At 37.6% G+C, this 115343-nt stretch carries 102 protein-coding genes and 5 tRNA genes (2 of these 107 cut by a window edge); 50 read left to right on the top strand and 57 right to left on the bottom strand.

The window, feature by feature from the left end; all coding sequences use genetic code 11:
- From HDE68_RS17100 to HDE68_RS17085, 4 genes are all read left to right on the top strand, one after another.
- On the top strand, positions 1–263 hold the 3' portion of the coding sequence (locus tag HDE68_RS17100; protein ID WP_183883433.1) for a TolC family protein. The gene continues 1129 nt to the left of window position 1, outside the view; only the last 263 of its 1392 coding nucleotides appear in the window; its start codon lies off the left edge, out of view; its stop codon occupies positions 261–263.
- Between the two features lie 7 nt (positions 264–270).
- Positions 271–3495, top strand: coding sequence for an efflux RND transporter permease subunit (locus tag HDE68_RS17095; protein WP_183883432.1), 3225 nt, complete (start codon positions 271–273; stop codon positions 3493–3495).
- Complete coding sequence (locus HDE68_RS17090) at positions 3482–4588, top strand: efflux RND transporter periplasmic adaptor subunit (RefSeq protein ID WP_183883431.1); 1107 nt, start codon at positions 3482–3484, stop codon at positions 4586–4588. Before HDE68_RS17095 ends, HDE68_RS17090 begins: the two co-directional genes overlap by 14 nt.
- Positions 4589–4709: 121 nt before the next feature.
- Positions 4710–5102 carry a hypothetical protein gene (locus HDE68_RS17085; RefSeq protein WP_183883430.1) on the top strand — a complete coding sequence of 131 codons (393 nt, stop codon included), beginning with the start codon at positions 4710–4712 and terminating at the stop codon, positions 5100–5102.
- A 404-nt stretch (positions 5103–5506) separates the two neighbouring features.
- On the opposite strand, the gene HDE68_RS17080 is transcribed toward HDE68_RS17085, so the two are convergent.
- Positions 5507–5698, bottom strand: coding sequence for a hypothetical protein (locus HDE68_RS17080; RefSeq protein ID WP_183883429.1), 192 nt, complete (start codon positions 5696–5698; stop codon positions 5507–5509).
- A gap of 189 nt (positions 5699–5887) precedes the next feature.
- Here HDE68_RS17080 and HDE68_RS17075 point away from each other — a divergent pair, with 189 nt between their 5' ends.
- Together HDE68_RS17075 and HDE68_RS17070 are read left to right on the top strand one after the other, a co-directional pair.
- Complete coding sequence (locus HDE68_RS17075) at positions 5888–7432, top strand: hypothetical protein (protein WP_183883428.1); 1545 nt, start codon at positions 5888–5890, stop codon at positions 7430–7432.
- Between the two features lie 62 nt (positions 7433–7494).
- On the top strand, positions 7495–8106 hold the full coding sequence (locus HDE68_RS17070; protein ID WP_183883427.1) for a hypothetical protein: 612 nt from the start codon (positions 7495–7497) through the stop codon (positions 8104–8106).
- A 255-nt stretch (positions 8107–8361) separates the two neighbouring features.
- Here the strand turns inward: HDE68_RS17070 and HDE68_RS17065 are convergent, their stop codons facing one another.
- Together HDE68_RS17065 and HDE68_RS17060 are read right to left on the bottom strand one after the other, a co-directional pair.
- A complete protein-coding gene (locus tag HDE68_RS17065; protein ID WP_317617708.1) occupies positions 8362–9327 on the bottom strand; it encodes a phage integrase SAM-like domain-containing protein in 966 nt (321 codons plus the stop codon).
- A gap of 652 nt (positions 9328–9979) precedes the next feature.
- Positions 9980–10564: an RNA polymerase sigma factor gene (locus HDE68_RS17060; RefSeq protein ID WP_183883425.1), complete on the bottom strand. Its 585-nt coding sequence runs from the start codon at positions 10562–10564 to the stop codon at positions 9980–9982.
- Between the two features lie 360 nt (positions 10565–10924).
- Here HDE68_RS17060 and HDE68_RS17055 point away from each other — a divergent pair, with 360 nt between their 5' ends.
- The 7 genes from HDE68_RS17055 (at position 10925) to HDE68_RS17025 (ending at position 21310) form a co-directional block, all read left to right on the top strand.
- On the top strand, positions 10925–13714 hold the full coding sequence (locus tag HDE68_RS17055; protein WP_183883424.1) for a TonB-dependent receptor: 2790 nt from the start codon (positions 10925–10927) through the stop codon (positions 13712–13714).
- On the top strand, positions 13715–14494 hold the full coding sequence (locus tag HDE68_RS17050; RefSeq protein ID WP_183883423.1) for a GLPGLI family protein: 780 nt from the start codon (positions 13715–13717) through the stop codon (positions 14492–14494).
- Between the two features lie 72 nt (positions 14495–14566).
- Entirely contained in the window at positions 14567–15745 is a 1179-nt protein-coding gene (locus HDE68_RS17045) for an acetyl-CoA C-acyltransferase (protein WP_183883422.1), read from the top strand.
- Positions 15745–16653, top strand: a complete 909-nt coding sequence (locus tag HDE68_RS17040; RefSeq protein ID WP_183883421.1) for a hypothetical protein — start codon at positions 15745–15747, stop codon at positions 16651–16653. Before HDE68_RS17045 ends, HDE68_RS17040 begins: the two co-directional genes overlap by 1 nt.
- 110 nt (positions 16654–16763) lie before the next feature.
- Positions 16764–18425 (top strand): peptide MFS transporter, encoded by a 1662-nt coding sequence (locus HDE68_RS17035; RefSeq protein ID WP_183883420.1) that lies wholly within the window; start codon positions 16764–16766, stop codon positions 18423–18425.
- A gap of 71 nt (positions 18426–18496) precedes the next feature.
- The gene (locus HDE68_RS17030; protein ID WP_221300775.1) at positions 18497–20413 is read left to right on the top strand and encodes a peptide MFS transporter; all 1917 of its coding nucleotides are present in this window, start codon (positions 18497–18499) and stop codon (positions 20411–20413) included.
- Positions 20414–20578: 165 nt separating this feature from the next.
- A complete protein-coding gene (locus HDE68_RS17025; protein WP_183883419.1) occupies positions 20579–21310 on the top strand; it encodes a polyprenol monophosphomannose synthase in 732 nt (243 codons plus the stop codon).
- Positions 21311–21534: 224 nt separating this feature from the next.
- Here HDE68_RS17025 and HDE68_RS17020 read toward each other — a convergent pair whose 3' ends face one another.
- The 4 genes from HDE68_RS17020 to proS all read right to left on the bottom strand — a co-directional run bounded on the left by HDE68_RS17020 (position 21535) and on the right by proS (position 25634).
- On the bottom strand, positions 21535–22044 hold the full coding sequence (locus tag HDE68_RS17020; RefSeq protein ID WP_183883418.1) for a YdeI/OmpD-associated family protein: 510 nt from the start codon (positions 22042–22044) through the stop codon (positions 21535–21537).
- Positions 22045–22105: 61 nt separating this feature from the next.
- Positions 22106–22885, bottom strand: coding sequence for a TIGR02757 family protein (locus HDE68_RS17015; RefSeq protein ID WP_183883417.1), 780 nt, complete (start codon positions 22883–22885; stop codon positions 22106–22108).
- A 104-nt stretch (positions 22886–22989) separates the two neighbouring features.
- Complete coding sequence (locus HDE68_RS17010) at positions 22990–24180, bottom strand: cystathionine gamma-synthase (RefSeq protein ID WP_317617707.1); 1191 nt, start codon at positions 24178–24180, stop codon at positions 22990–22992.
- Complete coding sequence (gene proS / locus HDE68_RS17005; protein ID WP_183883415.1) at positions 24162–25634, bottom strand: proline--tRNA ligase; 1473 nt, start codon at positions 25632–25634, stop codon at positions 24162–24164. The genes HDE68_RS17010 and proS overlap by 19 nt, the downstream gene beginning before the upstream one ends.
- Before the next feature lie 107 nt (positions 25635–25741).
- Between proS and HDE68_RS17000 the strand changes: the two genes are divergently transcribed.
- Together HDE68_RS17000 and HDE68_RS16995 are read left to right on the top strand one after the other, a co-directional pair.
- A complete protein-coding gene (locus HDE68_RS17000; protein ID WP_183883414.1) occupies positions 25742–26725 on the top strand; it encodes a hypothetical protein in 984 nt (327 codons plus the stop codon).
- Positions 26726–26747: 22 nt separating this feature from the next.
- Positions 26748–28289 carry an OmpP1/FadL family transporter gene (locus HDE68_RS16995; RefSeq protein ID WP_183883413.1) on the top strand — a complete coding sequence of 514 codons (1542 nt, stop codon included), beginning with the start codon at positions 26748–26750 and terminating at the stop codon, positions 28287–28289.
- A 77-nt stretch (positions 28290–28366) separates the two neighbouring features.
- Here the strand turns inward: HDE68_RS16995 and HDE68_RS16990 are convergent, their stop codons facing one another.
- On the bottom strand, positions 28367–30181 hold the full coding sequence (locus HDE68_RS16990; RefSeq protein ID WP_183883412.1) for a UbiD family decarboxylase: 1815 nt from the start codon (positions 30179–30181) through the stop codon (positions 28367–28369).
- Positions 30182–30286: 105 nt separating this feature from the next.
- Complete coding sequence (locus HDE68_RS16985; protein ID WP_183883411.1) at positions 30287–30766, bottom strand: Dps family protein; 480 nt, start codon at positions 30764–30766, stop codon at positions 30287–30289.
- A gap of 184 nt (positions 30767–30950) precedes the next feature.
- Between HDE68_RS16985 and HDE68_RS16980 the strand changes: the two genes are divergently transcribed.
- The gene (locus HDE68_RS16980; RefSeq protein ID WP_183883410.1) at positions 30951–32216 is read left to right on the top strand and encodes a LysM peptidoglycan-binding domain-containing protein; all 1266 of its coding nucleotides are present in this window, start codon (positions 30951–30953) and stop codon (positions 32214–32216) included.
- Positions 32206–32850 (top strand): uridine kinase, encoded by a 645-nt coding sequence (locus tag HDE68_RS16975; RefSeq protein WP_183883409.1) that lies wholly within the window; start codon positions 32206–32208, stop codon positions 32848–32850. Before HDE68_RS16980 ends, HDE68_RS16975 begins: the two co-directional genes overlap by 11 nt.
- On the opposite strand, the gene HDE68_RS16970 is transcribed toward HDE68_RS16975, so the two are convergent.
- Both HDE68_RS16970 and HDE68_RS16965 read right to left on the bottom strand, forming a co-directional pair.
- On the bottom strand, positions 32842–33501 hold the full coding sequence (locus tag HDE68_RS16970; RefSeq protein WP_183883408.1) for a CoA transferase subunit B: 660 nt from the start codon (positions 33499–33501) through the stop codon (positions 32842–32844). The genes HDE68_RS16975 and HDE68_RS16970 overlap by 9 nt on opposite strands.
- 15 nt (positions 33502–33516) lie before the next feature.
- On the bottom strand, positions 33517–34218 hold the full coding sequence (locus HDE68_RS16965; protein WP_183883407.1) for a CoA transferase subunit A: 702 nt from the start codon (positions 34216–34218) through the stop codon (positions 33517–33519).
- Positions 34219–34389: 171 nt separating this feature from the next.
- Here HDE68_RS16965 and HDE68_RS16960 point away from each other — a divergent pair, with 171 nt between their 5' ends.
- The gene (locus tag HDE68_RS16960) at positions 34390–35748 is read left to right on the top strand and encodes a hypothetical protein (protein ID WP_183883406.1); all 1359 of its coding nucleotides are present in this window, start codon (positions 34390–34392) and stop codon (positions 35746–35748) included.
- A gap of 1 nt (position 35749) precedes the next feature.
- Here the strand turns inward: HDE68_RS16960 and HDE68_RS16955 are convergent, their stop codons facing one another.
- From HDE68_RS16955 to HDE68_RS16945, 3 genes are read right to left on the bottom strand one after another with little or no spacing between them, the layout of a single operon-like run.
- Positions 35750–36847, bottom strand: coding sequence for a PQQ-dependent sugar dehydrogenase (locus tag HDE68_RS16955; RefSeq protein ID WP_183883405.1), 1098 nt, complete (start codon positions 36845–36847; stop codon positions 35750–35752).
- 55 nt (positions 36848–36902) lie between these two features.
- On the bottom strand, positions 36903–39275 hold the full coding sequence (locus tag HDE68_RS16950; RefSeq protein ID WP_183883404.1) for an endonuclease MutS2: 2373 nt from the start codon (positions 39273–39275) through the stop codon (positions 36903–36905).
- 2 nt (positions 39276–39277) lie between these two features.
- On the bottom strand, positions 39278–39916 hold the full coding sequence (locus HDE68_RS16945; RefSeq protein ID WP_183883403.1) for a DUF4296 domain-containing protein: 639 nt from the start codon (positions 39914–39916) through the stop codon (positions 39278–39280).
- A 71-nt stretch (positions 39917–39987) separates the two neighbouring features.
- Here HDE68_RS16945 and HDE68_RS16940 point away from each other — a divergent pair, with 71 nt between their 5' ends.
- The 4 genes from HDE68_RS16940 (at position 39988) to HDE68_RS16925 (ending at position 43662) form a co-directional block, all read left to right on the top strand.
- Positions 39988–40674, top strand: coding sequence for a YggS family pyridoxal phosphate-dependent enzyme (locus HDE68_RS16940; protein WP_183883402.1), 687 nt, complete (start codon positions 39988–39990; stop codon positions 40672–40674).
- A gap of 3 nt (positions 40675–40677) precedes the next feature.
- Entirely contained in the window at positions 40678–41136 is a 459-nt protein-coding gene (locus HDE68_RS16935) for a GNAT family N-acetyltransferase (RefSeq protein WP_183883401.1), read from the top strand.
- Between the two features lie 77 nt (positions 41137–41213).
- Entirely contained in the window at positions 41214–42488 is a 1275-nt protein-coding gene (locus HDE68_RS16930; RefSeq protein WP_183883400.1) for an aspartate kinase, read from the top strand.
- Positions 42481–43662 (top strand): class I SAM-dependent methyltransferase, encoded by a 1182-nt coding sequence (locus HDE68_RS16925; RefSeq protein ID WP_183883399.1) that lies wholly within the window; start codon positions 42481–42483, stop codon positions 43660–43662. Before HDE68_RS16930 ends, HDE68_RS16925 begins: the two co-directional genes overlap by 8 nt.
- A 93-nt stretch (positions 43663–43755) precedes the next feature.
- On the opposite strand, the gene HDE68_RS16920 is transcribed toward HDE68_RS16925, so the two are convergent.
- The 3 genes from HDE68_RS16920 to HDE68_RS16910 all read right to left on the bottom strand — a co-directional run bounded on the left by HDE68_RS16920 (position 43756) and on the right by HDE68_RS16910 (position 45692).
- A complete protein-coding gene (locus tag HDE68_RS16920) occupies positions 43756–43953 on the bottom strand; it encodes a cold-shock protein (protein WP_041879135.1) in 198 nt (65 codons plus the stop codon).
- 79 nt (positions 43954–44032) lie between these two features.
- Complete coding sequence (locus tag HDE68_RS16915) at positions 44033–44668, bottom strand: peroxiredoxin (protein ID WP_111634795.1); 636 nt, start codon at positions 44666–44668, stop codon at positions 44033–44035.
- 106 nt (positions 44669–44774) lie between these two features.
- Complete coding sequence (locus HDE68_RS16910) at positions 44775–45692, bottom strand: DUF72 domain-containing protein (RefSeq protein ID WP_183883398.1); 918 nt, start codon at positions 45690–45692, stop codon at positions 44775–44777.
- A 275-nt stretch (positions 45693–45967) separates the two neighbouring features.
- Here HDE68_RS16910 and HDE68_RS16905 point away from each other — a divergent pair, with 275 nt between their 5' ends.
- The gene (locus tag HDE68_RS16905; RefSeq protein WP_183883397.1) at positions 45968–46735 is read left to right on the top strand and encodes a hypothetical protein; all 768 of its coding nucleotides are present in this window, start codon (positions 45968–45970) and stop codon (positions 46733–46735) included.
- A gap of 119 nt (positions 46736–46854) precedes the next feature.
- Here the strand turns inward: HDE68_RS16905 and HDE68_RS16900 are convergent, their stop codons facing one another.
- Both HDE68_RS16900 and HDE68_RS16895 read right to left on the bottom strand, forming a co-directional pair.
- Entirely contained in the window at positions 46855–47949 is a 1095-nt protein-coding gene (locus HDE68_RS16900; RefSeq protein ID WP_183883396.1) for a S1C family serine protease, read from the bottom strand.
- A gap of 7 nt (positions 47950–47956) precedes the next feature.
- The gene (locus HDE68_RS16895) at positions 47957–48523 is read right to left on the bottom strand and encodes an RNA polymerase sigma factor (protein ID WP_183883395.1); all 567 of its coding nucleotides are present in this window, start codon (positions 48521–48523) and stop codon (positions 47957–47959) included.
- Positions 48524–48665: 142 nt separating this feature from the next.
- On the opposite strand from HDE68_RS16895, the gene HDE68_RS16890 reads away from it, so the two are divergent.
- The 3 genes from HDE68_RS16890 (at position 48666) to HDE68_RS16880 (ending at position 51007) form a co-directional block, all read left to right on the top strand.
- On the top strand, positions 48666–48887 hold the full coding sequence (locus HDE68_RS16890) for a hypothetical protein (protein WP_068395604.1): 222 nt from the start codon (positions 48666–48668) through the stop codon (positions 48885–48887).
- Between the two features lie 105 nt (positions 48888–48992).
- Entirely contained in the window at positions 48993–50339 is a 1347-nt protein-coding gene (gene purB, locus HDE68_RS16885) for an adenylosuccinate lyase (protein WP_183883394.1), read from the top strand.
- Between the two features lie 116 nt (positions 50340–50455).
- A complete protein-coding gene (locus tag HDE68_RS16880) occupies positions 50456–51007 on the top strand; it encodes a NifU family protein (protein ID WP_183883393.1) in 552 nt (183 codons plus the stop codon).
- Positions 51008–51063: 56 nt separating this feature from the next.
- Here the strand turns inward: HDE68_RS16880 and HDE68_RS16875 are convergent, their stop codons facing one another.
- The 4 genes from HDE68_RS16875 to HDE68_RS16860 all read right to left on the bottom strand — a co-directional run bounded on the left by HDE68_RS16875 (position 51064) and on the right by HDE68_RS16860 (position 55086).
- Positions 51064–51858 (bottom strand): inositol monophosphatase family protein, encoded by a 795-nt coding sequence (locus tag HDE68_RS16875; protein WP_183883392.1) that lies wholly within the window; start codon positions 51856–51858, stop codon positions 51064–51066.
- Between the two features lie 10 nt (positions 51859–51868).
- Positions 51869–53020, bottom strand: coding sequence for a prolipoprotein diacylglyceryl transferase (locus HDE68_RS16870; RefSeq protein ID WP_183883391.1), 1152 nt, complete (start codon positions 53018–53020; stop codon positions 51869–51871).
- A gap of 30 nt (positions 53021–53050) precedes the next feature.
- Complete coding sequence (mtaB, locus tag HDE68_RS16865) at positions 53051–54370, bottom strand: tRNA (N(6)-L-threonylcarbamoyladenosine(37)-C(2))-methylthiotransferase MtaB (RefSeq protein WP_183883390.1); 1320 nt, start codon at positions 54368–54370, stop codon at positions 53051–53053.
- Between the two features lie 143 nt (positions 54371–54513).
- Entirely contained in the window at positions 54514–55086 is a 573-nt protein-coding gene (locus tag HDE68_RS16860; RefSeq protein WP_183883389.1) for a UbiX family flavin prenyltransferase, read from the bottom strand.
- A 459-nt stretch (positions 55087–55545) separates the two neighbouring features.
- On the opposite strand from HDE68_RS16860, the gene HDE68_RS16855 reads away from it, so the two are divergent.
- Together HDE68_RS16855 and rnhA are read left to right on the top strand one after the other, a co-directional pair.
- Positions 55546–55622 (top strand) — tRNA-His (locus tag HDE68_RS16855).
- Positions 55623–55786: 164 nt separating this feature from the next.
- Entirely contained in the window at positions 55787–56260 is a 474-nt protein-coding gene (gene rnhA, locus HDE68_RS16850) for a ribonuclease HI (RefSeq protein ID WP_183883388.1), read from the top strand.
- A gap of 58 nt (positions 56261–56318) precedes the next feature.
- On the opposite strand, the gene fbp is transcribed toward rnhA, so the two are convergent.
- The 4 genes from fbp to HDE68_RS16830 are packed head-to-tail and all read right to left on the bottom strand — an operon-like array spanning position 56319 to position 58975.
- On the bottom strand, positions 56319–57350 hold the full coding sequence (fbp, locus tag HDE68_RS16845; RefSeq protein WP_183883387.1) for a class 1 fructose-bisphosphatase: 1032 nt from the start codon (positions 57348–57350) through the stop codon (positions 56319–56321).
- A 23-nt stretch (positions 57351–57373) separates the two neighbouring features.
- A complete protein-coding gene (locus tag HDE68_RS16840; protein WP_183883386.1) occupies positions 57374–57865 on the bottom strand; it encodes a metallophosphoesterase family protein in 492 nt (163 codons plus the stop codon).
- A gap of 21 nt (positions 57866–57886) precedes the next feature.
- Positions 57887–58591 carry a tRNA1(Val) (adenine(37)-N6)-methyltransferase gene (locus HDE68_RS16835; protein ID WP_183883385.1) on the bottom strand — a complete coding sequence of 235 codons (705 nt, stop codon included), beginning with the start codon at positions 58589–58591 and terminating at the stop codon, positions 57887–57889.
- Positions 58592–58975, bottom strand: coding sequence for a VOC family protein (locus HDE68_RS16830; protein WP_183883384.1), 384 nt, complete (start codon positions 58973–58975; stop codon positions 58592–58594).
- Between the two features lie 425 nt (positions 58976–59400).
- Here HDE68_RS16830 and HDE68_RS16825 point away from each other — a divergent pair, with 425 nt between their 5' ends.
- Both HDE68_RS16825 and HDE68_RS16820 read left to right on the top strand, forming a co-directional pair.
- Positions 59401–61584: a glutamine synthetase III gene (locus HDE68_RS16825; RefSeq protein WP_183883383.1), complete on the top strand. Its 2184-nt coding sequence runs from the start codon at positions 59401–59403 to the stop codon at positions 61582–61584.
- A gap of 105 nt (positions 61585–61689) precedes the next feature.
- Positions 61690–62871, top strand: a complete 1182-nt coding sequence (locus tag HDE68_RS16820) for an AIR synthase related protein (protein ID WP_183883382.1) — start codon at positions 61690–61692, stop codon at positions 62869–62871.
- A 72-nt stretch (positions 62872–62943) separates the two neighbouring features.
- Here HDE68_RS16820 and HDE68_RS16815 read toward each other — a convergent pair whose 3' ends face one another.
- Positions 62944–63666 carry an AraC family transcriptional regulator gene (locus tag HDE68_RS16815; protein ID WP_183883381.1) on the bottom strand — a complete coding sequence of 241 codons (723 nt, stop codon included), beginning with the start codon at positions 63664–63666 and terminating at the stop codon, positions 62944–62946.
- Between the two features lie 158 nt (positions 63667–63824).
- On the opposite strand from HDE68_RS16815, the gene HDE68_RS16810 reads away from it, so the two are divergent.
- Positions 63825–65120, top strand: a complete 1296-nt coding sequence (locus HDE68_RS16810; protein ID WP_183883540.1) for a PepSY-associated TM helix domain-containing protein — start codon at positions 63825–63827, stop codon at positions 65118–65120.
- 42 nt (positions 65121–65162) lie between these two features.
- A complete protein-coding gene (locus HDE68_RS16805) occupies positions 65163–65873 on the top strand; it encodes a DUF4198 domain-containing protein (protein WP_183883380.1) in 711 nt (236 codons plus the stop codon).
- A 129-nt stretch (positions 65874–66002) separates the two neighbouring features.
- Here HDE68_RS16805 and HDE68_RS16800 read toward each other — a convergent pair whose 3' ends face one another.
- The 5 genes from HDE68_RS16800 to HDE68_RS16780 all read right to left on the bottom strand — a co-directional run bounded on the left by HDE68_RS16800 (position 66003) and on the right by HDE68_RS16780 (position 75828).
- Entirely contained in the window at positions 66003–69176 is a 3174-nt protein-coding gene (locus HDE68_RS16800; protein ID WP_183883379.1) for an efflux RND transporter permease subunit, read from the bottom strand.
- A gap of 22 nt (positions 69177–69198) precedes the next feature.
- A complete protein-coding gene (locus HDE68_RS16795) occupies positions 69199–70356 on the bottom strand; it encodes an efflux RND transporter periplasmic adaptor subunit (RefSeq protein ID WP_183883378.1) in 1158 nt (385 codons plus the stop codon).
- A 5-nt stretch (positions 70357–70361) separates the two neighbouring features.
- Positions 70362–71687: a TolC family protein gene (locus tag HDE68_RS16790; RefSeq protein WP_260171793.1), complete on the bottom strand. Its 1326-nt coding sequence runs from the start codon at positions 71685–71687 to the stop codon at positions 70362–70364.
- 61 nt (positions 71688–71748) lie between these two features.
- Entirely contained in the window at positions 71749–72333 is a 585-nt protein-coding gene (locus tag HDE68_RS16785; RefSeq protein ID WP_183883376.1) for a TetR/AcrR family transcriptional regulator, read from the bottom strand.
- A gap of 219 nt (positions 72334–72552) precedes the next feature.
- Complete coding sequence (locus HDE68_RS16780) at positions 72553–75828, bottom strand: TonB-dependent receptor (protein ID WP_183883375.1); 3276 nt, start codon at positions 75826–75828, stop codon at positions 72553–72555.
- A gap of 346 nt (positions 75829–76174) precedes the next feature.
- Here HDE68_RS16780 and lpdA point away from each other — a divergent pair, with 346 nt between their 5' ends.
- Complete coding sequence (gene lpdA / locus HDE68_RS16775) at positions 76175–77563, top strand: dihydrolipoyl dehydrogenase (RefSeq protein ID WP_183883374.1); 1389 nt, start codon at positions 76175–76177, stop codon at positions 77561–77563.
- An 89-nt stretch (positions 77564–77652) separates the two neighbouring features.
- On the top strand, positions 77653–78492 hold the full coding sequence (locus tag HDE68_RS16770; protein ID WP_183883373.1) for an MBL fold metallo-hydrolase: 840 nt from the start codon (positions 77653–77655) through the stop codon (positions 78490–78492).
- Between the two features lie 66 nt (positions 78493–78558).
- On the opposite strand, the gene HDE68_RS16765 is transcribed toward HDE68_RS16770, so the two are convergent.
- Positions 78559–78762, bottom strand: a complete 204-nt coding sequence (locus tag HDE68_RS16765) for a helix-turn-helix domain-containing protein (protein WP_183883372.1) — start codon at positions 78760–78762, stop codon at positions 78559–78561.
- A gap of 490 nt (positions 78763–79252) precedes the next feature.
- Here HDE68_RS16765 and HDE68_RS16760 point away from each other — a divergent pair, with 490 nt between their 5' ends.
- Both HDE68_RS16760 and HDE68_RS16755 read left to right on the top strand, forming a co-directional pair.
- A complete protein-coding gene (locus tag HDE68_RS16760; RefSeq protein WP_062547391.1) occupies positions 79253–80113 on the top strand; it encodes an RNA polymerase sigma factor RpoD/SigA in 861 nt (286 codons plus the stop codon).
- Positions 80114–80231: 118 nt separating this feature from the next.
- A complete protein-coding gene (locus HDE68_RS16755) occupies positions 80232–81680 on the top strand; it encodes a glyceraldehyde-3-phosphate dehydrogenase (RefSeq protein ID WP_183883371.1) in 1449 nt (482 codons plus the stop codon).
- Positions 81681–82151: 471 nt separating this feature from the next.
- Here HDE68_RS16755 and HDE68_RS16750 read toward each other — a convergent pair whose 3' ends face one another.
- Both HDE68_RS16750 and HDE68_RS16745 read right to left on the bottom strand, forming a co-directional pair.
- Positions 82152–83372: a hypothetical protein gene (locus HDE68_RS16750; protein WP_183883370.1), complete on the bottom strand. Its 1221-nt coding sequence runs from the start codon at positions 83370–83372 to the stop codon at positions 82152–82154.
- A gap of 105 nt (positions 83373–83477) precedes the next feature.
- On the bottom strand, positions 83478–84461 hold the full coding sequence (locus HDE68_RS16745) for a potassium channel beta subunit family protein (protein WP_183883369.1): 984 nt from the start codon (positions 84459–84461) through the stop codon (positions 83478–83480).
- A 222-nt stretch (positions 84462–84683) separates the two neighbouring features.
- Between HDE68_RS16745 and HDE68_RS16740 the strand changes: the two genes are divergently transcribed.
- On the top strand, positions 84684–85625 hold the full coding sequence (locus HDE68_RS16740) for a M28 family peptidase (RefSeq protein WP_183883368.1): 942 nt from the start codon (positions 84684–84686) through the stop codon (positions 85623–85625).
- 90 nt (positions 85626–85715) lie between these two features.
- On the opposite strand, the gene HDE68_RS16735 is transcribed toward HDE68_RS16740, so the two are convergent.
- From HDE68_RS16735 to HDE68_RS16720, 4 genes are read right to left on the bottom strand one after another with little or no spacing between them, the layout of a single operon-like run.
- Positions 85716–87347, bottom strand: coding sequence for a S41 family peptidase (locus HDE68_RS16735; RefSeq protein ID WP_183883367.1), 1632 nt, complete (start codon positions 87345–87347; stop codon positions 85716–85718).
- A gap of 47 nt (positions 87348–87394) precedes the next feature.
- Complete coding sequence (locus HDE68_RS16730; RefSeq protein ID WP_183883366.1) at positions 87395–87982, bottom strand: haloacid dehalogenase; 588 nt, start codon at positions 87980–87982, stop codon at positions 87395–87397.
- A complete protein-coding gene (locus tag HDE68_RS16725; protein WP_183883365.1) occupies positions 87982–88479 on the bottom strand; it encodes a hypothetical protein in 498 nt (165 codons plus the stop codon). Before HDE68_RS16725 ends, HDE68_RS16730 begins: the two co-directional genes overlap by 1 nt.
- Positions 88480–88482: 3 nt before the next feature.
- Positions 88483–89133: an ABC transporter ATP-binding protein gene (locus tag HDE68_RS16720; RefSeq protein ID WP_183883364.1), complete on the bottom strand. Its 651-nt coding sequence runs from the start codon at positions 89131–89133 to the stop codon at positions 88483–88485.
- Positions 89134–89286: 153 nt separating this feature from the next.
- Here HDE68_RS16720 and sucC point away from each other — a divergent pair, with 153 nt between their 5' ends.
- The 3 genes from sucC (at position 89287) to HDE68_RS16705 (ending at position 94698) form a co-directional block, all read left to right on the top strand.
- A complete protein-coding gene (sucC, locus tag HDE68_RS16715) occupies positions 89287–90477 on the top strand; it encodes an ADP-forming succinate--CoA ligase subunit beta (protein WP_183883363.1) in 1191 nt (396 codons plus the stop codon).
- Between the two features lie 615 nt (positions 90478–91092).
- Positions 91093–92541: an asparagine--tRNA ligase gene (gene asnS, locus HDE68_RS16710; RefSeq protein ID WP_183883362.1), complete on the top strand. Its 1449-nt coding sequence runs from the start codon at positions 91093–91095 to the stop codon at positions 92539–92541.
- Positions 92542–92652: 111 nt separating this feature from the next.
- The gene (locus HDE68_RS16705; protein ID WP_183883361.1) at positions 92653–94698 is read left to right on the top strand and encodes a M13 family metallopeptidase; all 2046 of its coding nucleotides are present in this window, start codon (positions 92653–92655) and stop codon (positions 94696–94698) included.
- A gap of 74 nt (positions 94699–94772) precedes the next feature.
- Here HDE68_RS16705 and HDE68_RS16700 read toward each other — a convergent pair whose 3' ends face one another.
- The gene (locus tag HDE68_RS16700) at positions 94773–96431 is read right to left on the bottom strand and encodes an FMN-binding glutamate synthase family protein (RefSeq protein ID WP_183883360.1); all 1659 of its coding nucleotides are present in this window, start codon (positions 96429–96431) and stop codon (positions 94773–94775) included.
- Positions 96432–96509: 78 nt separating this feature from the next.
- Between HDE68_RS16700 and HDE68_RS16695 the strand changes: the two genes are divergently transcribed.
- Positions 96510–97130, top strand: coding sequence for an L-threonylcarbamoyladenylate synthase (locus HDE68_RS16695; RefSeq protein ID WP_068395532.1), 621 nt, complete (start codon positions 96510–96512; stop codon positions 97128–97130).
- A 65-nt stretch (positions 97131–97195) separates the two neighbouring features.
- Here the strand turns inward: HDE68_RS16695 and trpA are convergent, their stop codons facing one another.
- The 10 genes from trpA to HDE68_RS16645 form a co-directional block, all read right to left on the bottom strand.
- The gene (gene trpA, locus HDE68_RS16690; protein WP_183883359.1) at positions 97196–97966 is read right to left on the bottom strand and encodes a tryptophan synthase subunit alpha; all 771 of its coding nucleotides are present in this window, start codon (positions 97964–97966) and stop codon (positions 97196–97198) included.
- A 25-nt stretch (positions 97967–97991) separates the two neighbouring features.
- Positions 97992–99173 (bottom strand): tryptophan synthase subunit beta, encoded by a 1182-nt coding sequence (gene trpB, locus HDE68_RS16685; RefSeq protein ID WP_183883358.1) that lies wholly within the window; start codon positions 99171–99173, stop codon positions 97992–97994.
- A 44-nt stretch (positions 99174–99217) separates the two neighbouring features.
- Complete coding sequence (locus HDE68_RS16680; protein ID WP_183883357.1) at positions 99218–99844, bottom strand: phosphoribosylanthranilate isomerase; 627 nt, start codon at positions 99842–99844, stop codon at positions 99218–99220.
- Positions 99841–100827 carry an anthranilate phosphoribosyltransferase gene (gene trpD / locus HDE68_RS16675; protein WP_183883356.1) on the bottom strand — a complete coding sequence of 329 codons (987 nt, stop codon included), beginning with the start codon at positions 100825–100827 and terminating at the stop codon, positions 99841–99843. The genes HDE68_RS16680 and trpD overlap by 4 nt, the downstream gene beginning before the upstream one ends.
- 239 nt (positions 100828–101066) lie before the next feature.
- Positions 101067–101591, bottom strand: coding sequence for an OmpA family protein (locus HDE68_RS16670; RefSeq protein WP_183883355.1), 525 nt, complete (start codon positions 101589–101591; stop codon positions 101067–101069).
- Between the two features lie 79 nt (positions 101592–101670).
- Positions 101671–102516 (bottom strand): alpha/beta hydrolase, encoded by an 846-nt coding sequence (locus HDE68_RS16665; protein ID WP_260171792.1) that lies wholly within the window; start codon positions 102514–102516, stop codon positions 101671–101673.
- 3 nt (positions 102517–102519) lie between these two features.
- Positions 102520–103335 carry an SDR family oxidoreductase gene (locus HDE68_RS16660; RefSeq protein ID WP_183883354.1) on the bottom strand — a complete coding sequence of 272 codons (816 nt, stop codon included), beginning with the start codon at positions 103333–103335 and terminating at the stop codon, positions 102520–102522.
- A gap of 5 nt (positions 103336–103340) precedes the next feature.
- Positions 103341–103958: a recombination mediator RecR gene (gene recR / locus HDE68_RS16655; protein ID WP_183883353.1), complete on the bottom strand. Its 618-nt coding sequence runs from the start codon at positions 103956–103958 to the stop codon at positions 103341–103343.
- A 16-nt stretch (positions 103959–103974) separates the two neighbouring features.
- Positions 103975–104439 (bottom strand): RES family NAD+ phosphorylase, encoded by a 465-nt coding sequence (locus HDE68_RS16650; RefSeq protein ID WP_183883352.1) that lies wholly within the window; start codon positions 104437–104439, stop codon positions 103975–103977.
- Between the two features lie 12 nt (positions 104440–104451).
- Positions 104452–104889 carry an antitoxin Xre/MbcA/ParS toxin-binding domain-containing protein gene (locus HDE68_RS16645; protein ID WP_183883351.1) on the bottom strand — a complete coding sequence of 146 codons (438 nt, stop codon included), beginning with the start codon at positions 104887–104889 and terminating at the stop codon, positions 104452–104454.
- A 142-nt stretch (positions 104890–105031) separates the two neighbouring features.
- Between HDE68_RS16645 and HDE68_RS16640 the strand changes: the two genes are divergently transcribed.
- Positions 105032–106510 carry a sodium:solute symporter gene (locus HDE68_RS16640; protein ID WP_183883350.1) on the top strand — a complete coding sequence of 493 codons (1479 nt, stop codon included), beginning with the start codon at positions 105032–105034 and terminating at the stop codon, positions 106508–106510.
- A 19-nt stretch (positions 106511–106529) separates the two neighbouring features.
- Positions 106530–107237, top strand: coding sequence for a TIGR00730 family Rossman fold protein (locus HDE68_RS16635; RefSeq protein WP_183883349.1), 708 nt, complete (start codon positions 106530–106532; stop codon positions 107235–107237).
- A gap of 31 nt (positions 107238–107268) precedes the next feature.
- On the opposite strand, the gene HDE68_RS16630 is transcribed toward HDE68_RS16635, so the two are convergent.
- Positions 107269–107859 carry a DUF502 domain-containing protein gene (locus HDE68_RS16630; protein WP_183883348.1) on the bottom strand — a complete coding sequence of 197 codons (591 nt, stop codon included), beginning with the start codon at positions 107857–107859 and terminating at the stop codon, positions 107269–107271.
- Between the two features lie 9 nt (positions 107860–107868).
- On the bottom strand, positions 107869–110328 hold the full coding sequence (locus tag HDE68_RS16625; protein WP_183883347.1) for a bifunctional UDP-N-acetylmuramoyl-tripeptide:D-alanyl-D-alanine ligase/alanine racemase: 2460 nt from the start codon (positions 110326–110328) through the stop codon (positions 107869–107871).
- A 140-nt stretch (positions 110329–110468) separates the two neighbouring features.
- On the opposite strand from HDE68_RS16625, the gene HDE68_RS16620 reads away from it, so the two are divergent.
- The 5 genes from HDE68_RS16620 to HDE68_RS16600 all read left to right on the top strand — a co-directional run bounded on the left by HDE68_RS16620 (position 110469) and on the right by HDE68_RS16600 (position 111545).
- A complete protein-coding gene (locus HDE68_RS16620; protein WP_183883346.1) occupies positions 110469–110954 on the top strand; it encodes a regulatory protein RecX in 486 nt (161 codons plus the stop codon).
- 136 nt (positions 110955–111090) lie between these two features.
- Positions 111091–111163, top strand: a tRNA-Gly gene (locus tag HDE68_RS16615).
- A 48-nt stretch (positions 111164–111211) separates the two neighbouring features.
- Positions 111212–111296: transfer RNA gene (locus HDE68_RS16610), tRNA-Leu, on the top strand.
- A gap of 43 nt (positions 111297–111339) precedes the next feature.
- Positions 111340–111412: transfer RNA gene (locus tag HDE68_RS16605), tRNA-Gly, on the top strand.
- A gap of 48 nt (positions 111413–111460) precedes the next feature.
- Positions 111461–111545, top strand: a tRNA-Leu gene (locus tag HDE68_RS16600).
- A 47-nt stretch (positions 111546–111592) separates the two neighbouring features.
- Here the strand turns inward: HDE68_RS16600 and HDE68_RS16595 are convergent.
- From HDE68_RS16595 to HDE68_RS16585, 3 genes are all read right to left on the bottom strand, one after another.
- A complete protein-coding gene (locus HDE68_RS16595; protein WP_183883345.1) occupies positions 111593–111742 on the bottom strand; it encodes a hypothetical protein in 150 nt (49 codons plus the stop codon).
- An 80-nt stretch (positions 111743–111822) separates the two neighbouring features.
- On the bottom strand, positions 111823–112626 hold the full coding sequence (locus tag HDE68_RS16590) for a helix-turn-helix domain-containing protein (RefSeq protein WP_183883344.1): 804 nt from the start codon (positions 112624–112626) through the stop codon (positions 111823–111825).
- 64 nt (positions 112627–112690) lie between these two features.
- Positions 112691–113587, bottom strand: coding sequence for an SDR family NAD(P)-dependent oxidoreductase (locus tag HDE68_RS16585; protein ID WP_221300772.1), 897 nt, complete (start codon positions 113585–113587; stop codon positions 112691–112693).
- Positions 113588–113921: 334 nt separating this feature from the next.
- Between HDE68_RS16585 and HDE68_RS16580 the strand changes: the two genes are divergently transcribed.
- Positions 113922–114824 carry an NAD(P)-dependent oxidoreductase gene (locus HDE68_RS16580; RefSeq protein WP_183883343.1) on the top strand — a complete coding sequence of 301 codons (903 nt, stop codon included), beginning with the start codon at positions 113922–113924 and terminating at the stop codon, positions 114822–114824.
- Between the two features lie 5 nt (positions 114825–114829).
- Complete coding sequence (locus HDE68_RS16575) at positions 114830–115333, top strand: hypothetical protein (protein ID WP_183883342.1); 504 nt, start codon at positions 114830–114832, stop codon at positions 115331–115333.
- Here HDE68_RS16575 and HDE68_RS16570 read toward each other — a convergent pair.
- Positions 115330–115343, bottom strand: partial view of a fatty acid desaturase family protein gene (locus HDE68_RS16570; RefSeq protein WP_183883341.1) — the final stretch only. It continues 1132 nt past the right edge of the window; 14 of the gene's 1146 nt are visible here — the last part of the coding sequence; the start codon falls outside the window, past its right edge — the gene reads right to left on this strand; its stop codon occupies positions 115330–115332. The two genes, HDE68_RS16575 and HDE68_RS16570, sit on opposite strands and share 4 nt — an antisense overlap.

Below are 115343 nucleotides of genomic sequence, written 5' to 3'. Positions count from 1 at the left end.
AGGCAGATGTCGAATTACAGACTGCCGTAGACCGGCTTGCCGAAATACCCCGTCAGCTTTCAGCTGCAAATGCGGCTTATCGCCAGAAATATTCATTATACAAAAATGGACTTATTGATCTTATAGAACTCAATATTGCACAAAACCTGCTGTATCGTGCGGAGGCCGATTATGCAACTGCTAAATATTCATTTTTACATGCTGTTTTTGAAAAAGCAATCACCAGAAATCAAGTCCAGTCTCTTCTAACCGCCTTAAAATAAATCAATTATGTCATTGGTCACTTCTGCACTAAAAAGGCCGGTAACTACGGTAGTTATCACAATAAGCCTTTTGATATTCTCCGTGTTGAGTATTATGAAAATACCTATTGATATTTTCCCACAACTCAATCAGCCTACTATATATGTTATAGAATCCTATGGGGGTATGTCTCCCAAACAGATGGAAGGTTTCTTTTCAACCCGTTTACAGGACCAATTCTTATATGTAAACGGGATTAAAAACATCACCTCAAAAAACATACAGGGGCTTACCATGCTCAAACTGAGTTTTTATGAAAGTACAAACATGGCAGAAGCCTCTGCACAGGTCGCCTTACAGGTTAACAGGGCAATGAGCTTTTTCCCACCCGGTGCTTTGCCCCCGCAGGTTGTCCGTTTTGATGCTTCATCATTACCTGTTGGTCAACTGGTTTTATCGGGCAAAACTGAAAGCTTAAAAGAGATTTACGATATGGCTGCTACCAGGATCAGGCCGATGTTTTCATCGGTTGCCGGTCTGTCTGCACCTCCCCCATTTGGTGCAAATGCGCGTTCAGTTACAATTAGTGTAGATCCTGATAAATTAAGAAGCTATAGTTTAACACCTGATGAAGTGGTTCAGGCCCTGGCGAAATTCAATGTCATGTCTCCTTCAGGAAATCTTAGGCTGGATAACACCATGTATATCACCACCATGAATTCTCTGGTTGATAAAGTAAAAGAATTTGGGGATATTCCTGTAATTGTAAAAGATGGTACACCAATCTTAATTAAAGATATCGCCCGTGTGGCGGATGCAGCGGACGTTACAGTTGACTATGCTTTGATTAATGGTAAAAGATCAGTTTATATTCCTGTTGTTAAAACAGCAGATGCTTCGACCTGGGAAGTAGTTAAAGCAGTAAAGAGCAAGATTCCGGAAATGCAGAGCCTTTTGCCTGATGATGTCAAAATCTCCTACGAATTTGATCAATCAGTATTTGTAATTAATGCGGTTAAAAGTTTGATGACAGAGGGTGGATTAGGTGCACTATTAACCGGGCTGATGATCTTATTGTTTTTAAAGGATTGGAGAAGCAGCCTTATTGTCGTAGTTACGATCCCTGTCTCTATTCTCATAGGTGTTTTACTGCTCAGTTTCTTTGGACAGACCATTAATATCATGACCCTCAGCGGTCTCGCGCTAGCGATCGGTATCTTAGTAGACCAGGCAACAGTGACCATAGAAAATGTCCATCAGCACCTGGAAATGGGGAAATCAAAAAGAGAAGCTGTTTATGATGCCTGTGAAGAAATTGCATTCCCGCTTTTATTGATTTTGTTATGTATTCTGGCCGTATTTGCACCTTCATTTATGATGAATGGAATTCCAAAAGCCATGTTTTTACCGCTATCCCTTTCTATCGGTTTTACCATGATTGTATCCTTTGTTATTGCACAAACCCTGGTTCCGATTTTATGTAACTGGTTAATTAACGCAGAACAATATCAGCATTACAATCATCAGGAAGTTCATGCACACGCCGGGGAAGCTTTAGATACAGAAGAAAAAGAACAGGTTGAAAATCATTTCCAGGAGGAGATTAACCATCCTGAAAAGAATGATTTGTTTGAAAAAATAAAGATCAGATACATTAAGATTTGCGAACATTTCATGAAGCTCCGTAAAATAATGATTCCGGTTTATCTTGTTTTGGTATTAGTCTCTGCCGGACTTTGCTTTGTCCTGATTGGGAAAGATATGATGCCCAAAGTAAATAATGGTCAGTTCCAGATCAGAATCAAAGCACCCGACGGAACAAGACTGGAGCGTACAGAGGAGGAATTAAAAAAGGTACTGAGTATTATTGATAAAACTGTCGATCACAAAATACTTATTAGCTCTGGTTATGTAGGTTTAATTCCAAGCAGTTACGGAACGAGTAATCTTTATATTTTCAATACCGGTACACATGAAGCGGTCTTACAGGTAAATCTTGATCCCGATTATAAGGTGAATATGGATGTCTTAAAAGATGCCTTACGTAAAAATATAAGTTACGCCCTGCCCGAACTCCGTGTATCTTTTGAACCTGTAGACATGACCGAAAAAATTATGAGTCAGGGTGCTGCAACACCAGTTGAAGTCCGTGTGGCAGGAAAAAATATGGATCAGATTAAAGCTTATGCTACAGGACTGGTCAAAAAAATGAAGAAGATTAGTTATCTCCGTGATGTACAGATTGCACAACCACTTAATTTTCCGATAATATCCATTCAATTAGACAGGATCAAAGCAGCTCAGCTTGGTCTGAACGTTGAGGAAATTGCCCGCTCAGTAACAGCAAGTACTTCCTCAAGCAGGTTTACACAGAAAAATCAGTGGCTGGATTCAGAAACAGCCTATACGAACCAGGTGCAGGTTGAAGTTCCTGAATTTGTGATGAACACGATGGATGAACTTAAAGAAATTCCTTTGGTCAAAGGGCAGACAACTCCGGTACTGGGTGATATCGCTACTTTTAAAACCGATTATGTTCCAGGAGAATATGACCGTTCAGGTCCGAGAAGATTTTTGACAGTTAGTGCTAATATCAACAAAACAGATCTGGGAACAGCAACAAAAGATGTGTCCCAGGCTGTAAAACAAATGGGCAAACCAGCTAAAGGTTTATTGGTAGAAATAAAAGGGATGTCAACACTGCTTACCGAAACTATGGCTAGTCTTCAGAACGGGTTGTTATATGCAATTTTAGTAATCTTTTTACTGCTGGCGGCAAACTATCAGTCTTTCAGGCTTTCATTAACCGTATTGTCAACCGTACCCGCTGTAATACTTGGATCATTACTGGCACTGTTACTTACTGGATGTACCTTAAATTTACAGTCCTATATGGGAATGATCATGTCTACAGGGGTATCAGTGGCAAATGCAATTCTGATCGTAACCAATGCAGAAAAATTAAGACTTGATTACCACGATTCAGCCAGGGCAGCTATTACCAGCGCTTCTATACGTTTAAGACCTATTCTAATGACAAGTCTGGCCATGATAGCCGGAATGATTCCAATGGCTTCTGGTATGGGAGAAGCAGGTGAACAGACTGCGCCGTTGGGTATAGCTGTCATAGGAGGTCTATTTGCTTCTACCATAGCTGCACTTTTCATTCTTCCGCAAGTATTTGCGGCTATACAACGTAAAACAACTTATCTATCACCTTCTTTAATGCCCGAAAACAATGAAAACATATAAATTATCAGAATTAATCAATAGCAAAAGTTTACTGGCCGTCTTTTTATTTTTTTTAAGTGCCTGCTCCAGTAAGGAAAAACCAAATGATTTATCAGCAAAATCAAATTCCGTTTCTAAGAAATATGAAATTGGTGTGGTCACACAAAAAGGTCTGGCAAGTGAAGTCAAACTCCCGGCAGAGCTTAAGCCCTTTGAAGAAGTTGCAATCTATCCTAAAGTAAATGGTTTTGTAAAAAACCTCTATGTTGACCGGGGTTCAAAAGTAAAAAAAGGGGATTTGCTCCTTACACTCGAAGCTCCTGAAATTGAATCCCAATTACAAACTGCACAATCGCAATATTTACAGGCACTGGAAGTATCAAGGGCTAGCGAGGATAAATATAAGCGTTTAAAAGATGCGTCAAAAGAAGCCGGATCAGTCTCAATTCTGGATCTTGACAATGCGCTTGCTAAAATGAAAGGAGATCAGGCTACTGCTAATGGTCAGCGGTCTAATGTTAATTTAGTAAAAAATATGCAAAGCTATTTAACAATCAGAGCTCCTTTTGATGGGGTAATTATACAGCGTAATGTATCTGCAGGGGCGCTTTCAGGGATTTCTAAAAATGGTCAGCAGCCACTGCTACTGATTCAGCATCTTCAAAAACTACGTTTAGAAGTTCAGATTCCTGAAGCTTATGTAGAAAAGGTAGATCTTAAAAAACCTGTCAGTATAATCTTTACGGCTATTCCAGGATTAAATATTCAGAAAATGATTAGCAGATCAGCAAATTCTTTAGGAGTAATCCGCTCAGAAGCAATTGAAATTGATGTACAAAACGACGATTTAAAATTAAAACCAGGTATGTACGGAGAAGTTAAAATTCCATTGCTTTCTGCAAAAAAATCTTTATTGGTACCTAATCATGCAATTGTACGCTCAACAGAAAGGCAATTTATCATTAAAGTAGTACAAGGCAAAGCAATCCTGACAGACATTAAAGAAGGTTTGGCAGGGCCTGATTCTACAGAGGTATTTGGTAATTTACAACCTGGCGATCAGATTATCCTTCATGCTACAGATGAAATTAAACAGGGCACAGCAATAAAATAAATCTGAAATAATAGAATTTTAAAAACAACCGGTTTCTTTTTATACGATACCGGTTGTTTTTTTGTAGCATATTTGTAGCAAAACATCGTTCAGATTCAGAACAATAATCAATAATTTAAACATGAACAATAAAGAACAGATAAGTGAGCAAATAATCGGAAAGTGGAAAGCTGTTTCAGATAAATATGTATTTAATGACAAGAAAGGAAACAGTATACATCCTGATCAGGTGAATACTGAATTAAATATAGTTATTGGTCTGGATGGAAAAAACATGAAATCCAATGATAATGAAGTATTTCCTTCTAAAGCCACCTACGAGATACATCATGAAGGTAACGAGTTCTATATGATACAGTCTTCGGGTAAAGAACCAGAAATTTACGCAGTCAAAGTAAATGATAATCATATGATATGGACCACTGAACCTGAAGGAATGCAGTTCAATAAGGACGGAAAATGGATTTCATCACCAAATACAATTTATACAATAGACTTTACTAAAGTGGTATAAAAAATCAACCGATGTCGCATCCACGCACATCGGTTGGCTTATTAACTATAAGCCAACAGACAACAATCAAAAAAAACTAACAATCAATTAGTTACATTTAAATATAAAAATAACTATAACACAGTTGTAACAAAAAGTCTTAAATCACAATTCTTATATTCATTTGTCTTAACAAATTATTGGGTTACTAATATATCAAAATCCACCAATATTATAAGTAGCGCCAGCTGCCCATGACCAACCTTTCTGTTTAGTGTAAAATTGATAATCTCCTTCCAGATCTAATCTATCTAATTTAAGTTTTATGCTTGGCCCGGCTGAAGGTCAAGAATAATCTGAATAATAAATTTTAGCTCTTGCCTGGAATCCAAGAACCGGCTGCTTAGGCTTTACTGTCAAAGTCCTTACCCCTTTAATTGTAAATCTGGGATCATTGGAGTAAATATCCAAGTAATTATCTTTAAATATCCACCATTTGGGGTAGTTTTTGAAAAGCCAATATCACCAGTCTCAACAGAAATAAACGCCATTAATGCAGCATATTCAATTCCTATGGATTCCGCCAACCCCACTAATTCTTCCTTCGTCAAATTCATAATACAACTTTTTAGTTGATGTATTACAAAATTACCTGCAATGGGAATTCTATTTTACAAAAACTCTTTACCACAAGCTGTTAGTAACTAAAAAACCCATCATCGCAGGAGGAATTTAATAAGAATGTTATACTTCTAAATTCATTAATTAGCCCAATATTTACAGTCATTAGGATATCTTATTCTTGCTTGAAAAACTGGCTAATTAGTGGATATGGTTACGGGTTTCCGTATTTGCCCAAAATTCACCACGATAAAATCACATTTGACGTAGTAAAAAAAATTCCATTCGCCTTATTATCTATACTTGAGCAATCTAAATTAAGTATGGAAAAAAAATTAAAAAATCGCTCAGTTAAATTAGTTTTCACACTAGTTTTTCTTACGTTAGCTTATGCTTCCTGTAAAAAGGATAAAACCGAAACGCAAAGTAAATCTGATGTAGTTGGAACGTCTATTTCTAGTGCAAAAGAGAGTTTTGAAAAGAACTCCAAAATTATTGAGCCTAATTATGTGGGTCAATCATTTCTGTCAAAAGAATTATTGGGAAAAAGAAAGTTAGATTGGGATAATGCATTTTCACAAAGTAGTGGTGATACAATTGCAGTATTCGTGCCTGTTAAACTTGATGCAAGAATTACACTGGTAGATGGAGGCCTGCCTGGTGCTCGTATAGACAACCTCTTATATCTAAGACTTATGACAACCTCTAAAGCATTTGATGGAAGTAAAGCAGAAATGATTTCAATGATCCCAGATCAAATTTGGGAAAAAGGAAAGAAGTTTAGTGGTCACATGTTTATAGAAAACTGGTTTGCACCAAATATTTCAGTTGTCTCCAGAACTAAAAACTCAACGATACCAACAATCATTAATTCTAAAAAACCAGGTGATAAAGTTGTTAATGGCTTCATGGATTGTTATACTGCCACAGAAACGGCATGTGTTGGTGCTGGTGATGGAGAGACTTGTGTTACTAATACGACTACAGTATGTGTAGGCGGTGGTGGTAATGGTGGTAATCCAGGCGGTGGTGGCGGTTGGGGCGGAGGTACAGGTGGTGGCGGTGACGGTGGCGGAGGTACAGGCACACCAGGAGGGGCGGGTGGTGGTGGCGGTGGTAATCCAGGTAACAACAACCCTTCTGATATTATAGTGTCCTTAAAAGAATTTCCATGTGCACAAGCCGTAGCGGAACAATTGCCAACCTTAAAAAACGACATTGCAAAAATTCTACAAAAAACATTTGCTCAAAAGGATTTAATAAATCTAACATTTGAACCAAGACCATCAATTTCTGGTACTAAAACAGACGGAGAACTAATATCTTCTAGTGGTTCAAATTATGTAGTTGGGATAAATCCAGATATTCTAACAAATTCCACAAAAGAATATATTTTAGTTACCCTTTACCACGAAGGCTTGCATGCTTATTTTTCAGAGAAGAAAAGGCTACTTGGAGATGCAGAATTTGAAAGACAATTTCTAGGCATTAATGTAAACGGAGGTAGATTAATTGCAGTACAAAATGAAGGACACTGGCCTATGGGTTACGATATGTATATTAGGGGCTTAAAAGATGCTATACTTTCATTAAATCCTAATTTCGGAGCGGATAGAGCATTAGCACTAGCTGAGGCAGGAATTATTCAGCTGGAACCTAGTGCATCTATAATAAATGACCAGGAAAGAGATACAAGAAAACCAGGTTACACTGGTAATAAATGTCCATAAAAGATAATTTACACAATATTAAAAATTTAACCTTATTACGAATACCTAACGACATTTCTATTATGAAATTATTTATTAAAATGTTAATCATTACCTCTTTTTTAGTAACGATTCTACCAGTATTTTCAAATGCACAAAACCGCCTTAAGAAAGAGCAAAATACAGCCTATTTGAAGACTGTAGATTCAATATTCAATAAAGGATTTAAAAGTTCTGAACTCAAAGACAGCATTGCACTTTATGCTTTTAATTTTAATATAGACCTTGTTAAAAACAATAATGGAAAAACAGAAATCAAACAAATTAGTGTTAATGATAATTTAGCTTACAGATTATTTCCTTCTTACATAAGATTAAATTCGGTAAATTTTAGTTCTTTAATGAGCAATAGAAAAAAGTTAAGATTAGTAGTCCCAATTCTAATATCCAACAACTCTGAAACAGCAGTTAAGAAATATAAAAAAGATGATGGAAATTCACTAATAGATATGCAGGCTGCTTTGAATATTGCTTATTCTTTATATTCAGATATTCCCTATAACAATTTGAAAGATGCTAATATTTCATTAGAACATAGAATATACAGAGCAAAGAAAGATAACAATACAGAAAGAATAAGCAAGGATATCGTATACCTAAATCCATATGTGATACGGATTTTAAATATCCGATAAAAAGTTATATTTTTCTTTAATAAAATGGATTTGAGTTAAACCTTAAATCCCATTTTTATTGAAGGAATGGGCTAAAATAAAAAAGCCCATCATTGCTGATGCGCCGATTAGATATTTATTAAAACTCCTACGTAACCAACTCTAGTAATATCTATAATTCAGAAGTTGTTAGTGTAGAATTCTCTTGAAATAACTCCTCTAATTGTTTTTCGGAAAGCAGAATAGAGAAACTGCTTAAGTCACAAGAGATGTAGACTACTTCTCTCTTAGAAGATCCACAACACCGGCCTGCATTTCAATAAGATCCCACTTCTTTTTAATGTATCTATGGGTGATAGTTATGTAGCCATGATTTAAAGCCTCCCCTACCTGAGCAATTTTATAACCCAGTTTATTGTGGATCTCATCTGCAAATGCATGTCTGAATATGCCAAATAGCAATTCATAGGATAAATATTTTGAATCAGGAAATTGCTCACATATAAGGTTTTTTAATGCGACATTACCGTTGCATATTGCTTTTTGTAAGCAATGACTATTTTTATATCTGGTCCTTATTTTAACCAAATATTTATCAAGTAGGATTTCAGCTTCTGGGATTACCTTGATACCTATATAAGCATTATCCTTTCTTTTGCCTTCGGTTTTACTACGATTGTATGAAATACGACCATTCTTTATTTTATTTAAATTGTAGATGTCTTTCCCCTTAAGTCCGCATAAATAAAAACTTAACATATTAATATGTTGTACCAATTCAGCAACACTACCCGGTCTAGTTTTACAATCTCTTACAATTTTTATAAATGGAATAGGAAGTTCCTTTTTCTCGTCTTCACTTGGAACTGGGGTAGAAATTTTAAATAACTTAAATGGATAATTGGATATTTTATACTCACTCTTATTCTGGTCATAATATTTATTACGAATTGAATTGAATATTAGTTTGAATAAAAAGAATTGAGTAGCTATTGACGATTCTTTTAATCCAGGCATCCTCGTTAGCTGATTGACATTTGGACCCTTTGTTCTGATTTGCTCATAGAGCTTTTTAAGGTATCTCTCAAAGCCTTTAAGAAAATCCACTGTTATATCTCGCGTATAAATAATTTCAGACTTCTGATAATCTATTAAATTATTAATTACCATTCTGATACCATTTGCAGTAGACCTTTTATCATCAGCCCGATACTCTAATTCCAATTGTTTTCCAAAAGAGATGAAATCAATTCTTTCAAAGTTTACGGGAGCGACATTAAATAAGTAACAATGTCTAAAGATGATATAGATTGTAATTCAGTACCTAGTTTCCCAATTTTCTCTTTATAAATCCCAACTCTTTAGTGATAGTTATTATAAGGTCTTTATCTTTAATTTCAAACTTTTTCGTTAACTGCTTTTCAGTCACATAATGTGATGTATCAGAATAAGACCTTTTTTTATCGTGGTAAATTACAAGTTTGACATTCCAAGTTCCGTCTAATTTTTTATGATGCTTAAAAACCTTAAAATTGTAGCCATGTATTCAAAAATTCTGTAACACATTTATAGTTAAAACACACACAAAAAGATGTTTATTTCAAATATTGTCTTTTCACTAGTATAAATAAAAAAATACATAAATGTGCTTTATGGGGTTAAATCAGCATTAAAAGGCATAAAAAAAATCAACCGATGTCGCATCCACGCACATCGGTTGGCTTATTAACTATTATTTACCTAAACTTGCCAGAGCAACGGGCGTTGATAGCAATATCTTTATTCTGGTGGTCTATATTGTAAAGACGCACAGCCCCCCATTTTCATCTGCTCTGTTTTTATCTTTTTTCAAATTATTTTTTTGCCAGAAACAAACTGATGTGCAAATCAGTAATCAAAACCCCAAAAAAAGGAGAATATCGCCAGCTTTGATCAGCTGTTTTCTAATATATTTAGTCCCTTTAACAATGTGATCCCCTATGGTAGAGGTTGATATTCCTAAAAGACCACTGACTTCTTCATAAGACTTACCCTCCAGTTTGCAAAGAATAAATATTTTCTTTCTTTGCGGAGGGAGTGCCTCCATTGCCTTAAGCATCAGTTCCTCTTCTTCTCCTGCAATAACACTCTCAATTGGCTGATGCGTAATTTCCGAAGTAAGTAACCGAAGATTTTCTATCATATGATTATCTCTCCTGACCCTGCGATAGAAATCAGTCACTGAATTTTGTGCTATGCGAAAAAGGTAAAATTGAAAAGGTTTTTTTGGATTAAGTACTGCTTTCTTTTCCCATACTTTAATAAAAACATCCTGAAGAAGCTCTTTAGCGAGCGCATCATTTTTGGTCATCTTTCTTAAATTACAATAAATCCCTACACTATGATTTCTGTATAGTTGTTCAAAAGCATCCTTATTCCCTGCTTTAACATAGTTGAATAACTCGTCTTCATTCCATGATATTTTTTCTACAGTTTTCATTATATTATTCTCAAATAATTCCATTAAATACACCTAACTAATTAATATCCAATGTTAAAAACTTTTTTACAATTCAACAATGGTGTTGAGTGTAATTCTACACTTATCAAAATACAAAAACGTTTTTACAGCATTAAAAAAGCCATTTTTTTTTGAAAGAAATCAGCTCCGACCCTATAACCAGTAGAAAGATGTTAACATTACCCTTTTATAATCTATGACCATTCCTGAAATTAAACGGACAAAATAGCCAACAAATAAAACCAAAAGTTAATTTAACACACTTTAACCTTATTTAACATTCATATCATAACAACTACTAAAAGATTAGTTATATATTAGTCTTATACTTACATGTTTATGAAATTACTTTTAATAGCCGTTTTTTGTATCTTTTCACATTGCGCGTTTTCACAAAACCCATATTCCATTAATGGAACTGTGGCCGATCACGCAGCCGGCACTAACTTACACTATGCAACAGTCAGTGTGCTGCGGACTAAAGATTCAACCCTGGTAAAATTCACAAGAGCCGCCGAAAATGGTATTTTTAATATTTCAGGACTTCAAAAAGGGAAGTTGTTTTTGCTGGTTACCTATCCGGGTTATGCAGATTACGTAGAGCCATTTGTCTTAGACAGTACCAAAAACAGTATTGATTTTGGTAAAATAAAACTTACACTAAAAGCAACCCTTCTTGCAGATGTAATCATTAAGGGGAAAGCTGCGGCCATAAAAATAAAAGGTGATACGACAGAGTTCAACGCTTCAGCTTATCAAATACAGCCAAACTCCAAAGTAGAAGATTTACTCAAACAATTACCTGGTATACAAATCGATAAGGATGGAAAAATAACGGCTCAGGGCCAGAAGGTAAATAAAGTGCTGGTTGACGGAGAAGAATTTTTTGGAGATGACCCTACACTGGTCACTAAAAATATCAGAGGTGATATGGTAGACAAAGTTCAGTTATATGATAAAAAAAGTGACCAGGCCGCTTTTACAGGTATAGATGATGGGAAAAAAGAAAAAACCATCAATATCAAATTAAAAGATGATAAGAAAAACGGATATTTTGGAAAGCTTGATTTAGGTGGTGCGACAGATAAATTTTATCAGGCACAGGGAATGTTCAATGCTTTTAAAGGAAAACAAAAATTTTCTGCCTACGGCACACTTGGAAACAATGGAAAACTAGGCTTGGGATGGCAGGACAATAGTAAATATGGTTCAGGTAATGATATGCAGTTTCAGGATGGCGGGATAAGTATTACAACCGATGGCAATGATGCACTCGATTCCTATAATGGAAAATATAATGGCGAAGGTATCCCTGTTGCCAGAACCGGAGGTGCACATTATGATTCTAAATGGAACAGTGATAAAGAATCCATCAATGCGAATTACAAAATTGGCTCATTAAGTGTAGACGGAACAAAAAACACCTTAAGCCAGAATAATTTACCAACCGGAATTATTAACTCAAATTCGGACGAGAATTTCAATAACTATCTGTTTAAACAGAAACTTGATGCTACCTATCAGATCAAAATCGACTCTACTTCAACCTTAAAGGTAGCTGCCGATGGTACGGCTAAAAATAGCAATACACAGAATAATTATACAGGCAGTAGTACTGCCAATGATTTGTTATTGAATAAAAGTTCAAGAAAAATATCAAATGATAGCCACGATAAAATTTTTAACACCAGCCTGTTCTGGACTAAAAAATTAAAGAAAAAGGGCCGTACCCTATCATTAAATATTAATCAGTCCATAAATGAAAGTAAAAGTAACGGATTCTTAAAATCAGAAAATGATTTCTTCAATACAAAAGGTATAAAGGATAGCAGTCAGATAATCGACCAGTTCAAAACAAATACGATCAAATCTTCTGTATTTTCTACTAACCTTGCTTATACAGAACCCCTATCCAAAACATTGACAATAGTTGTTAACTATGGATTTGGAACCAGTAACAGCAGTGCAGACAGAAAATCCTTCAATCAATCCCCTGATGGAAAATATAGCTATTTAGATACCCTTTACAGTAATAATTATAAGCTGGATCAGGTCTCAAACATTGCAGGAGCAATCTTTAATTATAGAAAAGACAAAAGTATTATCAATTTCGGGACTAAGATTGCAAATATCAGTTTCGATCAAAAAAATGAAATCAATAACACCTCCTATAAAAGAAACTTCATCAACTGGAACCCCCAAGCCAGTTATCAGTATAAATTCTCTCAGCAAAAAGTTTTCTATATAGCCTATACTGGCAATACAACACAACCTAACATTGATCAGATTCAGCCCGTATTAATCAATACTGACCCTTTAAATATCAAAATTGGAAATCCCGATCTGAAATCATCATTCAATAACAGAATAGATATCAATTATAACTCTTATAAGGTTTTAAGCGGTCAGAGTATTTATGTTGGCGGAGCTTATAATTTCACATCTAATGCAATAATAAATAGTGTTGATACAGATCCTGCTGGAAAAAGCACTTATAAATCAACTAACCTGTCTGATAAGCAAACCAGTAATTACTATCTATATGCAGGGATTTCACAAAAATTGAAGTTCAGGGATTTATATACTGGAATGAATTTGAACTCCAACGGGAACACTTATTACAGTTATATCAACGGTTCACTTAATAAAACGCAGTCTAATAGTTACTCCGCTCAGTTATCTATCTCAAAATATCAGGAGAAAAAATTTGAAGGCCGTTTATCCTTTGGCCCTACCTACACAACCAGTCAGTCTTCTTTACAAAAGTCTACCAACGATAACGGATGGGGATTAAATGGAGAAAGCTATTTTACTGTTTATTTACCCGGTAAATTTGAAATTGGTTCTGATGCAAGTTATGAGTACAGAGGTAAAACCAAGTCCTTTAGTTCAGATTTCAATCTCTTGCTTCTCAATGCAAGGATAAGCAGGAAATTCCTGAAATCTGAAAATCTTAAATTTTCTCTTTCTGCCAATGACCTGTTAAACCAGAACGTTGGTTTTAACAGAAATGCAAATGGAAATATGCTTACACAAACCAGTTATACTACTATCAAAAGATATTTCATGGCATCAATTGTTTGGGATTTTAATAAAATGGGCGGAGGAACCGCAAAAAAAAATAAATAGATGAAAAAAAGCACAATAATTATACTGACCTGCCTGTTCATTGGCTTCAGCACCTCTTTACTTGCTCAAAACTCAAGATTTACGACTCAGGGCGAGATAGAATTTGAAAGAAGTACAAATATGTATGCAATTATTCAAAAAAGGATTAACAAAGATAACGAAGGTTATATGTCACAGTTTTTTGAACAATATAAGAAGACATCGCCTCAATTCAAACTGGCAAAAAGTACTTTAACTTTTTCAAATCAGCTTACTTTATTTAAGCCTATAGCAGATGATTCTCCTGCTGCACCATTTTTTGGTGAAGACCCTGGTGTAACCCAGATCAATATTACCTATACAGATCTCAATACAAGCCAGCAGATTACCCAGAAAAAAGTTTTCGAAGAAACTTTCCTCGTTAAAGACAGTACAAGAACAATCAGGTGGAAAATAACCGATGAAACAAGAGAAATTGCAGGCTTCAATTGCCGCCGGGCCAATGCATTGGTTATGGACTCTATCTATGTAGTTGCTTTTTATACTGATCAGATTCCTGTTTCGGGTGGCCCGGAATCCTTTACTGGTTTACCTGGAATGATATTAGGATTGGCACTCCCTCATGAAAATGTTACATGGTTTGCTAAAACAGTATCAGACAGATCAGTAGCCACAAATAAGATTATCCCTCCTGTTAAAGGAAAAGCAACAGATAACAAGGGTCTAAAGCTTACCTTAACTGCTGCATTAAAGAATTGGGGCGAGTATGCCAAAGGAATGTTCAAAGCCTTTTTATTGTAGGTTTTAAAAAAGACCTTCCTGAGCAAATTTAAAATTATTAGATTTGCCCATAACCAAATTTAATAGAGACAAATGAGAGAAGTAGTTATCGTATCAGCATTAAGAACAGCAATTGGAAGTTTCGGCGGATCGCTGTCAGGCTTTACAGCTACCCAATTGGGAGGTTTTGCCATTAAAGCTGCTGTTGAGAAAGCGGGAATTAAACCTGAAGATGTACAGGAAGTATATATGGGCAATGTTTTATCTGCTAACTTAGGTCAGGCACCAGCTACTCAGGCGGCTAAATTTGCAGGCTTACCAGATGTTCCTGCTACCACAATTAATAAAGTATGCGCTTCTGGTACCAAAGCGATCATGCTCGCAGCTCAGAGTATTTCTTTAGGGCAAAATGACATTGTTGTTGCTGGTGGAATGGAAAGCATGAGTAATGTTCCTTATTACCTTGATAAAGCAAGAACAGGCTATAGACTAGGACACGGGCAATTAACAGATGGTTTGGTTAAGGATGGTTTATGGGATGTATATAATGACTACCATATGGGTTCTGCTGCCGAACTATGTGCAGCTACTTACAATATCACTCGTGAAGCACAGGATAATTATGCTGTAAACTCTTATAAAAGAGCTCAGGCTTCAATAAATGATGGTAAATTTAATGCAGAAATTGTTCCTGTTGAAGTCATTGACCGCAAAGGAAATTCTACTATCGTCGATAAAGATGAAGATGTTTACTCAGTAAACTTCGACAAACTACCAGGTTTAAAACCAGTATTTAAAAAAGATGGTACAGTAACCGCAGCAAATGCTTCTGCATTAAATGATGGTGCAGCAGCACTGGTTTTAATGAGTGCCGATAAGGCAAAAGAACTGGGTTTAAAACCACTGGCCCGTATACTAAGTTATGCAGATGCTCAACAAGCACCAGAATGGTTTACCACTGCACCTTCCAAAGCTATTCCCCTGGCTTTACACAGAGCTGGAAAAAGTATTGCTGATGTAGATTTCTTCGAGATCAACGAAGCTTTTTCAGTAGTTTCATTAGCAAATAACCAGGAAATGGGATTATCAGAAGCTCAGGTAAATGTAAATGGCGGCGCAGTTGCAATGGGACACCCGCTTGGTGCTTCCGGAGCCCGTATTGTAGTTACCCTGCTTGCTGTTCTGAATCAGAATAATGGTAAAATCGGCGTCGCCGGAATTTGTAATGGCGGTGGTGGTGCAAGTGCATTGGTTATTGAAAAATTAGCTTAATGAAACAGGTTTTCAAGCCCTTTTTGATACTACTCTGGCTGAGTTGTGCGGTGACGAATGTCTCTGCGCAACTCAGCCAGAGTACAGAAGTGTTGAATAAATATCAGGATTCTCTGTTTAACATCACGCATACCTTATTTTCAGCGCCTACTAATGAAGAACGTTTTGCACAAAATGCAAAATTCATTAAAATGCTTGTAACAGCATTAAAAACACCTTCATCATTTGATTTTGGTTTTGATTCTCTGCAAACCATATCTGTTGTAAAATCACCAGATAATACTTTCAAAATTTTCTCCTGGTATATCCCCACATTAGAAGGTACTTATCGTTTCTTTGGAACTGTGCAGATGGCAACAAGAGATGGGAAATTAAAATTATATCCATTGATTGATGAAACAAATCAGATCAAAGACAATAATCAGATCACGAACAATAAACAATGGTATGGTGCCCGCTATTACGAGATTGTACCTCTGATTGTAAGTGGTCAGAATACCTCCTATGTTTTACTGGGATGGAAAGGCAACACAAATAAAACCTCTAAAAAGGTAATTGAGGTACTTTCTTTTAAAAATGATGAGCTCCAGTTCGGAAAGGCAATTTTTCAGGGGCCTAAAAATACTGAAGTAAAAAACAGAATCGTATTTGAATATAATAAACTTAATTCCATGACTTTAAGGCTCGATAAAAATGAGCAGATGATTGTATTTGATCATTTAGCCCCTTTTGATCCTGCTATGGAAGGAAATTTTGAATACTATGCTTCTGATTCCAGCTTTGATGGTTACCGTTTGGTGGGTAATCAATTAAAACTAGTAGAAAATATCGAATTAAAGAATGATCCGAATGCAAAGGACGATTTCTATATAGATCCTAAACCCAAAGAGATACCAGTAAAAAATTAACTTACAAGCAAAATAATGCCTCTATAGGGCTTAAATTTGTGATTACGGGGTCATGTCCTTATATTGCGCGATGCGTCACTTCGCTAACACACACCTAATTTTTGAAATTGATGAATGAAACCATTAAAGTAAAGCATCCTAGAGGATTGACTTTTCTTTTCTTGTCCGAGATGTGGGAACGCTTCGGATATTACCTGATGATAGGGATCTTCACCCTGTATTTAAAAGACGTTAAAGCTGGTTTTTCTATGACCGAGGCCGAATCTGCGGACCTTTACGGCACATTTATAGCGCTTGTATTTCTTACTCCTTTTTTAGGCGGATTAATCGCTGACAGATATTTAGGTTATGCTAAATCCATTATTTTGGGTGGTTTGTTAATGGGTATTGGTTATTGCATGATGGCAATACATAGTTTGCCAATCCTGTATTTATCTATGACATTAGTTATTATAGGAAATGGTTTCTTTAAACCAAATATTTCCACTTTACTTGGTAATATCTATTCCACACCAGAGTATTCAGATAAAAAAGATGAAGGTTATAATATCTTCTACATGGGTATTAACATAGGTGCCTTTATCTGTAACTTCTTTGGGGCCGCATTGTATATTATGCTGGGATGGGGATATGCTTTCATTGCAGCCGGAGTAGGTATGTTTATCGGGGTTGCTATTTTTATTTATGGAATGAAGCATTACAGCGCTTTTGATATTAAAAAAGGCGTCAAAGAAGGAGATATGTCTTTCTTAAAAATAGTATTGGTCATTTTGGTCCCTTCTGTTATTGCAGGTGTAATTGGCTGGGTGCTTCCGACTAAATTAATGGGTCATCCACTGGTTGGCTCTGCTTCTACCGATGCCTTTATTTTTGCCTGCGTACCGGTAATCTACTTTTATGGTTCTTTACTTGCTAAAGCTGATAAAGACGAAAAAAGGCCTATTGCAGCATTACTGACTATTTTTGCTGTGGTTATTTTGTTTTGGGCAGTATTTAAACAAAATGGAACAGCACTAACTACCTGGGCTGATCGATACACAGACAGACATTTACAAAATCCTATTGCAGAGAAAACCTTCTCTAAACTCAATTTCTCACAAAGCTTCACTTATTCGAAAGACTCTATACCTTTATATGACAACGCATTCCGTATTCAAAAGAAAGACGGAGTAGTGTTAAAAGAATACAACTATCCTACTTACTTTAAAAATATCCCTGCAGATAAACTTCCTGCAGAAGGTGGTAAAGTTGAACTTTGGGCAACAAACTTAAGCCAGTCTATTAATCCGGCATGGGTAATTTTACTGACCCCATTAGTAGTTGCATTTTTCACCTGGCTTCGTAACAGACACAGAGAGCCAAGCACAGCTACAAAAATTGCATTTGGCTTATTGATTTCAGCACTTTCAGTACTGGTCATGATTGGTGCAGTTTATTCAGGCAGCAACGGCAGTGAAAAAGTTTCTGTATTATGGCTTGTAGCCGGCTATGGTGTAATTACAATCGGAGAATTATTTTTAAGTCCTATGGGACTTTCCCTGGTTTCTAAATTAAGCCCGGTAAGAATCACTTCCCTGATGATGGGTGGATGGTTCCTGGCCACTTCAATTGGAAACAAATTATCCGGTGTTCTGGCTACGCTCTGGGATACCTACGAAAATAAAGCCAATTTCTTTTGGGTGAACTTTAGCCTTCTTCTCTTTTCAGCGGTTATCGCATTCTTCCTTTTAAAATGGCTGAATGGGATCATGGAAGAGAAAGGAATAAAATAGTTACTAAGAAAACCCAATAATTAGAATTAATTTGCAAACTTTTATTTTAAATAAACTATAATACAACATTTATGGATCAATCTGAAATCCTTAAGCCAGAGCAATTAGACAACGCTCAGAAAGGCCATCCAAAAGGATTATATGTACTGTTCGCTACCGAGATGTGGGAACGTTTCAATTACTACGGTATGCGGGCTATTTTGGTGCTTTTTATGACCAAAGCCTTATTATTTGACAAAGCATTTGCGTCAAATTTATATGGAAGCTATACAGGGCTTGTATACCTGACTCCATTAATTGGTGGTTTTATTGCCGACAGATACTGGGGAAACAGAAGATCTATAGTAACAGGAGGTATATTGATGGCACTGGGAGAACTGATTATGTTCGGTTGTGCTTCTCTTTACCATACAATGCCTGATATTTCTACATTCCTGTTTTTTACAGGTTTAGGATTTATGATATCAGGTAATGGTTTCTTTAAACCAAATATCTCATCAATGGTAGGTCAGCTTTATCCAAAAAGCGATCGTAGAATTGATGCTGCATACACTATTTTCTACATGGGTATCAACGTTGGTGGTGCTTTAGGCCCGTTTATCTGCGGATACTTTGGAGACACTGGTAACCCTGCTGATTTTAAATGGGCATTCCTAGCAGCAGCAATAGCAATGGGTATTGGAGTTATCGTTTTCATTAATTTCAGAGATAAATATGTACGTGACCCAAATGGAGCCCTTTTAGGTTTAACACCTGCTAACCCTGGTGACAAAAAAGTTTCACCTATACTGGTTTATCTTGGTTTATTTGCTTTTTCTGCACTATGTGTAGGCATGTTATACATTGATGCCAGAATTGTAAGTTATTTAAGCTACCTGCTGATACTTGCTGTTGTTGGTATCGCAATTATGATTTTCACAGATAAAACGCTTAGTAAAATTGAGAAGAAAAAAATATCTGTAATTTTCATTGTTGCCTTCTTCGTATTATTCTTCTGGAGTGCTTTTGAGCAGGCCGGAGCTTCATTAACGTTTTTTGCTGAAGAGCAAACACAAAGAAACCTGGGTTTCTTTACAGTTCCATCCAGCTGGTTCCAATCTCTAAACTCTATTTTCGTCGTTGTATTTGCACCAGTATTTGCCTGGTTATGGATTAAATTAGGTAAAAGAGAACCTTCTGCTCCTACTAAAATGGCTTTAGGTTTAATGTTGCTTGCACTTGGATATCTTGTTATCGCTACTGGTGTTAAAGACGTAGGTGCTGGTATAAAAGTGAGTATGATTTACCTGATTGGTATGTATGCTTTTCATACATGGGGTGAACTTTGTCTTTCACCAATTGGATTATCACTGGTAAATAAATTATCTCCACTCAAACTTTCTTCTCTTTTAATGGCAGTATGGTTCCTTGCTAATGCAGGTGCAAACGTATTGGCTGGAAAATTAAGTTCTAAATATCCTGAGGAGGAAGCTAAAATTGCAGAATATAAAGTTAGTCCACTGGTATTAACCAATAGTGCGATAGACTGGAAGCTGGTAGCTAACAGCAAAAAGAACATTCAGCAATGGGATTTAAGTACAGTTAAAAAGAATTCTCATTCAATCAGTCCTGATTCTTTAGTTGCACTTTCAATTGCTCCTGCTCAACAGGCTGTAACTATAGACACGAATAAAATAAACAGAATCTCTCCTAAAAAACTAAGTGAATCAGAAGTTGCAAAACTTGCTGTTGCTGGTGAAAAAGAGGGCAAATTCTTATTGGGTACAAATGCAGCCCAAACAGAAGTATATATTATCAAAGGCAGTGACCAAACTGCTTCTGTAGTGGAGGTTTATAATATGAATCCTGTGAAACCAACTTTCCTTGGATACACGATTAAAAATCTTTATGATTTCTTTATGCTGTTCGTTGTTATGGCAGGTATCGCTTCTGTAATATTGTTCTTCATAACCAAGTGGTTACAGAAGACAATGAATGCGACTAGCTAGTAATTAATCAGATACTTTTTTAATGAAAGGCTGTAATTTCAAAATTACAGCCTTTTTTGGTTAAATGGTAAATGTTAACTGATGTTAAATCAGATTATAATAACATGAATTTCAATATTTATCAATATTTTCGCGGATAATTTTATTAAAATTTATATTACACACGTGTCAGATAGCTTAGTCATCATCCCCACCTATAATGAAAAAGAAAATATTGAGAAGATTATCCGCAAGGTATTTAGTCTGACCTTTTCTTTTGAGGTTTTAATTATTGATGACGGATCGCCCGATGGAACGGCAGACATAGTAAAAAGACTACAACTGGAATTTCCTGGTTTACACATGGAACAGAGAACTGGAAAGTTAGGATTGGGAACAGCTTATATCCATGGTTTTAAATGGGCATTACAACGTTCTTACGCCTATGTTTTTGAAATGGATGCTGATTTCTCTCATAATCCGGATGATCTGTTTGCACTTCGTGAGGCTTGTGTAAATGGTGCTGATGTAGCCATTGGCTCAAGGTATGTCAGAGGGGTAAATGTAGTTAACTGGCCAATGAGCAGGGTATTAATGTCTTACTTTGCATCAATGTATGTAAGGTTCATTACAAGGATAAATATTCAGGATGCTACTGCCGGATTTAAATGTTACAGAAGGATAGTATTAGAGACTATTCCTTTTGATAAGATCAGATTTGTAGGTTACGCATTTCAGATTGAGATGAAATTTACAGCGATAAAGTATGGGTTTAAAGTGGTAGAAGTGCCGATCATATTTACGGATAGAACAGAGGGGACTTCGAAAATGAGTACAAGGATTTTCCGTGAAGCTTTTGTCGGAGTTATACAGATGAAGATAACCAGCTGGTTTAGAAATTATAAAAGAGTTTCTTAGCTCCGAAAACTAAGAACAAAAAAACACCTTGTTCTATTTCTGCCTGACGTTCCCTCTTTGAGGGCCCTGATGCCAGAAATAGAACAAGGTGTTTTTTTGTTTCCAAAGGTTTCCCCCTGTACAGGGAGCTTAAGCAGAGTTTATAATTTGAACCGGCTGGTTAACCTGATATCTTGTAAGGTTCCGTTTTTTTGTTGTTGGTTAGGAGGTGATTTATTGATGAGTTATTCTTTACTTTTATTGCTACGCATCATTTCTGAGAAGGTTTGATTCTTGTCCATTGCGATGACGATTTGAGTTAATCGTTTGACACGGGTAGGTTCTGTTTTAGCTCCATTGAGCCAATTGATATAGTAGTTTTGATGGGATTTTGGAAGTTTCAGGAAATTTTCGAGATAATGCTTTTCTTCCTGGAGACAAAGTTCGAGGTCTCCGGGCATTTCTATTTTGAAAGTTTTATCTTCTTCGAGTTGCAGGTGTAGTGTTGCTCCTTCTTCCTTTTTGAGTTGTTTGCGCAGATTGGCATTCAAAGCAAGGATAAAGGTCCCTTCTCCCATTGGGATTAATGATAGTCCTGCTACAGGAAGCGCATCAATTAAGCCCTGTACACGAAAGCTTCTACGCCAGCCTGGCTTGAGCTGGCTGGCTATTTCCATGGGTATAGCTACGTAGCTCCAGCCAGTTTTCTCCCCCATTTCGGCAAAACGTTCTATTTCAGCTTTCAAGGTTATCATTTGCGACCAGATTTTTTATTGTTATTCACACCGGTTTCATGTCAGAAATCAGCATGTATTTTTAAAATTTCTCCTCTACCCCAAGGCCAAAAAGAGCAAAATCATATTTTACAGGATCTTTTGGATCAAATTTACTAAGTTCAGCTGTAAGTTCAACAGCAGTTCTCCAATCAGTTTGTTTACGGGTAATCAATTCTAAACGACGGGCAACACGGTCTACGTGTACATCACAAGGGCAAATCAGGTCTGCAGGTGAGATTGTAGTCCATACACCGAAGTCTACACCGGTCTGATCTTTCCGTACCATCCAGCGCAGAAACATGTTTAGTCTTTTACAAGTAGACTTTTGAGCTGGCGAGGAGATGTGTTTAACAGTTCTTCGCGGGGAATCCGGGAGACTAAAAAAATAGGTACGGAAATGGTTAAGGGCATTTTCAGCACTAAAGTTATTTAACTGACTAAAGTTTTCAGGCAGAAAGGCCGTTTCCAGGCTGTCCGAAAGTGTGTAATGATGCTTAAAGAATGAAATAAAATATAGAAGATCTGTATCGTTAAAAGTGCGGTGTTTGAAATTCAGCAAACGGCGCAGGTCCTGATCACCATGATGCAGCATAAAATTGTACGGATCGTTATCCATACGATCAAAAAGGTCGGTACATTTATTAATGATCGTTTTCCTTTGGCCCCAGGCCAAAATTGCCGCAAAGAATGCAGCAATTTCAATATCCTGTTTTTTCGAAAAACGGTGGGGAATACAGATTGGATCATTGGTGATAAAGTCAGGTCTGTTGTATTGCGCAACTTTAATGTCCAGAAAATCCTTGAGTTCTAAAAATTCCAATGTCTTTTATTTAGAGAAGCCAGTTTAAATTATATTTAAACTGGCTTCGTTTATGATAGGATACAGTACACGCTTTTTTTATTATAAAGCATGTTTTTGATGGATTAACTTAATGCCTGCTCTAAATCAGCCAGAAGATCGTCGATATCTTCTACACCAACGCTTAAACGCAGCAGGTTATCTGTTACACCTACTTTCTCACGTTCCTCCTTAGGGATTGAACCATGAGTCATTGAAGTCGGGTGATTAATCAGGGATTCTACACCACCTAATGATTCTGCCAAAGTAAATACTTTGAAAGAAGAAGCTACTCTAAAGGTTTCTGCCAAATCAGCCCCTTTTAAAGTGATTGACACCATTCCACCAAAACCACGCATTTGCTTTTTCGCAATATCATGGTTAGGATGATCTTCAAAACCTGGCCAGTAGATCTTATCAACCTTAGGATGGTTCTTAAGGAAACGGGCAACTTTCTCTCCGTTTTCACAATGTGCTTTCATACGCAGGTGCAGGGTTTTAATACCTCTTAACACAAGGAATGCATCTTGCGGGCCTGGTGTTGCTCCACAAGCATTGTAGATAAACCACAGGTCTTTATACAATTGATCATCATTCACTAATAATGCTCCCATCACCACGTCAGAGTGACCGCCGATGTATTTGGTTACTGAATGCATCACAATGTCTGCTCCCAAATCAATTGGGTTTTGTAAATATGGTGAGGCAAAAGTATTATCAACTGTCAGGATCAATCCTTTTTCTTTGGTAATCTTTGCAACACCTTCAATGTCGATAATCTGCATTGTTGGATTTGTAGGCGTTTCAATCCAAACTAATTTAGTTTTATCATTGATATATGGAAGCATATTTTCTGGTTTTGACAAATCCAGAAAATGAAACTTAATACCATATTTTGCATATACTTTAGTGAAGATACGGTATGAACCTCCATAAAGGTCATTACCTGTAATGACCTCATCACCTGGCTGCAATAAACGCAGAACAGTATCTGTAGCTCCCATCCCAGAAGAGAAAGCCAGACCGTATTTAGCATTTTCCAATGCAGCAAGACAGTTTTCCAATGCCTGACGGGTTGGGTTTGTTCCTCTTGAATATTCAAAACCCTGGTGATCACCCGGCGATTTCTGCCAGTAAGTAGAAGTCTGATAAATCGGGGTCATTACCGCTCCGGTTGACGGATCAGGTTCCTGACCTGCATGTATGGCTTTAGTTGCAAATTTCATGTTGCTCTTTTTAAATTTTTGATGCCTTTGGCTTAATAAGCGCGGGCGAATAAAACACGTTGAACAGATGGTTTACCTGAATAAACACAGATTCCGTCTTCTAACTTATTATCTAACGGAATACATCTGATTGTAGCCTTTGTTTCTTCTTTTATTTTTTGCTCTGTTTCTGGCGTACCATCCCAATGTGCAGAAATAAATCCACCTTTATTGTCTAAAAGGTCTTTTAATTCATCATAGGTATTGGCAATAGTAATATGCTCTTTTCTATAATCAAAAGCTTTTTTGTAGATGTTCTCCTGAATTTCATCCAATAACTGAACGATATAAGTATCCAGACCTTCCTGGCTCACTGTTTTCTTCTCTCCGGTATCTCTTCTCGCTAACTCAACAGTACCATTTTCCAGATCTCTGCCTCCAATAGCCAAACGAACTGGTACACCTTTCAATTCATATTCAGCAAATTTGAATCCTGGACGCTGAGAATCTCTGTTATCATATTTCACAGAAATGCCTAATGCTTTCAGCTTTGGCGTCAGCTCATTCACATAAGCAGTGATATTATCAAAGTCTGCATCATTTCTGTAGATAGGTACAATCACTACTTGTATAGGTGCTAACATTGGAGGTAAAACCAATCCCAGATCATCACTGTGCGCCATAATCAACGCACCAATCATACGGGTAGAAACTCCCCATGAACTTGCCCATACATGTTCAATTTTACCTTCTTTACTGGTAAACTTTACGTCGAAAGCTTTAGCAAAATTCTGCCCTAAAAAGTGAGATGTACCTGCCTGCAGGGCTTTTCCATCCTGCATCAATGCTTCAATACAATAAGTATCCAATGCACCTGCAAAACGCTCATTAGCTGTTTTCACCCCTTTTACGACTGGCAATGCCATCCATTTTTCAGCAAAGTCAGCATATACATCAAGCATCTGCTTTGTTTCTGCAACTGCTTCTTCAGAAGTTGCATGTGCTGTATGACCTTCCTGCCATAAAAATTCTGTGGTACGTAAAAAAAGACGTGTACGCATTTCCCATCTCACTACGTTTGCCCATTGGTTAATCAGCAAAGGTAAATCACGGTAAGACTGTACCCATCCTCTGAATGTATTCCATATAATGGTTTCAGAAGTCGGCCTTACGATTAATTCTTCTTCTAATTTGGCTTCAGGATCAACAATGATATTTCCTTCACCGTCATTTTTTAGACGGTAATGTGTCACAACGGCACATTCTGTTGCAAACCCCTCTACGTGTGCTGCTTCTTTAGAAAAAAATGACTTAGGAATGAATAATGGAAAATAGGCATTACTGTGCCCTGTATCTTTAAATTTCTGGTCCAAAACAGCCTGCATTTTCTCCCAAATGGAATAGCCATAGGGCTTTATAACCATACATCCTTTTACAGCAGAATGTTCTGCCAGATCGGCTTTCATAACAATGTCGTTATACCACTGGGAATAATCCTCGTTTTTACTTGTAATACCTTTGCTCATAACTGTTTGGAACGTTTATTGTGTTAAATAACTTGCATGCTAGGCTACAAATTTATAAATTTATGCCTACAAAAAAACTGTTTACACACACAAAGAACTCACATATTATGAAACCTAACCATTTATTTTCCAGCATGCTGGTCGTAGCGGCTCTCGCCGTCTCCTCCTGCTCTGCTCCACAAATGGCACAGCAAACTCGTCATAATGACGATGTTTATGGCTCAACAGCGAAAGCGGTAGAGTATACCGCACCAGAACGTACGTACTCATCCCAGTCAGTAAATGACGGATATACAGATGATAACGATGATTATTATGGCAGCAGTGATTTATATGCTGACATGGATTATTCATCACGTATCAATAGATTCTATTATGGCAGCCCATACAGAGGTTATTATGATCCGTTTTATTATGACGGGTTCTATGGTGGTGGTTATGGTTATGGCGGCTACTCTCCTTATTACTCAGGTATAGGCTTTGGATTAGGATTCGGTAACGGCTTTTACGGCAGTTCATGGGGTTTAGGCCTTGGATATGGCTGGGGCGGTGGATTTTATTCTCCTTTCTATTCTCCATGGGGATGGGGCGGCGGTTATGGCGGACTATGGGGCGGTGGCTTCTATGGCGGTGGCTATTACGGCGGCGGATACTGGGGTGGTGGTTACGGTGGCGGATATTACAGATCCAACAGCGTTTACAGCCCTCAGCGCAACAGAGGTGCCGACAGATCAAGCTACTCGGGCAGAGGCAACTATAACGGATCCGGAAGAGGAAGTTATAACGGCTCTGGAGTAACCAGCTATGATGCAAACGGAAGAAGATCTTATGGCAGCAGGGCTCAGGGACAGGGATACGAAAGAAATGGCGGTAACAGAAGCCAGGGAAGTTCAAGATCTTTTGGCCAGATGTCAACAAGACCTGACAGATCATCTCAATACTATGCTCCTCAGAGAAGCAATTCTGACAGATCATCTTACACTCCTTCTTCAGGGTCAGGCAGATCATCAGGCGGCGGTGGTTTTGGCGGCGGCGGCGGTGGTGGCAGATCATCAGGCGGTGGCGGTGGTGGCCGTTCAGGAAGAAACTAACTTTTATGTATTTAATATCTAGATGAAAAAAATTATACAACTCCTTGTAGTAGCTATAGTAGGTACTACGGGTAATATCTATGCCCAAAATGGCATTTATGCGAACGATGTTTTAAGGTTTTCCCGAACCGACTACGGAAGTTCAGCACGTTTTAAAGGTTTAGGAAACGCACAGACTAGTTTAGGTGGAGATATCAGTTCTATTGGAGGAAACCCGGCAGGACTTGGAATGTTTACCCGTTCCGAATTCAGTATCACTCCTGAGTTTAATAATATCCAGGCAAATTCAAATTACCTGGGTCAGAACACAAAAACAGATAAAAATAAGTTAAATTTAAATCAGGCTGCTGTAGTATGGTATAATCCTGTGATCAGGCCAAAAGGTTCTAACCTGAATAAAGGCGTACTTAGTTTTGTCTGGGGCTTGGGTTACAATAGAAATAATGATTTCAGTGTAGAGAATAACTACTCTGGCCGCAACTCACAAAGCTCTATTGCAAATGACTGGGCTCAGCGTGCTAACGGATATACAGCGAACAACCTTGGAAATACAATTGAAAACACAGCTTTTAACAGCTTTTTAATTGATAGAAAGTTAGGAACAACTGATCAGTATCTGCCAGCTACTTCAAGCACAAACAATACCCAGAGTTCAAACGAAGTTCGCAGAGGATCTACTTCTGAGTTTAACTTCTCAGGTGCAATGAATATTTCAAACAACCTATATTTAGGTGCAAGCATTGGCTTTGTAAATGTACATTATGAATCAAATTCTGTTTATAATGAATCAGGAACTATTATCAAGAACCCTTCAAATGATGCTTCACCAGATACACTAAACCATACAAATCCTTTTGTTGGTAATCAGTATAGCCTGGTTAATGCAGTTAGCACCAGAACTAATGGTGCTGGTATAACAGGAAGATTAGGATTGATTTACAAACCTATAAACGAAGTTAGAATCGGGGCTACTTTCCAGGCACCAACATGGATGCACATGGAAGTAGAAAGATCTGAAATTCTTGACACCCGTTTCACAGGGACTAATCCAAGAACTTTCCAAAGTGACTATCTGAATACTAATTTCAACTATAATGTCAGAACTCCTTACAAAGCTACTGTAGGTGCAAGCGTTATCCTTGGTCAAAATGCTTTATTAACAGCTGACGTTGACTATATTGATTATGCTTCTACCAAACTTTCGCAAAGCGATGGTTACAGAGATGCGATTACAGAGAACAATGACTATATCAAACAGAACTATGGAAGTGCTTTTAATTTCAGAGTTGGTGGAGAATATAAAATTGATGCTTTTAGCTTAAGAGCTGGTTATGGTTATAATGGTACACCTTATAAAGTTGATGCGGGCAATATGTCAGCAATCAAGTCTTATTCAGGCGGTATTGGCTATAGAATCAATCAATACTATGTTGATTTAGCTTATCAGCGCCTTGAAACTACTAACTTCTTTAATCCTTATTATCTTGACAATGGTTCTGAGCCATTGGCGACAACAAAAGTGGCAAGGAATAATGTATTCATGACTGTTGGTGTAAGATTCTAACCTATATATAAGGTATAAAAAAAGCCCTTGCTGATTTTCAGCAAGGGCTTTTTTTATACCTTATATATACGTATGATTTAAATATTGAGTCTAAATCTATCAATATTAGCTTCAACAAGCTCATCTTTGATCAACTCCGGTGCATGATGCGGTTTCTTCCTTGCATCAATAATCAATGGACCTGTACAACCCCAGTGTTTATCTTTAATAAACTCTCCTACCCCATGAATATCTGCAGCCGGGTTGCTTCTTGTAAAGGTTACCCAAACAAAGTTATTAATACTATCAGCCGTAAATGCTGCATCATCACACAGCACAATTAAAGCCAGGCCATTAAGCTCCTGTTTGATCAAAGAAAGGTTCAATTCTGCTATAGAACCTGCCGCCTCTTCAGGAGTGGTATAAACACCAGTCTTAACTGCAAGCACACCCGGCATCACAAAATGATAGTCTCCAAAAGGAACAGGCAAATTAAAATTCGCCGGCAACTCTTTTGACAATACCCTTTTGACATCACCCGCAGCAGCCAGTACTACTTTAGAACCACTATTCAATCCACCCCCACTATAATCGAGTGTATCAATTGTTGTTTCTGTATGAAAATGAAGATCTCTCTTTAGATCTATACGTGATAATATATGCGTTAAGAAAACTTCAATATCATGCGTATCTAAATCTTCATTATCTTCACGTGCCGCTATAAAAACATACTTAGCCAGACTCAGCTGATTCTTTCCTAAAATATGGTTCGCAATAGTCAGAATCTCCTGCGGTCTGCGTTCATTAAGAAACGGGGTATACCGTTCACTTCCTATAGCAAATAATAAAGGATGTACACCAGCAGCATCTACAGCATTTACTTCTTTTAAACCATGAATTTCCTGTGGGAGAGCCGATCCGGCAATTTCATGAATTAATGCCCCAAAACTAGTATCTTCCTGAGGCGGACGCCCCACAACAGTAAATGACCAGATTGCATCTTCCTTATGATATACATGATGCACTTTCATTAAAGGGAAAAGGTGGGTCAGGCTATAATAACCTAAATGATCACCAAATGGCCCTTCTGGTTTAGTTTCTTGCGGATATACCGTTCCGGTAATGATAAAATCAGCATCAGCCGAAAGGCAAAATCCTTCATCATCATAAAAATAACGGAACCGCCGGTTACCTAATGCACCTGCAAAAGTCATTTCAGACAAACCTTCTGGCAAAGGCATTACCGCAGCAAGCGGATGCGAAGGTGGGCCACCCACAAAAATACTTACTTTTAATGGTACCCCTTTTGCATTTGCTTTTGACTGATGCACTCCTATTCCCCTGTGAATCTGATAATGCAATCCGATTTCTTTATCTTTTATATAATCATTCCCTGCAAGCTGAATACGATACATACCCAGGTTAGCATTGAGTATACCCGGTTTATTTACATCTTCGGTATAGACCTGCGGCATAGTTATAAATGGCCCGCCGTCCATTGGCCAGTTTACAATCTGAGGAAGCTGGCTGATTGTTGTTTTCTTAAATACGGATTTAAATAAGTGCTGCTGCATGGGCAATGCCGATAAGGCAGTCAAACCAGCACCAGCAAATTTAAAAGGATTTTTAAGTGCCTTCATAGGATCAGAGCGCAGATCCACCAGCTGACTTACCTTAGGCAAGCTATCACGAAACATAAATTTAGATCTTTCCAAAGTCCCAAACAGATTGGAAACTGCCGGAAACGGACTGCCCTTGATTTTCTCAAAAAATAATGCAGGGCCTTTTTCCTCATAAACCCGCAGGTGTATAGCCGCCATCTCTAAATAAGGATCTACCTCTTCTTTGATACGGAGTAAATGACCATGTTTTTCTAAATCAGCCACACATTCGGCTAAGTTTTTATATCCCATCGAAATCAAAGGTATTAAGTTTTCTGATTTGTATGTCCCATTAAAACAGAAAAAACCATGCTTTCACATGGTTTTACATTATAATTATGAAGAGCTTATGCCCTATTATTTTTTACCGGCAAATGAGCGTAACATCCAGGTAGTTTTCTCCTTGAACTGCATGAAACGGTTAACCATATCATTCGTACCATCATCGCCAGCCGCCGAAGTAGCATCTAATAACTCACGCTCTAACTGGATTAAGTGGGCCATATCTTCTAATATAGCATCAACCATTGCCAGATCCTGCAGACCTATAGTATTAATTTCTTTAATACCTGACTCTTTAATATAGTCTTCAAAACGGCTGTGTGGTGGTTTTCCTAAAGTTAAAACACGTTCAGCTATTTCATCAATAGTCAGTTGTGCGTTAGTATATAATTCCTCGAACTTAAGATGTAAAGTAAAAAAATTCTGTCCTTTAATATTCCAGTGACATCCTCTTAATTTTTGATAATGAATATGATAGTTGGCAAGATAATCATTCAACAGGTCAACGACTGGTTTTACTTGTTTCTCACTCAAACTAATTTCTTTTGCGTCCATAATGTATTTTTCTTTAATTTGTGGGTTGTTAATCTATACTAAATCAACAATCAGACACCTCAAATGGTTTTGAAAAAAAATGATATGATACAATAGAGACATATAATTGTCGTTTAATATTCAGAATTGAGGCTCTTATATATTATTCGTATAATTGCCTAATTAATCATTCACAAGAACGTTAATGCAAAAATATTATATACCGTTATTATTTGGCCTTTTCCTGAATTTATCAGCAGTAAAGGCAGATAATCTAAGAGATTCTATAGGAGTTGAGAATCTAAATGGCAAAAAACTTATTTTACACCAGGTTGTAGCAAAGGATACTTATTATTCTTTAGGCAGAAGGTATAATGTCAGCCCAAAAGAAATCATCGCCTATAATGAGAACAAATTCCTGTCTATAGGAGTTTTAGTTAAAGTACCTACAAACATTCCTTTTTCAGGACCAGCCGCAACAGTAACTGCAAAAACAGCAGTAACAAAACATGCAGAACCTGTTAAACAAACAGGGGTAATCAATAAACCAGTTGAATCCACATCTGCTGCTGATCAGGGAAATTCGGAATTTACTGAACATGCTGTTCAGCCAAAAGAGAATTTAATGATGCTGGCCAGACAATATGGTACAACAGTAGCAGACATTAAGCGGATTAATGAGCTGAAATCTATTAACCTTAAAATTGGACAGGTTCTTAAAATGCCTGTAAAAGCCGGGGATGAAACGACTTCTTCAACCCCACTGCAAAAAGCAACTGTACAAACAGCTCCGGTTCAAGCGGTACCTGCACATCCGGCACCTCAGCCAGTTGTGGAGAAAAAACCTGAAATTGTAAAAAAATCAGAAAATCAGGTTGTTAAATCTGAACCTGCTGCCCCTGCGGTTCAGGGCAATTCTGACAAGAATCAATTTCTGGAACACACCGTTTCTTCTAATGAAACCATGTACTCCATTGCTACAAAATACAACCTGACACTTGATCAGTTAAAGGCAAAAAATAATTTAACAACCAACTCCCTTTACATCGGCCAGAAATTGCTGATCAACGGGCAGTATCCTGTTAAAAATCAGCGAAATAACAATGAAGACACTAAAGAGGCAGACACTATAGAATCTGTTAAAAACCCTTCATTAAGACTTCCGGCAAGCCGTTATGGGCTAAGTCAGATGGATGAAAAAGGTGCTGGAGTATGGATCACAGATAAGGATCTTGACCCTTCAAAAATGCTGGTACTTCACCGCACTGCACCTATCGGAACCATCATGAAAATCACCAATCCAATGAGCAACAGATCTACTTTTGCGAAGGTTGTTGGTAAATTTACTGAGAATGAGTCCACAAAAGATGTTATTATTGTAGTCACAAAAGCGGTAGCCGATGCATTGGGCGCATTGGATAAAAGGTTTTTGTGCAATTTAACGTACAGTGGACAAGCGAATGAACAATAACAAACCCTATATAATAGGTGTTGCCGGAGGTAGTGGTTCAGGAAAAACATTCTTTTTAAAATGTTTTCTCCACCATTTCAGTACAGAAGAAGTATGTTTAATCTCCCAGGATGATTATTACAAACCAATAGGTGAACAAAAGGTAGATGATAACGGATGGGTCAATTTTGACCTGCCGGAGGGAATAGATGACGCCAAATTATTGGAAGACTTAAAATTGCTTATTGATGGTCAGTCAATTTCAAGAAAAGAGTATACTTTTAATATTAATGAGGAAAGTGCACGTCTGATGAACATCACCAGTGCACCGATTATAATTGTAGAAGGGCTGTTTGTATTCCATTACCCTGAATTATCTCAATTATTCGACCTGAAAATATTCATGGATGCAGATGAAGAAATCACACTTAACCGCAGAATCTCAAGAGATGAGATAGAACGTGGTTATACCCGTGATATGATTATGTACCAATGGGTTAACCACGTTATGCCTGCTTACAAACAATTTCTGCTTCCTTATAAGGAATCTTGTCAGAAAATCATCATTAACAATAAACATGTGGCAGAAGATATTATTGCCACTTCTAAAGAGATATCAGACGAATTGAAAGAAACTGTACTCAAATCAGTTTAAATCCATTTCTTTAACATCTGCCTCAGCGAATAACTTTCCTGAGGTAGATTGTTTTATAAAATCAACACTCACCCCCGGTGCCCTTTCAATTAACCTGAAACCACCTTCTGGTAAAATATCCAGCACTGCTAATTCTGTAACTACCTTTCTGATACAATTTACGCCTGTCAGTGGCAAACTGCATTTTGGCAATAGTTTACTTTCACCGGCTTTATTGATATGCTGCATAGCCACAATGATATTTTTAGCCGAAGCGACTAAATCCATTGCACCTCCCATTCCTTTGACCATCTTTCCAGGGATTTTCCAGTTGGCAATATCACCATTCTCAGAAACCTCCATAGCGCCCAGAATAGTCAGGTCAATTTTCTGACTTCTGATCATCCCAAAACTCATTGCCGAATCAAAGATAGATGAACCCGGTAATGTAGTAATCGTTTGTTTTCCCGCATTAATCATATCAGGATCTTCTTCTCCTTCAAAAGGGAAAGGCCCCATGCCCAGCAGGCCATTTTCTGATTGCAAAACAACATTTACTCCATCAGGTATATAATTTGCAACCAGTGTAGGAATACCAATTCCCAAATTCACATAGTAACCGTCTTTTATTTCTTTAGCGATACGTCTCGCAATTCCGTTCTTATCTAACATAAAATATTTGATTGGTTAATTACGCGGTCTGACTGTGCGCTGCTCTATTCTTTTTTCGTAGTCTGAACCCTGGAAAATACGGTGTACATAAACACCCGGGGTATGGATATGATCCGGATCAAGTTCTCCGGGCTCTACAAGCTCTTCTACTTCAGCAATGGTAATTTTTCCTGCCATAGCCATTACCGGGTTAAAATTACGGCTTGTAGAACGAAAAACCAGGTTTCCGGCAGTATCACCTTTCCATGCTTTTACAATGGCAAAATCTGCATCAAAAGCATATTCCATCAGGTAATCTTTTCCATTAAAGTTTCTGACTTCTTTGCCTTCGGCTACTTCAGTCCCTACACCAGCAGGTGTATAAATCACTGGCATCCCATAACCAGCTGCCATGCAGCGTGTAGCTAATGTACCCTGAGGGATCAATTCCACTTCTAATTCTCCGCTCAGTAACTGGCGTTCAAATTCCGCATTCTCCCCTACATAAGAAGAAACCATTTTCTTTACCTGGCGGGTTTTCAGTAACAGGCCAATTCCGAAATCATCTACGCCTGCATTATTAGAAATACAGGTTAGTTCCTTCACGCCTTTCTTTACTAATGCAGCAATACATTTTTCAGGTATGCCGCACAATCCGAAACCACCAAGCATAATCGTTTGTCCGTCTATAATATCGCGTATTGCTTCATCGGCATCCGCTACTCTCTTATTGATCATATATTTGGTTTGATCGCTAAATTATAGATAAAAACAGCCCCGGCAAAATATTAATGATTTATTAATATTTTTTATTACACTGATTTGTTTGAGACAATTTCGTACAATTGTTATGGAAACTATTTATAATAATAAATTCTGCAATCATTTGTATTCTCCTAAACATTTTAAATGAAATTCCTTAAAATATCCTTATTTCTGCTTCTGTTCCTATCCTCTTTTAAAATATTTGCCCAGAAAAAAAGCCCATCCTATATCAAAGACCTGCAAACAGGCTGCCGCATTCTAGACGATAATAATTCTCCAGGAATTAGCATTACCTGGACAGGCGGATGTAAAAACCATTTTGCCGAGGGCTATGGAATATTAACATGGTATACACAAGAAAAAGAAAGTGCAAAATATGTTGGTTTTCTACATAAAGGTGAGCTGAACGGCAAAGGAAAATTTACATTTCCAGGTACCCCATATGCGCTTGAGGGAAATTTTGTAAATGGTAATTTAGAAGGAAAAGGCAAAACAACTTTTGCCACAGGGCTCGTGATGAATGGGACCTTCTCAGAAGGCCGCTTTTTCAATTTGGATGAACCTTATTTGGGCCGGCTTGAAAATAATAAAACCCAACTAATTGACAGTACAGCAATTTACGTAAATGAAGGAGATTTAAAACCACTTTTCTACTATAGTTTATTACCAGAAGGAGAAGTTAAAAGTACACTGGTCCTATTACCCAGTCAAGGCGAAATAGTTGAAAATGTAATTAACTGCAATAAGAAATTAATTCAGCTCGCAGCGCAGAATAATATTCTTGTCGTCGCAGTTTCCATAAACAACGATCGGGGAATGGATGATGATAAATCAGCATTAAATTTCCTGAATACTATTTTTAAAGAGTTAATTATCAAATATAACGCCCCTAAGGATAAATTTGTGCTGAGTGGTTTCTCTAACGGAGGGATGATTGCATTAAGATATGCTGAACTGGCCAAAGAATACAGCAATAAAACAGCAATCGTACCTTGTGCTATTTTAGGTGTTGATCCGCCTGTTGATATTACAGAGCTTTATAATACGGCAAAAAGAGACTTGTCAATGAACGAAGGAAGATCTGGTTTAACACCAGCCAAATTGAACGGATTAAGAGAAGCAAAATCTATTGTCAATTTCTATGATAAAATATATGGGGGATCACCAGAACAATATCCCGACCAGTATATTAAACGCTCTATGTTCTCAAGAACACAAAAAGATGGCGGTAATGCCAGATACCTGATCAATATTCCAATAAGATTATATTCTGATCCGGATATACTATGGGCAATTAATGAAAGAAACCGTGATTACTTTGATATGAATGCAGCAAGTTTATCCGCTATGGTCAATTTATTAAGGTTACAGGGAAATACTAAAGCCGAATTCATTCCTGCAATTGGTAAAGGATATCGGTTAGACGGTACAAGACATCCTCATTCCTGGTCTATTGTAGATCCTCAGGAATGTATTGAATGGATTAAAAAAGTAACTGAATAAATTACCGGGCAGAGATTTCTATGATCTGATCATTTGTTCCATTACTGGTTGCTACATATACTTTTCCATCAGGCGATTGGCAGATTGCTCTTAATCTGCCAAACTGGTTTTGCAGAAAATCTTTTGTAGCAGTAATTTTAGTACCGCTTTCATCCAGTTTCAGTTGCAACAACCTTGTACCTTTAAGTGCAACCACCAGTAGGGAATTTTTCCACTGAGGAATATAATCAGAATTATAGTAAGTTAAACCAGAAGGAGCAATTGTTGGCGTCCAGGTCATCATTGGTTCGGCAACATCATTCAAAGCACAAAATGTTTTTTCTTCAGCTGTATTACACAAACCCTCTACATTTGGCCATCCGTAATTTCTGCCTTTCTGAATCAGGTTAATCTCATCATCATTATCAGGTCCATGTTCAGAAGAATAGAGTTTATTATTTGCAAGCACCAGGCCTTGTGGGTTTCGGTGACCATAAGTCCACAGCGGATTATTTGGCAAAGGATTATCAGATGGAACAGAACCATCCAGGTTCAATCTTAATATTTTACCCGAAAGACTGCCCGTATTCTGCGCCTGAGCAGCGGCATTGGCATCGCCTGTCGTAATCAATAACTTAAGATCCGGAGTAATCAGTAACCTGGAACCATTATGGTTGGAGGAAGCAGGAATTTGGTCCAGCAAAACTAAAGGCGAGGTTAATACGCCATTATTGAAAGTAAAACGAACTACTTTTCCTTTATAATTATTTCCAGAACCGTAGTCGTAAACCACATACAAATAAGGATTGGTACTAAATTGCGGGTGTAATGCCATGCCCAGTAATCCACCTTCGCCAATGCTGTTTACTTCGGTAATTGTATGTACTAAAGTAATTACCCCGTTCAGTGGATTCAACCTGCTGATTTTACCGGCTCTTTCAGTAAACCAGATGAAATTATCAGGCCCATATATAATTTCCCAGGGAAACTTCAAGGATTGAGTGAGTATCTCTGTCTTGATATCGGCATCAGGTAATGTGCCTGGATTATCATTATTTTGATTTTTTTCACATGCTGATAGAAAAAACAAAATAAAAATTGAAGTAAAGATTATTTTCATAGCAGGATGTTTATCTATTCAACAAGATAAACAATCCTGAATGAATTATGTTTAATTAATTGAAATACACATAAGTTATACCGTCTCCACCCCTATCTGCATGTTCATCTTCTACTCTGTTGACTTCACTATATTTCCGTAGATATTCTCTGATTAATTTTCTTAGAATACCATCACCTTTTCCATGAATCAGTTTAATAAATGGAAAACCCAGCATAATAGATTTGTCCATATATTTTTCCACTTCCTGGATTGCATTTTCTCCACGCATTCCACGCAGATCCAGTTCAGCCGTAAAATTACCAATAGCTTCAGATATACGGCCAGAGAATGAATTGCTCTGTACTACTTTTTTAGCTTGTTTATTACTGATCTTCTGTACACGGTCTTTCTTTACAACCGAACGCAGGTCACCCAATGCCAATACCAGGTTACCACGGTTAACTTCCATTACCTGCCCCATTGTTTCGGTATTGAGCAGCTGAACCCAATCACCAACCCCAATAGGTGTATTTGAAGGGACCACCTTTTCAGGTTTCTTTTCTTCTTTAACCTGGTGCTGGACCAGCACCTTTTGCAATGTTTGTCTTAATTGTTTGGTGCCTTCTTTATCAGCCTGATTTTCTTTAATACCAGCAATTGTATTTTCTACCAGCTTATTGGCGTTCTTAATGATCGTCTGCGCTTCAAGTTTCGCCTCTTTAATCAGGGTTTTCCTGTTTTCTTCCAGAAACTGCTGCAACTCTTCATTTTCCTTAACCAGGTTTTTCACTTTATTCTGCTGCAGGGATAACTGGATTTTAGTATCATAAATTTGCTTCTTCTCTCTTTCCAGATCAACTAACAAACTATCTATTCTATTCTGGTTCGTTCCGGTCTTTTCTCTCGCCAGAGCCAGTACTTCCTTTTGAAGACCAATATTCTGTGCAATTTCAAAAGCATAAGAACTTCCTGGTTTACCTATTTCCAGTACATATAAAGGCTTCATCTTATCGTTATCAAATAACATAGATGCATTTTCAAGTCCCGGAGTATTGCCGGCAAATAATTTCAGGTTAGAATAATGCGTAGTCATGACCCCTCTTACCTTTTTATTATTTAGCACTTCCAGTACAGCTTCTGCCATAGGCCCGCCAAACTGAGGATCAGTTCCAGTACCAAACTCATCAATCATCACCAATGATTTAGGTGTAGCATGAGCCACAAAATAACGCATTTTTGTTAAATGCGCACTATAAGTACTTAAGTCACTTTCTATACTTTGATCATCTCCGATATCAGCAAAGATATTATCGAATATACCTACCTCACTTGATTCGTGAGCAGGTATCAGCAAGCCCGATTGCAGCATGAGCTGTAGCAGCCCTACCGTTTTCATACAAACAGATTTTCCACCGGCATTCGGTCCTGAAACCAATACAATCCGTAAATTTTCATTCATATGAATATTCAGGGGGACCACTGTTTTCTTATCCTCTTTAAAAGATAAATATAACAGCGGGTGCGTTGCATTAATCAGTTTAATCCTCGGCTCAGCTACCAATACCGGCATATCTGCTTCTACTTCAATTGCAAACAGCGCTTTAGCCCTTACAAAATCCAGTTTGGTCAAAAAGCCATGATAAGAAAGCAGTAGCGGAGTAAATGGTCTTAAATCATCCGTAAGGGCAATTAAAATTCTGATAATCTCGCGTCTTTTATCAAATTCAAGATCTCTTATTTTATTATTCAGCGTAAATACGACTTCGGGTTCCATATACACAGTTTGCCCGCTTGCAGATTCATCATGAATGAAACCTTTTAGCTTACGCTTATTTTCTGCCAGAATAGGGATACACATTCTTCCATCACGAATGGTTAAACTTCCGTCTGCTACCCAGTTGCTGGCTACAGCCTGCTTATAAATAACATCCATACGTTTACGTACTTCCTGTTCCCCTTTAGCAATATCACCAATAATTTCCTGCAATTTAGACGAAGCATTTGGTTTGATTTTACCTTTAGCATCAAGAATCGTCTCTATTTTCTTAAGGATATTTTTTTCTACCGGCAAATGCTCAAAGAGCGCTTCCAGATTAGGATAAATATCTTTTCTCTCCTCAAAAAAACGCAATACTGAAAAAACAGTTTGTAAAGAAAGATAAATCTGGAATAACTCATCTTCCATCAGGTAGCTACCTTCTACCCTGATCTTTTCAGCGAGCGATTTAATATCAAAAAAAGTACTGATCTGTAATGGTTCCTGGTTTTCCAGGATATTTTTAAACTCTTTAGTTTGTCTTAAAAACTTATTAATCTGATCAAATTTATTCATCACCTGCATTTTGCTGACCATATATTGTCCCATCGGACTCAGGCAGTGTTTCAGGATCAGTTGTTTGACTTCAGAGAAGCCAAGTCTATCTAAACAATTATCGGGATATATCATTATTATTGAATCTTTTTAGCAGTACCGGCCTCATCTTCCTTTTTTAACGAAGCTTTCTGAGCCGCACCTGCTTTTAATTTTTTAGCCTCTGCTTTTTTCAGCTTTTTCAATTCAGCCACTTTAGCCAGGCTATCTTTTTTTATTTTTTTAACAGCATCTGCTTTAGTCTTCTTCACCAGGGCTTCTGCTTTGGCCAGACTATCTTTTTTAGCAGCGGCCTCTCTTACTACCCTTTGAGGGTCAGCTTTATCCAGGCTATCTTTTTTCGCCTTTCTGATGGCTTCAATTTTCTTTAATCTTTTTGCATTGAGTTTATCCTCTTTCTCTTTTGTCTTCTTTAGTTTGGCAGTAATCTTTTCATACATCACATTAAAAACATCAGGATGATCATAATAGTAATTCATACTCCTTGAATAAAGAGCAGAATCTATTTCAAACCGTTTATAAATACCTTTATAATAAGCAGCACTGGTGTTTTTAGCCGAATCAGGATCTGGAATAGTAGCAATATATCCATCCGCAATATGGACATCATATAAAACCTCTTCCATCTTGTCGGGTTGAATGATATTAGAAGGTATACCTGGCTTACATCCTCCAATGCTGATTAACAGCAGGCAAATGCACAAAAAGTTTTTCATTGTGTATAAAACATTATATTTTCCGTAGCTATTTGAGCTAAGGTTGTTAATTTTACCAAAAATACTGATAAATGAGCATAGCAGATAACTTATTAAAATATAAAAAGGAATTAGAAGGGGAAAACGTTGAATTAATTGCTGTATCAAAATTCAATGATGCAGAAGCAGTTTTAACAGCATACAATGCAGGACAGCGGATTTTCGGAGAAAATATAGTTCAGGAATTAGTAGAAAAGCAGGAAGCACTGCCTAAAGATATCGAATGGCACCTGATCGGACACCTGCAAACTAATAAAGTTAAATACATTGCCCCTTTTATCAAATTGATACAATCAGTTGACAGCATCAAACTTCTGGCTGAAATTAATAAACAAGCTGCAAAAAACGACAGGGTAATTGACTGTTTGCTACAGGTTTATATTGCTGATGAAGATACAAAATTTGGCCTGGATCATGCAGAAACTATTGAATTACTGAGATCCGAAGAATATCTTGCCATGAAAAACATCCGCATCACCGGGTTGATGGGTATTGCTACGAACAATGCAGTCGAAAAACAGACTAAAGATGAATTTCAGGAATTAAAGGTCTTTTTTGATGGTATTAAATTAAGCTTTTTCAGAAAAGAAGATTCATTCAAAGAGTTATCAATGGGTATGTCAGGCGATTATAAACTGGCTATAGAAGAAGGCAGTACTATGGTAAGAATAGGAAGTAGTATTTTTGGTGTCAGAAAAATCAAACATTATAAAGCATAATTAATGGATATTCAACTCAGATTTGCAGTACAAGAAGATTGTCCCCGTTTACTCGAGCTGATTAAAGAATTGGCTGAATATGAAAAGGCGCCTGAAGAAGTAACAGTTACTTTAGCCGAATTTGAAGAAGCCGGATTTGGAAAACAGCCAGTATGGAAAGCTTTTGTAGCAGAAGATGCTACAGGAATTCTTGGTTTTGCTCTATACTACACCAGGTACTCTACCTGGAAAGGCTGCCGGTTATATTTAGAAGACTTTATTGTTACAGAAAGTCAAAGAGGAAAAGGACTGGGCAAACTCTTGTTTGAAAGAGTAATGAAAGAAGCAAGAGATAAAAACTATAACGGGATGACCTGGCAGGTACTTGACTGGAATGAGCCTGCTATAAATTTCTATAAGAAATATGATGCGCAGATTGAAACAGGCTGGCTGAATACCTCCTTTAGTAAAGACCAGCTTTAAGTTCCAGGCGAAGTTCCTTTTGCTAAATCAAAAACATATTGGAGCCCGGCTCCATTTTAAAAAATTTTAAATAAAAAATGCAGGTATTTAAATTCGGGGGTGCTTCTGTCGTGAATGCAGAGGCAGTAAAGAATCTTGTTGCAATTATTCAGCAGGCTGAAAAAGAAAATCTGCTTATCGTGGTTTCTGCGATGGGCAAGATGACCAATAAATTAGAGCTGTTATCCAATGCTTATCTATCCGGGCAGCAAGATGCACATCAGTTACTGGATGAAATCAAAGCTTATCATTTTGACATCTTAAATGATCTTTTCAGTAATCATGGCCATCCTGTATTCAATGATATTGCAAATACTTTCGTAGAAATTGAATGGCTGCTGGAAGAAGAAGCAAGTGATGCACCTGATTATATCTATGATCAGATCGTTTCTATTGGTGAAGTTTTATCTACTAAAATTGTAGCTGCCTATTTAAATGAAAGCAAAGTACCAGCTCAATGGGCAGATGCAAGAAACTTCATTAAAACAGATAACACCTACCGCGAAGGAAAAGTAGAATGGGATAAAACAGAAATGGAAATTCAGCGGCACCTGGTTCCTTTGTTAAAGAAAAGCATTGTAGTAACGCAAGGGTTTATCGGAAGTACAAGTGAGAATTTCACCACAACACTTGGACGCGAAGGTTCAGACTACTCAGCAGCGATCTTCTGCTCCTGCCTGGATGCAAAATCATTGACCATATGGAAAGATGTACCAGGTGTATTAAATGCTGATCCTAAATGGTTTGATAAAACAGAACGCATTCCACAGCTTTCTTACCATGATGCAATTGAGCTAACCTATTACGGCGCTACAGTTATCCATCCAAAGACAATTAAACCATTACAGAACAAAAACATTCCTTTGTATGTAAAATCGTTCCTGCACCCAACAAGTGAGGGTACAGCAATCAATCACATCAACAGTGAATTACCAATACCTTCTTTTATTTTCAAAGTAAATCAGGTTCTGATTTCTATTTTACCAAAAGATTTTTCTTTCATCATTGAAGAAAACCTGAGTGATATTTTCAGCCTGTTTCACAAACATAAAGTAAAGGTAAATACCATGCTGAATTCAGCACTTAGTTTTTCTGTGAGTGTAGACCATGAAGAAGAAAAAATAAACCATCTGATTCAGGATTTATCTATCTTATATAAAGTAAAGTATAATAAAGGATTGGAATTAGTTACTATCCGTTATTATAACCAGGATACCATTAACAGGGTAATGGTAAACAAAGATGTTTTACTGGAGGTAAAAAGCCGTCATACCTGCCAGATTGTAATGAAAGATAAATCAACTATTGAATAAGCAACTCACAGACCAGTCCGTCCAGGATTATATCCATGGCAATTTAAATGCAGATGTGCATAAAATTGCCATGGGAAAAAGCCCTTTTCCAGGGATTACAGGAAAAGAACTGGCCAGCCAGATCGCTTCAAAAAAGAAGGCTTTAAAGAAACTGCCAACCTGGTTCAATACTGAACTGATTTATTATCCACCCTTGTTATCCGTTGAGCAATGCTCCTCTGAGCTTACCGCAGCCTATAAAGCAGGCATAGTTAAAGGGAATACACTCATTGACCTGACAGGCGGCTATGGCGTAGACAGCTATTATTTTTCAAAGCGAATGCAGCAGGTAACCCATTGCGAAATCAATGAAGAACTATCAGCTATTGCAAGTTATAACGGGGTTCTATTAAAGGAAGAAAATGTCACTTTTATATGTGCAGATGGTATTGAATTGCTAAAAGGCACAACACAGGAATTTGACAGTATCTATATTGATCCAGCCAGAAGAAGTAGTTCAGGAAAAGTGTTCATGCTGAAAGACTGTACACCCAATGTCGTAGAAAACCTTGATCTATTGTTAGCAAAAGCAAAACAAATACTCATTAAAACGGCTCCGCTCTTAGATCTCAGCGCAGGCTTGAAAGAGTTGAGAAATGTAGCTGAAATACATATTATCAGCGTTAAAAATGAGTGTAAGGAATTAATCTGGATTATAGAAAAAGATTTTGATGCAGCACCTAAAATCAATTGTACAACTTTAAATGCAAAACAAAAGCAGTTTAGTTTTGCCCTGGGCGAAGAAGGCTCTGCAGAATTAACTGACGCTATTATTCCTGGGCAATATTTATATGAACCTGATGTAGCCCTTTTGAAAAGCGGTGCTTTTAACCTGATTGCTGAAAGATATCAATTGCATAAATTCCATCATCAGACACAGTTATACACCTCTAATCTAGTTCATTCTGAATTTCCAGGAAGGATCTTTAAAATTGATGAGGTGATGTCTGCGGCAAAAATCAAGAAAGAAAAAAATCTCATTGGAAACGTGATTGTCAGAAACTACCCTGACAAGGCAGCTTCTTTAGTTGATAAATATCATATTAAGCCTGATGATACACAGTTTATCATCTTCACGCAAAGCAGTTCAGAAGGGAAAATCATTCTCAGGGCAACAATAATACAACACTACTAAAACAAAAGCCTTCCAATTTAAACTGTCCCCAAAATTCAGATAATATCAGGGATAGTTCAAATTGGAAGGCTTCAATCAATCTGTAAGATTGAATTATACCTTTTTAACGTTTACTGCCTGTAAACCTTTCTTTCCTTCAGTTACATCAAATTCAACGTTATCATTTTCCTGAAGACTCTCAATACCGCCTACAACATCCTTAAAATGGACAAAAATATCCTTGTTTCCTTCGTAGATTATAAATCCATAACCTTTCTGTGTGTTAAACCATTTTACTTTTCCGGTACTCATAATATTCAAGTATAAAAATTAATATTTCTTTAAATTATCAATTATATCAAATTTAAAGAAAAGCATCTAGTAATTAAAATTATTTATTAGGTTGAGGGGTAGTTCTCAGATAAGGTTTTATAACCTGATGACCTTTAGGGAATTTTGCCGGAATATCTTCTGTTTTAATACTATTCATAACCACTACATCATCTCCATCTTTCCAGTCGGCAGGTGTTGCCACACTATACTTAGCCGTAAGCTGCAAGGAATCAATAACTCTTAATACCTCAGTAAAGTTCCTTCCTGTCGAAGCAGGGTAAGTCAGCATCAGCTTAACCTTTTTATCAGGGGAAATCACAAACAGAGAACGTACAGTAAGCGTCTCAGAAGCATTAGGATGGATCATATCGTATAAATCAGCGATTTTCTTATCTTCATCCGCTATAATAGGGAACTCTACATTCGTATCCTGCGTTTCATTGATATCCTGTATCCACCCTTTGTGAGATTCAACAGAGTCAACGCTTAAAGCGATTACCTTAACATCTCTTTTCTCAAATTCACCCTTTAACGAAGCTGTACGACCCAATTCTGTGGTACAAACAGGGGTATAATCTGCCGGATGCGAAAAAATCACTCCCCAGCTATCGCCAAGAAATTCATAAAAATCGATATCACCAATTGATGTTTTAGCTTTAAAATTTGGAGCGGTATCTCCTATTCTGATACTCATAATCTTATTATTTTTTGATTTAAAATCTAACAATTATATCTAATGACAAACACTACTAATATAGTAGATATTTCAATATACTGCAATACTCAGAATTATAATGATCCTAATCAAACAATCTTGGCTGGAAAGATATTTCCGGAAGATTGATTCCCAATTGTTCGTTAAATACTTTAATTGCATAAGTAGCCAGCAAAGGTGTATCCAGTTCATCATGCTGATGCAGAAAGAAATAAATCTTTTGAAGTCCATTTTCCTGCCACAGCTTAAGCCTAGCACCCCATTCATCAATCCTGGCAAAATCACTCTTTTTATGGGCATGGCCATTACCAATAAACCGGATAAAGACTTCCGGAATAGTAACTTCCATATGCATCAGATCTCTTCTTCCGCTCACATCAGTAATTACAGCCCCTTTATTCGTTTCTCTGAAAAGCTGAAAGATATGCTGTCTGGTTACCGGATCAGCAAACCATTGTTCATGTCTCAGCTCCACAAATACTTTATATTCTTTTGGCAATGCCTTAATATAATCTTCCAGAACCGCCTTACTTTTTACACCGAAACTTTCACTGAGCTGTAGAAAACAAGGTCCCAGGTTCTCTCCAAATTCAGACATTATTTTAAAGTATTCTATTGTAGCCTGCTCTGCTCCAACTAATCTTTGATCGTGAGTGATAACTTTTGGGAATTTGGGACAAAATAAAAAATCACCAGGTGCATTATCCGAAGCCTGTTTTTTCCATTTACGTACAGACTCTACAGAAGGGATCTGATAATAAACAGCATTCAGTTCAATAGCATTAAAATGTTTAGCATATTCATTCAGAAAATCAGCTTCTTTAGTTTTAGGAGGATAAATTAACCCTACCCACTCCTTTCTGCCCCATTTCGCACAACCGATAAATACTTTTGCTTTTCCGGCATTTGCGCTATCCAGCACCCATTGTGTTTGTTCTCCATCCGCAGGCAATGTAAAATCTACATCCTTAACATTTTCTGAACTTACTTTTCCAAATTCCATCCTGACCGGCTTTAATAACGAAACCACTAAATAAGCATTATGTTTTATAAAAAACGCCTATCCCATCATATGTGTTAAAAATTATTTTCATTCCATACCAATAAATCTATTAAACGCTAATCTACTGTCTGACAGATAGACACATCAACAAAGAATGAATTACAGCCTGAGAAATAAAAAATAAAATATTAAATTAAATAAAAAACAACTCATAAACAATTTAATTATCTAATTTTGAATTTAATTTAATTATAAGAGAAATAAAAATGAAGAGAATGTTACTAATATCTTTAATGATATTAACAATTATTACAAGTTGTAAAAAAGAAAATGGACCTGTATCAAAAGAAACAACAAAAAAAACTACAGATCAACTACTTACAGACAGTCTAACAGTGCTAAGAAATGAATTTGGATTAGAACATGTCGATGTGATTCCTACAGGTGCTATTAAAATTGATTTTACCAGTGTAGCAGATGCAAAACAGTTTTTAACAGACATGGATAAATCTGAGGTTGAATTAGGTAATACCAAACCCCGTGTATCATCAAATAATGAACAATCTATCGATTATATTCCCAAGTTAACAAAAACAAATGATTTTGTAAGTAGCGGTAGTCATTCTTACAGTTTAGATATACCAAATGCAACATTAATTATAGGGAATAAAAGAATTAATTTATATGGTGGTTTTAACATATCAGGTAGTATAGATGGTGATGGCATTTTTGGGGTTGGTTGCTGCAGATACCAATTTAGCAGATTTCGCTCTGATAAAGTCACAGTAGATATGTATGGATTTACATTTGCGAGAACCTGGACAACTAGCTATGCTACTTTCAGACAACTATTGTCTGGTTCCGGTGATGCACAAATATCATTTAGCGGATCGATGTCATTTGTTCTTGTTGTGAAGGAAATTGGAGAAGTATACAGAAGAACTTATTCTGGTTTAGCAATTGCAAGTTTTGGCCCTTATGCTAAAGATACATTTAACAATGGAAACAATATGCCTTATCTAAAATTTGCAAGACTTTATTAATTCTTCTTTTTTATATTAAGCCATATCTATTTGGAGAAAAGGGAATGATATTATTTTGCATCAATAAAAAACCCCGGAACATCTATGATATTCCGGGGTTTTTCAAAAAAGCATTTCGCTTAATTATATACTTTGATCATATAGACATAGTTTTCAATTTTGTCTATCTGCTTAGTTCTGTTTAAACCTTGTAAAGGATTCTTTTTAGCAAATACAGCTTTCTTCCCCAGTGAATCCTGAGGGATCGCATTCAGGGCCTCCAGAATATATTTAGACTTAATGGCAAATGTAGCACCGTCCACCTGGTTTTCTTTAGCAGTGATCACACCGATAATATTTCCATAGTTATCCAGTAAAGGGCCACCACTATTTCCAGGATTGATTGGAATAGAAACCTGGTATTGTGTAGTATCACCTACATGACCAGTTTTTGAGCTGATATAACCTTCACCTAAAACTGCATCATCTTTAGGATACCCCAGTGTATAAACATTCTCGCCCATTCCAATACTATTTTTCTTTAGTTTATAAGGAATTGATGAAAGCGGGGTAAATGAGTCATCAGTAATTTTCAGAATGGCAATATCATACTGCGGATCACGGTAAACAACTTTAACCTTGAAAGACTCTCCTTTATTATTCTGCACATATACTGAATCTGCGTCTCTTACTACATGGTAGTTAGTACACAAATAACCATTGGCAGTTAAAGCAAATCCGGTACCACCAAATTTAGCTGCATTAATATGTCCTTTTTCAGCTTTAGGGCTTGAATTAATCGTTCTTACCAGTTTATTCTGATTGTTCTTGATATTGGTAATCTCTCTTCTCATCACTTCATAGGTACCATTTTGCATGGTATTATGCTGTATAGAATAGATAGAGAATATAGTTAAAAGGATAAACGACGCAGCAATAGCCATTGCAGATTTGTTCTTGCGCCACATATTGATAATGAACGATGGATGCGGTTTCAGTTGTTCACTTAACGAAGCTACATCAATACGTGCATGAGCTCTATCCATTTGCTCTTTTAAAGAAAGGACCTTACCATATTGCTTAATTGCATCCATAAAAACTTTATGTGCAACTACTTTATGATCAATTACAGGATCATTGGCACGCAGTTTTTCAAAAGCTTCTGCTTCTGCGGCTGTAAGTTTACCCTGGAGGTAATCTTCAATGATAGCATCTAATTCTATGTCGTTCCTCATACCGTAATTAAGATTGAAAAAAAAGTTTCTTTAATCTCTGCAGACATTTATATTTCTGAGTTTTGGCATTATCCGTATTGGTATAACCAAATTTCTCACAGATATCCTGCATGGAGAGATTATTAATATAAAAATCCTGAATAATAGTTTTGCAGGGTTCCCCCAGGTTCTGTAATGCCGAACCCATCTTCTCAAATTGAAGATCCTTCTCTTCATGGTATTCTAAATCTACTTCAACTGACACTATATCTTCAAAGTCAGAAACATTATTAGTTTTTTTGCTTTGCTGTGCAAGCTTTTTTAACCAGATGCGTCTGCAAACTGAGTATATATATGTCTTTAGTTTACTGCTTAACTCAAAATCTCCGCTCTTAATTTTATTATATAAAATAATAATTGCTTCCTGATAGACGTCTTTTGCATCATCTTCATCACCGTTATTATTCATAATAAACTGCAAAACCATCGGAAAATACCCGATGTACAGCTTATTAAGTGCATCTTCTGAGTTATTTAGTATCCCTAAAACTACCTCTCTATCTGTTGGAAATGAATCGCTTAACTTGTTACTCACCAATTAATACATTTATACGTGAATGGTAACCCAATATTAGGCAAAAAAATTATTTTAAATCTTTTTTTAAAATGGTGGGTTACCTTTTGATCATTGTGGTATTAATCTGTAAAATTAATTAATTATTTTAAACAGAATTCAAATGAAAAACTTATTCAAATTTGGCTTTTTAGCTTTAGCAATCTCTTTATCAGTAGCAGCTTGTAACTCAGAAAAAAAAGCTGGTGCAACTGACACTACAGTAACTGATTCTTCAGTAGTTACTACTGACGTTGATACTACAGTTAAAGATTCAACAGTTAAAGATACTGCAGTTAAAACTACTACAACTGAAGTTAAACCAGCTGCTGAAGCTAAAAAATAAGCTAGATAAAATCTACAAAAAGGCTTTGGTTCTCCAAAGCCTTTTTTTTGTGCCCGTAGGTTTGAGTAAAATGCTACCTTTGCATTTGTAAAAACATTCCTATACATGAATTTATCTCCTCTTCAAGCTATATCACCAGTTGATGGTCGTTATAGAAATACCACACAAAATTTAGCTAAATATTTTTCGGAATCGGCTTTAATTAAATATAGAGTATACGTTGAAATTGAATATTTCATCGCTTTATGTGAAACTGGTTTAACAGGTTTAAGCCATTTTGATAAAACAAATTACAGCAAACTCCGTAATATATTTGAGCAGTTTAGTGATGAAAATGCTCAGGAAATAAAAGAAACAGAAAAGATCACTAACCATGATGTTAAAGCTGTTGAATATTTTATCAAAAAACAATTTGATGATTTAGGTCTGGGGGACTTTAAAGAGTTTATCCATTTCGGCCTTACTTCACAGGATATCAATAATACAGCAATTCCATATACCTTTAAACTTGCACTTGAAGAAGAATATTATCCAAATATCCAGTTATTAATTGTTAAACTTCAGGAATTGGCTGCAGAATGGAAAGATGTTCCATTATTGGCACATACCCACGGCCAGCCAGCATCACCTACTAAACTGGGTAAAGAATTTTTAGTTTTTGCAGAGCGGTTAGAAATCCAGCTGAACAACCTGAAAAACATTCCTCACAGTGCTAAATTTGGCGGTGCTACAGGAAACTTTAATGCACATCATATCGCTTATCCAGGCATCAACTGGGTAGACTTCTCTAATCATTTCGTTAATACGGTATTAACTTTAAACCGCGCGCAACATACCACTCAAATTGAACATTATGATCAGTTTGCAGCACAGTGTGATGCCCTGAAAAGGATTAATACAATTATTATTGACCTTGACAGAGATATCTGGGCATATATCTCTAAAAATTATTTCAAGCAAAAAATCAAAGAAGGTGAAGTAGGATCATCTGCAATGCCTCATAAAGTAAACCCTATCGATTTCGAAAATGCAGAAGGTAATGCTGGCATAGCGAATGCACTCTTTGAATTTTTCGCTGCAAAACTACCAATTTCCCGTTTACAAAGAGATTTAACAGATTCTACTGTATTAAGGAATGTCGGTGTACCAATGGCTCATACTGCAATTTCAATTGCTTCTACTTTAAAAGGACTAAACAAGCTGCTGTTAAACAATGAAGTTATTGCTGCTGACCTGGAAAACAACTGGGCAGTAGTTGCCGAAGCGATTCAGACTGTACTCAGAAGAGAAGCTTACCCTAATCCTTATGAGGCTTTAAAAGATCTGACACGTACCAATCAGAAAATAACTGCACATACTATGGCAGATTTTATTGATGGTCTTCAAATCAATGAAGATTTAAAACAGGAACTTAAACAAATTACCCCGTTTAATTATACAGGCGTATTTTAAAGAACCCAAAATTCAAAAGAGGCCTTTAATACACAATAGTATATAATGACCTAAAACAGACATCGATATCTGTAATTGAATTACGAATTATTTATTTTTGTAAGAAAAAAGAGAGAATGACTATTAACGTATATACAGAACAAACGCCTAATCCTGCCACCATGAAGTTTATGGTTAATAAACTTCTGATTAACGGCAGCGAGGATTTCGCTACAAAAGAAAGTGCTGAGCACTCTCCTTTTGCAAAAGAATTATTCAAGTTTAATTTTGTTAGCGGCGTGTTTTTCGCAAGCAATTTCGTTACCGTTACAAAAACTGAAGATGCGGAATGGCCAGATATCGAACCTATTTTAAAAGAGTTTGTTAAAGGTGCTGTAGAATCAGAATATAAAATTAAAGAAGCAACTGCAGAAGAAGCACCTGCTTTTGAGGGATCTGATCTTGAAATCAAAATCCAGCAGATATTACATGATTACGTTCGTCCTGCTGTAGAACAGGATGGTGGTGCAATCAGTTATAAATCATTTGAAGAAGGTGTGGTTACTGTTGAACTTCGTGGTTCATGCAGCGGCTGTCCATCCTCTACAATCACTTTAAAATCTGGTATTCAGAACTTATTACAACGTATGGTTCCTGAAGTAAAAGAAGTAGTTTCAAACGCTTTATAAGCAGAAATTCATACTTTATATAAAAAGAGGTCTGTGATAAATTCACAGACCTCTTTTTAGTTTTCAAAATGTCTTTGAATAGCCTCCAGCATCTCTATATCTACCAAACCATTCGTAGCCAGAATTTGCCTGCGTTCAATAAATTCATCTCCCCCGCTAAAATTCATCACCTTACCCCCAGCCTGCTGAACAAGATAAGCTCCGCCAGCTACGTCATAAGAATTCAGGTTATATTCAAAAAACGCATCAAATCTGCCGCAAGCCACATAAGCCAGATCAACTGCCGCCGATCCTATTCTCCTTAAACCATGTGTTTTCTGCATGAGTTCGGCCAGTAATTTCATATACTGAGCCTGTTTATCAAACTCATAATAAGGGAAGCCAGTAGCCAGTAAAGAATCCGCAAGTGTATTTCTTTGTGAAACCCTTATAGGTTTATGATTCAGGTAAGCCGGTGCATCTTTATAACTATGGAACATCTCACCTCTGTTGATTTCATACACAACCCCTAATACAGGTTTATCTTCTTCATATAAAGCAATGCTGATCGAATAAGTTGGCACACCATGTATAAAGTTCGTTGTACCATCCAACGGATCAATAATCCAGTTATATGTTTTTCCTTTCGTATTTATCGTTTGTTCTTCGGTTGTAAAACCCGCATCTGGTATTAATTGATCCAGGTTTTCGACTATAATTTCTTCAGCAGTTTTATCTACATAAGAAACCAGGTCATTTAATCCTTTGAATTCAATAGCATTGGCATCAAAACGCATCGATTCCTTCCTTATAAAATTGCCTGCCAACCTTGCGATTGCAATAACCTGTGAACTCAGTAATTCGTAATTCAAATTTTTAAATTTAGCTTGTTTGTGTGTTTTTATTCTTAATTGAGAACGCAACAAGTAGCAGGCCACAGACAAACAGGACAGATGAAATTAGCTCTGCCTGAGTAAAAGAAAGACCCGCAACATGGTATTTTGAATTGACACGGATCAGTTCCACGAAAAATCGTTCTACACCGTTCATCATTAAATAAATACCGAACATCATTCCAGGAAGTTTAATCTGGTGGCGGATACGCCAAAGAATAAGAAATAAGATAAAGCATACAATCACCTCATAAATAGGTGTAGGATATACCGGCAGAGGTAATACATTACAAAATTTGCCCATACAGCCTGGAATAGGAACGCCTTCCATCGCCACGTTATTTGGATAAGTATATGCCCATAACCAGTCAGGCAACCAGTTAAATGGCTTAGGGTTCATATTTACGATTCCCCAGTCTCCGTCACCAGACATATGACAGCCAATTCTGCCGACACTATAAGCCAGCATCATACCAGGCCCGCCGACATCCAGCATATGTAATGGTTTAATTCCATTTTTCTTTGCGATATACAATACTGCAGCGCCACCACAGATCAGACCGCCATAAAACGTAAGTCCGCTGAAAGAAAGTAAACCACCTATTGGATCTTTGATAAAAGTATCCCAATGCTCCAGATTGTCAAATATTTTCGCGCCCAAAAAACCCCATACTGCTGCCCAAACGATCATATTACCCATTAACTCGTAAGGATGTTCGGTAACTTCTACCTTTTTAGGCTGGGCAAGTTTGAATTTATTTTTTTCTTTATAATCCCAGTAGGCAAATAACCCTGCAAAAAACAAACCACCCAGAATATTTCCTTTAAGCGACAATAACACAGTCTGTGCATCACTGACAAACAAGCGATAGTTCAATAGCGCATAAACCAGTTTATAGCCGATCAGAAAGCCGAATATGCAGTTATAAAAAAGTTCTGTAGTCGTTGCGGGTTTACCGATAGTGATTATCCTCTTAACAGGATGCAATAAACCCAATGCTTCCTTCCTTTTCAGTTCCTGAGTAAAAGCCCAGTAACCTGCAATAAAAGCCAGGGCGACAAATACACCAAAAGTATTAAAAGGCAGTGGAACCTGTATACCAAAAAGATATTCTATAAAATGGGAAACGGTAGGAAACATACGCGTATATTTTTTAACGCGAATATAAGATTAATGTGCTAAAACTTCTTGAATTTCCATAACTTCTACCTCACCATCAGCAGTTAATTCCACAAGTTTGACAATTTTAATTTCATTAACCATTACAGGATCATATTTAGCTTTTACCTTAACGTAATTCTTAGTAAAGCCATGCATGAAACCATTTTTCTGGTCATCCTCAAATAAAACTTCTCCGACAGAACCAATTTGTGACTGATAAAATGCTCTGCGTTTCTTATCAGATAAAATATGAAGCATTTTACTTCTGTCTGCACGGGCACTGCCAGCAACAACACCGCTCATATCTGCGGCTTCAGTCTGCTCACGTTCCGAATAAGTAAATACATGCAGATAAGAGACATCCAGTTCATTCAGGAACTGGTAAGTATCTAAAAAGTCTTCATGTGTTTCTCCAGGGAAACCTACAATTACGTCCACTCCAATACAGCAGTTAGGGATCAGTGCTTTTATTGTCGCTACACGTTCTGTATACAGATCTCTGCGGTAGCGTCTTTTCATCAACCCCAGGATCTTATCAGAACCAGATTGTAAAGGAATATGGAAATGTGGTACAAATCTTTTGGAAGCAGCTACAAAACTGATAATCTCATTACTCAATAAGTTCGGCTCAATAGAAGAGATACGAATTCTTTCAATTCCTTCAACTTCGTCCAGCGCTTTAACCAGATCAAAGAATTTATCTTCGCGTTTACCGCTGCGAATTCCAAAATCACCAAGATTTACTCCGGTAAGTACAATTTCCTTTACGCCGCTTTCAGCAATTTGTTTTGCACGGTTCACCACATTTTCAATGGTATCACTTCTGCTCCCCCCTCTTGCAAGCGGGATAGTACAATAAGTACATGGATAATCACAGCCGTCCTGAACTTTCAGAAACGTACGTGTTCTGTCACCTATAGAATAAGCAGCTATAAAATTATGATTTACTTTTTCAATATTTTGCTGATGAATAACAGCTTTTGGCAATTTTGTCAGATCTGAAATATATTCTACAATACGGAATTTCTCAGCAGCACCCAATACCATATCCACACCTTCAATTTCAGCAATTTCAACAGGTTTTAGCTGTGCATAACAACCTACAATAGTTATATAGGCATTTGGTGCATATTTAAGTGCTTCCTTCACTACCTTACGGCACTTTTTATCCGCATGCTCTGTAACAGAACAGGTATTGATGACATATACATCTGCCCCGTCAGTAAAATCTACTACAGCATAACCTGCATCAGTAAAAAGACGTCCGATAGTTGAAGTTTCCGAAAAGTTTAACTTGCAACCCAGTGTATAAAATGCTACTTTTTTCATTGAAATTTATTGTTATGAGGCCGATAAATAGCTATACAACATTATATAATGTTACGCATACCAGCATTTATCCGAAGTGCAAAGATAACTTTTTAGATTAATGTTTTTATAACCTCAAACATTTGTGCATTGTCAAATTATGCCTATACCTTGTTCTCGTTCCAGCGGAAGCTATCTTGTTCTAATCCGGCAAGGTCTATCACTCTGCTTACAACAGTCTGAGCAACTTCCTCGATAGTTGTAGGTATACTATAATAAGAAGGGCTTGCCGGGCAGATAATCCCTCCTGCTTCAGTAACAGTTTTCATATTATTAATATGAATCAGACTAAAGGGTGTATCTCTGACTACAGCAATCAGTTTTCTGCGTTCTTTTAAGACTACATCTGCAGCTCTGGAAATTAAGTCATTGGATATGCCATGGGCGATTCGTCCCAAAGTCCCCATAGAACAAGGAATAATAATCATGGTATCAAACTTTGCAGATCCGGAAGCAAAAGGAGCATTAAAATCCATCTTCTGATAAAAATCAAAAGGATAATTATCATAATCGCTATTCCCTAATTCAAAACGCCAGACTTCTTTTGCATTGTCAGACATGACCACACCTACAGTTTCTATCTGGTCAGCTAATTGCTGGAGATTGTTTAATAAAAGCCTGGCATATACAGAACCGCTGGCACCGGTGATCGCAACAATGATTTTCTTCTTCTTCATAGAGCCGATAAAGATACGGAACCTGTAGAAACAAAAAAGGGCCGAAAATAAATTTCCGGCCCTACATCTACCTATGAAAAACATACCCTCGAAAGGGTAAGCTCAAATGTAATATTCTTTTCTAACAAAAAGAAAATTTTAACACTTTTTAAGATTTTATGATACAATTATGCTAATTGTCCTGCTTACACTATCCCTGGGCCGTCTGCTTTGGATGAAGATAGCATAAAATCAAACAATCTTTTCAAAAATAGGATGCGAAAATCACGATACCGAAGAATAACATTTTGTCAAAAATCTATTTATCTGCCCTGCCGGCCTTAAATCGAACATATATTTCAAAAAAAATTAAAATTTAAAATACTGTCTATGAATAGTTTAAAAAATAATTCAAAATTTAGTTCATAAATATTTGTTAGCGTAATTAAAATTCGTACTTTTGTCAAACTGAAAAACACGGTGGTTTTAGCTCAGTTGGTTAGAGCATCGGTTTGTGGTACCGAGGGTCGTGGGTTCGAGCCCCATATTCCACCCCATTATAAAATCAGTAAAAGCAGTCTTTCGAGACTGCTTTTTTTGTTTACAACATATTTTATATGTCATCCCTCCCTCACCTCCATTTCCATTTTCTTTCGTAATTTAGGCCCTGCAAGTACAAAATTGCTTATACTAAAATTTAAAATAACCTTAAAAAACAATAATGATTGAAATCTACACTGACGGCGCAGCAAGCGGTAACCCCGGTCCGGGAGGTTACGGAGTAATATTACGTTCAGGCAGTCATTACAAAGAACTTAGCGGAGGTTTCCGCATGACTACTAATAACAGAATGGAATTACTTGCTGTTATTGAAGGCCTGCAAGCTATCAAACAACCAGGCGCACAGGTTACCATCTATTCAGATTCTAAATATGTAGTAGATTCAGTAGAAAAAAAATGGGTATTCGGATGGGTAAAAAAAGGGTTCAAGGATAAAAAGAATAAAGATCTCTGGATTCGTTATCTGGCCGTACACAAATTACACGACATTAAATTCATCTGGATCAAAGGACACAATGATCATCCCGAAAACGAAAGATGTGATGTAATGGCAGTGGCAGCCTCTAAAAACAAAGCTACCCAGCAAATCGATACCGAGTTTGAAGCAGAAAAGAACAGGGCAACCTTACTATAAAACAATAAAGGGGTGATAAAAAAAAATTATCACCCCTTTACCTTATAATATTATAAAACTAAGCGATCTTGGTATTGGAATCAGAAACAGCATAAGTTGCCATCATTTCTTCAGCCATCTTTACCATCTTTTCCGAACCGATAAAAATAGAAGATCTCTGATGCAGTTCAACCGGCTCAATTTCCAGTATTCTTCTGAAACCGTCAGAAGCCGTACCACCAGCCTGTTCTACAATAAATGCCATTGGATTACATTCATACAATAACCTCAGCTTTCCATTCGGAGAACTGGCCGTAGTCGGATAGATATAAATACCTCCCTTAATCAGGTTACGATGAATATCAGCAACCATAGAACCAATATATCTCGAAGTATATGGCCTGTTAGAAGCCTCATCATGCACCTGAGCATATTTAATATACTTCTTTACGCCCATTGGAAAATGCACATAATTACCCTCGTTAATTGAGTAAATACTACCATCCTTAGGAACTTTCATATTTGGATGAGATAAACAGAACTCGCCAATAGAAGGGTCCAGTGTAAATCCATTAACCCCTTTACCAGTCGTATAAACCAGCATGGTCGAAGAACCATAAATCACATAACCAGCCGCCACCTGCTCTGTACCTTTTTGAAGTACATCTGCCAGTGTAGCCAAACCTTCCATAGATTTCCTGCGATAAATAGAAAAGATAGTTCCAACAGCTACATTCACATCAATATTCGAAGATCCATCCAATGGATCTATACAAACAATGTATTTCGCATTTTTAGATACCGGAGAATCAATAGGAACAAAATCATCCTCCTCTTCAGTGGCAACAATACAACACTCTCCCCCGCTTGTTAAAGCAGCTATGAATTGCGTATTCGCAAAAACATCAAGTTTTTTCTGCCCCTCTCCCTGAATATTTACAGTTCCGGCATCACCCAGTATATCTACCAATCCTGCTTTGTTTACCTCCCGGTTAACAATTTTTGCGGCAATTCCAATATCTCTCAATAATCTGGAAAGCTCTCCCTTTGCGTAAGAGAAATCAGCCTGTTTCTCAATAATAAACTGTCCTAATGTTTTTATACCCGACATATATACTTAGTGTACTTTATACGTTACCTATTACCTATTTCTATGGCCTCTAAGGTATGGATTTTTTCTTCCGAAATACAAAAACGAATTAAAGTTTTAACTTTATGCCAGCCAGATTTACCCGCTGCACCAGGGTTTATATGTAAACAACCTATTTTAGGATCAAACATCACTTTTAAGATATGGGAGTGACCAGTGATGAACAGCTTCGGGGGGTTAGTGTATATTTCACCCTTTATATCCGGAGCATATTTCCCAGGATATCCACCAATATGAGTCATCCATACATCCACATTTTCACAGTTAAAACGCAGATGCTCTGGAAACTCCGCTCTGATCTCCTGACCATCAATATTTCCATACACCCCTTTGAGTGGTTTGAACGCTTTTAACTTTTCTGCGACATCAGGTCCGAAATCACCCGCATGCCAGATCTCGTCACAGTCTTCAAAATGCTTAAATACAGCATCATCCAGATAACCATGTGTATCTGAAATTAATCCAATCTTCTTCATTTAGAACTCGTTTAATTTTAGTTAAAATGCCAGTAAAAAATCTCTTAGCAGATATTTATATTGATCCGTGTATAAATTCTGCGCCTCATATATATATAAATGTTCTTGCAAAGGCTGGTGATTCTCAAAGCCAAGACAGATAATCTGACGGAAAGAAGCTTTAGTCCGGTCTGAATAGACATGAATAATCTTTGAAGGAAAAAGTTTTTGCAGTACCGCATTGACCACAACCTCTTCAGCTTGTTTAACCGGAAGGATCAGCCATAGTAAACCATCTTCAGTTAACATTCCAGCCGCCTTCTTCAATAATGACTCAAAAAAATCTTCACCTGCATGCCTGGCTATCTCTTTTCTTTTTTCCGGGTTCTTTAAATCATTTACAAAATAAGGAGGGTTAGAAACAATCAGTTCATACTTTAAATCTGATTTAAAATCCTCAAAAGAACAATGATCCACTTCGGTTCTATCAGAAAAAGGAGAATTCAAGCAGTTTTTTGAAGCAGTCAGCGCAGCAGATTCATCAATTTCAACAGCATTGACCCGTGCAGTATGAAAACGCTGTGCAAGCATCATTGCAATTACACCAGTTCCGGTACCTATATCTAAAATATTTACCGGAGAAGGATGAGCTGCAACAGCACCAAGAATAACACCATCGGTATTTATTTTCATCGCACAACCAGTCTGATCTGCTTCAAACTGTTTAAATTTAAAAATACTACCCATTTAGTACTGATAAATTTCAAGCGGTAAGCCATCAGGATCAGAGAAAAAAGTAAATTGTTTACCCGTATACTCATCTATTCTCAGGTCTTCTGTCTTTACTCCTCTTGCATTCAGCTCAGCAGCTACAACCGCTACATCATCAACCTCAAAAGCGAGATGTCTTAAACCTGCAGCTTCTGGTCTGGATGGTCTTTCCGGAGGGTTTTCAAAAGAAAACAATTCAATCTGATAATGGCCATTGACAGAAAGGTCCAGTTTATAAGACTTCCGCTCAGCTCTATAAACCTCCTGAACAATTTCTAAACCCAGTATATTGACATAGAAATCCTTACTAACTTCATAATTTGTACAAATTATGGCCACATGATGAATTCTTTTTAACATAGGTGATTTTGTCTTTTAATACAGCTCAAAGGTAAAAAAAAACAACATTCATTATATCACGCTCATTTAAGAGCAAACTGACTGAAATTCGTTTGACAACCTATTTACAAACATTTTATCATTAAAAATTATATAGATTTTAAATTTTGATAAGATATTTAACATATTTTTAGGATTATCTTCACATATATTAGAATATAAATGATTAATTTCCACAAATAAGACTAAATAATCAAACAAAACCAGAAATCACAAAAAGAGCGATTAGAGCTTAAAAAGCACGATTCAACAAACCCAAACTCTAAAAAAAGAACAAAAACGAATCAAATAACATCAATTAATATATTGACATTTGATTTTTTACCCACAATTATTCAATAATTAATTATAAAAATTATATTTTTGATCAAATTTTAAAGAAACTAATGAAAAGCTTAAGGACAAACGCATTAAAAGAGGCACAAACCAGAGTTTCACCAGAAGTTAAGGCTCCATCAGTCAAAATTTCTGAGTTTTTTGGCTCAAACGTGTTCGATAAAAAGAAAATGAAAGATTTCTTATCAAAAGAAGTCTATGAAAAACTAATCTCAGCAATCGATCAGGGTGAATTAATTAATCAGGATGATGCCAATCAGATCGCTACAGCGATGAAACATTGGGCGATGTCTAAAGGAGTTACACACTATACGCACTGGTTTCAACCATTAACAGGCTCAACAGCTGAAAAACATGACTCTTTTTTCGAACCTACGATTGATGGTCCGGTAGAAAAATTTGCAGGTAGTGCTTTAGTACAACAAGAACCAGATGCTTCAAGTTTCCCGAATGGTGGTATCAGAAATACTTTTGAAGCCAGAGGTTACACTGCGTGGGACCCTTCTTCTCCAGCTTTCATTATGGAAAGTAAAGCAGGAAAGACCTTATGTATTCCAACCGTATTCGTAGCTTATACAGGTGAAGCATTAGATTATAAAGCTCCTTTATTAAAAGCATTAAATGCATTAGATAAAGCAGCAGTTGACGTTTGTCAGTATTTCGATAAAGGAATAGATAAAGTAACAGCTTCTTTAGGTATTGAGCAGGAATACTTCCTGGTTGACCTTGCTTTATTTAACGCACGTCCGGATTTAGCTTTAACAGGCCGTACTTTATTTGGTCATATGTCTGCTAAAGGACAGCAATTAGATGATCATTATTTCGGATCAATTCCTGAGCGTGTATTCACTTTCATGGTTGATTTTGAAAATGAAGCCTTTAAATTAGGTATCCCTTTAAAAACACGTCACAACGAAGTTGCACCATTGCAATTTGAATGTGCACCATTATACGAAGAAATCAACCTGGCTATCGATCACAATCAATTATTGATGGATCTGATGGAAAAAGTTGCACGCCGTCATAACTTCAAAGTATTATTACATGAGAAACCATATGCAGGTATCAACGGTTCAGGTAAACATAACAACTGGTCACTAATTACAAACACAGGTAAAAACCTGTTAGCTCCAGGTAAAACACCAAAAAACAACCTGATGTTCCTTGCTTTCTTTGTGAATACAATCAAAGCTGTGCATGAGCATGCAGATTTATTAAGAGCAAGTATTGCTTCAGTAAGTAATGATCACCGTCTGGGCGCTAACGAAGCTCCGCCAGCAATCATTTCTATCTTCTTAGGACAACAATTGAACGAAGTGTTAGATGAAATCGAGCACTCACGTATCAGCAAAAAAATCAAAGAAGATAATGCATTGTGGTTAGGTATTCCTAAAATCCCGCAAATCCTGCTGGATAATACAGATCGTAACCGTACTTCACCTTTCGCCTTTACAGGTAATAAATTTGAATTACGTGCAGTAGGTTCTTCAGCAAACTCATCAGCTCCAATGACTGTTCTGAATTCTATCATGGCAGATCAGCTGGTTAAGTTTAAAGTTGAAGTTGATAAACTGATCAAAAAAGGAGAGAAAAAAGATATCGCCCTTTTAACTATCATCAAAAAATACATCAAAGAATCAAAAGATATCCGTTTCGAAGGAAATGGTTATAGCCAGGATTGGGAAGATGAAGCTGCAAGACGTGGTTTAGCGAATATTAAAACTACACCATTAGCTTTAGACGCTTATATTTCTGAAAAATCTACTGAATTATTTGAAAGAGCCAATATCTTTACTAAACGTGAATTACATGCACGCCATGATATTCTTTTAGAAAGCTATTACAAAAAACTGCAGATCGAAGCCCGCGTTATGGGCGAGGTAGCAAATACAATGATCATTCCTGCTTGTATAGCTTATCAGAACACTTTATTGGAGAATGCAAAAAGCATTAAAGAATTAGGTTTATCAAAAGAAGCTTTAGTTGCTCCATTAGCGATCATCAACAAGTTATCTGACCACTTATCAATCGTAAAGACTACAATTGACGCAATGCTAGAAGCACGTAAAGTTGCCAATACCATTGAAGATTCAAGAGAAAAAGCTATCGCTTACGATGAGAAAGTTAAATCTCATTTTGACACCATCCGTTACAATATTGACAAATTAGAGCAGATTGTAGATGACAGCGTCTGGCCATTACCAAAATTCAGAGAGTTGTTATTTTTAAAATAGAATTCCATTAATTTATTGATATAACCTCTGCTTGTAAAAGAGCAGAGGTTATTTTTTTTTGTTTGAATCGTCTACATTCGGACGTTTCTCTATCTTTGCAGCAATATGAGTGATAACAGGTACAACCAGCGTGGCGTTTCGGCTTCGAAAGAAGATGTGCATCAAGCCATCAAAAACATAGACAAGGGTATTTTCCCACAAGCATTTTGTAAAATCATCCCGGATATACTGGGCAATGATGATACCTTTTGTAATATAATGCACGCTGATGGTGCAGGTACAAAATCCTCTTTAGCTTACGTTTACTGGAAAGAAACCGGTGATCTATCAGTTTGGAAAGGTATTGCACAGGATGCGATCATAATGAACCTTGATGATTTAATCTGTGTTGGTGCCACTGATCATATTTTATTATCATCTACTATAGGCAGAAATAAAAACCTGATCACAGGAGAAGTACTTGCTGCCATTATCAATGGAACAGAAGAAATTCTTGCTGAACTCAGAGAAATGGGTATCTCCATTTATTCTACCGGTGGCGAAACTGCTGATGTAGGTGACCTGGTACGTACCATTATTGTAGATTCAACGGTTACCTGCCGTATCAAACGCGATGAGATCATCAGCAATCACAATATTCAAAAAGGAGATGTTATTGTAGGGCTTTCTTCTTCGGGTCAGGCAACTTACGAAACAGAATATAATGGCGGAATGGGCTCAAATGGCTTAACTTCTGCACGTCATGATGTATTTGATAAATCAGTAGCTGAAAGCTACCCTGAAAGTTTTGATCCTGCAGTACCTTACGATCTTGTTTTCTCGGGTGGTAAGAAACTAACTGATAAAATCCGTATTGATGAAAACACAGAAATTACCATTGGAAAATTAGTACTCTCTCCTACACGTACCTATGCACCTGTAATTAAGAAAGTATTAGAAAAACACAGAAGCCAGATTCATGGATTAGTACATTGCAGCGGTGGTGCACAAACAAAAGTGCTTCATTTCATCAATGATAACATCCATGTGATTAAGGATAATTTATTTCCTGTTCCACCTCTTTTTGAATTGATTCACGAGCAATCAGGAACAGCCTGGAAAGAAATGTACAAAGTATTCAATATGGGACATAGAATGGAATTATATGTACCTCAGGAAATCGCTGATGACATTATAGCCATCTCAAAAAGCTTTAATATCGACGCACAGATTATCGGTCGTGTTGAAGAATCAGCTCATAAACAAGTAACCATTATCAGTGAAAAAGGTCAGTTCAATTACGAATAGATCATAATAGACAAACAGGAAAAGAGGTTGTATCATTCATAGAAAGATGATCAGCCTCTTTTTTTTATGCCCTTAAATCAGCATCAGATCCCACACTAAAACCGAAAACACCAGGCTGACCGTTTTTTTCAGGTATGATGGAGAAAAACTAAATTTCTTCTTAAAAGCTGCAGAAAAATGATTTCCACAGCTATAGCCCACCACAGCAGCAATCTGTTTCAAACTATAACCCGGTTTATTAATTAATAATGTTTTAGCCTTTTGCATTTTAAGTTCACCGGCATAACTATTAATAGTCTGCCCCATGACATCTTTAAAACCCGCCTGTAGTTTGGTCCGGTTCATTCCTGCTTTTTCAGCCAGTCCGGCTATAGAAATATTCTTTGACAGATTCTGACTGATCAGTTTAGCGATCATCTCAAATATGGCAATATCTTTCCTGCTCCATTGATTTACATGCTCAGCAGCCCCTTCTTTGGCCTCAATAACCAAAACAATAAGCTCACAGATCTTAATCTTCGTATAAAAGTTAGCGTATTTGCTTTTACTGCGCTGAGCCAGCTCATCTAATATTTTCCGGATAGCATAAGCAATCTTATACAACTGCTGCCCGCTAAGTTCAAGCGGCAAGTCAGCAGAGAAATTATGGTCAAAAGTATGATCCGGAAGGAACAGTAAAGTTCCTGAATCCATTGACTTTAAACCCGTCTTATTCGCTGCATTATTAGTACGCTTGCTGATTCTGACCGATTCGACAAAGACCTCTTCACCTTCTTTAATATAAACTTCTACCATCCTGATTGCTGATTTCGTATACTTTGCTGCAAAATTCGTAGTTCAAATATACTATTTTTGCTTTCAATTAATAACGAGTCTAAATAAATACAGAAGAATTTTAAGTTAAACGCTCATACCCTGCTTTGATAACATCGCAAACCAAAACACACCAGACAATGATTACCGGAAATAAGCAAAACCCGCAAAAAAAGAAAAAAACAGACTCACTTTTCACCAGGATCAACAAATGGCTGCACCTCTGGCTGGGACTTGTTTCGGGACTGATCGTTTTAATCGTTTGCGTGACAGCATGCATATGGGTATTTAATGAAGAAATTACAGGTTTACTAGAGCCGGAAACGAAAGTAGAAAAACAGGATAAAGCAGTACTCAGCCCCTCTCAGCTAACTGCAATAGGACAACATCTCTATCCTGGAAAGGCACCTTCTTATGCCACTTATCAGCAAGGCCGCGTGATTACCCTTGGTCTGAAAGACCCTAAAGAAAAAGAACGCAGAAGTGGCGGAGTAACTTTAAAAATCAATCCTTATACAGGAAAGGTAATCAGTGCAGTAGAACGTAAAAAGGGAGAAACTGACTTTTTCAGGTTTATCCTCAATGGGCACCGGTTCCTGTGGATGCCTTATAAAATCGGAAGACCGATCGTCAATTACGGAACAATGGTATTTGTTGTCTTATTAATTACCGGGCTCATCTGGTGGTATCCAAAAAAATGGAACAAATCTACACGTGATAAAAGCTTTAAGATTAAATGGGGAGCATCTTTTAAAAGGGTAAACCTCGATCTGCATAATGTACTGGGTTTTTATTCTCTTATTTTCCTCCTTTTTATAGCCTTAACCGGAATGGTTTATGGAATCAGCTGGTACAGCGAAGGTTTATACTGGGTCACTACCGGCGGAGATAAACTTGTTGAATTCAAACGTCTGGAATCTGATTCCCTGCAGGCGAACAAATTCTACACACCAGAAAAAGCAATGGATGCCGCATGGCAGAAAGTCATTGTAAGACATCCTAAATCAGTCGGATTCTATTACAGTTTCCCGGATACTGCTGCAGCAAAATCGTCTATAAATATCAGGGTATATCCTAGCCAGGGACAATTCTATAATAGCTTAAGTTACACCTTTGACCAGCATACTCTAAAAGAACTGAAATCGGATGATATCTATTCTACTTCGTATGCAGATGCTGGTGTGGGTGGTAAAATCCGAAAAATGAATTATGATATCCACGTAGGGAGCATTCTCGGTTTCCCTGGTAAAGTACTGGCCTTTCTGGCCTCTTTAATAGGGGCTTCACTTCCTATTACAGGATTTCTGATTTGGTATGGCCGCAAATTCAAGAAAAAGGGAACTAAAAATACAAAAGCCGAACAACTCAATTCAACGACAACCCCAAAATCCCCGCAAACAAAAAAACCTGAACTACAGGAAGCCCTTCAGGAGTAAACAAAATCAGAATTCAAGAATAAATCAATTAACTATAATCAAATGAAAAAACTAGCCTTCTTAACCCTGAGCATTGCATTCTGCCTGATCACCAGCAAAATTTCTGCACACGCTCTTTGGATAGAAACCGGTAATACCGGAAAAATCGGTCAGCCTCAAACTGTAAAAGTTTATTATGGTGAATATGTTTCTAATGAAAGAGAAAATGTATCCAAATGGTATTCTGACGTCAAAGACTTCACTTTATGGCTTGTAGGCCCCGATCAGCAAAGAACTCAGCTAAAGCTGGCTGCTGACAGCAATTCATTCACAAGTAGCTTTACACCTGATAAAAACGGATCATATAACTTAGAAGTAAGTCATGAGGCTAAAGAACTTGGCGGGACAACTAAGTATCATTTTCTGGCAAGCGCTAATATTACTGTTGGAAAAACAAATGCAGTTGCTTTAAATTCTAACGTATTGAATTTAAAATTGGATAACACTTCACCAGTAAAAGTAAACCAGGCTATTAAATTAAATGCCTCATTAAACAAAGAAGCTGCAAAAGCTAAAACAGTTACCATTTTCTCTCCTTCGGGCTGGTCTAAAGAAACCAAAACAGATGAAAATGGCAATGTTGAGTTTACGCCAATCTGGCCGGGAAGATATGTAATTGAAGTAGCTGAATTCCAAAAAGTAAAAGGTGAACATCAGGGCAAAGCTTATGAAGCTGTATGGCAAGGCGCTACTTACAGCTTTGAAGTCAAATAATTAAACTGATAATTTTTCAAAGGATAAGATGATATCTGCAAATAGATATCACACAAAAAGGGCGGTTCCAATTGGGACCGCCCTTTTTGTGTGATATAGAATGCTGTTATTTAACCAGCATTGCTCTATTTAATCTGCATGCAATACATCCGCATGTTCTTCTGGTTTATAATTCGCCTCTAACTCGGCCAATTTCTTTTTACCATAAGCCAGCTTAGTGATCAGTACAAACAATACCGGAACAATAAACAAGGCAAGAATCGTTGCCGAAAGCATACCCGCAGCTACCGTCCATCCAATAGTCATACGGGATACTGCACCAGCACCCGAAGAAATGATCAAAGGAATAACCCCCAGAATAAATGCCAGTGAAGTCATGATAATCGGGCGTAACCTTAATTTAACAGCTTCAATAGTCGCTGCAATTAATTCCATCCCCCAGTCAACACGCTCTTTTGCGAACTCGACAATCAGAATCGCATTCTTCGCAGATAAACCAATCAGGGTAATCAAACCCACCTGTGCATAAATATTATTATCCAGTTTCGGCAAGAATATCAAGGCCAGGATAGCCCCGAATAAACCAAGCGGTACAGCTAATAAAATAGAGAAAGGGACTGACCAGCTCTCATATAATGCAGCCAGCAGCAAGAATACAAAGACGATGATCAAACCAAAGATCAGTGTCGTACTGTTACCAGCTTCTGTTTCTTCCAAACTCAAACCAGAGAAGTTATAAGTATAACCCTGTGGTAAAGTTTGTGCAGCAACTTCTCTTAAAGCCTGTAACGCATCACCAGAACTTCTTCCAGGTCTTGCAGCTCCACCAATTTCAATCGATCTGAACATATTATAGTGATTGATAATCGAAGCATTTTCAGTCATCTTATAAGATACAAATGCACTTAATGGTACAGGTGTGCCTACACTATTATTCACATAGATCTGGTTTAAGTTTTCAATACTGCTTCTAAAATTCGTATCTGCCTGAGAAACTACCCTGAAACTACGTCCGTATTTCGTAAAGTCATTGATATAGCTACTACCCAGATAAGAAGAAATCGTGCTGTATACCGCTCCGATAGAAACGCCCATCCTCTTTACTTTATCACGATCTACATGAAGCTGATAATTTGGGGTCCTTGCGTTAAATAAGGTATAGGCAAATCCAATTTCAGGACGCTGATTTGCAGCCGCCAGGAACTTACCGACCACACCTTCAAATTTCTTAATATCACCAGCCTGTTTTTCCTGGATCTGCATAGAGAAACCACCACTGATACCTAAACCTGGAATTGGCGGCGGTGTAACTGCAAGCACACTTCCATCTTTATCACCAGCAAACGTTTTAGACACACTGGCTAAAACTGTAGCCACATCTCTTTTACGGTCATCCCAGTTTTTCAGCTGTACGAAGAATGTACCCGCATTAGATTTAAATGATCTGTTCAGAATGTTAATACCACTTACAGAAGTGATATTCTCGACCTCAGGAATATTAGTCTGTATAGAGTCAGTAATTCTTTTAATAAAAGCATTGGTACGAACTGCAGATGCACCTTCTGGTAAGGTCACCCCCATAATAAAGATACCAGCATCCTCATTCGGAATAAACCCTGAAGGTTTTTTCACAAATAAACCAACCGTACCTACATAGATACAAGCCAGAATGATCATTACTAAAGGTGCTTTTTTCAAGGCCCATCTTACTCCATTTGAATATCCATGAGTTACCCTTGCAAACCAGCTATTGAATTTAAAGAAGAATTTATTCAATCCTCTTGAATCTTTAGTCAGGTTCATTGGCGTTAATAATAAGGAACACAATGCCGGAGTCAGTGATAACGCGATAAAAGCCGAAATCAATACCGATACCGCAATCGTAATCGCAAACTGCTGATACAACTGACCAACCATACCTGGTATAAATCCTACCGGAATAAATACCGCAGCCAGAATCAATGCAATCGCAATTACCGGAGCAGTAATATCCTTCATCGCTTTGCGGGTAGCATCAGGTGCTGAAAGCCCTTCGTGGTCCATATAATGCTGGACCGCTTCCACAACCACAATCGCATCATCCACCACAATACCAATTGCGAGGACAAAACCAAACATGGTCAGTACGTTAATAGAGAAACCTAAAAGCGTAAAGAAGATAAAAGTACCGATAATAGAAACCGGGATCGCCAGTACAGGGATCAGTGTTGCTCTCCAGCTCTGTAAGAAGAAGAATACCACAATCGTTACCAGGATAAGTGCTTCAACCAGGGTATGAATTACCTCAGAGATCGATACCTTAATAATAGAAACTGTTTCATAACTGATTTTGAAATCCAGATCCTTAGGGAACGACTTCTTCAATTCAGCCATCGTCTGATCAATACCTTCAGCAGTCTGAACCGCGTTTCCACCAGGAGTCTGATTGACAGCCATCAGTGAAGCAACTTTACCATTTACTTTTGCAGTTGTAGAATAAGCAAACTCACCCAATTCTACACGGGCTACATCTTTAAGATAGACAGGAGAACCATCCTGACCAGTTTTAACCACTATATTTCTAAATTGCTCTTCAGAGTTTAAATCCCCGTCCATTACTACAGAGAATTCAAAAGTTTGTGAATTCTGCTGAGGCGGCCCACCTACACTACCACCGGGAGCACGTGTATTCTGTTCAGCAATTGCAGCAGAAACCTGTGATGGGGTTAAACCTAATCTCGCTAATTTACCGGCATCCAGCCAAACCCGCATACTAAAAGGCTGACTAAATACCTGCACATCTCCTACACCTTTGATACGCAACAACGCATCCTTTACATATAAGTTTACATAGTTGGAGATAAATTTCTGATCATAAGTCCCATTCGGAGAATACAGACCAATAACCATTAAAATATCATTATTTGCTTTTTTAGTAGTAATACCCAAACGCTGAACAGCCTCAGGCAATCCCGGTTGTGCAATACCTACCCTGTTCTGCACATCAAGTGCAGCGATATCGATATTGGTACCTACATCAAAAGTTACAGTAATCGCCGACCGGCCATCTGATGTACTGTTTGACGACAGGTATTTCATTCCTGGCGTACCGTTAATCTGACTCTCAATTTGCGTAGTTACCGTTTGTTCTACTGTTTGCGCATCCGCTCCTGTATAGGTACCGGTAACGGTAACTGTAGGCGGCGCAATACTCGGATACTGACTGATCGGCAATGTGGTGATCACAATCGCTCCTATCAGTACAATTAATATGGAAATGACGATCGCCGTGACCGGTCGTTTTATAAATACTTCTGATATCATATTCTTGAAATTCTTATAATAACTATTTCTTTGGTGCAGCCGCTGCCGGTTGCTGTCCATTTGCTTCTGCTACCGATCCTGCATGTACTACTGCACCAGGTCTCACGTTCTGAACACCGTCCACAACAATAACTTCCCCTTTTTTCAGACCGCTTTTCACTACGATATTCTGATCTACCTGCGTACCTACCTTGATTACTCTTGGCGCTGCTTTACTGCTGTCACCAACCACATAGACATTAAATTCGCCTAATTGTTCAGTTACCGCTTTATAAGGGATCACTAACTGGTTACCCACCTGTTTGTTCAATACCTGTAAATTCACGTTCATACCCGAAATCAATCTGCCGCCTTCATTTGGATAGCTGATCCTTACTTTGATAGTACCTGTCTGAGGATCTACCGCACGGTCAATTGCAATAATTCTGCCCTGACGTTTGTAAATACTATTATCCTGCAATTGGATGCTGAACAAAGAATCTTTAACCGCAGCAGCGTTTTTCTCCAACTGGATAAAACGAGGGATCTCACCCTGATTTACAGGAATATCCACAGCAATCGGATCATTTGTAGAAACCGTATTTAAAAGTGTCGTACCCGGAGAAGCCAGAGCGCCTAGTTTTACTTGCGAAATACCAATTGTACCCGTTAAAGGAGATACAATAATTGAGCGCTGTAAATCATTTGCAGCCGAAGCAAGATTTGCTTTTGCAGCCGCGATTTGCGATTCAGCGTTCGCCAGGTCGGTCAAAGCATAATCTACACGCTGTTTAGCGATCGCTTCCTGCTGTGCCAGTTTAGTATAACGGTCAGCATCTTTTTTTGCTTTATCACGATTTGCTTTTGCAACCGCTACATTAGCCTGAGCCGAGTTATAAGCCGCCTGATATTTAGTACGGTCAATTTCATATAATTTTTGTCCTTTAGTTACACGCTGACCATCTTTTACATAGATCGCTGTGATATAACCACCAACCTGTGCACGCAGTTCAACTTCATTTAAAGCGACAACCACACCAGGATAAGTATCCACTGTAGTTACCGGCTGCTCATCTACCGTATAGGTAGTTACCGGAGTTGCCGGAGGAGGTCCTTGTTGCGGTGCAGGTTTACCACCGCAAGATGCTAATGTTACTGAACCAAGGATTAATATGCCTAATTTTATGTATTTAATGTCCATGTCTTTTATTGGTTTACGGTGATTATACCTAGTGCTTGTTTTACGTCTAATTTTGACGAAAGGAGGTTATATAATGAATTCAGATAATTAATTTGCGCAGTACGAAGGTCTGTTTCCGAAGTCGTCAGGTCCAGGTAAGTTTTGATCCCTTCATCATATTGAAGTTTGATCGTGTTGTAAACCTGTTTTGAAATATCAACGTTTTCTTTGTTCGTATGTAAATCGTTCAGATTAGCTTTATAAGTCGCTATCGCCTGTTCATATTGCGTATTGATCTTATTTTTGGTATTCACTAAATCCAGATCAATCTTTCTTTCCTGCAATTGTGATTTTCTGATTTCCTGTGTACGTTTACCTCCAAGGAAGATTGGCACTGCAAGTTTCAGGCCCACAACCGAACTTGGGAAATTCTGATCATATAAATTACTCAGTGTATTGTTCTGGTAATTCCATCCGTAATTGATAAAACCGGAAAGCGTTGGAGAATAAGCCCATTTATTATAACTGGTTGTAATTTTCTGCAACTGTTTCTGTGTTTCAAGTAAACGGTATTCCACACGGTTCTGATAGTTCAGCAACTGCGCTGTATCAATCATCACATCTTTCTCCATATCACTCGAAGTAAAAGATAAGCCGAATGGTTTTTCAGCACTATAACCAATTAATTCTCTTAAGTAAGCATATTTATACTTCAGCAATTCTTCCGTTCTTTTTCTGTCGGCTTTAGAATTGCTCAAACTAATCTGCGCCCTTTGAAAATCAGTCTTATCAACCAGACCAGCGTCATATTGAGCTTTGGCATCATTGAATTGTTTTTCCTGTCTGGCGATATTCTCAGCAATGATATTCAACTGCTCTTTGCTGGTCAGTACATCATAGAATGCTTTACTCACATCAACTATCGTAGTGATCTTTGTATTTTCAGTACTCTGTTTATACTGCTGTCTGTAAAATTTAGCAGATTTTGAAGCCTGGATCAGACCTGCATTTAAAAACTGCTGGTCAGCCTGCAAAACAAAAGAAGAAGTGTTCTTACCGCCAAAGGTTAATAAAGAAGTCTGTCCGTTTGTAGTCAGGATCTGAGATTGCTGCTTAAAATTATGGTTTACCGTTCCGGTACCATTAATCTGAGGTAACCAGCCAGATAATGCTGATTTGATTTCTCTTTCTCCGATTTCTTCGTCAATCAGTGACTGCTGTACCCCAGGCTTATTTTTTAAAGCGTAATCAATACACTCCTGCAGGCTGGCATTACTCAGTGTCGGCTGTTCTTTGACTCCCGTCTGGGCGTATAACAGCCCTGGCAGAAGAGCCATTATGCTGACGAGCATAATTAAAATCAATTTGTGTGGTTTCATATATATATTAAGGGTATTTATTTTACTATTCATATTACTGTCTTTTAATTCCGTCCCAGATTACGCTGATCACTTCAATAATATCTTCCTTAGAAAACACAATCTGACCAGATAACTGGAAAGTTGCAGCAGCGACAAGTGTCCCTTTTATAGTAGGGGCCAGTAGCCTGGAATCAATATTTCTGAAATAAGCATTATCTATGCCATATTGAAATAATGTAATCACCTTGTCGGCAAATAATTGACTATCATTTTCCGGAAAATTCTTTGCAAAAGGAGAACTCATATATTGCTCCAGAAAAAACAAGGAGTCTTCATTCTCTACATAAAAATTAAACTGGTTGATCATTAGATTGAAAAACCGGTCTTTATAAGGCTTTTCAGGGTCATCACCGGCAGATATAGCCAATGCCAGCTTATCCTTCACATGCACATAAAGTTCCAGTATGAGTGTTTCTTTGGAATCAAAATAATGATAGATCGTGCCAGCAGCAACACCGGCATGTTTAGCAATCAGACTCATGGGAGCGCCATGAAACCCATGTTCTTTAATTAAAGTCAGTGTACTGTTTAGGACAGCCACCCTTTTTCCTGTATTATCTTCTAATTGAACGTTCATTCGGTTGCAAATAAACACAAATTAAATATACGAAATAATTGTTTAACCTAATATGACAGAAAATTGATTTAAGCGCTTATACCGGTCTTAAGGCAAAAGCCCAAACATTTTAATACGGTTTGGGCTTCTTAAAAGAAAAGTTATATGAAATAAATATAATCAAAACAAAAGCCCCATTCTGAAGAATCAGAATGGGGCTTAAATTAAAAATCAGAGATCTTAGTTGAAGCTATATCTGGCACCAACCTGGATCTGGTATCTTGAAGAAATATCAGTGTTATTTCTAAATGTATTAGGAGTTAAACCTTGGTTAACTGTATAAGTTGGAGTTAAAACAGTTGGGCTCACTACACCTTGAGACTGTAAAAAGTTAGTCATTCCAGGAGTTTGAGTTAATCCCCAGTTTTTGTTCAATAAGTTACCGAAGTTGATGATATCTACAGAAATTTCAAATCTGCTGTTAGATTTTCCACCAAAAACAGTTTTAATCTGTTGAAGGATTCTTACATCAAAACGGTTTGCCCAAGGATATTCAGCACCATTTCTTTCAGCAACCTGACCTCTGTGTTTGCTTAAATATTTATCCTGATTGATGTAAGCATCTAATCTGGCCCACTGCTGATCAGCTGTTTCTGCAGTTGTGGTCTTCGAAGCAGCAATATCCTTTAAAATGATATCATTACGATCTCTTGGAATGTACATTAAATCGTTGAAAGTTGAGTTATCATTGTTAACGTTACCAGCAGTTACATAAGAGAACCTTGTGTTACCGAAACCATCACCATAAGGAGAGCCTTCATATACCACACCAATTGAAGTAGGTAATTGACGGATAATAGAGAAGTTAAAGTTAACAGAAGCAATTACTCTGTTTTTAACTAAGAAACTGCTATATGCTAATGTTGGTTTGTTTGGGTCACCAGCAACCTGGTTACCATTGAAAGCTGAAGCAGCCTGTGAGCCTGGAGTTGAAGTAATATCACGTGCATCACTTCTGGTATATGCAACCATTAAATCTACATACTGACCAAATCTTTTTTGCAGCTGTCCGGTAATATTCCATGCATATCCTTTGTTTGTATTATCAAATACAATAGCATTAGTCAGGAATGGATTAATTCTGTTTGCATTACCACCCGGGAAGTAAGGACGTGTATCGCCAGTACCAGTCAGGTTAGCTGTAGGATTAACTAAGTTAGCATCTCTGTGAAATACTTCATTGATTGATTTAGTATACATACCATCAATTGTAGCAATAACTCCACCTGGCAATTTATAATCAACGGCTAAACTAGATCTCCATACCTGAGGTACTTTGAAGTTATTTACAGCCTGGTTGATTGCAAATGTAGCTGGGTTTGCTGGATTAGCAGGAATATAAGCTGAAGGATCAGGGCTGAAAGGACGATTTTTTGGATTAGTTAAAAAGTCGTTACCTGAACCTAATCCTGTGTTTCCTGCCTGGTTAGTTAACCAAACTGCTGGAACAGCTCCTGTGAATATACCAGAACCACCACGTACCTGAAGTCTGCCATCTGAATTAACATCCCAGTTGAAACCAACACGAGGAGAAATTAAGATCTGAGTTTTAGGTAATTTACCTACATCTAATTTTTCACCATCACGGAAAGTCGCAGCAGTTACCAATGGGTTAGACTGAATTTTTGAAGTATAGATTGGCATATCAAATCTGATACCATAAGTCAGCTTAAAGTTAGGTTTAATGTACCATTCATCCTGTGCATAAGCTGCAACCGGCATCTGGCTAAAAACAGCAGCAGCAGGATTAGGATTATTTTTATCAGTTGAATAAGTTAACTGGTATAAAGATGGATTAACAGATTTATCACCATTAGCAGCAGCTAAAAAGTCATTCATTGATTTATATCTGAATTGACCGTATAAGAACTGAGCAAATGCATTCTGAAATTTTTGATAGCCTACAGAACCACCAATAGTGATTGTATGATTACCGGCAAAAATGTTAAAGTTCTCATTTAAGGTATATATATCCTGATTCAATGTATTTAAACCACTAAAAGGCTCTGTACCGAAAGAGATATAGTTACCAGAGTTTCCATCTTCAATATCTACAACCGGGAATGGGTTACCAGCTGTTTTACGGTAATCACGGAAACCAGTATATACTAATTGTAAGTTATTTGCAAATTTCTCACTGAAACGTGTGTTTAACTCTGCAGTAACCGAATTGATGTTACTGTATTGTGTATATCTCATACCGTCAAAAAACATAGAAGTCAGTGATTGTCCACGGCCTCTGTTAGAGTTTGAAGTACTTGGGTTAAGATCTTTGAAAGATTTAAGGTAGTTATATCTTACAGTTAATCTGTTTGCATCATTGATATTCCAGTCTAAACGTGCAGTAACGTTATCTGAATTTTGCAAATTGCTATAACCTGAATATACTCCAGGATCATATCCAAAATTCTTAATTAAAGTATTCTTAACCAGATCAAGATCTGAAGTTAATACTCTGGAAACATTGATTGGGTCACTAGCACTTGCTTTTGCATTTGGGTTAGCAAGAATGTTAGTACCTGGAGAAGTACGTCTTGAAATCTCACCGTTTACGAAGAAAAATAATTTATTCTTGATAATCGGTCCACCAAATCTGAAACCAAATTGTTTATTTAAAAACGCCTGACTTGATTTGTCAAGTGTTACATCACCAACATTATAACCTTGTAAGTTCTGATCTTTATAATAGGTATAAATCGAACCTGAAAAATCATTTGTACCTGCTTTAGTAATTGCGTTCACACCAGCACCAGTAAAACCACTTTGTTTTACATCATAAGGCGCAAGGTTGACCTGTAATTCTTCTAATGCATCCAAAGAAAAAGGCTGAGCTCCTGTGCCACCACCAGGTAATGATGATAAACCAAAAACGTTGTTCATTTGCGCACCATCTAATGTTAGTGAGTTAAATAAACTGTTTCTACCAGCAAAAGAGAAACCATCACCTTTAGTATTAGCCTGAGGAGTTAGTTTAGTCAGGTCAGTGATACTTCTTGAAATCGCAGGAAGCTCCTGAATTTGCTTCTGAGATACGTTAGTAGCAGCACCAGTTCTTGAACTGTTGATTACTTTACTTTTATTCGCTGTAATTGTTACGTCACTTAATTGTTGCGCTCCGTCCGATAAAACAACATTTAATGGATAAGAACCACCTAATTTAAGATTAAGGTTGTCGTATTTGGCAGCCTGAAATCCAATAAAAGTGATAGTAACTGAATAAGGTCCACCAACACGCATGTTAGCAATTGTAAAACGACCATCTCCATTTGTAGTTGTCGTATAAACTGAACCTGTTGGTACGTGAACAGCTTTAACGCTCGCACCAGGCAACGGGCCTTTCGCATCTTTTACGATACCCGTCATTGCTGAAGTAGTAACCTGAGCATGTGCAGAGAACATTGTTCCTACAACCGCAAGCATGATGACTACGATTCTAAATAGTAAAGATTTCTTCATAATTCTTTTTTAATGAATTTTGTTTTGTTTTCGAACGCAGGGCGCTCGGGTAAATAATAGTTTACGGGCACAAAAGTATGTATTAAATATACAACGTTTTAGCTTTCTATGTTAACAAATCATTAATTATATGTGTTTTTTTTCCACAATTAACATTTAAAATACAAGCTTAACCAACAGTTTATCAGTCAATTATTCGGCATAACCAGAAATCACAGTATTTCCTGAAAATGGGATTTGGACTTAACACACTTACAAATTCACGTCACAAAAATCAAATGCGCTGTTTAACGAACATTTTTTTTTATTTTTGGGCTTTACTAAGTTAAGTCCCCTATTAAAAGATATGAACTACGATGTAATTATAATAGGTAGCGGTCCTGGCGGATACGTTGCTGCAATCAGAGCGTCACAATTAGGTTTAAAAACTGCAATTGTAGAACGTGAATCCTTAGGTGGGATCTGCCTTAACTGGGGCTGTATTCCAACCAAAGCTTTATTAAAAAGTGCACAGGTATTTGAATATATCAATCATGCAGCAGAATACGGTATTAAAACTGCCGAAGCTGAAGCTGATTTTGCAGCTGTGATTAAACGCAGCCGTGGTGTAGCTGAAGGAATGAGCAAAGGCGTTCAGTTTTTAATGAAAAAAAACAAAATTGACGTAGTAATGGGTACCGGTAAAGTTAAACCGGGCAATAAGGTTGAAGTTAAAGGTGCAGACGGTTCTACAACAGAATTAACTGCAAAAAATATTATCCTTGCTACAGGCGGGCGTTCAAAAGAATTACCAAGTGTAAAACAAGACGGTAAAAAAATCATTGGTTACAGACAGGCAATGGTTTTACCTGAAATGCCTAAATCAATGGTTATCGTTGGTTCCGGAGCTATCGGAGTAGAATTCGCTTATTTCTATGCAACAATGGGAACGAAAGTAACTGTAGTTGAATTCATGGAAAACATCGTTCCTGTAGAAGATGAAGATGTTTCTAAACAATTATTACGCAGCTTCAAAAAAGCAGGTATCGAAGTCATGACTTCTTCGAGCGTAGAATCAGTAGATACAACTGGTGCAGGCTGTAAAGTTCAGGTTAAAACTGCTGCTGGTATGCAAACTATTGAATGCGATATCGTTCTTTCAGCTGCTGGTGTTGTTGCAAACCTTGAAAATATAGGCCTGGAAGAAACAGGTATCAAAACTGAAAAAGGTAAAGTAGTTGTAGACGAATTCTATAATACTTCTGTAAAAGGATATTATGCAATTGGTGATATCGTTGGCGGACAAGCTCTGGCACACGTTGCTTCTGCAGAAGGAATTATCTGTGTAGAGAAAATTGCCGGTCACTCTCCTGAGCCTTTAGATTACAACAATATTCCTGGCTGTACTTACTGCTCACCAGAAATTGCTTCTGTAGGTTATACTGAGAAAGCAGCTAAAGCAGCAGGTTATGAATTGAAAATTGGTAAATTCCCATTCTCAGCATCAGGTAAAGCAAGTGCTGCAGGTGCAAAAGATGGTTTCATCAAAATGATCTATGATGCAAAATATGGTGAATTATTAGGCGCGCACATGATTGGTGCAAATGTAACTGAACTGATTGCAGAAATCGTTGTTGCCCGTAAATTAGAAACTACTGGTCATGAAATGTTAAAAGCTGTCCACCCTCACCCAACCATGAGTGAAGCAATTATGGAAGCTACTGCTGATGCTTACGGAGAAGTAATTCACTTGTAAAAAAGCAGGCTATAATATATATATAGATAAGAAACCCGCCGATAACTCAGCGGGTTTCTTATTTTTACGGCATACCAAATTTCCTTTATATGAACCTACATACTATAGATACCGGATTGTTTAAACTGGATGGCGGCGCAATGTTTGGCGTAGTCCCAAAATCTATCTGGCAGAAAAGTAATCCTGCAGACGCAAACAATATGTGTACCTGGGCCATGCGCTGTTTATTAATAGAAGACGGTGACCGCCTGATTTTAATTGATACGGGTATAGGTAATAAACAGGATGAAAAATTTCTGAGTCATTATTATTTGCATGGCGATGATACCATGGAGAAATCACTTGCTTCCAAAGGATTCAGTACAGCTGATATTACCGATGTGTTTCTTACCCATTTACACTTTGACCATTGCGGCGGTGCGATTGTCCGTGAGGGCGAAAAATTAGTTCCTGCATTTAAGCAGGCTAACTACTGGAGTAACCAGAAACACTGGAACTGGGCTGTAAATCCTAATGACAGAGAAAAAGCTTCATTTTTGAAAGATAACATCCTGCCCCTACAAGAAAGCGGTCAGCTGAATTTTATTGACGATCAGGAAGGGATCGAATTCCAGCCAGGTTTTAAGGTACGTTTTGCATTTGGACATACCGATGCGATGATGCTGCCCCAGTTAACTTATAAAGAGCATACGATCATTTATACAGCAGATTTACTGCCATCAACAGGCCATATCCCCCTACCCTATGTCATGTCTTATGACATGTTCCCTCTACAAACTTTAAAAGAGAAGAAAGCATTTCTGGAAGAAGCAGCAGCAAAAAACTACATTTTATATTTAGAGCATGATCCTGTCAATGAATGCTGCACCGTTCAGCAAACAGAAAAAGGGATCAGATTAAAAGATACTTTAAAACTGGCAGATTTATAAGAGCCGTTTAATCAATGGGGCATTGGATTACTGAATAAAGAACCGATATAGCCAGATACAGTTCTTTTAAGGGATATATTCTAAAATATCTCCCGGCTGACAATCCAGTGCCTTACAAATAGCCTCCAGGGTTTCCAGCCTGACTGCTTTTGCCTTTCCTGTTTTAAGTATAGAAAGATTAGACAGAGTGATATTAACCTTCAGACTCAATTCAGTAAGAGAAACTTTGCGTTTAGCTAGCATTACATCCAGATTAATAACTATTGGCATATGCAGATCTTTATCAAAAGTGAGAAAAATAAATTCATATCCTGAATTCAGAACTATAAAAATCGGTAAAATTGTCGGCTTTTGCAGACATCTTTTTCTGAAATCAAAGAATTTTAAGAAAAATTATTAAAATATGATGATGGTAATATTAAATAATGAGCTGTGACATATTTAATTTAATAAACATATTTCTCATTAAATTATCATATAAATTCAATAAAACACACTTCTTTAAGTCTTAATAATTGATACTTCCAAAAGATGAATTATTAAAAAACAAGCATTTATGATTGCAAAACAATAAATAATATACATTTGTCAATATCCGGCAGGCATACTGTCAAAAGTACTTTGGAATAATTTTTGCTACTCATTTATCGTATAAATAACCAGTGTAAAGTGTAACATTTTCAGGAATTTATGTTTTTAAATTGCCTTTTAATCCTTACTTTTGCACGTTCTAACACATAAAGAGCACCAAAGCATATAAATGAGACAACTCAAAATCACCCAATCCATAACCAATCGCGAGAGTCAATCTCTAGACAAATATCTTCATGAGATTGGTAAAGTAGATTTAATCACCGCAGAAGAAGAAGTAATACTTGCAAGAAAGATACGTGAAGGTGATCAGGCAGCTCTGGAGCGTCTGACAAAGACAAACTTACGTTTCGTAGTTTCCGTGGCCAAGCAATACCAGAATCAGGGATTAACTTTAGGTGATTTAATTAATGAGGGTAACCTTGGATTGATCAAAGCAGCTAAGCGTTTTGATGAAACAAAGGGTTTCAAATTTATCTCTTACGCTGTATGGTGGATCCGTCAGTCAATTTTACAGGCTATCGCTGAACAAAGCCGTATTGTGCGTCTTCCATTAAACCAGGTTGGTTCATTGAGCAAGATCAGTAAAGCATTCTCTAAATTAGAGCAGGAATTTGAGCGTGAGCCTTCTCCTGAAGAATTAGCTGATATCCTTGAAACAACTGTAGATAAGATCTCTGACACTTTAAGTAACTCCGGAAGACACGTTTCCATGGATGCCCCTTTTGTTCAGGGTGAAGAAAACACCTTATTGGATGTTTTAGAAAATCACGAGCCTAATACAGACAGTAGTTTAATTAACGAATCACTTTCTGAAGAAATTAAACGTTCTCTTTCTACATTAACTGAGCGTGAACGTGAAATCATCGTTCTTTTCTTTGGCTTAAGTACTAACCACCCGCTTTCTCTGGAAGAAATAGGTGAGAAATTTAACTTAACCCGTGAACGTGTACGTCAGATTAAAGATAAAGCATTACAACGTCTGCGTCATACCTCACGTAGTAAAATATTAAAATCATACTTAGGTTAATCTCTTCAGGACTATTTAAAATCTAAATAGAATTAAGCTTAAATAATCGGATAGAAAAAGATTGGGTTTCCCCCAATCTTTTTTACTTTTGTGGCATTCTAACCAAATAAATCCCGATATGTTTAATAAATACCAATCCGAATTTCAGAACTGGATTGAAAAAGAGAAAAAAGCAGTTGAATTACTCAATGTTGTTGGCCAGCTCTGGTTTGACAGATCTATTGAACTTGTCCTTTTCCGCAAACCATTATTCGATGTAGGCAGCAGCGAGATCCTCGCTCATCACCAGTATGCCAAAGAAATTTCGGCCAAAGACATCAACATTTATGAAACACTGGAACTGGCTAATGAAATTGCGAAATGTAATCTTGCGCCTTCACGTGTTGACATCGGAAGACTTGCTGCTGAATGGCTGGATGAGAACAATGACTTTGCAACTATGCACGATTTTGTAATCAGCAAACTGAGCCGTCATATCGGAAAGGACAAAATCAGCCTGTTACCAAAGGATGTAGTTTTGTTTGGCTTCGGAAGAATCGGAAGGCTGGCTGCCCGAGAATTAATTCTTCAGGCCGGGAAAGGTGAACAGCTAAGATTACGTGCTATCGTTACCAGAACTTATAGTGACGAGGAGCTGATCAAACGTGCAGAACTATTACGCACAGACTCTGTTCATGGTACTTTCAATGGGATTATTATTGAAGATTTCATCAATAAAGCATTAATTATCAATGGGCAAACTATCTATTTTATAGTCGCAAACAATCCTGAGGATATAGACTATACAGCTTATGGTATTGAAGATGCATTATTAATTGATAATACAGGTGTATTCCGTGACCGTGAAGGACTTAGCCGCCACCTGGCAGCTAAAGGTATTGCCAAAGTATTACTGACCGCACCAGCCAAAGGAGATATCCCTAATATAGTTGCCGGCATTAATGATGCTGACTTTGATTTTAATAAAGAGACTATCGTTTCAAATGCTTCCTGTACAACGAACGCTATTGTTCCCGTCCTGAAAGTTATCGATGATTCTTTTGGTATAGAGAAAGGACATATTGAAACAATCCATTCTTATACAAATGACCAGAATTTATTGGATAATTATCACAAAAAATATCGTCGCGGAAGATCTGCAGCCCTAAATATGGTTATTACTGAAACTGGTGCTGATAAAGCAGTAGCAAAAGTAATCCCTCATCTGGGAGGAAAATTAACAGGGAATGCAGTACGTGTTCCTACGCCGAACGTTTCACTGGCTATTCTGAATTTATCATTAAATAAAGTGACTTCAAGAGACGAAGTAATTGATATTATCAAACAGGCTTCTCTTTTTGGAGATCTGTCAGAACAAATAGAATTTTCTATCTCTAATGAGCTGGTAAGTTCTGACTTAATCGGAAACAGTCATGCTTCAATTATTGACGGTCCGGCTACAATTATGGCAAAAGATAATAAATCAGTAGTGATCTATACCTGGTATGATAACGAATACGGTTATACAAGACAGGTGATCCGTCTGGCTAAAAAGCTGGCTGGCGTAGTACGTCTGACCTACTACTAAGCTTATTTAAATAAAAAAAGCTGGAAACTTATCCAGTTCTGGCCGGAAGAAAAATCTTCCGGCTTTTTTTATGAATTAAAAAAAACCTATCTGATATTTTCTGAGATAAACCGGATAAAAATCAGCTGAAAGTCATCCCGAAAAACAGTGTAAAAACAGGGAAAACGACACCTTCATAACTAACTGATCATCAATGTAGTAGCCTAACCTTGTCCAGACCTTGTCCGAAGCTCTTCCAGAGGTGCTTCAAACCTCATTCAGTTTTTATCGGATAAACACTGAATTTAAGGTGAATTACTTTTTAAATAAAAATTAATTACTATAGCACTACGCTATGATTTAACTAAATATGGCATGGATTCAATTCGCAGAAACAGAGCTGTTTCAGGCTTTTATAAAGCAAAAAAAATGGCCGGAATTTCTTCCGGCCATAACAAGTTATAATCTCATTTTTTAAAAATCCTATCCGTACTACACACCGCTTCCTATACTGCAGGGATCTGCGCTTTGACCAATCGGTTGTGAACTTTCCTGTGTTACCGTTTGCCACGCAACCAATTGTAACTGGGTAGCGATTGCACTTGGTATACCTAAACTATTAGCCGCCTTCTCCTGTCCGCCAAGTGTACGTACATCAACCCCTGTGATCTGCTGAAACAGAACCAGACCACTCAGGTAAGCACCATAAATACTAGGGTGGTGATAATCAGGTTTCTTAATTTGAGGATCATTTACACTGTTCAGCCCATACCATAAAACAGGTGCGTTTGAACTACCCAGATAAGGATCTGCATTAGCTATCTTTGCAGCCCATGCATTTACCCACGCTTCCCCTACCGGAGCAACACCAGCAATGTTTCCATCATGACTGGCAGCACTATAATAAGCATTATGATTTGCATTGGCCAGCGTAGTGAGGCTGTTCATATAATTTGTCTTAAAACCTGCTGCAGAAGGATCGCCACCACTCATTGTTTCAGCAAGATCTGCCGATGGCCATGGCTCGTAAAGATAAACTTTTGCTGCCGCTGATGCACCATGAACGGCTTTTTCAATCGTTTGTACACTCGAACAAAAATCAGCAGGGTTACTGATATTACTATTGGTCAATGCATAAGGAATAGGTTTTACACTGATTTCCTGCAATACGACAGCATTCCATTTAGATTGCGCAATCACATCAGAAGCAGCTGCGAAATTCTTTGCCAGGCTGGTTGCCGAAATAGCTTCAATATGAACGTCATATTTTAAGCCCGATTCATAAGCAAATTCGGCAAAAATCCCAGGAATACCTCCCCAGGGACCGTCTTCCAATTCTTGTCTTGCACCGCCCTGGCCATAATTTTCATCATAAACAAAAGTTGAACCATTAGCAGAATTTCCATCACCTCCAGACTTATATTGACGTACCGGAGCATATCTTCCATGCGTAAAACTATCTCCTACAAAAAGGATTCTCCGCAAACTGTTCCCAGCAGCAGAATTTACATTAGACAAAGTGTTATCAGGCTGAATATTGGGTGAGCTATCCTTAGTACAGCTATAGGTTAATGCAGAAATACCAACCAGCATTCCTGCCATAATAATCTGGCGTTTTTTGTTTTGAGTTTTCATGATAATTGTTGAGGTGATCTTTATTTGATTAAAGATCGATGCATCAACGATAACCTGATCATCCTTATTGCAATTCATAAACACAATTGAAATAAGGATGACAAGTAGATTAAAAATCAATTACAAACGGATTAAAACGCAATTAAATCCATATAGCAAAAGAATTTTAGAATTATAATCCCACTAAAACTGAGGCTGTACAGGCTTGGTCTGCATGATATTCTCTATATCTTCCATGACCCCGGCTGTCAGCAAAGGCAGTACATTTAAAGTAGTCAGATTTTCCTTAAGCTGCTCTGTTTTTGAAGCACCTAAGATCACCGTACTTACGTTTGGATTTTTTAAACACCAGGCCAATGATAGTTTAGCCAGAGGTACATTCAGTTCATCAGCCAGGGTCTGTAAGTTCTTAACTTTTGCCAGCTTTTCTTCAGCCAGTGCAGATTCTTTCAGCCATTCCATCCCTTTCATATCCAGACGCGTATTTTTCGCTTCGCCTGCGGTATACTTACCAGAAAGCAGTCCTGAGGCTAAAGGTGACCAGATCGTAGTACCCAAACCATATTCTTTAAACAGCAGCAAATATTCATTTTCAAGTTTATTTCTTTCCAGCAGGTTATATTGAGGCTGTTCCATGGTCGGGCCAATCAGATTATACTGGCGTGAAACACGAATAGCTTCCATAATTTCGGCCGCACTCCATTCTGAAGTTCCCCAGTATAAAATCTTTCCCTGCTGCAATAAAGTATTCATTGCCCAAACTGTTTCTTCAATCGGTGTTTGCTTATCCGGACGGTGACAAAAATATAAATCAAGGTAGTCAACCTGTAATCTCTTCAATGCAGCATTACAAGCTTCAATCACATGCTTTCTTGACAAACCAACACGATTGGGGCCTTTGTTCTCTGTACCAAAGAAAACTTTACTTGAAACTACATAAGATTCGCGCTCCCATTGATGTCCTTTAATGATTTTACCCATCACCTCTTCCGATTTCCCCGCAGCATAACCTTCTGCATTATCAAAAAAGTTTACCCCTGCATCATAGGCAATCCCCATCAGTTCATCAGCCACTTTATCACTGATTTGCTGCCCGAATGTTAACCAGCTTCCTAAAGAAAGCGCACTCAGCTGTAACCCTGATTTTCCTAAACGTCTGTATTCCATTTTTATATGAATTTATATTTACAATATTATTTATAGCAGTATATTTATTAACTCCATCATTTCAGATAACCTTCAATTATCTCTGTAATTAATAAGCTAAATGTATTAAATAAGAACATGAGCGCTTTACTTAAGTTTTTTCGATAGCGCATTGATGTGTCACTATTTTGTAATATATTAGGGATATTCAACAGAACAACCTATTAACAAAAAGCTAGAGCTATGAAATTATATTTGCTATTACCCCTGGCATTTACTCTGGGCTGCAATGCAGTAAAAACATCTAATCAGCCGTCCCATGCGGATCAGTTAATCAATGATGTAAAAATCCTTTCCTCAGATAAGTATGAAGGCAGAAAGACAGGAACTAAAGGAGCCGAGTTAGCGAGAGCATATATAGCAAAAAGATTTAAGGAAATCGGCTTGAGATCTTATACCTCATGCAGCGGTTATCAGCAATCATTTAGCTTCTCGGGCATAGATGACCCTAAAATTAATGGCAAAAACATGATTGGTTATATCAAAGGTACAACCAGTAAGGTGATTGTAATCTCTGCACATTATGACCATCTTGGAATTATCAACGGAAAGATCTATAATGGTGCGGATGACAATGCTTCGGGAGTTGCAGGCCTGTTAAAAATAGCTACCCATTATGCAAGGAACAAACCTATGTACACGATGATTTTCGCCGCTTTTGATGCGGAAGAATTTGGAAGAAAAGGCTCAGAACATTTTGTAAACCATCCGCCGGTCGATATCAAAAAGATTAAGCTGAATCTTAACCTGGATATGATCAGTCATAATGATAAGGGAGAGCTATATGCAGCAGGGACCTACAAATACCCTCAGCTCAAGAGCTATATTGCCACGACAAACCCGGATTTAAAAATCCTTTTTGGACATGACAATTCAAAATTAGCGACTGATGACTGGACAAACCAAAGTGATCAGGCTGCATTTAATGCGGTGAATATCCCTTTTATCTATTTCGGTGTAGAAGATCACAAAGATTATCATAAAGCTTCTGATACATTTGAGAATATCAACCAGACATTCTTTATCAATGCGGCAAACGGTATTTTGGAAATCACCGATAACTTTGATAAAGAACGCACAGTAGAAAAAGTATTTCAGGACAGGCTTCAATCCAGGAAAAGATAAACAGGGGTTTATCTTTAATAAAGATTAATCCCTTTAAAATTGGCAAAAAAAAACACGCTTTACAGCGTGTTTTTTTTTGCCTTATCGATTTTATTTTTTCGGCAAATGTCTTCTTTCAATCATCCCGACAAATTCACTGTTAGGATTAACCGGTTTGATCTGCTGACTTCTAAAACTCTCTGTAGAAGCCTTTCTATTTCCAACACTAGCTACGCTTTGTGTCGAAGTGCTTCCAGGTGCCAGTACATTCAATGCCCTGGAAAGATAGTTCTCTCTTTCATCACCAAAAACATATTCAGGATCATCATATTCATCCAATACATCCGGAACGATACCAGTATAATATCCACCTTCATTTCTTGCATTTTTGGTTTCAAAGTTTGGCATATAAACCTGGTATCTGTTTTCGATCGTAACAGGGAAAAACCCTACTGGTTTACCATAAGTGGTATCCCCTACCAGCTTAACATTCATATAAGGTTTAAGACAGTTAATCACAATTTCACTAGCAGAGGCCGTATTTCTGGAAACAATAAATACCACATTGCTCACACCGCCAAGGCTTCCTTTTTTACTGAATAAAGTCGTATTTCCTGCTACAGTATAATTATCATCGGCCGCTGTAAGCATCCTTCCGTTCTGATACAGGATTTTTCCATCAATTCCTATCAAAGGCTGATTAGCAAGAATTGTCGCCTTACCAGACTGCATTAATGCATTATAAATTTCCGTAAACATCACTTGTCCGGAAGAACCCGATGGTGCAATCAGATTGGACAGATACGCCGCTGTATTAACATAGCCGCCGCCATTATATCTCAGATCAATAACCAGATCTGTAACCCCCTGGCTGCTAAAATCAGCAAATACAGGGTCTAAATACTTATCGCTTGATCCATCAGCACTGGAAAGTGAAGAAAATCTTGCAAAGGCTAAATAGCCAATTTTCTTTCCTGATCTTGTGATCACTTTAGAAGCGTAAACAGGACTGCTTTTATAAGAAGCCCGGTTCAGGGTTACATTAAATTTAACCCCATCGCTCGCATTAAAGCCTTCTATGGTGATCGAAGCAGCAGAAAATGAATCAAATACTGACTGTGATTCTTTCGTGTAACTGGCCCCTACAGCATTCCCGTTAACTTTGGTAATTAACCAGCCTCTTTTAACCCCGGCAGCTGCAGCAGGTGAACCTGGATAAACTGCAGTGACGAACAGATCATATTTATCAGAATTACTGTAAGTATAAAAGACAGGTCTGATACCTACGTCGTAACCATTATTGTCTACATCTACATTTGCCGACTTCAAAGAAGAGCTGGCACTTGGATTAGCCTGGGTAAGATCGTCTATCCTGGAATATTTAGGATAACCAAGACCATTATATTCAAAAGGTTTACCGGTTACCGGGTTAATTTTCAGCTGGGTGAGCGCAAACAGCTCTGCATTATAATTATCTATCGGCTGTGATTTACCAGAAAATTGTCTTGGATTGAAAGCACTGTATTCAGGGATCGCATCATTCCAGTAATAAATCTGTTTGGCATATAAATATAAAGAATCAAGGGTGAGCTGGGCCCTTGTCCCGCTTGGTGTCCCTCCGCTGCCTCCATTTGTATTATCTGTAATTTCTGGTTTAGGGCTCTTTTTACAGGCGCTGAAAGTCACCACAAAGAGCAGCAGCGAAAAGGCTGCCAAACGATTGCTAAGTAAATTAATCCTCATAAATAGGTTATATGATTTATGCGGTTAAGGTAAATAAAGAATATGGATCAAAGTTGATCTACAGATAAAAATTCAACTTTATCTACGTTGTCACACAGAGTTTTACCAATTACTAAAACTTCTTTCCTTTTTAAATCATGCTTGGTAATTATCATCTCAAGCGTCTGCTGGAAGGTCCCGGTTTCAGCGCTAAAATAGACGGTCAAAAATTTCTCCAGGCCATTCCATTCTATTTGTCTGATTTTGTTTAACTGCTGCACAGGATCTCCTTCTACCAATAAAAAGATAGGCTTGCCTGCTGCATGCACTTCTTTCAGAAAATCCAGTACAGGTGCAAAAAGTAAAAGCTTTAATGGCAGTTTGGCCTTTTGCTGCAATAGATCGAAATTGATTACATATTTCTGTGGCAATTCAAATTTAGCAGCAGTTTTAGCAAAGATATCAACGGTACCTTCTGCCAGATAGGTTTCATTCATAAAAAGAATGACCTCCTGGGCATCAATCTGCTCGCCGTATTCAATAAATTGTGCAAACAGGTAATAAACCTGCAGCTGATAATCCTTTACAGGATACAAAACATCATCCAGACCAAAAATAAAAGCCTGTTTAGTATTTATATATTCTTGGTATTTCATCAGGCAATAGTAAATAAGGTTTGTTTCTGTTTATTGTTATCTTCATTCATATAGAAAACACCGTTTAATGCTTTTTCTTTTCCCAAAACAGAGAAATCAGCAGCAGGCATAGTTGCATAAAGCAACTCCCCTTTATCAAATACCGCCCAGTTTAGTTTATCTGCAACTGTGTCAGCTAAATAATGCGGGAAACTGATTAAGTCGGGCAATAATACATGGATATTAAATTCTTCAAATAAGATGGCAGACCGCATCACTGCTTCCAGTTCAAATTGGTAAAGTGGCAGCAAACGATCAGCTTCCTGATCTAAGCAGGCATTAAGCAGGGTATGCGCAATAGTCTCGTCATTTCTTTCACCAAGACTTACAAATTGATATTGTGCCGATGCAAAAGAAGGCATATCGCCATAATCGCCCAACAGAACCTGGTCTGCGGTGAATGCTTTTAATATTTTTAACGCCTGGGCAGATTTGCCTCCGGTAATAAGTGTTTTCAAATTTTATACAATTAAACCATCTTTCATGGTGACAACCCTGTCGCTGATTTCGGCAAGATCTTTATTATGGGTAACAATTACGAATGTCTGCTGAAAGTTATCACGCAATGTGATAAAAAACTGATGCAATGATTCAGCATTCGCTGAATCCAGATTTCCTGAAGGCTCATCGGCCAATATAATAGCAGGGTTATTGATCAAAGCCCTTGCTACTGCAATACGCTGCTGTTCACCGCCCGACATTTGATTAGGTTTATGCGAAGCACGGTCCTTTAAGCCCAGCAATTCTAAAAGCTCTAATGCACGGCTTTCAGCTTCCTTTTTACTTTTTTTAGCTATAAAGGCCGGTATACATATATTTTCAAGCGCTGTAAATTCAGGGAGCAAATGGTGAAACTGAAAAATGAAACCAATATTCTGATTTCTGAAAACACTCATAGGCTCACCAGAAAGCCGGGCCAGTTCAGTACCATTTAATTCTACAGTACCTTCATCTGGTTTATCCAGTGTGCCTAAAATATGTAGTAATGTACTCTTACCCGCACCCGAAGCCCCGATGATACTGACGATTTCTCCTTTGGCAACTTCAAAATCCACCCCTTTTAAAATTGGCAGACTCCCATAAGCTTTTCTGATACCCGTGGCTTTTAGCATGCAGCAAACTTACAAAATTTGAGATTAATTTTATTTAACGCCTTCTTTCATTCAACAATAAGGTAAAAACAAGGTTAATTTATAAATTTAAACTGACTCTAAGTTTTTAAAACCAATATGAAATTGTAGATTTGGATCAAATTTTTTCAGCAAATGAATATACACGAATATCAAGGTAAAGAAATACTTAAAAGTTTTGGTGTTGCCGTACAAGAAGGCATAGTTGCCGAAACTGTTGAGCAGGCTGTAGAAGCTGCTAAAAAAATGAAAGCAGACTACAACTCTGACTGGGTAGTAATTAAAGCGCAAGTACATGCTGGTGGAAGAGGTAAAGGTGGTGGTGTTAAGTTGGCTAAAAACCTTGACGAGGTTAAACAAAGAGCTACCGATATTTTAGGTATGCAATTGATCACACCTCAAACTAGTGCAGAAGGTAAAAAAGTACATAAAATTCTTGTTGCTCAGGATGTTTACTATCCAGGAGCTTCTGAAACAAAAGAATTCTATGTAAGTGTTTTATTAGACCGTGCTAACGGAAGAAACATCATCATGTATTCTACCGAAGGTGGTATGGATATTGAAGAAGTTGCAGAACACACTCCTCACTTAATTTTCAAAGAAGAGATTGACCCTAAAGTTGGTCTTCAAGGATTTCAGGCACGTAAAATTGCTTTCAATCTTGGATTAAGCGGTGCAGCTTTTAAAGAAATGGTGAAATTTGTTACTGCGCTTTACAAAGCTTATGACAACACTGATTCTGCAATGTTTGAAATCAACCCGGTTTTAAAAACATCAGACGATAAAATTATTGCTGTTGATGCGAAAGTAGATTTAGACGAGAATGCTTTATTCCGTCATCCTGATTATGCAGCAATGCGTGATAAACTGGAAGAAGATCCAACTGACGTTGAAGCTAGTGAATCAAACTTAAACTATGTAAAATTAGACGGAAACGTTGGTTGCATGGTTAATGGTGCTGGTTTAGCTATGGCAACTATGGATATTATCAAAATTGCAGGTGGTGAGCCGGCTAACTTCCTTGACGTAGGTGGAACAGCTAACGCACAAACTGTAAAAGCAGGTTTTAATATCATCTTAAAAGATCCTAATGTTAAAGCTATCTTAATTAACATTTTTGGTGGTATCGTTCGTTGTGACCGTGTTGCTCAGGGTGTTATTGATGCTTATAAAGAAATAGGTGATATTCCTGTTCCAATTATCTGCCGTTTACAAGGTACTAACGCTGTTGAAGCGAAAAAACTAATTGACGAATCTGGTTTGAAAGTATTCTCAGCTATTGCTTTGAAAGATGCTGCTGCCTTAGTTACTCAGGTTTTAGCTTAGACTATACAGAAAGAAGAAATTCTTTAGGGCTGTTTAAGATTTTAAATAGTCACCTACTATATAAGAAATGCCAATTGTGTAAAAGCAATTGGCATTTTTTTTTGTCTTTATCGACCAATTGCCCAGAAACGATGATCACAGCTAAAAAATAGATCAGCTATACAGACAATAAAAAAACCTCCAGCAATTACGCCAGAGGTTCTTAACCAAATATAATTTAAACGAGCAATACAAATATAGGTTATTTTTTGATTAAAACAATTATTAACGATTTATTTCAAATAATAATTCAAAATAAATCACAAAAAATCAAATAATACATCAAAAAACACACAAAAAATATAAAATAACAATACACAAATCAATAATAAACAAATTAATTGAAAATTTTAACCAAAAAACTAATATAAAAACAAATAAAAACCATATTTAAACAAAATAATAGATCAATTACACAAATAAAACACTTAAAAATCAAAATTAACCTAAAAAATAAACCAAATTCAAATAAAACAAGACAAAAACAAGCTCCTTATCGCAAAAAACAAAACTCCTCCCCTAACCCTGTTATTTCTAGATTGAAATCATTATTTTTGAGCGCTCCACAGAAAAATCATGATTAAAAGAGAAAAAATAAAAAGCCTGTTAGAAACGACTGATTTTAACAGAGAAGTGACCGTAATGGGTTGGGTAAGAACTTTCCGTAACAACCAGTTTATTGCCATCAATGATGGTTCCTGCATGGGAAATATTCAGATAGTTGTTGATTTCGAAAATACAGCGGAAGAATTATTAAAAAGAATCACCACAGGCGCAGCAATTGCTGTAACTGGTCAGTTAGTAGAATCATTAGGTAAAGGTCAGCGTGTTGACGTGAAAGCGACCTCTATTGAGATTCTTGGGGACAGTGATGCAGAAAAATTTCCTTTACAACCAAAAAAACACAGTCTAGAGTTCCTTAGGGAAATTGCTCACCTGCGTTTCCGTACCAATACTTTTAATGCCGTTTTTAAAGTGCGTCATGCACTGGCATTTGCTATACACCAATTTTATAATGAAAGAGGGTTTGTTTATATGCATACCCCTGTGATCACAGCTTCTGACGCTGAAGGTGCAGGAGAGATGTTTAAAGTAACCACACTTGATTTTGACAATACACCGAGAACGGAAGATGGAAAAGTAGATTTTTCAGAAGATTTCTTTGGTCGTGCTACTAATCTTACTGTTTCCGGTCAGCTGGAAGGTGAATTAGCAGCTATGGCTTTCGGTCAGATTTATACTTTTGGCCCTACTTTCAGAGCCGAAAATTCAAATACTACTCGTCACCTTGCAGAATTCTGGATGGTTGAGCCAGAAATTGCTTTCGCTGATCTGGAAGATAACATGCAGCTGGCAGAAGATATGATGAAATATATCATCACTTATGCATTGGATAACTGTAAAGAAGAAATTGAATTCTTAAACAACCGTTTATTAGAAGACGAAAAAACTAAACCTCAGCAAGAACGCAGTGAACTATCGTTGATAGAAAAACTAAACTTCTGTATAGGCAATGACTTTGTACGTTTAACCTACACAGAAGCAATCGCTATCCTGCGTTCGTCAAAACCTAATCAGAAAAAACAGTTTAAATATCTGATCAATGAATGGGGTGCCGATTTACAATCTGAACATGAGCGTTTCTTAGTAGAAAAACACTTTAAAAAACCAGTTATCCTTACAGATTACCCGGCTGACATTAAAGCTTTCTACATGCGTCAGAATGAGCCCGATGCTGAAGGCAGAAGAACTGTTGCAGCGATGGATGTTTTATTCCCTGGAATTGGCGAAATGATCGGCGGTGCGCAAAGAGAAGAGAGAATGGATAAATTAACACAGCGTATGGATGAGATGAATATCCCTCAGGAAGAACTGTGGTGGTATTTAGATACCAGAAGATTCGGTTCTGCCCCTCATGCCGGTTTTGGTTTGGGCTTTGAACGTTTAGTTTTATTTGTAACAGGTATGACTAACATCAGAGACGTTATTGCTTTCCCTCGTTTTCCTAAAAACGCAGAGTTTTAAGCTAAAATATATTGTAAAAAAGAGGATAGCTAAATCGTTATCCTCTTTTTTTATGTCGCAATATTTAGTAATACCTGCCTATTTTCTTAGTTTTAGACATAAATTTTAAATATGAGAGCAAAACTAAGTCTATCATTAGCAGGATTGGCACTGCTTGCTGCTTGTCAGAATAAAGACAAGGGCAGTACCGCTAATAAAGAAGTCAGGACAGAATTCTTTGATAAGTCTGGCATGGATACCACAGTTACACCGGGAGATAACTTCTTCTTGTATGCCAACGGTAAGTGGATGAAAAATACAGAAATTCCGAAGACGGAAACTGGCTGGGGTTCTTTCTACACTTTATACAATGATAATATAAAAAACCTGGAGCAGATCCTTGTTAATGCTGGTAAAGAAGAGCATCCAAAAGGAAGCCTTGAACAAAAGGTAGGTGATTTCTATGTGAGTGGAATGGACACGGTTGCCATAGAAAAATTAGGTTATACCCCATTAAAGCCACTGCTTACGCAGATTGATGCCCTTAAAGATTATAAAGAACTGATCAGTTTTATCGCTGATGGTTACAAAAATGGCAACGGAGATCTATTAGACTTTCATGTAGTTGCTGACGATAAAATCAGCAGTAAAAATGCAGTTAATTTCGGGCAGTCGGGTATTACTTTACCAGAACGCAGTTATTACTTCAATAATGATGCTGAAACCAAGAAAATAAGAGCTGGATTCCTGAATTATATTACACAGGTTTTTGTGCTCACAGGTTCAAAAAAAGAAGACGCTGCGAAAGCCGCAGACCAGATACTTAAACTGGAAACCAGCATTGCAAACTCGCATTCTACACCTGTTGAATTACGCGATCCTCAGAAAAACTACAACAAATATTATCTGCCAGACTTTCAAAAGCTGACTCCGGATATCGACTGGAAATCAGTAATGGGCAAATTAGAGCTTAAAACTGACACCATTATTGTTGGACAGCCTAAATATTACCAGGCTTTGAATAACCTCTTGAAATCAGAGCCCATTGCGGTTTGGAAAGAAAAACTAAAGTTTGATGCAATCAATAATGCTGCCAACGCATTGAGCAAAGATTTCCGTACAGCAAGATTTGATTTCTTTGGTAAAACACTGCAGGGATTAAAAGCACCAAAAGAACGCTGGAAAGCTATAGTAAGCAGCACAGACGGAAACATTGGCGAATTACTGGGACAACTATATGTGAAAGAACATTTCACCCCGGAAGCAAAGAAAAGAATGCTTGAGCTGGTTGACAACCTTCAAAAGGTTTATAAATCAAGAATAGAAAAACTAGACTGGATGACTCCTGTTACTAAACAGAAAGCCCTGGATAAACTGAATGCATTTATCAAAAAAATTGGTTATCCCGATAAATGGAAGAAATATGACGATGTAGAGATTTCAAGAAACTCTTATTACGCTAATCTTCAATCAGCAGATAAACATGCTTATAAAGAAATGGTTGAGAAACTGGGTAAACCAGTAGATAAAACTGAATGGGGAATGACTCCTCCGACAGTAAATGCCTATTACAACCCTTCTATCAATGAGATCGTTTTCCCTGCGGGGATTCTTCAATTCCCTTTCTTTGATTTCAATGCAGATGATGCAATCAACTATGGTGCAATTGGTGCTGTAATTGGCCATGAAATGACACATGGTTTTGATGATCAGGGTAAACAATATGATAAAGATGGAAATCTTAAAGACTGGTGGACCCCTGCTGATGCGGCCCAATTCAAAAATAAAGCTAAAAAGGTTGTAGACTTATATAATGGCTTCACTTTACTGGACAACCAACATGTAAACGGAGAATTGACTTTAGGTGAAAACCTGGCAGATATTGGTGGTTTGGCGATCGCTTATCAGGCATTCAAATTAACTCCGGAAGGCAAAAGTGATAAGAAAATTGACGGGTTTACACCAGATCAGCGTTTCTTCTTAAGCTTTGCACAGGTTTGGCGTATCAAAAGCAGAGATGAATCTATGCGTGTACGTTTAAAAACTGATCCGCACTCTCCTGAAATGTTCAGGGTTAACGGTGCTGTATATAGCATGGAGGCTTTTTACAAAGCATTTAATGTTCCGGCTACGGCTAAGATGTATATCGCTCCTGCAAACCGTGTAGGTGTTTGGTAAACGTAAATCAGTATATAAAAAAAGGGATGTTTCTATCAAGAAACATCCCTTTTTTTATATACCTCTATAAATGCTTAATTATTAGATGGTGGTGTATCAGTGAATGAATTTGCATGTGCATAATCAATCGCTGTCACTCTGTAATCTGTAGGTGCAAAACTAGCTGAAGTACTCAAAGCCATTCCTAATTCAAATCTTAAAGGATAAGGTGTATTCAGCAAACTTCCTTCCGGGATATAAGGGAAAGTCTCCATATAAGACTGCATCACATTTGGTGCAATCCTTCTGTTGATATAAGCCCTGCTCAATTGATAAGGATGACGCAAACCAGCAGCACCTAAAAGTTCAACTGCACTTGCTACAGTTAAACGGTGATAATTGAATACACGTACTTTTTTATCCTCCACAACCAAACCTTTCATTAAACTTGGATCTTGTGTAGCTACACCCGTCGGACAAGTATTACTGTTACATTCCAGAGCCTGGATACAACCTAAAGCAAACATCATTGCTCTTGCAGAGTTACATAAATCAGCACCCAGTGCAATATTTTTAACCAGGTCAAAACCAGAAGAGACTTTACCTGAAGCAATAATTTTGATATGCTTCTTTAAATCGAAACCTGAAAGGACATCATATACAAAAGCTACTCCTTCTCTTAATGGCATACCTACTGCATTAGAGAATTCCTGTGGGGCTGCTCCTGTACCGCCTTCACCACCATCAACAGTAATAAAATCTACATAAGTACCTGTTTCTACCATCGCCTTGCAAATCGCAAAAAATTCACTTTTGCGGCCAATACATAGTTTAAACCCTATAGGTTTTCCACCAGATAGTTCTCTTAATTTTTTCACGAAAGCAAGCAACTCCAAAGGTGTTGAAAATGCAGAATGTGCAGGTGGGGAGATCACGTCGAAACCTTCTTTCACTAACCTGATCCTTGCAATTTCGGGAGTTACCTTTTTTGCTGGTAAAATACCACCATGTCCGGGTTTAGCACCCTGAGAAAGTTTAATTTCAATCATTTTAACCTGTTCAGTTTTTGAACGCACGCCAAAAGCATCAAAATTAAATGAACCATCATCGTTACGGCAACCGAAATAGCCGGTTCCGATTTGCCAGATCAAATCTCCTTTTGGAGCTGCATGGTAATCACTTATACCACCTTCGCCGGTGTTATGTGCAAAGTTGCCCATAAAAGCACCTCCGTTTAAAGCAAGAATAGCATTCTGGCTCAGTGAACCAAAACTCATTGCAGAAATATTTAATATACTGGCAGAATAAGGTTGCGCACAATCAGGACCACCAACCAATACTCTGGGATCTTCATTTAATTCATGGTGGCTGATCGCAGCAATACTATGGCTCAACCATTCATATCCGTTATCATAAACATCAAGCTGTGTACCGAAAGGAATGGTATCATTATCTTTTTTTGCACGCTGATAAATCAGGGAACGGTTTAACCTGCTGAAAGGTTTTCCATTGGTATCACTTTCAACGAAATACTGATACACCTTAGGACGCAGATCTTCAGCAAGATATCTTAAGCGGCCTAAAACAGGATAGTTTCGAACAATACTATGTTTTGGCTGGTAAAGGTCATAAATACCTAATAAAATAATAGGGCCTATAAAAATAAATGCCCAATAAAATGGTGGCCAAGCCAGGCTAATCATCAAAGTTGCCGTGACTAAAAATGCGGCAATCGCAATAAATGCTTTTCTCATACTCTTGTAATTACTAAATCAGGGGCAATAGTACGAACATTTATCAACGACTCAACAAAATTATCCGTAAATTTACATATGTTAATCAAAATATACCCGGAAAATCCGAATCCGAAGGCGATTGAACAAGTGGTTGAAGTCCTTAAAAAGGGCGGTATTATCATATATCCCACTGATACTGTGTACGGATTAGGATGCGATATCACCAACCAGAAGGCGATTGAGCGAATTTGTCAGATCAGAGGCATAAAACCTGAGAAAGCGAACTTCTCTTTTATTTGCTCTGACCTGAGACATATCTCTGATTTTGTAAAACCAATTGACACGACTGTTTTCCGTCTGTTAAAAAAAGCCCTTCCAGGACCTTTCACATTTATCTTTAATGCAAATAATAATGTCCCGAAACTACTGAGTTCAAACAAAAAAACTGTAGGGATCAGGGTACCGGATAATAGTATTGCCAGGGCAATTGTAGAAATGTTAGGGAACCCGATTTTATCAACGTCTATCAAAGATGATGATGAACTGGTTGAATATTCTACAGATCCTGAACTAATCTATGAGAAATATGAAGCGCTTGTTGATGCAGTAATTGATGGCGGCTATGGAGATAATGAAGCTTCTACAGTTGTAGACTGTACGCAGGGCGACTTTGAAATTATACGTCAGGGAAAAGGAATACTGGAAAACTATTTGTAGTTAACCAGTATTCTAAAGATCAGTTAAAGCTTGTCCAGTTACAGCCTTATAATTTTGGCAGGATATTAAGACCTGAATCCTGCCATAAATGTCTCTATATTCTCTTCCAGGTTACCCGAAGCAATAGATTTGACGAATGCAGTACCGATAATTCCGCCATTTGCATATTTACAGGCTTTATCAAAAGTCTCTTTACTGCTGATCCCAAATCCGATCATCGTCGGATTATTTAACTCCATCGCAGCGATTCTTGAAAAATAAGCCTCTGTGGTATCTGATACCTGCAAATTCTTTCCGGTAGTTGCCGAAGAGGACAATAAGTAGATGAAACCATTGCTCAGCGAGTCAATTTTATGGATACGCTCTACAGAAGTCTGTGGCGTAACCAGAAATATATTGCTTAACCCATATTCCAGGAAAGTGTCTTTGTAGAATTCTTCATACTCTACCATCGGTAAATCGGGTACGATACAGCCATCAACGCCAACTTCTGCACAGGCTTTGCAAAACCGCTCTACCCCATATTGCAATACCGGGTTCACATAGCCCATCAGTAAAACCGGAATAGTGACTGTTTTACGTAATTCTTTCAACTGTTCAAACAACAGGTTCAGATCCATGCCCTGATCTAATGACAATTTACTGCTGGCCTGGATCACCGGGCCATCTGCTACCGGATCGGAATAAGGAAAACCTATTTCCAGCATATCGGCGCCTGCTTTTTCCAGCGCAGCTGCGATCGTGACAGTATCACCCAAACCCGGATAACCTGCGGTATAATATATAGATAGTATATTGTTCTTTTTCTCTTTGAATATTTTATTAATCCTGTTCATTTGATCTGTATGCTATATATATGTACTAAAAACCGAAATGCTTCATGTAGGTATCCATGTCTTTATCTCCCCTGCCGGACAAACAAACCACTACATTTTCTCCACCTGTAAATTTCATTTTCTCTAAATGAGCCAGCGCATGTGCACTTTCAATAGCAGGAATAATTCCTTCCAGCTGTGTACAAAGTAAACCCGCATCCAATGCTTCATCATCTGTGATTGAAACATATTCTGCCCTTGTCGTTTTAAAAAGATGTGCATGCTGCGGGCCTATTCCGGGGTAATCCAGTCCGGCTGAAACAGAATGTGGTTCTACCACCTGTCCATCTGCTGTTTGCATCAAAATACTCCTGCTTCCATGCAATACACCTTCTTTACCTAAAAAAGTTGTGGCTGCTGAGAATCCGGTACCGACACCTTTACCTCCTGCTTCTATAGCGATTAGTTTTACGTTTTCATCATTGATAAAATGATAAAACATCCCCATAGCATTACTGCCACCACCTACACAGGCCAATACATAATCAGGCTGATCGCTGCCGGTTTGTTCGGCTAACTGTTTTTTAGTTTCTTCTGAAATAACAGATTGAAAAATCGATACCATATCAGGATATGGATGCGGGCCTACAACAGATCCTATAATATAATGTGTATCTACCGGATTATTGATCCAGTCACGCATAGCTTCATTTGTTGCATCTTTCAGTGTTTTACTTCCTGATACCGCCGAAACTACTTTAGCACCCAGCATTTTCATCCGGGCTACATTTGGTGCCTGACGCTGAATATCAATCTCTCCCATATAAACTACGCATTCCAAACCCCGTAATGCACATACTGTTGCTGTGGCTACACCATGCTGTCCTGCACCGGTTTCAGCAATGATCCTCTTTTTACCTAATTTCTCAGCCAGTAAAATCTGGCCAATGGTATTGTTTATTTTATGCGCCCCGGTATGGTTCAGGTCTTCTCTTTTAAGAAAGATATTCGCATTATACTTTTTTGATAAACGCTGCGCAAGATAAAGCGGGGACGGCCTGCCTACATAGTCTTTCAGCAAATGATGGAATTCCTTTTGGAAATCTGCATCACCAGTGATTTTCAGATAATTTTGTCTCAGTTCTTCGACATTCGGATAAAGCATTTCCGGAATGTATGCACCTCCGAAATCTCCGTAATAACCTTTTTCATTTACAAAATAATTCATAGTCTTATCTTTTAGCAGGATACCTGATCAGCATCCTTTTATTTTTAAATTTTAGCAAGAATCAGTTTACAAGTACGCAGCAGGCCGATATCTTTTAAACCTGGCGAAAGTTCAAACCGGCTGTTGACATCTATTGCATATAAACGATCATCTTTAATATTTTCCAGCTCAGCAAGCTGCTCTATTCCTATTCCCCCGCTCAAAAAATAGGGTGTCTCATTTTTATAGTGTTCCAGAAGTTGCCAGCTGAAAGTTTTACCTGAACCTCCGTGATCCGGGGTTTGTGTGTCAAAAAGGAAATAATCTACCTGTGCTGTATAAGCATCTAGTTTACTGAAATCAAAATCAGCGTCTATACCGAAGGCTTTGATAACTTCTGCATGGCCTTTCAGTGCAGCGCAATAATCAGCACTTTCATGACCATGTAACTGAACAGCTTTCAGGTCATATTTTAGAATTGCACTTTTCACCTTTTCAAGTTCTTCATTGACAAATACACCAGTAGTTTTGATAGCTGCAGGTATATTTCTAATCAGCAAAGGATCAGGATCAGCTATAAATCTTTTAGAACCAGGGTAAAAAATGAAGCCTGTATAATCCGGCTGCAAGGCTATTACCTCAGCTATATTAGCAGGGACTTTCATGCCGCAGATTTTCAGTTTGATACTCATCCTATTAAATTCCGGAAACTTTTCAGTGCAAGACCGCCTACCAGTGAAGATTCTGCTTCATAAAAACAATCTGCAAAAGATTGTTCTGGTTTGATCGTCTGTATCGCAATTGCAGCATTACATAAGACCACATTGTTTTGCGGATCAGTACCTGTGCCTTGTAATACATTGATAAAGATATCGGCCGATGATTTAATGGTCGAACCACCAGCAATTTCATATTCATTAATTTCCTCAAAACCCAGATCACTTACTTTAATTAAAGCCTCTCCGGTTTTACTGAATGTTTTAAAGTCGCAGGTTAATGAAACTTCATCAAAACCATTCACCGCATGTATAATGGTATAATTTTTATCAGTCTCCTGGTACAGGTAGGCATATAAACGTGCCAGTTCAAGACTGAATACACCTACGATCTGATTTTTCGGCTGCGCCGGATTTACCATTGGCCCCAGCATATTGAAAAAGGTTTTAACGCCTAAATCTTTACGGATCGGGGCGACAATTTTCATAGCAGGATTGAACAGCGGTGCATGGATAAAACAGATTCCTGCGCTGTCAAGGCTTCTTTTCAGCTCATCCTGATTATCTGTAAAGGTATAACCCAGGTGTTCCATCACATTGGATGAACCGCAGCCCGAAGAAACGCCGTAATTACCGTGTTTGGCAACTTTATATCCTGCTCCGGCTACGACAAAAGAGGCCAGTGTAGAGATATTAAAGGTATCTTTTCCATCTCCACCGGTACCGCAAAGGTCTACCAGTTCGTAATTGGAGAGGTCAACTTTTACACAAAGGTCAAGCATCGCATCACGGAAACCCTGCAATTCGGCAACCGTAATATTACGCATCCCGAAGGCCGTAATAAATGCCGCAATCTGCGAAGTATTAAATTCCCCGGAGGCAATTGCTGTCAGAATCCGCTGGGCTTCTACCCTGCTGAAAGATTTGTTTTCGAATAAGTGGTTAAGTATTTTCTTCATGGGGAATCAAAAAAAAAGGGCTGCTTAAAAAGCAACCCTCAAAATATTGTATATAAAATAAAACGTACAAAATAGGGTTACACTACGCAATTGCGTTGTGCCACCACCAAATGTTAAGTCCGTTTGTTTGTATCATTGTAAAGCAAATATGGAATTGTTTTTGGAAAAGAACAACTATTTACTGATTTATTTTTTTACAATATTTAGCGTCTGTTTAAACAGGCGCAGAATTCACCTGATTACTGGCTTACTTTAATTTCAACCCTGCGGTTCAATTCTTTACCTTCTTCAGTTGCATTTGACTTCAATGGTTTTGTTGCGCCAAAACCTTTGATTGTTAAATTAGCACCATTAATTCCTGCATTTACTAAATAAGATTTTACTGAATTCGCTCTGTCTACAGATAAAGACATATTGTGCTCTACTGTACCTTCTGCTGAAGAGTGTCCGTTTAAAACAAATTTAACCGAAGTATCTTTTTTCATTTCTTTAGCCACATTGTCCAGGATTTGGAATGAAGCAGTTTTTAACACACCAGAGTTGAACTCAAACTGAACATTACTAAAATTATAATCTGGTTTTTCTGGTGCAGGTGCTTCTGTTTTTTCTTCAACAGGTGCTTTCTCTACTGGTTTTTCTACAGGTTTTTCAGCTACTACAGGTGGGTTTGGTTTTGCAACGATCTTTTTTGTTTTACATGCCTGCAAAGAAAGGGCAAATACTCCGATACCAGCTAATACTAAATGTGCTTTTTGGATTTTCATTGTGTGTGTTTTTGTTCTTATTAAAGGTTAAAATTTGTGAATTGTAAACATAAATAAATTCTCGTAACCTGCATATTAATTATTCAATGCGTTTTAAAAAATTAAGGATAAGATCATATAATTTGTTGCTGCCAAATACCATCTGAGAAATCATTCCGACATGTTTCTTTTTAGGGATCACATGTAATTCTGTTGGGACATGGGCAATTTCCAGCAATTTGTTTAGTCTTTCGGACTGCAATTGTATAGCGGGATAGGTTTTCGCTCCGTAAAAAATAAGGTGAGGGTTCTTACTGTTTGCCACATAATGTAAAGGAGAACCTTTTTCCCAGATCGCAGGATCTGCAGAGAATGACCGCAGAAAATCATAATAGCTGTTATCTTTTTCAGCACTGGTCATATATTCTTTCATATCCAGGCCAAAAGCATCGTTAAGGATTACTCCTTTGACAGGATTGACCAAACCAGCCTGCTTAAAATAAACCGGATCATCATTGATCAGCTCAGCCAGGTGCCCTCCGGCAGAATGTCCCATTAAAAAGATCCTGCCAGGATTACCTCCAAATTTACTCACATGATCTTTCACCCATTTAACTGCCTGAGCACAGTCCTGGGCCATGCGCTCAAACTTATTTTCTGGTGTCAGCCCATAATTGATGTTGACAGTGACTACCCCTTTACGTGCCAGGTTTCTTCCCAGCCACCAGTAAGTGTCCTTTTTTCCGCTGCTCCACGATCCTCCATGGATAAAGACAATAACATCTTTAGCCTGAGTTATATCTTTTTGATAAAAAACATCCAGCTGCCTGTAAGTATCATTTGCATCGGTATAATTGATATTCTTCTCTACTTTTACTTTAGCAGATAAAGCAGAAAATTGTCCCAGGAAAGCAAATAGCATCAGTATGTTTTTTAAAACGGTCATTCCTTATTTAATTAAGGCATTCTTCTCTTTTGTAAAGTGATTGAATACCAGTTTATCGGCCAGTGCCGGAAACAATTTATTGATCCATACCGTTAATTTTCCCTGTCCGGTCATAATCAATGTACGCTTACGTGCAGCGATCCCATTAACTATGTTTACTGCCACTTCTTCGGATGACATCATTTTACCTTCTTCCATACTGGTTTCTCCATGAGATTTACCATCTTTTGCCAATGCCGCAACACGGATATTAGAAGTTGTAAAACCAGGGCAGGCAACCATTACATGTACTCCTGTCTGCAGAATTTCTGTTCTAAGGGCCTCCATGAACCCATTCATTGCAAATTTTGAGGCCGAATAACCTGTTCTTCCTGGCAAACCACGGTAACCTGCTATAGATGAAACGCCAATTATGCTTCCTTTAGTCTTTAAAATTTCCGGCAATGCATATTTAGTGCAATATACAGTACCCCAGAAATTAACATCCATCAGGTTTTTAAGTACTGATAAATCAAGTTCATTAAATAACGCACGCATAGATAAACCTGCATTGTTAACCATCACATCGATTTGGTTAAAGGTCAATAAGGCCTGCCTGATTAATTCTTCGCAATCTGCTTCTTTACTTACATCTGCCTGTACGGCCAATGCTTTAATCCCATATCTTTTTTCAAGATCTGCAGTAACCTCACATAAAGTCACGAATTGTCTGGCTGCCAGCACTAAATTTGCACCGCGTTTAGCAAATTCTTCTGCACATGATTTTCCTATACCCGATGATGCACCGGTAATAATGACTACTTTATTCTTAAAATCCATGGTGATTATTTGGTTAATGAGTTTGCATATGGTACCCTGGTTACAATAGAGCGGCCTAAGGTGATTTCGTCTGCATATTCCAGCTCACCGCCAAAGGCGATGCCGCGGGCAATAGTTGTAATTGGTATTTGAAAGTCTTTAAGTCTTTTGTACAGATAGAATAAGGTAGTATCCCCTTCCATAGTTGCACTGAGAGCCAGAATAATCTCTTTTACAGGGGTAGTTGCCACCCGCTGAACTAAAGAATCTATAAATAAATCGGAAGGTCCGATCCCGTCCATTGGAGAAATCAAACCACCCAGTACATGGTAAACACCAAAATACTGAGAAGTATTTTCAACAGCCATCACGTCACGTGTATCTTCGACTACACAAATGACCTCTTTTTCCCTTTTAGGGGCAGCACAGATCCCGCAAATAGGTAAATCTGATATATTATGACAAATACTACAGTGTTTTATATCTTTTCTCAACCTGATAATGGAATTACCGAAAGTATCGACTTCCTCTTGTTCCTTATTCAATAAATGCAGTACCAGACGCAATGCGGTCTTTTGTCCTACACCGGGTAGTTTAGAAAATTCGTTAACAGCGTCTTCGAGGAGCTTGGAAGAAAAGTTCATTTTACAAATTTATACTTTATTTCACTAATCTTGCATCTACAGCTAACTCTTCAATTAATCTGATCTTAACCAGGTCATGATAACCTGGAAATAAAGGGTTCAGCAAATAATTGTATTCTAACTTATTGATGGCAGACCTGATTTTAATGGCCAGAAATTTCCGGTGCTCCATCAACTGATCCCCTACTATTTTATTTTGAAGGTTTCCTGTTTCCCGCCAGCTTTCAGGATAAATTTTGTCCGGGAGCGTATAAATAAGGGCATCATCTGCACTTATTCCGATACTCATGATATAAAGATTCGGAGGCGTATTTTCTATTTCAAAATGAACCAGGTTTTCAAGATAGGCCAAAGAGCTGTTTTCGCTGGTATATAACATATATGTTCCGGCATTATTCCAGCGCCCGCCTTCTTTATAAGCCCCCATACCAGACAGATCGGTGGCCCGTTTTTTTAATTTTGCAATACGGTATACAATCATAAAGAACAGTTTTTAGGAATAAACCCCTTCTTCAATTCTGCCTAAAACATTATCAACCATTGCCAGTCCGGTAGGAATGTAAAACAAATCCAAAGGTTTCATTTGATTCAACGCTCTATTAGGCGTGTTTAACCATTTTTGCATCTTTTCTTCATCTTCAAAAACTTCAAAAGCATGGGCTACAACCTTGGTTACTTCTATCACATGAGAGGAAGTGTATTTATCTAATACGTCATCCGCTTTTTTTCTTTCCAGAGTTTTAACAGACAGATTCAGTATATCTTCAGCAAAACTCTTCTTGGTCATCCCCATATGACTGACCAATGCATCTAAAGAAGCTTTCTTTATCCCTTGATTGCTTAAAGTGATTAAATCAAAAGCAGATTTAATTTTTTCCCGTATCAGATCTGTTCCGCCTAATAAATAGACCAGACTATTTTCATGTAGCATAACCGACATTTTCACTAAAGGTAAGGATAATATGTCGCATTAATAAAAGCTCATTTTAAAATTTATTGGATATTTTTTAAAAGGGGCTTTGATTATTAGAGGATGAATTCCTTACATTTAGCACCTAAAATTTAATTAAAATATGACCCCCTCCATCCTCTTATCCTTTCTGTTAGGATATTTTACTCTTTTAATAGGAGTAGCATATTTCACTTCCAGAAATGCCTCTGACAACGCCTCTTTTTTTATTGCCAACCGCAATTCGAAATGGTATCTCGTAGCCTTTGGAATGATTGGAACAGCACTTTCGGGGGTAACTTTCATTTCTGTACCGGGCGCTGTAGGCAAAAGTGAGTTTGCCTATTTTCAATTTGTATTAGGAAGCGCAGCAGGCTTTATTGTTGTGGCGACAGTTCTTTTACCGCTTTATTACCGGATGAACCTCATCTCCATTTATACCTATCTGGAAAAAAGACTAGGTACTTACAGCTATAAAACCGGCGCAGTAATTTTTCTGATTTCCAGAACAATAGGCTCTTCTTTCAGGCTATACCTGGTTGCTATTGTACTACAAAAGTTCATTTTTGATCCCTGGAATGTCCCTTTCTGGTTAACCATTGTACTTTGCCTGGTATTAATCTGGATTTACACGCATAAAGGAGGTCTTAAAACTATTATTATCACAGATACTTTACAAACTGTCTTTCTGTTGTTATCAGTAGTACTATCTATTGTATTCATTGCCAAATCACTGAACCTGGATTTAGCAGGTACTTTTGAAGCGGTAAAAAACAGCAGTTATTCAAAAATATTCTTCTGGGAGGATTTTATGACCAGTAAATCCCATTTCCTGAAACAGTTTTTAGGAGGGGCTTTTGTTACTATAGCCATGGTAGGCCTGGATCAGGATCTGATGCAAAAGAACCTGAGTATGAAAAATATTGGCGAGGCACAAAAAAACATGTTCACTTTTACAGGTGTATTTATTGTAATGAATATCTTTTTCCTGAGTGTAGGGGCTTTACTTTATCTTTACGCAGCAAAAAATGGCATAGTGGTTGCTGACTTAAAAACACCAGATCACCTTTATCCTGAAATTGCTTTAAATCATTTAAATATTATTCCCGGAATTATTTTCATGCTGGGTTTAACAGCTGCAACATTCGCAACTACGGATTCTGCACTGACAGCACTGACAACTTCCTTTTGTATGGATTTTCTGCATTTTGATAAAAAAGAAAATCAGAACGACCCTAAACTGGTTACACAGAGACATTGGGTACATATTGGTTTTTCGTTTGTAATGATTGCCGTTATACTGATTTTTAAGGCTATTAATGATGATTCAGTTGTGAATTCAATCTTTACCGTAGCGGGATATACTTATGGCCCACTATTAGGTTTATTTGCATTTGGTATGCTGACTAAGAAAGCAGTTGAAGATAAATTAGTACCTTACCTGTGTATCGCATCACCTGTGCTCTGCCTGATCATCAATACACACAGTGTAAAATGGTTCGGTTATACTATGGGTTTTGAACTGATTTTGCTAAACGGTTTGATCACATTTTTACTACTTTGGGTTACCGGAAAATATACGGAAGACCAGACTAAATTTTAAAATATAAATAAGCAATATAATGACGAGTGAAGAGAAAATAAGAAATGCGTTTGAAAACAAAAACTGGCAGGAAATCAAAGTAACTGATTCCTGGCAGATCTTTAAAATAATGGCCGAATTTGTAGACGGTTTTGAAAAACTGGCTAAAATTGGCCCATGTGTATCAATTTTTGGTTCTGCAAGAACTGCTGAGACCAACAAGTATTATCAAATGGCGGTAGACTGTGGTAAATTACTGACAGACCGTGGATATGGAGTAATTACAGGTGGTGGCCCGGGTATTATGGAAGCTGGTAATAAAGGCGCACATACCAATGGCGGAAAGTCTGTAGGACTGAATATTGACCTGCCTTTTGAGCAGTTTCACAATAAATATGTAGATCATAATAAATTACTGCAATTTGATTACTTCTTTGTAAGAAAAGTAATGTTTATGAAATACTCACAGGGTTTTATCGTATTACCTGGTGGAATGGGAACTATGGATGAGTTATTTGAGGCGATCACTTTAATTCAGACTGGTAAAATTGCCCGTTTCCCTATCGTATTATTAGGAAAAGATTACTGGGGTGGATTAATTGACTGGATCAAGAATACAATGCTTGAGAAAGAACATAATATTCATGCAGAAGATTTAAATCTGTTCAGATTAGCTGATACAGCTGAGGAAGCAACAGAGCATATCTTCAGATTCTATGACAAATACGTGCTGAAACCTAATTTCTAGGTTAATAGCTATTTTACAAATAAAGCAGGGGTTAGATATGACTAACCCCTCCTGATACGACTAATTTCATAGCATCAGCAGCATTCATATTCAATTCTTTGATCTTGTCTTTAGAGACTACGCAAACCTGTCCTGCAAAAGAGTAGGAAAAAGGAAAATAAACTACACAATCTCCGGGTAAGCTAATAGAAGACAAGTCGTTCTGCGTCAAAAAACCAATTCTTTTAATATCTGCTGTGATCTCTACGAGTACAGGGTGATTAAATTTCTTTTCATCTCCTACAAAGGCTTCTGTAAGGTCTTTAATAGAAGAATAAATAAAGTTTAAACCTGGCAATCTGTTCATCCAGCGATTGAACCAGTTATACATTGGCTCAGTCACAAAATTGGTCACAAATATCCCTGCAGTCAAGATCAAAGCAACTACAAGTGCAAGCCCCAAACCAGGGATATTCCTGCTTTCGCCTGTTCTTGGATCAACGCCTAAGATATTATTCACATTCAACCAGCTATCGACTGTTGTCACGGCCCAGATCACAATATAAATACTTAACGCTATAGGCAATACGATTAATAGTCCTTTAATCAGGTAATTTAAAAGTGCCTTCCCAATCCTGTTCATAACACAAAACTACTCATAAAAATAGATGCGTTTTACCCTTTGAGATATATTTGTTAAAATCTCATATGGAATTGTACCAATCTGTTCCGCTAAATCGGCAATAGTCAGCTCATTATTAAAAATAATCACTTCATCACCGGTTTTAGCATCAAGTCCTGTCACGTCGAGCATACACATGTCCATTGCAATTGTACCAATTACAGGGGCTGATTTACCATTGACAAGCATCTTCCCTACCCCATTACTAAATGACCTTCTGTAACCATCAGCATAACCTATTTTGACCGTTGCAGTAGTGCCACCGTCAGGCAGTACGCCCCAGCGTCCATAACCGATAGTATCTTTCGGGCCTACGTTTTTAATTTGTGTAATCGTAGTTTTTAAAACCGCTACGGTACGCAGCCCGGTCTGATCTTTTAAACCACTGTCATAACCGTATAAACCGATGCCTATTCTTACCATATCCAGTTGTGCTTCGGGATGCCTGGTAATGGCCGAAGTATTGGAAATATGACGTATAAAATCATAACCAAGACTTTTTCGCAGTGCTGTACTGAGATGAAGATAGGTTTGGAGCTGATAACCGGTAAATTCATCATGTTTTTCATCTTCACTGGCTGCAAGATGAGAAAAAGCGGAAACTACTTTTATCTTTTTTGTCTGGTTTAGCAAAGGGAGTAATTCTGCTAAGTCAGGCTCTTCAAACCCAAGACGGTGCATACCGGTATCTATTTTAATATGCACAGGGTAAGCTTGTTGAGTTTCCGGTAAAAAAGCAATAAATGCTTTCAGAATCTCCATATTATAAAGCTCCGGTTCCAGCTTATATTTCAGAATTGCCTCAAAAGCGAATGGCTCGGGGCTCATTACCATAACAGGCAATGTAATCCCGGCTTTTCTTAGCGCAATCCCTTCATCTGCATAAGCTACAGCAAGATAATCTACCTGGTGATATTGCAGGAGATTTGCAATCTCGAAACTTCCGCTTCCATAAGAAAAGGCTTTGACCATGGCCATGACCTTTACGCCCGGTGCCAGTTTTGATTTGTAAAATTTCAGATTACTGGCAAGTGCATTTAAATCAATCTCCATGACCGTTCCATGAACTTTCTGTGTCAGGAGTTTACTGATCCGCTCAAATTCAAATCGCCTTGCACCTTTAACAAGAATCGTTTCATTGCTAAAACTGAGTGCAGGAAATTGCTGAATAAATTCTTCTGTACTTTCAAAAAAGGTATTCTGAAGCTCAAACAGAGCTGCAAATGAAGAAATATGTGAACCGATACCGATCAATCTGTTTACCTGTTTCTGTTTTAATAAAGCGGCAATTTCAGTATAGAGTTCAATATCAGCTTTCCCGGTCTGTAACAGGTCTGACAAAATCAGGGTTTTTACAGGATGCTGGTTTTGCTGATTCAGAAAATCAAGGGCTATAGAAAGCGAAGAAATATCAGCACTATAGGAATCATCAATGATAGAACATTGATTGATCCCATTCTTTAATTCCAGACGCATATTTACGGCCGTCAGGCGTTCTAAACGGAGATCGGCCTGCTCTGGTGTATATCCCATTGCTAATAAGGCGGCCCAGCAGATAATTCCGTTTTCCACGGATGCCTTGTCTCCAAAAGGAAGAAGGCATTCAATTTCTTCATTTTTATAAAGGGCCTTTACATAACTTTTTCCGTTGATAGGCTCTACAAACAGAATGGATAAATCGGCATTGGTTTGTGTACTCCAGGAGAATTGTTTTTCACCAGGCAGCTCTGCAGGCGCTATTCCATGCATATATTCTGGTGAGTAAATAAAAAGCTTTACCCCTTTGAATAATTTCAGTTTCTCTTTCAGTTTTTCTGCCGAAGAGGTAAATCCTTCGGCATGTGCCTCTCCTATATTAGTCAGAATACCTATAGTGGGCTGTATAATTCCGGCCAGGTTCTGCATTTCTCCCTGTTTGGAAATACCCGCTTCAAAAATCCCAAGGTTATTTTCCTGGTTGATCTGCCAGACTGACAAGGGAACACCAAGCTGAGAGTTAAAACTTTTTGGGCTCCTGACTATATTGAAATCTGCTGAAAGTAACTGGTATAACCATTCTTTTACAATAGTTTTCCCGTTACTGCCTGTAATGGCTATCACTTCCATCTCAAATTTTTTGCGGTGGGCAGCTCCTATCTCTTGCAGGGCGGCCTGTACATCAGGAACCAGAAGAAAATTAGCATCAGGGAAGTTCTGTTGATATTCAGGCTTACTGATCACAAAGTTTCTAATCCCCCTGGCATAGGCTTCCGCGATAAACTCATGTCCGTCCCTTAATGCAGGTATTGCAAAAAATAAAGACGTTTCAGGGCTGATTACAATACGGCTGTCTATTAACAGGCTATTAATTAAAGCAGGGTGTTTTAATTCGAAGGATTCTATATTTAAAATTTCAGCAATCTGCTGAATGTTGTAGCTGATTTCACGCATTGATCCAGATATAATATTGGGGCTAAAGTTAACCTTTTCCAGGGGGCTGTTTAAATTTTGAAGATAAAATTTAACAGGGCTCTGATAATAATGCGGATATTTACGGCAGCAGCTATTTAACTCTGCTATGCTATAACACATTGGAAAAAGAATATTCAAAACCCGCCCTGGATAAAAGATCTGCTTTAGTCAAAGCAGAGAGTTATTGCGCTTACCAGGAGCGTGCACAACAAGAAGTCAGAAATAAACTTTATGACTGGGGCCTGAGAACTGATGAAGTAGAAGAAGTCATCACTGAATTAATTCTGAATAACTTTCTGAATGAAGAAAGATTTGCCATGAATTATGTTTCCGGCAAGTTTAATATCAAGAAATGGGGTAAGATCAAGATCAAACAAGGACTTAAATTGAAAAAGATTCCCGAAAAAATGATCTTAAAGGCCCTGAATACGATCGATTATGATGATTATTTAAAGACTATCCTCGCAACGGCAGAAAAGAAATCGGCAGTTTTAACAGAGAAAGATGCTTATAAAAGAAAATATAAGCTGATTACCTACCTTATGGGAAAGGGCTTTGAAAATAATTTGATTTCTGAAGTCCTGAATGACAATAACTTAAGATAATACCTGTTTTTTTTATTAAAAATAACTTGACAGTAATATAAAAGTCCTTATATTTGCAATCCCAAACGGAAACAAGGTATACAGTTTTAAGCCTTGCAAAAATGAGGGAAACATCGGATGATGTGATAAAACCAATGCGAAAGTAGCTCAGTTGGTAGAGCACGACCTTGCCAAGGTCGGGGTCGCGAGTTCGAATCTCGTCTTTCGCTCTAAGTGTCTTCTTTACCGGAAGACATTTATTTAAAAGGTTAACACCTGCTCAGATGGTGGAACTGGTAGACACGCAGGACTTAAAATCCTGTGACCTTAAAAGTCGTGCGGGTTCGATTCCCGCTCTGAGTACTAACTGTATAAAGTTATACAGAACCGATAATACAATACCAATGCGAAAGTAGCTCAGTTGGTAGAGCACGACCTTGCCAAGGTCGGGGTCGCGAGTTCGAATCTCGTCTTTCGCTCTAAAACCTTCTAACAGAAGGTTTTTATTTTTAAAAGGTTTAACACCTGCTCAGATGGTGGAACTGGTAGACACGCAGGACTTAAAATCCTGTGACCTTAAAAGTCGTGCGGGTTCGATTCCCGCTCTGAGTACTGCTGAAAGGCTCACGTTTTACGTGAGCCTTTTTTGTTTACAACCTTTAAAGTACCATTGGTATATAAACATAGTCTGTAAGTTTAGCTCCTTCTATTTGAGCAGCTTTTTCATTGTACTGTTTCAATATCTGTGCAGCACAAGGGAAACTGATTTTGTCCAGAGACATTAATCTGCGTGCTATATCCCTGTTCACAGTCTGCACCGGTTTTGGTACCGGCCATTTCCCTTTTTCATAAATATAAGCGTTGATGAATTTTGGATGCTCGGGATGTTCTAGATTTTTGAAGGTGCCATCCCGTATTTCTTCTTAAAAGCGAAAGAAAAATGTGACAGGTCTTCAAAACCTACCTCCAGATAAACATCAGATACAGTTTTACCTTTTTCTTTAATCAAATGGTAGGCTTCCTGTAATCTTCTTTGCTGCAGCCACCTGCCTGGTGAGAGCTGATAAAGTTTTTCAAAATCCCTTTTGAAAGTCGCGAGGCTTCTTCCTGTCAAATAGGCGAACCTATTCATTTCTACATTGAAGTGAAAATTCTTATTCATAAAAGCTTCCAGATCAATTTTGCCCGGTTCTGTAAAATCAAACAAGATATCCGCAAGTTCCGGATTGGTCTGCAACAGAATTAAAACCGCTTCTCTGAGTTTTAAAGACAGCAGTTTTTCATTTTCCGGTTGCTTTAGCTGATAAGGAGCAAGAGAATCCATAAAACTTTTATAAAGCGGATCGGGTTTGAGGTATTGGATAATTTCACTTTCCTGCTTTTTCACGGCTTCATAGCCATATTCTCTACTAAAATCACGAAGTGTTTGCTGATCAAGACGGATAGAAATAGATTTAAATTCTCCGTTTTCTGGTGGTAGTTTAGTAAACTTAACCAGGTTATTCTTTTTCAGAAACCGAAAGTCCCCTTCCCTGAAAACATGTGATTGATTACCATCATCCATCAGGAGTGTACCAGATAGCTGATAAAAAAAGATATGTTCAGGTATAAACTGCTCCCCTTCCCTGCTTCTGTTTACATAGCAGGAATAAAGGATACCCGTCAATTTCTTATCTTCTTCTTTTTTGAACATCTCAATAATAATTCAAATATATGGGTTAAGCATCAGCAATAAAGCTGATGCTTACATTTTAATACTACCCTTTTTTTAACAGTGCTTTCCCTTGTTCGGTTTCCAGGAAATTTACAGCATCTGCATGATCTGTAGAAACAGAAACAGGCATCCACTGCTCGAGTTCTTCTGTTCTCACGGCATCAGCATGTTTTAAAATACTTATTGCTTCGCTCCCTAAGATCAGGTGTACTGGCGGCTGGGGATGTTCAACCAGCTCAATCATTACTCCGGCTGCTTTGTCAGGATCTCCCATTGGAATAAAATCACCTGATTTAAACATATCAATTCGCTGATCTACAATTTCGTATCCTTCAATTTGTTGAGCATAAGTCATAGAATCACCTGCCCAGCCGGTACGGAACCCACCTGGTTCAACACTGGTAACATATATTCCTAAATGAGCTACTTCTTTAGCCAGTGCCTCACTAAATCCGCTTAAACCAAATTTAGCAGCCTGATAAATAGATAGTCCGATATGACCAACCCTGCCCCCTACTGAACTGATCTGCAGGATACGGCCTGACCTGTTTTTACGCATATACGGTAATACAGCACGTGTAATTTCTATAGGTGCATAAAGATTTGTTTCCAGCTGGCTGCGCACCTGTTCATCTGTGAAACCTTCTGTAGCACCGGTAATCCCAAAACCTGCATTGTTAACCAGTACATCAATACGTCCAAAATGGTCAATCGCACGGCCAACTGCCTGATGGATCTGTTCTTTATTGGTTACTTCTAATTGTACCGGATAAAGCTGTTCCGGATAGGCTGTTAATAGTTCTTTTAATTGTGTTGTATCTCTGGCTGCCGCCACGACGTTATCTCCATTAGCCAAAACACTTTCGGTAAGATTTCTTCCCAGTCCGCGAGAGCTTCCGGTAATAAACCAGACTTTTTTTATTGTTTCTGAATTTGTCATTATCTGTGGTTTTTAATTTAGATAAAGTTCGATACTGCGCAGCCTTTTCGTTTTGTTGAAAAGCTCAATTTATATTTGTTGAAAAGCTCATTGATTGGCAAATAATTGAAAAACAGTTATGAATTGCCTGAGGTTATTCCTATTGATTAATGAATAGACAGGCACAAAGAATTTGTGACTTTAACCTGATGATTTCCTAAAGGAATGACTTGCATTTACTTACCCTCAGAAAATGATGTTTTGACAAGACCTCTGCTGTTTTATTTCTTAAATGTATATCTAATCAATTATAATTAATATATATTCGCATTCCCGATAATTAATTAACAATTTTATGCAATTCGAAAAAATCACTGTAATAGATAGTTGTGGCCTTACTCAGGAAATCATAGATCAGATAGCTGGTCTGTCTAAAAGTAAGATTACCATATATACTGATTATCCTGCAGATGATCAAGAGACGCTTTCCCGTATAGGGGATGCCGATTGTGTACTGGTTAGCTGGCAAACAAAGATCACTGCAGAAATTATAGCAAAGACTGCTCATTTGAAATATATAGGAATGTGCTGCAGTTTATATGATGAGGCATCGGCAAATGTCGATATCGCAGCTGCCCGTGAAAAAGGTATCCAGGTAAAAGGTGTTAAAGATTATGGTGATGAAGGTGCGGTAGAATTTATATTCGCACAGCTCATTTTTTTATTGAAAGGCCTCCTTAAAGTAAGATGGAAAGACGAACCAGTAGAACTGAAAAATAAAAGCATTGGTATTATCGGCCTTGGCACACTGGGATTGATGGTGGCACAGACCGCATTACATTTTGGAATGCAGGTATATTATTTTAGCCGCAGCCGGAAATATGAGCAGGAAGAAAATGGGATTACCTATTTACCATTGGATGAGTTAATGGCAACTTGTGATATCATTACCACACATTTACCTAAAAACACTGTAATTCTTTCAGAAAGAGAGTTTAAATTAAAGAAACCAAATTCAATTCTTGTCAATACTTCATTGGGTGTACCTTTTGAAAAAGAAGCATTTCTAAATTGGATTGACAGTGACAGGAATTTTGCGATCTTCGATGCTGACGGAGTTGGAGATTTTGTGGAGGAGTTTACAGGACATGATCATATTATTTTATCAGATCAGTTTGGAGGTTTTACTTTTGAAGCTAAACAAAGGCTTTCAGAAAAGGTCCTTGCTAATTTAACTAATTTCCTGAACAGCAAATAGTGCGCATGCAAATACTCAATAAGGTCATCTTCTGGGTTTCAATTGTGGTAATTTTAACCTGGATGATGTTATCTCTTTTTGGAAAGTTGATCCCTTTAGAAATTAAGATTGGAAAAAGCGGAGGTCTGTACCAGGTTTTCCTGTTTTATGCACTTCAAACGGCAGTCTTGCTGACCCTATTTGGCACTTTAAAACAAAAAGACAGTAGAAGGCGTCTGATTATTAAACTAATTTTAACCTGTGCAATTGCTGTAGCAGCTTGTTTTTTAACCATTGTCACTATTTTTTCGGGTATGTGCAGCTGGAATACTGACCGCGTTTTACTAGAGAAAAAAGATGCTCCGGATACCCGGATAGTTTTAAGGCGAAAAGGCTGTGGGGAACAGAAAAAAAAATATCCGCTATATAAGACTGCCCAGGAAAAACATATCATTGCAGATTTGTACTGGATCAAAGATATTGACACAAATCAGCTTGATCAAAAACAGTGGAACCGCCTGAACCCTTAAAGAACAACTT

It is taken from the genome of Pedobacter cryoconitis, assembly GCF_014200605.1.
In the GTDB taxonomy this organism is placed as follows: Bacteria; Bacteroidota; Bacteroidia; order Sphingobacteriales; family Sphingobacteriaceae; genus Pedobacter; species Pedobacter cryoconitis_B.
The sequence above is the reverse complement of the archived record's forward strand: the minus strand, read 5'-3'. Positions and strand labels throughout refer to the sequence as shown.

What these genes read in the sequence shown, in the direction of transcription:
- HDE68_RS16805 (WP_183883380.1), top strand. Translation starts at nt 65,163, where the DNA reads ATGAAAAAACTAGCCTTCTTAACCCTGAGCATTGCATTCTGCCTGATC.
- HDE68_RS17045 (WP_183883422.1), top strand. Translation starts at nt 14,567, where the DNA reads ATGAGAGAAGTAGTTATCGTATCAGCATTAAGAACAGCAATTGGAAGT.
- HDE68_RS16705 (WP_183883361.1), top strand. Translation starts at nt 92,653, where the DNA reads ATGAGAGCAAAACTAAGTCTATCATTAGCAGGATTGGCACTGCTTGCT.
- recR (WP_183883353.1), bottom strand. Translation starts at nt 103,958, where the DNA reads ATGAACTTTTCTTCCAAGCTCCTCGAAGACGCTGTTAACGAATTTTCT.
- HDE68_RS16700 (WP_183883360.1), bottom strand. Translation starts at nt 96,431, where the DNA reads ATGAGAAAAGCATTTATTGCGATTGCCGCATTTTTAGTCACGGCAACT.
- trpA (WP_183883359.1), bottom strand. Translation starts at nt 97,966, where the DNA reads ATGAACAGGATTAATAAAATATTCAAAGAGAAAAAGAACAATATACTA.
- HDE68_RS16645 (WP_183883351.1), bottom strand. Translation starts at nt 104,889, where the DNA reads ATGCTACATGAAAATAGTCTGGTCTATTTATTAGGCGGAACAGATCTG.
- proS (WP_183883415.1), bottom strand. Translation starts at nt 25,634, where the DNA reads ATGAGCAAAGGTATTACAAGTAAAAACGAGGATTATTCCCAGTGGTAT.
- HDE68_RS16660 (WP_183883354.1), bottom strand. Translation starts at nt 103,335, where the DNA reads ATGGATTTTAAGAATAAAGTAGTCATTATTACCGGTGCATCATCGGGT.
- HDE68_RS16960 (WP_183883406.1), top strand. Translation starts at nt 34,390, where the DNA reads ATGAAATTCCTTAAAATATCCTTATTTCTGCTTCTGTTCCTATCCTCT.
- HDE68_RS17055 (WP_183883424.1), top strand. Translation starts at nt 10,925, where the DNA reads ATGAAATTACTTTTAATAGCCGTTTTTTGTATCTTTTCACATTGCGCG.
- HDE68_RS16585 (WP_221300772.1), bottom strand. Translation starts at nt 113,587, where the DNA reads ATGACAAATTCAGAAACAATAAAAAAAGTCTGGTTTATTACCGGAAGC.
- HDE68_RS16810 (WP_183883540.1), top strand. Translation starts at nt 63,825, where the DNA reads ATGATTACCGGAAATAAGCAAAACCCGCAAAAAAAGAAAAAAACAGAC.
- HDE68_RS16785 (WP_183883376.1), bottom strand. Translation starts at nt 72,333, where the DNA reads ATGAACGTTCAATTAGAAGATAATACAGGAAAAAGGGTGGCTGTCCTA.
- rnhA (WP_183883388.1), top strand. Translation starts at nt 55,787, where the DNA reads ATGATTGAAATCTACACTGACGGCGCAGCAAGCGGTAACCCCGGTCCG.
- fbp (WP_183883387.1), bottom strand. Translation starts at nt 57,350, where the DNA reads ATGTCGGGTATAAAAACATTAGGACAGTTTATTATTGAGAAACAGGCT.
- HDE68_RS16915 (WP_111634795.1), bottom strand. Translation starts at nt 44,668, where the DNA reads ATGAGTATCAGAATAGGAGATACCGCTCCAAATTTTAAAGCTAAAACA.
- HDE68_RS16790 (WP_260171793.1), bottom strand. Translation starts at nt 71,687, where the DNA reads ATGCTCGTCAGCATAATGGCTCTTCTGCCAGGGCTGTTATACGCCCAG.
- HDE68_RS16820 (WP_183883382.1), top strand. Translation starts at nt 61,690, where the DNA reads ATGAGTGATAACAGGTACAACCAGCGTGGCGTTTCGGCTTCGAAAGAA.
- trpD (WP_183883356.1), bottom strand. Translation starts at nt 100,827, where the DNA reads ATGAAGAAAATACTTAACCACTTATTCGAAAACAAATCTTTCAGCAGG.
- HDE68_RS16755 (WP_183883371.1), top strand. Translation starts at nt 80,232, where the DNA reads ATGTTTAATAAATACCAATCCGAATTTCAGAACTGGATTGAAAAAGAG.
- HDE68_RS17030 (WP_221300775.1), top strand. Translation starts at nt 18,497, where the DNA reads ATGGATCAATCTGAAATCCTTAAGCCAGAGCAATTAGACAACGCTCAG.
- HDE68_RS16630 (WP_183883348.1), bottom strand. Translation starts at nt 107,859, where the DNA reads ATGAACAGGATTGGGAAGGCACTTTTAAATTACCTGATTAAAGGACTA.
- HDE68_RS16980 (WP_183883410.1), top strand. Translation starts at nt 30,951, where the DNA reads ATGCAAAAATATTATATACCGTTATTATTTGGCCTTTTCCTGAATTTA.
- HDE68_RS16795 (WP_183883378.1), bottom strand. Translation starts at nt 70,356, where the DNA reads ATGGACATTAAATACATAAAATTAGGCATATTAATCCTTGGTTCAGTA.
- HDE68_RS16580 (WP_183883343.1), top strand. Translation starts at nt 113,922, where the DNA reads ATGCAATTCGAAAAAATCACTGTAATAGATAGTTGTGGCCTTACTCAG.
- HDE68_RS16965 (WP_183883407.1), bottom strand. Translation starts at nt 34,218, where the DNA reads ATGATCAATAAGAGAGTAGCGGATGCCGATGAAGCAATACGCGATATT.
- HDE68_RS16635 (WP_183883349.1), top strand. Translation starts at nt 106,530, where the DNA reads ATGACGAGTGAAGAGAAAATAAGAAATGCGTTTGAAAACAAAAACTGG.
- HDE68_RS16665 (WP_260171792.1), bottom strand. Translation starts at nt 102,516, where the DNA reads ATGACCGTTTTAAAAAACATACTGATGCTATTTGCTTTCCTGGGACAA.
- HDE68_RS17060 (WP_183883425.1), bottom strand. Translation starts at nt 10,564, where the DNA reads ATGAAAACTGTAGAAAAAATATCATGGAATGAAGACGAGTTATTCAAC.
- HDE68_RS16575 (WP_183883342.1), top strand. Translation starts at nt 114,830, where the DNA reads ATGCAAATACTCAATAAGGTCATCTTCTGGGTTTCAATTGTGGTAATT.
- HDE68_RS16745 (WP_183883369.1), bottom strand. Translation starts at nt 84,461, where the DNA reads ATGGAATACAGACGTTTAGGAAAATCAGGGTTACAGCTGAGTGCGCTT.
- HDE68_RS16830 (WP_183883384.1), bottom strand. Translation starts at nt 58,975, where the DNA reads ATGTTAAAAAGAATTCATCATGTGGCCATAATTTGTACAAATTATGAA.
- HDE68_RS16985 (WP_183883411.1), bottom strand. Translation starts at nt 30,766, where the DNA reads ATGGACGCAAAAGAAATTAGTTTGAGTGAGAAACAAGTAAAACCAGTC.
- HDE68_RS16640 (WP_183883350.1), top strand. Translation starts at nt 105,032, where the DNA reads ATGACCCCCTCCATCCTCTTATCCTTTCTGTTAGGATATTTTACTCTT.
- HDE68_RS16995 (WP_183883413.1), top strand. Translation starts at nt 26,748, where the DNA reads ATGAAAAAAATTATACAACTCCTTGTAGTAGCTATAGTAGGTACTACG.
- HDE68_RS17095 (WP_183883432.1), top strand. Translation starts at nt 271, where the DNA reads ATGTCATTGGTCACTTCTGCACTAAAAAGGCCGGTAACTACGGTAGTT.
- HDE68_RS17085 (WP_183883430.1), top strand. Translation starts at nt 4,710, where the DNA reads ATGAACAATAAAGAACAGATAAGTGAGCAAATAATCGGAAAGTGGAAA.
- HDE68_RS16735 (WP_183883367.1), bottom strand. Translation starts at nt 87,347, where the DNA reads ATGAGGATTAATTTACTTAGCAATCGTTTGGCAGCCTTTTCGCTGCTG.
- HDE68_RS16930 (WP_183883400.1), top strand. Translation starts at nt 41,214, where the DNA reads ATGCAGGTATTTAAATTCGGGGGTGCTTCTGTCGTGAATGCAGAGGCA.
- HDE68_RS16990 (WP_183883412.1), bottom strand. Translation starts at nt 30,181, where the DNA reads ATGGGATATAAAAACTTAGCCGAATGTGTGGCTGATTTAGAAAAACAT.
- HDE68_RS16920 (WP_041879135.1), bottom strand. Translation starts at nt 43,953, where the DNA reads ATGAGTACCGGAAAAGTAAAATGGTTTAACACACAGAAAGGTTATGGA.
- HDE68_RS16590 (WP_183883344.1), bottom strand. Translation starts at nt 112,626, where the DNA reads ATGTTCAAAAAAGAAGAAGATAAGAAATTGACGGGTATCCTTTATTCC.
- HDE68_RS16720 (WP_183883364.1), bottom strand. Translation starts at nt 89,133, where the DNA reads ATGCTAAAAGCCACGGGTATCAGAAAAGCTTATGGGAGTCTGCCAATT.
- HDE68_RS17070 (WP_183883427.1), top strand. Translation starts at nt 7,495, where the DNA reads ATGAAATTATTTATTAAAATGTTAATCATTACCTCTTTTTTAGTAACG.
- HDE68_RS17000 (WP_183883414.1), top strand. Translation starts at nt 25,742, where the DNA reads ATGAAACCTAACCATTTATTTTCCAGCATGCTGGTCGTAGCGGCTCTC.
- HDE68_RS16955 (WP_183883405.1), bottom strand. Translation starts at nt 36,847, where the DNA reads ATGAAAATAATCTTTACTTCAATTTTTATTTTGTTTTTTCTATCAGCA.
- HDE68_RS16815 (WP_183883381.1), bottom strand. Translation starts at nt 63,666, where the DNA reads ATGGTAGAAGTTTATATTAAAGAAGGTGAAGAGGTCTTTGTCGAATCG.
- HDE68_RS16950 (WP_183883404.1), bottom strand. Translation starts at nt 39,275, where the DNA reads ATGATATATCCCGATAATTGTTTAGATAGACTTGGCTTCTCTGAAGTC.
- HDE68_RS16650 (WP_183883352.1), bottom strand. Translation starts at nt 104,439, where the DNA reads ATGATTGTATACCGTATTGCAAAATTAAAAAAACGGGCCACCGATCTG.
- sucC (WP_183883363.1), top strand. Translation starts at nt 89,287, where the DNA reads ATGAATATACACGAATATCAAGGTAAAGAAATACTTAAAAGTTTTGGT.
- lpdA (WP_183883374.1), top strand. Translation starts at nt 76,175, where the DNA reads ATGAACTACGATGTAATTATAATAGGTAGCGGTCCTGGCGGATACGTT.
- HDE68_RS16890 (WP_068395604.1), top strand. Translation starts at nt 48,666, where the DNA reads ATGAAAAACTTATTCAAATTTGGCTTTTTAGCTTTAGCAATCTCTTTA.
- HDE68_RS16770 (WP_183883373.1), top strand. Translation starts at nt 77,653, where the DNA reads ATGAACCTACATACTATAGATACCGGATTGTTTAAACTGGATGGCGGC.
- HDE68_RS16780 (WP_183883375.1), bottom strand. Translation starts at nt 75,828, where the DNA reads ATGAAGAAATCTTTACTATTTAGAATCGTAGTCATCATGCTTGCGGTT.
- HDE68_RS16750 (WP_183883370.1), bottom strand. Translation starts at nt 83,372, where the DNA reads ATGAATTGCAATAAGGATGATCAGGTTATCGTTGATGCATCGATCTTT.
- HDE68_RS16970 (WP_183883408.1), bottom strand. Translation starts at nt 33,501, where the DNA reads ATGTTAGATAAGAACGGAATTGCGAGACGTATCGCTAAAGAAATAAAA.
- HDE68_RS17020 (WP_183883418.1), bottom strand. Translation starts at nt 22,044, where the DNA reads ATGATAACCTTGAAAGCTGAAATAGAACGTTTTGCCGAAATGGGGGAG.
- HDE68_RS16800 (WP_183883379.1), bottom strand. Translation starts at nt 69,176, where the DNA reads ATGATATCAGAAGTATTTATAAAACGACCGGTCACGGCGATCGTCATT.
- HDE68_RS16760 (WP_062547391.1), top strand. Translation starts at nt 79,253, where the DNA reads ATGAGACAACTCAAAATCACCCAATCCATAACCAATCGCGAGAGTCAA.
- HDE68_RS17040 (WP_183883421.1), top strand. Translation starts at nt 15,745, where the DNA reads ATGAAACAGGTTTTCAAGCCCTTTTTGATACTACTCTGGCTGAGTTGT.
- HDE68_RS16680 (WP_183883357.1), bottom strand. Translation starts at nt 99,844, where the DNA reads ATGAGTATCAAACTGAAAATCTGCGGCATGAAAGTCCCTGCTAATATA.
- HDE68_RS17035 (WP_183883420.1), top strand. Translation starts at nt 16,764, where the DNA reads ATGAATGAAACCATTAAAGTAAAGCATCCTAGAGGATTGACTTTTCTT.
- HDE68_RS16835 (WP_183883385.1), bottom strand. Translation starts at nt 58,591, where the DNA reads ATGGGTAGTATTTTTAAATTTAAACAGTTTGAAGCAGATCAGACTGGT.
- HDE68_RS16860 (WP_183883389.1), bottom strand. Translation starts at nt 55,086, where the DNA reads ATGAAGAAGAAGAAAATCATTGTTGCGATCACCGGTGCCAGCGGTTCT.
- HDE68_RS17090 (WP_183883431.1), top strand. Translation starts at nt 3,482, where the DNA reads ATGAAAACATATAAATTATCAGAATTAATCAATAGCAAAAGTTTACTG.
- HDE68_RS16730 (WP_183883366.1), bottom strand. Translation starts at nt 87,982, where the DNA reads ATGAAATACCAAGAATATATAAATACTAAACAGGCTTTTATTTTTGGT.
- HDE68_RS16825 (WP_183883383.1), top strand. Translation starts at nt 59,401, where the DNA reads ATGAAAAGCTTAAGGACAAACGCATTAAAAGAGGCACAAACCAGAGTT.
- HDE68_RS16625 (WP_183883347.1), bottom strand. Translation starts at nt 110,328, where the DNA reads ATGCGTGAAATCAGCTACAACATTCAGCAGATTGCTGAAATTTTAAAT.
- HDE68_RS16975 (WP_183883409.1), top strand. Translation starts at nt 32,206, where the DNA reads ATGAACAATAACAAACCCTATATAATAGGTGTTGCCGGAGGTAGTGGT.
- HDE68_RS17050 (WP_183883423.1), top strand. Translation starts at nt 13,715, where the DNA reads ATGAAAAAAAGCACAATAATTATACTGACCTGCCTGTTCATTGGCTTC.
- asnS (WP_183883362.1), top strand. Translation starts at nt 91,093, where the DNA reads ATGATTAAAAGAGAAAAAATAAAAAGCCTGTTAGAAACGACTGATTTT.
- HDE68_RS16910 (WP_183883398.1), bottom strand. Translation starts at nt 45,692, where the DNA reads ATGGAATTTGGAAAAGTAAGTTCAGAAAATGTTAAGGATGTAGATTTT.
- HDE68_RS16670 (WP_183883355.1), bottom strand. Translation starts at nt 101,591, where the DNA reads ATGAAAATCCAAAAAGCACATTTAGTATTAGCTGGTATCGGAGTATTT.
- HDE68_RS16945 (WP_183883403.1), bottom strand. Translation starts at nt 39,916, where the DNA reads ATGAAAAACTTTTTGTGCATTTGCCTGCTGTTAATCAGCATTGGAGGA.
- HDE68_RS16880 (WP_183883393.1), top strand. Translation starts at nt 50,456, where the DNA reads ATGACTATTAACGTATATACAGAACAAACGCCTAATCCTGCCACCATG.
- HDE68_RS16935 (WP_183883401.1), top strand. Translation starts at nt 40,678, where the DNA reads ATGGATATTCAACTCAGATTTGCAGTACAAGAAGATTGTCCCCGTTTA.
- HDE68_RS16765 (WP_183883372.1), bottom strand. Translation starts at nt 78,762, where the DNA reads ATGCCAATAGTTATTAATCTGGATGTAATGCTAGCTAAACGCAAAGTT.
- HDE68_RS16740 (WP_183883368.1), top strand. Translation starts at nt 84,684, where the DNA reads ATGAAATTATATTTGCTATTACCCCTGGCATTTACTCTGGGCTGCAAT.
- trpB (WP_183883358.1), bottom strand. Translation starts at nt 99,173, where the DNA reads ATGAATTATTTTGTAAATGAAAAAGGTTATTACGGAGATTTCGGAGGT.
- HDE68_RS16870 (WP_183883391.1), bottom strand. Translation starts at nt 53,020, where the DNA reads ATGTTTCCTACCGTTTCCCATTTTATAGAATATCTTTTTGGTATACAG.
- HDE68_RS16695 (WP_068395532.1), top strand. Translation starts at nt 96,510, where the DNA reads ATGTTAATCAAAATATACCCGGAAAATCCGAATCCGAAGGCGATTGAA.
- mtaB (WP_183883390.1), bottom strand. Translation starts at nt 54,370, where the DNA reads ATGAAAAAAGTAGCATTTTATACACTGGGTTGCAAGTTAAACTTTTCG.
- HDE68_RS16940 (WP_183883402.1), top strand. Translation starts at nt 39,988, where the DNA reads ATGAGCATAGCAGATAACTTATTAAAATATAAAAAGGAATTAGAAGGG.
- HDE68_RS16905 (WP_183883397.1), top strand. Translation starts at nt 45,968, where the DNA reads ATGTTACTAATATCTTTAATGATATTAACAATTATTACAAGTTGTAAA.
- HDE68_RS17080 (WP_183883429.1), bottom strand. Translation starts at nt 5,698, where the DNA reads ATGAATTTGACGAAGGAAGAATTAGTGGGGTTGGCGGAATCCATAGGA.
- purB (WP_183883394.1), top strand. Translation starts at nt 48,993, where the DNA reads ATGAATTTATCTCCTCTTCAAGCTATATCACCAGTTGATGGTCGTTAT.
- HDE68_RS16840 (WP_183883386.1), bottom strand. Translation starts at nt 57,865, where the DNA reads ATGAAGAAGATTGGATTAATTTCAGATACACATGGTTATCTGGATGAT.
- HDE68_RS16900 (WP_183883396.1), bottom strand. Translation starts at nt 47,949, where the DNA reads ATGAGGAACGACATAGAATTAGATGCTATCATTGAAGATTACCTCCAG.